Consider the following 115,343-nt stretch of genomic DNA (forward strand, 5'->3'; position numbering starts at 1 on the left):
ATGACCATGCCTAGAGGTAACGGCTGGTCGCCTAAGCAAAAGTTGGTATTTACTGCCGAGTTAGCAAAAATGGGATACAGGCTATCTAATCCGGCTATGCTGGATGAAGCGGGAGCAGGTTTTCTATTAGATTATAAGCATCTTATTACCGCGCTGAAGCAAAAGAAAGGTGGAAACGTTGCTTACGTTCCTTTATTTAAAGGATTTCCTAATAATGTGCCTGATGATGCTATTTATTTCTTTAAAAGAGTTTTTGGCTATTTAGGTAATGTGTTAGACTTGTTTCAGTCTGGAGAAAAGTTAGAAAATGGTATGGTTATACCTCAATCACTTTTTAATCTGGATGACTTTGGGGCAGATCCGGTTACGCAGATGCAGACTAAGGCACTTTATGAAAAGTCGCTTGCAGCCAACGCCTGGAAAAAAGGCGATTCCCATACTGAGTGGATAGAGCTTAAAATCATTTTTGACGATGAACTTGAAGCCAGATTAGAGGCTTATTTGCAATCATTATTGTATGCTAAGTCTTCCATAAAGCAGGAGTTACACGCTGATCTCATAACACTAATAGAGTATTTTGGAATTGATTCCATAGATTCGCGTCAGGTGGTCTTTAAAGAGACTAAGGCCTTTTTGTTAAAATATTTATGGGAGCAAGAGCAGTACGCAGCTATTGGTAAAATGGTAAATAATGCCGTAGATGTATTGAGAATGTTCGCAGCACTTACTGATACTGATGTGAGCCTGGCTGATAAGGTGAAGTTTCCTAAGCTATCCAGAAAGCAACGTAAGGAAGTGCTGGCTATGCTGGAAAAAAGTGCAGGATTGGCCGAAGCCTTCAAAAAATACAAAGGTTTATGGTTAGAAATAGGGCGGTATTTGCACCCTGGTGAATATAGCAGACAGTTTCCGCTAACGGCTAAAGCTTTTGATGCTTTGCGCAATGGTAAATTAGAAACTTTTGCGTCTAAAACAGAGGCCTTATTACTATCAGACCAAGTGGAGGAGCTGTTACAGCATTTGGGAGAGAAACCTGGTGTGTTTGGAAGAAAAGTGCACGAAATTTTAAGGAGATTTCCTAAGTCTACTTTTGAAATAGTAGAGGCTTTTACACAAATAGTTCCTAAAATGGAGCTGAAGAATTTGCTGGTGTTGAGGGATTATTTTAACACTATTAATGATGCAGAAAAAAGAGTAGTAGTGAATAAGAAGGGCAAAATAAAAGTGTTGGATAACAATGCCTTTATGGAATTAGATGCCAAGCAAACAGGAGCTGTGATTGAAGCCATAGATAATGGTATAGCGGAGAAGGTAATTACTAAGGAGTCTTGGGAAAATAAAAAAGTATGGATAGATCCTGAATTAATGAACTATACCGTGCCTTTGCAGCAAAGAAAAGCTTCTGATGGAATCATCACCGTAGGTAGAGGGAGTAGGATAGGAGCAGATTTCACGAAAGTGATGAGACTCTTTGTGTATTGGAAAGAGGCCGGTATGCGTACTGACCTGGATCTTTCTGTAGCTCAGTATGATGCCGCTTGGAACTATCTGGGGCATGTGAGCTATACCAACCTAAAAGGGGCAGGTATAGTGCACTCTGGCGATATACAATCAGCTCCTTACGGTGCTGCGGAGTTTGTAGATATTACCTTGCAGCATTTGTCTGCTAAGGTGAAATATCTTGCCCCTCAGGTATACCGCTATGCAGGCAATACCTTTGCAGATATGGATTGCCATGCGGGCTGGATGTGTAGACATGAAACCAATGGAGATGTGAAAACTTTTGATATAAAAACAGTGGTCAATAAGTTCGATCTTAATGGTGCCGGAGCTTATGCAGTGCCTTTTGTGGTAGACATAGATAATGAGGAAATAGTGATGACTGACCTCTTTGTGGGAGGTAAAGATTTGCATAACAATATAGAAGGCGCAAAAACCAATGTGGCTTTATTATGTAGTGAGGTATGCAAATTCACTAATACTAAGCCTGATATGTATACGTTGGCCTGCTTAAATGCAGAATATCGTGGTGCCGAAATGGTTGGTGAGCCAGAAATGGCTGATGTAACCTTCGGAGTGAAAGACTGTACCTATAATGCAGATGATGTAGAAAAGGTATTGTCAGAGTTAATATAAAATTATTCGTGGACTAGTTATTACTTCCTTCTAAACTCCAATCATAGTAATAACGCTTACCATGAAATTATAAGCGGATTAGAGTGCTCTTCCTTCTAATTTATTGGTAAAAATAGAGCACTCGCTTACCGCAAAATATAAACAGGACTAAAGGTCATTTCCTTCTTACGGGGAACTGAGGGGCGGTGGTTCGAGTCCACCCTTTGCCTGGCGAAGTAGCTCAGCTGGTAGAGCATCAGGTTATAATGGCCTTGCTTACCTGTTCATAAAAAGGCCTAAGGCAGCTGTTTCCTTCTATTTGCAGGTTCGATTCCTGCCTCGAAATTGGTCACTATAACAGCTGTCATTTCCTTTTTTTATGAATTATAAGTCGCATAAAAGGCGAATGACATATAGGCTGGTAATTACGAGGAAAGAAGTAATAAGGGAGTTGGGAAATGCTAGTCTGTAGAAGAAAGCTCAACATTGCCACAATTCACTCATAATAATCATGCTGGTAGATAATCATGAAATTGGCAGTTTAGCTTTAAAATAGAGATATTAGTGCTATTGCAAATGCCTATGAATAAAGAGTTGTTAAATAAAACGGATGAATGGGAGAAATATAGCCGTTTCTTTGAGAGACAGGAGGTCCCTTCTAAGACTACTTTGTTGCGAGAAGGTGAAATTTCAAAGACAGCTTATCTGATTGAAAAAGGGTGTGTGAGAAGTTGGTTTAACAACAATGGAAAGGACATTACCTTTCAATTTTTCTTTGAAAATGAGTTTGTTTCTTCTATCGAAAGTTTCAGTACCCACCAGGCCAGTTTGTACAATATTGAGAGTATTGAGCCATGTGTTATTTACGGTATTTCAATTAAAGATGTTCATTTTGTTATGGAGCAGTCTGCCCGGATAAAAAAGGAAATTGATGATTACCTGACACAAAGGCTATTCTTTTATCAAAAACTGTTTCTCTCTCGAATTAAAGACTCACCAGAAAATCGCTATCAGGAATTGCTCAAAGAACGCCCTGAAATTCTGTTACGTATACCTCAGCATTATATTGCCTCCTACTTGGGGATAACTCCTGTTTCATTAAGTAGAATAAGAAATAGGCGCTAAAATCATTTCTTAACAATTGTTATCGTCTGGCGGCCGGTTGTCTGCTCAATTTTGTAGCATAATTTTAATTAACAAACAAAATGAGAGTAGCAATCATATTTAATCATCCTTATGAGGGAAGTTATTGTAACGCAATTTTAACCGCAGTAACCAAGGGACTTCAAACAGCTAATCATGAAATTGACCTCATACATTTGGATAAAGACAATTTCAATCCTGTAATGACTTCAGCAGATTTGAAAGCATTTAGAGATAAAAAGCCTGTTGATCCGAAAGTAACTGAATATAAGCATCGGCTACAAAAAGCAGATCATTTGATTTTCATATTTCCAATATGGTGGGAATTGATGCCAGCCATGACGAAAGGCTTCATAGATAAGGTGATTTTCCCGGGTGTTGCCTACGACTATACTAATAAGGCCAATACTAGAATGAAACCCCTTTTTGAACAAATAAAAAGTGTTACCCTTATTACCACCATGAACACGCCCAAAATGCTTTATAAATGGATTTTCGGTAATGCCATAAAAAAAGCATTTATGCTAGGCACATTTTGGAAAATAGGCTATAAAAAGCGCAAATGGATCAGCTTGAACATGGTAAAGATGGTTTCTGATAAGAAAAGGAAAAAGTGGCTGAGTGACATGGAAATCAGATTTGCAAAATTGAATTGAGCAATGGAGGCATCGGTTATTGGTGCGAGGGTTGGGGGCAGCCTTGTTTCCCTCGTACTATAACTCCACCACACCGAAACCACCCAGAGTTATAACAGAAAAAGGCATTTATTTCATATGATTATCCTTACCTTTGAAACGGCTTTGGGGGTATTCTATAAAGAATTGAGAGAGTCCCTTTGAACCTGATTCGGTTAGTACCGGCGTAGGGAAAAGTTATTTTTATTTCTTCTTATTCTAGAGGAATTCATCCTTCAGCCATTTATGAAAAGTAAAATACTTAAATGATGAAAGATCTCCTTTGGAAAAATATCACACTACTTAAGCAACAATCACCTCTCGTTCATAGCATTACTAATTATGTGGTAATGAACAATACGGCCAACGCGTTATTAGCCGCAGGAGCCTCGCCTATTATGGCTCATGCTCATGCCGAAATGGAAGATATGATGAAGATCTGCCAGGCATTGGTGGTTAACATAGGCACGTTAGATGAATACTGGGTTACCTCCATGAAAAAAGCGGCCCAGCAGGCCAACCAGCTGCAAAAATCCTGGGTGCTTGATCCTGTAGGAGCAGGAGCCACCCCGTATAGAGATGAAGTCTTGGCTGAGTTACTACAAATGAAACCGACCATTATTCGAGGAAATGCTTCAGAAATTATGGCACTGGCCAAACATAACACTACCATCACTAAAGGGGTAGATAGCTCTGCTGAAAGTAATGAGGCGGTGGCTACGGCTAAGTTTTTAGTAGATAATTATCAAACCACAGTATGTATTTCCGGTGAAACGGATATTATTCTTAACCACGAAAAGGAGATTCATCTTGCTAATGGTAATGCGCTTATGGCCAAAATTACTGGCATGGGTTGCTCTGCTACTGCTCTGGTGGCGGCTTTTTCAGCAGTAATTGAAGATAAGGCTGAGGCTGTAACTTCTGCCATGGCTTTATTGGGCGTAGCTGGAGAGCTAGCTACCAAAGAAAGTAAAGGACCCGGAAGTTTACAGCTCAACATTTTAGATAAGCTATATAACATCACAGAAGCAGAATTTACTTCCACTTTAAAGATAGAGGTGCAGCGTGGCTAGTTCATTTCCTTATAAATTATATCTGGTCATTTCTGAGGAAGCCTGTTTACATGATCACTTTTTGAAGGTTGCCGAGCAAGCAGTAAAAGGTGGGGTAGATGTGGTACAGCTTCGGGAGAAAAACGCTTCAACAGAAGAATTTCTGCGTAAAGCATTTTGGCTAAAAGAAGTCTTAGACCGGTATGAAGTGCCTCTCATTATTAATGATAACTTGGAGGTAGCCAAGCAGGTGGAGGCGTATGGCATTCACGTAGGAACATCAGATGCGCCACCTACCGAAATCCGTGAAAAATGGGAGCAGGTACACTGCTTAGGTTATTCTGTAGAGGTCTTAGATCAGCTGGAATCCTTAGAGACGCAGGCTGCCGATTACCTGGGAGTAAGTCCTGTATTTAAAACGAATACTAAAACGGATACCATAATTGAATGGGGCTTATCTGGCATTCGTACCATTCGTTCTATGACCGATAAACCACTTGTGGCCATCGGAAATATGAATGCAGAAAACGCCGGGGAAGTGATTAAGGCAGGAGCCGATTGTATTGCGGTAGTTTCAGCTATTTGCGCAGCTAAAGACCCGACAAAAGCGGCTGAACAATTAAGAAACGAAATTGAGAAATCATGAACTCTAAAAAATATACATACCCTTCAGTGCTCACTATAGCCGGCTTTGATGGCAGCGGCGGCGCCGGTATTCAAGCAGATATGAAAACCATTTCTGCGTTGGGCTGCTTTGCTACTTCTGCGTTAACTGCTTTGCCGGTTCAAAACACACTTGGCGTTAAATCTATATTCAGTATTCCTGAAGAGGTGGTAGGCCAGCAAATAGAAACCATTACAGAAGATATTTTTCCTGATGCAGTTAAAATTGGGATGGTGCATACTTCAGCATTGGTGAAAATAATAGTGGATCAGCTAAGCCATTATGCTGATCTGCCTGTAGTTTTTGATCCTGTAATGGTGGCTACCAGTGGTCACAAATTAATTGAAGATGAGACTATACAAAGCCTTGTTAAAAATTTGTTTCCTATAGCGAATGTAGTAACGCCCAATCTTGATGAAGCTGCCATTTTAGCCGATATGAAGATTGAAACGGTGGAAGAAATGAAAGTGGCGGGCAGAAAAATCATGGAACTGGGTTGTCAGTCAGTATTATTGAAAGGAGGACATTTAAAGACGGAAAAGCTCACTTCGCTCTATTTTTTACCAGACGGAAGTATAGAAAGTTTCGAATTCCCAAAGTATGAAACCAATAATACTCACGGTTCGGGCTGTACGCTTTCATCGGCCATTGCCTCTTATTTGGCACAAGGCAAATCTTTGTTAGAGGCCGTCAGCTTAGGGCAAGAATACATTCATAATGCCATTTATCATGGAAAAGATGTGGCGATAGGCAAAGGCAATGGACCGGTAAATCACTTTTTTAATCCTCAAAAACTCATAAAAAATGAAATGGACTGATAAAACCTGGAAATCGATAGAACCCATTTACCAAAAGATTATTGAAATGCCTTTTATTAAGGAGCTCCAAAACGGAACGCTTCCTTTAGAAAAATTTCAATTTTATATGGGCCAAGATTCGTTCTATCTGGAAAATTTTGCTAGAAGCCTGGCTTTAATCTCTGCAAGGGCGGAGCGTGTAGATCATGCCCTTGATTTTATTCGTTTTGCTGAAGGAGCTATAGTGGTAGAAAAAGCTCTGCACGATTCTTATTTTCAAGAATATGGATTGGAGAATCGTGGCCAGATAGAGCCCACCACCCATCATTATATAAATTTCTTGAAAAGTTCATCCGCTTTAGATCAGGTGGAAGTAGCCATGGCTGCCGTTTTGCCCTGCTTTTGGATTTATCAGGAAGTGGGTAACTATATTTATAAAAATCAACTAGCTAAAGAAAACCCTTATCAGAAATGGATTGATACCTATGCAGGTGAAGAATTTGAAGTATTAGTGATTAAGGCAAAGGAAATATGTGATGCTGTGGCTGAAAACTGCACTGAAGCACAGCAACAAAAGATGACAGAAGCTTTTATTGCAGCCAGCAGATTAGAGTTTATGTTCTGGAATAGTGCTTACCAACTCCATAGTTGGGAGGTTTAAATGGTGTGAGGGAAGTTATTAAACTGCCCTCTTTTACGCTTCATTAAGCTAGCAATTAAGAGTGGGAGCTTATCTGAATACTTAAGAGAAAAAGGCCTTTTCTATAGGGAAAGGCTTTTGATATTGAGAGTTAAAACCTCTGATATTGATTACTTTATCAATAATTTATTTTAATTAATTGAAGGTAAAGTATAGATTTGGCCACTCAAAATTTATCAGTCATCTTAAATGAAGCAAGTTGAACCCACTAAAAATAAGTTAGGTTTAAAAGGCATGCTGATTTCTGCAGGCCTTATATTAGGAGTACTCATTTTGTTTTCTTCTTTATCGTTTGCTCCGCTAATTGATAATTACTTCAAGCTGTTAAAGTATGATTCCCGGACAGAAGGAAAGTTGATATCTGTAGACTATAGTATGGGGTGGACAGATATGACGAAATATAGTCCTCGGGAACCTAAAGTTGATAAATATAATGTTGTTTTTTCTTATACCGTTAATGGTGATACGATTGTTAGTCGTGAGCAAATTGATGGGTATATTCATACAGCTAATAAATTGGAGTACATAATGAAGTCTGAAGATAAGAAGGTAAAAGTAGCCTATATGTCCAAGAGACCTATTAAGAGTGTTATTGATCTTTCTAACTAAAATGGCAGGATAGATGGGCTAATGAAATGCCAACTTATTAGGGAAATAAAGGCATAATAACTGTGAATGTTTAAACAATGAAGGTAATTTATGGTAATTAAAGAGAGGTTTTTTTGGCTATTTAGCATAAACTACTTAGTCTCAGCACCTTTAAAATTAATCACCTAAATCCTTTAAAAATGAAAACCTTTATTAAATCCACACGTGGGTGTGTGGTGCATTTAATTATTTATGGACTGTTGTTTTTGGCATTCACCGCACAAGGGCAACGGCAAGACAAGAAATCTCAGATCATCAGGGTCAAGCTCACAGAAAAAGCAGCTTCAGCTTTGGAAAGCAGATCCTTTACAATCTCACGAACGGGCGCGTTACTCACCGGACTTAGCCGGGTAGATCAGGTCAATGAGCAATATCGGGTGAAATCTATGCGGCGCATGTTTAGAGATGCTGGTAAATTTGAAGCTAAACACAGAGCGCATGGCCTTCATCTCTGGTATGAAATAATTTATGACAAATCTGCCACTAGCACTTCAAATCAGGCTACTCTAAGTGCGGTAAAGTCATCCTATGAAGCACTTCCTGACATCCAGGTGGCAGAGCTAATTTTGGATAAGTCTATAGATAATATTGATGATTTTTCTTCTAAAGATTATAGCAGATTCAGTTTAGAAAATGGATCTAATGATACCTTCTTAGCTGATCAGTGGCACTATAATAATACGGGGCAGACAGGAGGTACGCCAGGGGCAGATATAAGTTTGTTAGATGCCTGGACTCAGGAAACAGGCAGCTCAGAAGTGATTGTGGCAGTTACAGACTGGAGCGTAGATGTTACGCATGAAGATATCATGGATAATATGTGGGTCAATCAAAATGAAATACCCGGTAACGGCATCGATGATGATGGTAATGGCTTTATCGATGATGTGAATGGATATGATTTTGGTAATGATAGAGGAGAACTGGTTCCGTATAATGATCATGGTATGCATGTAGCAGGTACGGTGGCTGCAGAATCTAACAATGGTATAGGTGTGGCTGGTATTGCTGGAGGTAGTGGTAGTGGAGACGGCGTTAGGATCATGTCTTGTGGCGTGTTTAGCGATGAGAATAGAGGAGGTTTTGCAGAGACTTATATTTATGCAGCGGATAATGGTGCTGTTATTTCTCAAAATAGCTGGAATTATACTTCTCCAGGTGTTGTAGAGCAGTCTGTTTTAGATGCTATAGACTACTTCATAGCTGAAGCAGGGTATGATGAAAATGGCAATCCTTATGGACCTATGCAGGGCGGAGTAGTAGTGTTTTCTGCCGGCAATGACGGTACCGGGGAAGAATGGTGGCCAGGTTACTACGAGCCAGTGGTGGCAGTAGCAGCTACTGATCATAATGATGTGCGAGCGGATTTCTCTAACTATGGTGACTGGATAGATGTTTCGGCGCCAGGTGTAGCGGTAATGAGCACTTTTTTGGATGATGAGTATAATACGGCTAGCGGTACTTCCATGGCATGTCCGCATGTAAGTGGTGTCGCGGCTTTAATTGTCTCTAAATTCGCAGGAAATATCACTCCGGAAGAGGTGAAAGATAGAATAGTGCGCTCGGCTGATGTGGTTAGCACATTAGCTCCCGGCTCTGGCAGAGGAAGATTAAATGCTTATTATGCTTTGCAGGAAGATGATAATGAAGGTCCTGAAACTATCAATGATGTGGTAGTGGTAAGCTCTTCGCAAAGAGCCATAACATTACAATGGACTGCACCTGCTGATAGTGGAAACGTGGTGGAATATGATTTGAGATATTCAACGCAGCCAATCAATGATAGTAATTTCGCTGAGGCGATCAAATTTGAAGATGTATCTTATCCATTGCCTGCCGGAAAAGCGGACACTATTGAAGTGAGTAACTTACAGCCTGGTACTACTTATTATTTCGCAGTGAAATCAATAGACTTTTTCGGGAATGTTTCTTCTATTTCTAATGTGGTTATGGGTTCATTGCTCAATGCTCCTAAAGCTATAGTTTCTCCTGATTCTGTAGCTGTAAGTCAAGAGTCAGGTCAGATAACTACCGTGCCTTTAACAATAATTAATGATGGCCAGACAGTGCTAAATTATTCTTTCCCTGATTTTGCTGATAGTGCTGAAGTGGTAATAATGGGGCAAGGAGAAGATTTGAACTATGGTTACACCTGGAAAGATAGCGATGAGGTGGGAGGCCCTTCATTTTTATGGAATGATATTTCTGAGTCAGGAGTAGAAGTGCCATCGTCAGGAGGGGAGGTAGATTTGCCTTTTATATTTGAATTTTACGGACAAGAGAAAACTTCTTTGAAGATAAGTCAGTATGGCTACCTTACTTTTGGTAATATTACATCAGATAGGAGCAATGATCCTATTCCGCATAATAATGATCCTAATGACTACCATAGAGATCCTAATGATTACATCGCTCCAATGTGGGATGGACTAACTAAAGGGCAGATATATTATGAGGTGAATGAAGAGCGCCTGATTGTGCAGTATGATAAAAAAGCGTCATTTACTTATTGGGGAGATGCCTTGTTTACTTTTCAGGTGGTGCTTACTTCATCTGGCAATATTTATTTCTACTACAAAGAGCTGGAAACACCAGATAATTTGCCTGAAGTGTGGCCAGCTTATGCGGCTACCGTAGGCATAGAAAATGCTGATGCTTCTGATGGCGTTGAAGTGACTTTTGATGGACAGATTTTGAAAGATAGCTTGGCTATAGCTATATACAAACCGGTTGACCTGCTTTCTGTTTCTCCTGTAAGTGGTACTGTTGCGGTAGGTGATAGTGCTGTTGTGGAGGTGGCTGTTGATAGTAGGGGAGTTAATGCAGGTACTTATTTTAATAATCTGGTGCTGAATACAGATGATCCTTTTCAGGAAGAAATAACTATCCCTTTTGAAGTGGAAGTAGTAGGTTCCCCACAGATTAATGTTGTTCCTGCTCAGTTAGATTTTGGTGCAGTGGCTGTAGATTCTACTGCAAGCATAACCTTTTCAATAGCGAATACTGGTGCCGATAATTTAACGGTGACAAGCATTTCTCATCAGAATAATAATTTTGATATAAGTCTGGAGGGGCCGTTTAATATTGCACCGGGACTATCCTTGCAAATTCCAGTTACTTACTCTCCACAAGATAGTACCGGAGATAGTGATGAAATAATTATTGTAAGTAATGATGCTTATGGTAGTGATCAGGCTGCGGTTAGTTTGGTTGGTAATACAAGTGGAGAAGGAGCAAACTTAGCCAGACTACAAGGGCAATCTGAGGTTATTTCAGAACTGGCGCACTATCCTAATCCTGCTGATAATACATCAACCTTGAAATATGTTTTGAAAGAAGGACAGCATGTGGAAATACAGATTATTAATATGAAAGGTCAAGTGCTATTCCCGGTCACTAGTGGATGGGAAAATGAAGGTACGCATCAAGTTACGCAGGATTTAACTGGGTTGCCTAATGGATTGTATATGTACAAAATAACCATTGGTGATGAGACATACTTAAGCCGATTAATGGTAGAGTAACGAAGTTCATTTAAACCAAAATATAAAACCCCGAAGTAGCATTTTAAGCTCTTTAGGGGTTTTTATTTTATAATGCTTGGTTAAGCAAAAAGCTAGATCACTTTTACGACCTGTTATAATTGCACCAGTCTTTCAAACTTCGGTTAATTCCAGATTTCATTGTTCTTGGTGAGGATAACAGGGGCATTATCAGTTACCAGAATAGTATGCTCATGCTGAGTAATGTACCCTCCTTTGTTGCCTACCAGCGTCCAGCCATCTTCCAGCTCCACGGCAAAAGTAGAATTGGTAGCAATGAACGTTTCAATGGCTACAGTAGTGTTCTTTTTAAACCTCTCGCGGTTGCTCCTCACTCTGTAATTTAGTATGCTGTCTGGCTTCTCGTGTAAGCTGCGGCCTACGCCGTGTCCTGCTAAGTTTTTGATTACCTTAAAGCCTGAATTTCTGGCTTCTGTTTCTATAATATGACCTATATCTGCTATTTTAACACCTCCTTTGATGCGGCCAATGGCTTTTTGTAATATTTCTTTAGAGGCGTCTACTAATGGTTGGTGGTTATGGATGTCTTCACCTACTACAAAAGACCCGCCGTTATCAGCCCAAAAACCGTTTAATTCTGCGGAAACATCAATATTGATTAAATCGCCTTCTTTCAATACTTTTTTGTCTGAAGGTATGCCGTGGGCAGCTTCTTCATTTACACTGATGCAGGTATAACCAGGAAAACCGTAAGTTTCAAAAGGGGCCGATTTAGCACCATAACTTTTCAGAATTTCGCCTCCATATTCGTCTATTTCTTTAGTAGTCATGCCCACCTTAGTGTACTCTCTCATTTTCTTAAGGGTAAGTGCTACTATTTCACTTATATTTTGCATTCCTACTAATTCTGATTCTTTGTTTATGGACATTGGTCTATGATTTATATTTTTTAATTAAAAATTGGTCTAACACTAAAATAAATGTTTTCGATTTAATTATATCTCATCCGCCATTTTTAGCTAGCTGATGATGAGTATCTTTTGAGTTTTTAAATACCTTAAAGAAAGAGGCTGCTATTAATATTGAGATTATACCTTGAACCATTACAGTAAAAGAACTGCCTATAAGGTTAGAAAGCCAACCAATAATAAGACTGCCAAAAGGTAGTGTTCCAAATAATGCCATAGCAAACAGGCTTATCATGCGTCCTCTCATGTCAGGATCGGAGCGTGTTTGTATGATAGAAAGGCAAATGGTAGACTGTGTTAAAGCACTAAAACCTGAGATAGTGGCAATAAATAAGGCCAGGTTCAGATTTTTCGCGAAAGCAAAAACAATAAGACTGACGCCCAGCAAGAAGGCGTTGGCTATTAATACCATGGATTGTTTCCTCTCATCTTTCAGTGAAGCCAGGAAAATAGTGCCTACTAAAGCACCACAACCTATGCAGCTGGAAATGTAGCCAAAAGTGGCGGCTCCGCCATGAAATACTTCTTTAGCGAACTCAGGCAATAAAGTATTGTAAGGTAAAACCAGTAAGCTTATTACGCTCAAATACAAGGTGAGTGGAGCCAACAAAGGATGATTTTTAAGGTACGACAGTCCTTCTTTAATCTCGTTAAAGCTACTTTGTTTTTTAAGTTTTATAATCTGAGGTTTAAGCTTCAGAAATAACAATGATAGAATTACGGCCAGGTAGCTGAGTGCATTAATGGAAAAACAAACTCCCGCCCCTAATGTGCTGAGTATTAGTCCTGACAAGGCCGGGCCGGCTAATCTGGCTATGTTTACTACTGAAGAGTTAAGTGCTACGGCATTAGACACATCTTCCGGCTTGTCTACCAGTTGATGTACTAGCGTTTGACGTGCAGGTACGTCAAAAGCATTAATAATTCCTAAAATAGTGGTGATTGCTAAGATAGACCATACTTCCGCATAGCCAAGAAGTACAAGTGCAGCCAGTAGGCCGGCCTGCAGCATAGAGGCTACTTGCGTAATCATAACTACTTTATGGCGGTTGTATCTATCAGCCACAATGCCACCATAAATTGAAAATATAAAAGAAGGAATCTGAGACATAAATAAGGTGAGACCCAGCATAAAAGTGGAGTGAGTCATTTCATAGACCACCCAGCTCACCGCAGTACGTTCCATCCAGGTGCCTATCCTGGAGATGGCCTGACCTGTAATGAAAATCCTGAAATTCGGTGATTGTAGGGCTCTAAAAGTGTTTTGGATTCTGCTCATATAAGAAATTAAGCATTTAATTTTTGAAGTATTGGCAGGGCCTGTTCCAGTAGTTTAATCTCATTGGCATTGAGTCTTGCATCTATTAATGTTCTCAAAGCTTCATTTCTGCTAAAGCGTGCCTGCTCTACAATATCTTTTCCGGCTTTAGTGAGTGATATGAAAACTTTTCTTTTATCAGAGACACATGAAGTGCGGCTAATAATTCCCCGTTCTTCCATTCCTTTTAAAATCTGAGACATGCTGGGGGTGGTAATTTTAGTTTTATGCGCTAGCTCTGAAGGTAATATTTTCTCATTACGGTTAATCAGGGCTATGGTCTGTAACTCTGTTAAAGAAAATGATGAACTATCAGCAAAAGATCTCTTGATGGTTTTGTGTAATCCGGAAATCACCGTAGTAAGTGCATCGACTAATATATCCATATTATTTAGTTAAACTAGTTAGTTTTCCTAACGATATTTATGAGAATAAGTTTCCTTTTTTGTAAAGTAGCGGTGTTGGAAGTGATAAATTATTGATAGTATTGATTGGAGCTTATAGTATCAATTATGCCTTTTACTTTCTCGCATCCTGCCGTGGTTCTGCCTTTTGGCCTTTTATCAAAGCGCTGGTTTTCTCTTACCGGGCTGATAATTGGCAGTATGGTGCCTGATTTTGAGTATTTTATAAGAATGAGGGTGAATAGTATTTACAGTCATACTATTAATGGCATATTCTGGTTTGATTTACCATTAGCACTTTTATTGGCCTTCATTTTTCATGGAGTCATACGTAATGAGCTTTTTGATCATCTCCCGTTTTATTTTCAGTTAAGGTTTTCGAAATGGAAATCTTTTCATTGGAATGGATATTTCAGAAGTCATTTTTTTGTTGTGACTATTTCGATTGTGTTAGGAACCTTATCTCATTTGTTTTGGGATGCTTTTACGCATGAACATGGGTATTTTGTTAAAGCTATTCCTGGTTTGGCTTATCATATTTCCCTGTTCGGATACACCATTCCTTACTTTAAGTGTTTACAACATATTAGTACACTGGTAGGCTTAATTTTTATTGTGATTACAGTAAGTAGACTTCCGAAAAACGAAGTGACATTAATAAAACCGAAACTGAAATTTTGGTTGCTTTTTATAGGAATAGCTGCCTTAGTACTCATTGTTAGGTTTTGGTGTGGTTTGGAAATATCACAATATGGTCATGTAATAGTGTCTATGATTTCAGCCTCATTAATTAGCTTAATAGTTACCTGTCTCTTGTTTAGTAGGCTTCATGAAAATTAGCATTGTTAAATTAAATTTTAACAAAAAACATAATTACGCAAAAACACTGCGTACTTATGCTCTTAGTTTGCATTATCAAAACAGAGCTAATAATGAAAAAGGTAATACAAAAGCAGTTGGAGCAAATAGAAGAGAGTGATGCACTTAAAATACTATTTGCATGTGAAACGGGCTCCAGAGCCTGGGGTTTTCCTTCTCCTGATAGCGATTATGATGTGCGATGCATATATGTAAAAAGTATGGATTGGCACTTATCACTCACCAATAAGAAGGATTCATTTGAGAAATTTATTAATCAGGAACTTGATATTACTGGCTGGGAAGTAGGTAAGGTGTTGAAGTTAATGTGGAAATCTAATGTTTCGGTGCTGGAGCGCTTGCAATCGCCTGTTATATATAAGCTGCAAGATATTGATTTGCTAAGTGAACTATGGCGATTGGCTCAAAGTTGTTTTTCGCCAGTGTCTACTATGTATCATTACCATAATATGGCTTCTCGCTATATAGATGCTTGTTTTCAGTCTGATGAAGAAGTGAAGCTGAAAAGTTATTTTTATGCTATCAGAGCAACAATATGTGCCAACTGGGTAAGAGAAATGAATGCCATACCTCCAATAGAGATGAATAAGATGTTTGAGATTCTTTCACCTGAATTGAAGCATAAAATAGAAGAGCTTATTGATTTAAAATCAGGTAAAAGTGAAGGGTATTTTCATCCTAAAGATGCCTTAATAGATGAATTTCTACTTCTGTCAACACGTAAAAATGAAGAAGTAGCCCCTACATTACCCGGAGCGGTAAACAGAAATATGGAAGAGTTAGAAGATTTTTATCGAAAAATAGTGAGGAGTAATGACTGTAGCTGAGTTAAAAGAAAAGGGAATAATAATATATGAATGCCTCAGTGGTAGCCATGCTTATGGTTTGGCTACTGAGCATTCTGATGAAGATATCAAAGGCGTATTTATATTGCCTGAGGAGGAGTATTTTGGCCTTGATTATATTGATCAGGTCAGTAATGATACCAATGATATTGTTTACTATGAGCTCAAGCGGTTTGTAGAGTTGCTTACTAAGAGTAATCCCGGTGCTTTAGAAATGTTATATAGCCCGGAAGACACTATTTTGTACATGCATCCTGTTTTTGAGCAATTAAGGGGTTTGCAACTGTTGTCTAAAAAGTGTGAAGATACTTTTGGTGGATATGCCATTACTCAGGTACGCAAGGCTAAAGGACTCAAGAAGAAAATTGTTAATCCGGTAGAGAAAGAGAGAAAAGGAGTGCTTGATTTTTGCTTTGTTGCTGAAGGACAGGGAGCTGTGCCAGTACAAGATTACCTAACGGCTCATGGTATTGATGCAAGTAGTTGTGGCCTGGCAAAAATACCTCATATGCATGATGTTTATGGTTTATACTATGGAGCTTCTGGCTTTAAGGGTATCGTACAGAGCAATGATTCTAATGATGTCACGCTGAGCAGTGTGCCTAAAGGAATGCAACCGCTGGCTTACATGTCATTTAATAAGTCGGGTTATTCTACTTACTGCAAAGAGTATAAAGAATACTGGGAGTGGGTAGAAAAAAGAAATGATCAGCGCTATCAGAACACCTTGGAGCATGGTAAAAATTATGATGCTAAAAACATGATGCATACTTTCAGGCTTTTGCGTATGTGTAGAGAAATAGCAGAATCTGGCCAGCTAAAAGTGAGGCGTAATGACAGAGACTTTCTTTTAAGTATTAAACAAGGCGATTTTGACTATGATGAGCTACTTACTCAGGCTAAAGGCATTGTAGAAACTTTGTCTGAATGCTATAATGATTCAGATCTGCCTGAAGCGCCTGATCGAAAGATGCTTAATGAAGTTTTGGTGAGATGCAGGCGTATGTTTTATGAGTTAGTGTGAAATATCTTTCAATATAATTGTGATATTTATTTCATAATTATAAAATTGGGAGACTTTTTAATTCATTTATGAAATATACTCTACTGCTGCTTGTGCCTATGTTGATGATGGCATGTCTCAAAGAAGAAACCTATGGAAGTGAATATTTTATTAGGGAGTTTCTTGCAAATAATGATGGGAAATCTTGGCATATAAGTCCCAATGAGGATCAATTGCAGTATGTCTATGATACTACCTGTAGCTTGTTTAGCGCTCGCAGTCTTGATAATACTTTCAGGTTTCATGCTGATAATACCCTGGAGTTTGATAATGGAGCTATAGTCAACTACCCTGGTTGTGACAGCTGCTGTGTAGATGCGCCAAGTGGGGTAGGCTATTGGTCAATACAAGGGAGTGGTGAAAATAAATCACTTTTGTTGGTGGTTAATGATGCTGCAGGAGAAGCAGATACCTTAATTTATGCTCAATTGGCAAATGCATATGAGGACAGGATATCTCTCAGAAATACTGATGATAATTCAATGTACGATCATTATTGGTTCAGTTTAATCACTGAATCCTATTAATGACCTGGTTTTTTCTGTAAAAACCTTCCGGATATGTACTTTTAGATTTTATTTTTTATGTTTATGACATGTATCGTAAACATTTCCTCAAACTTTTATTGTTAGTTGGCATTATGGCGGTTTGGAGTTGTTCAAAACGTGAAGATCCACGTTTGGCAAAGGGTATTCCGCTAAAGCTGGCGCAAGATAGAAAAGCTCATATCAGTAACGTTGTATATGACCTGTCATTAGACATACCTGTTCAGGTCACCGATTCAATATTAGGAGAGGAAAAAGTGTTTTTTGATCTTACCGAAAAAACACTGGTGGCACTGGATTTTAATGCCAAACCAGAAAATATTAAAAAAGTAATTATTAATGATAAGGAAGTAGATCCTGTAGTAAGAAATGAACACGTCATTCTTTCTGATGATTACTTAAAGCAGGGGGCTAACGAAATACAAATCACTTTTATAGCGGGAGATCAGTCTCTAAACCGGCATGATGAATACCTTTATACGCTATTTGTGCCAGACAGAGCTTCTACTTGCTTTCCCATTTTTGATCAACCTGATTTAAAGGCCAAGTTTAATTTATCACTTACCGTACCATCTGAGTGGCAGGCGGTGGCCAATGCTTCAGTAGCCAAAACATCTAACAAGGGCTCTAAAACTACTTATGATTTTAATACTTCGCCGTTAATAAGCACTTATCTTTTTTCTTTTGCAGCTGGTAAAATGGAGAAAATCACCAGGCATGTTAATGGCCGGGAAATGAACATGTACCACCGTGAAACGGATACTGTTAAAGTAAATAGAAACGTAGACGCTATTTTTGACTGGCACAGCAAGGCTTTATCATGGTTGGAAGAATATACCGGGCAACCTTATCCTTTTGAAAAATTCGATTTTGTGCTTATTCCCTCTTTTCAATATGGAGGCATGGAGCATCCTGGCGCTATTTTATATAAGTCTAATTCGTTGTTATTAGATGAATCACCCACGCTCAGACAGCAAATGGGGCAGGGGCAGTTAATAGCACATGAAACCGCTCATATGTGGTTTGGAGACATGGTTACTATGAAGTGGTTTAATGATGTTTGGCTCAAAGAGGTATTTGCCAACTTTATGGCTTCTAAGATTGTAAACCCGGGTTTTCCAGATATCAATCATGATTTGCAATTTTTAATGTCTCACTACCCAGCGGCGTATGATGTAGATCGTAGCCAGGGCACGCACCCTATTCAGCAGCCTTTGGAGAACCTGAAAAATGCAGGAACGGTATATGGTTCTATCATCTATCATAAAGCGCCAGTGGTAATGCATATGCTTGAAGATGCTATGGGAGAGGAAGCCTTTAAAAATGGATTGAGGCAATATTTGAAGCAATTTGCCTTTGATAATGCCAGTTGGGATGATCTGATAGCTATTATGGCTAAAGATGCGGATTTTGATATTGATGAATGGAATAGAAGTTGGGTGAAAGAAGCAGGCATGCCCTCAGTGTATTTTTACATGAAGAGCAAAGGCAAAAAGACCATTAGCAAATTTGATGTCTATACGCGTGTAGGGGCTAAGAATAATTCAAAAGGTTGGAAACAAGACCTGAGCCTGATGGTAGGCAATGAAGATTCTCTATATTTTACACCTGCCCCTTTATTAACTGATCCTAAAGCCTTGGATATGAAGGGGAAACAAGAGCCTAATTATGTCTTTACTAATGGTGGTGGCTTAGGGTATGGTTATTTTCAATTAGGAAGTCAAACCAAAGGATGGCTATTGGCTAATGTAGATTCTCTGCAGGATCCTGTATTGAGAGCGGCCGTTTGGATAGACCTTTATGAAAGCATGCTTAGGGCTCAGATAGCTCCAGAAGCACTAATGGACCGATGTGTTAAAAGTATAGTGAAGGAGAAGGAAGCTTTAATTGTTTCTTATATCACAGATGTTATTAAAGATATTTTTTGGAAGTTCTACACAGAAGAAAAGCAGCAAAAAGTGGCCGGTCAGCTAGAAGGAATTGCATTGAATATGGCTATTAATACCAGTTCGGAGAATTTGAAATCAACCTTCTTTCAGATGCTCACTTCTATAACCACCACGTCTCATGGCGAGGCAATATTAAGAAGCTTTTGGTCTCATGATACTGAGGTGGAAGGGCTTACCCTTTCAGAAAGCGATTATACTAACCTGGCCTATGGCTTAGCAGTGCGTGAGGTAGATGGTTATCAACAAATATTAGAAGAGCAGTTAGAGCGAATTTCTAACCCTGATAGAAAAACCAAATTTAAATTTGTGATGCCTGCTTTATCTGCTGACTCTGCAGTAAGAAATGATTTCTTTAAAAAACTAAAAGATCCGAAAAATAGAGAAAACGAAGACTGGGTGCTTACCGCACTTTCGTATTTGCATCATCCGCTCCGTGCCGAAACTTCAGTACAGTATATAACGCCAAGCCTGGAATTATTGAAAGAAGTACAATTAACAGGCGATATATTCTTTCCGCAAAGATGGCTGAGCACTACATTAGGTGGTCATAGTTCTGTGGCTGCTCAAGATGAGGTAAACATGTTTTTGTACGCGCATCATAACTATCCGGCGCACCTTAAAAATAAGATCTTACAGTCATCTGATATGCTGTTTAGAGCAGTAGATGTGAAGAGAAAGTATGCAGAATAAGAGATTATGTGTAGCTAAAAAGGTGTTTTGAAAGAAATGCGTTTATTTATTCAATAAAATTATTCTTTTGAGTTGCATTCATCTCTATCGTTTTATTAATTGTCAGGCGTTTCAAAACCTTATGAGGTAGAGTAAATGAGTGAAGACCTGCTAAAGGCAATTATTCAGCTGTTTGCCATAGTTGCAAAAGAGAGAGTAACAGAAGCTGAGCGAGATAATATTCAAGAATTTATATCCTTACATGTAAGTCAGGAGTTGGTAGGTGTATATCTGGGGCTTTTTGATAAGCTTTGTTGTGAACATGTGGGAAGCACCAAGGTAGATCTTGATCATGTAGATACAGAAACAGTCGAATTTGTTGAGGATTGGTCACGTATTATGGCCATCACTAAAGAGGTGAACAAAGCCTTAACTTCGCAGCAAAAGATGGTGCTGGCGGTAAAAATCATAGAGCTGGTTTTTGCTGATGGAGAGATTTCTGAGCGTCAGGGTAATCTTATATTTTATATCGGGGAGGCGCTAAAGATTTCCCGTAAGGATATGGTAACGGTCCGTAATTTTGTTACGGCCTATGATCTGGAAGAGCTTTCCTCTAAAGATATTCTTATTATAGATGAAGGCTCAGGAGAGTATGACCTGAAAGGGCCACGCCTGGTATCTAAAAACCTGACCGGGGTAATTGCCATTTTAAGGCTGAGAGATATTGAAACCTATTTTATCAAATATCTCGGTATATCCGCACTTACTTTAAACGCCATTCCTTTAAAAAGTAGAAAGATTGATATTTTTCCAACGGGTAGCACTATTCGGGGGAATAAGATTGAAACCATTTATTACAGTGACATAGTAGGAACTTACCTCCGCAGGCAAGAGCAGAGTGAGATTACCTTTAGCGCAGAACACTTATTTTATCACTTTAAGAGTGGTAGAGCGGGGCTTCAAAATGTAAATATATCAGAAGAAGGTGGTAAGCTGGTAGGCATCATGGGAGCCAGTGGCTCTGGCAAGTCTACTTTGCTTAATGTTATCAATGGCTCTGAAAAACCATCTAGCGGCCGGGTGCTGATTAATGGTATTGACATCCATGAGCAGCCATCAGCTATGGAAGGTGTGATCGGCTATATCCCTCAAGATGATCTGCTGATAGAGGAACTCACTGTATTTCAAAACCTCTATTATGCAGCAAGGCTTTGCTTTGAGCAATACTCAAAAGAAGAAACAGAGGCGCTGGTGAATAAAGTGCTGGCTAACCTTGGGCTCATTGAAATTCAGAACCTGAAAGTGGGCTCACCATTAGAAAAAACCATAAGTGGTGGGCAGCGGAAAAGGGTAAATATTGGTTTGGAGTTACTTAGAGAGCCCAGCGTACTATTTGTAGATGAACCGACCTCAGGCTTGTCCAGTCAAGATTCTGAAAATATAATGGACTTGCTCAAAGAGCTATCTTTGAGAGGTAAAATGGTGTTTGTGGTGATCCATCAGCCATCATCAGATATCTTTAAAATGTTTGATAGCCTTTTGATTTTAGACGTAGGTGGGCTGCAAATTTATTATGGTAATCCGGTGGCGGCCGTGACTTATTTTAAAGAAATAATAAACGCGGCTAATAAAGATCAGAGCTCATGTCCTGAATGTGGTAATATAAATGCTGAGCAGATTTTCAGCATAATAGAAACCAAAATAGTAAATGAATATGGGCGACATACTGATAAGAGAAAGGTGTCTCCCGGTCAGTGGTATCAGTATTTCAGAGAGCGTATAAAAATCCCGAAGGTAAAACAGGTAACTCACCCAATTAAAGTATCACAGCATATTCCTAATTGGTGGAGGCAGTTCAAAGTTTACTTTGTCCGTGATATTCTCTCTAAGTCAGAAGATATGCAGTACCTGGCCATTAATATTCTGCAAGCACCATTATTGGCGCTTTTTCTGGCTTACCTGGTAAGGTATTATGCCACTATCGGTAAAGATGATGCCAGCTATTCGTTCTTTAAGAATGATAATATTCCTATCTACTTTTTTATGAGCATTATAGTAGCCTTGTTTATGGGGCTTACGGTAAGTGCTGAAGAAATATTTAGAGATAGGAAAATAAGGAAACGGGAACATTTTCTAAACCTTAGCAGAAGTAGTTATTTGTTCTCTAAAGTGGTAATTCTCTTTGGTATAAGCGCCCTGCAAACCGCTTCATTTGTATTTATAGGCAATCATATTCTGGAAATCCATGATATTAGTTTTAACCTGTGGCTGATCCTTTTCAGCTGTTCTTGCTTTGCTAATATGCTAGGGTTAAATATATCGGCTTCTTTTAACTCAGCTGTTACTATTTACATTCTCATCCCTATCATACTTATTCCTCAGCTGGTGCTCAGTGGAGTGGTGGTAAGTTTTGATAAGTTTAATCCGCAGGTAACTACTATGGAAGGTGTACCTGTAGTGGGTGATATGATGGCCTCGAGATGGGCCTTTGAGGCTTCTATGGTGGCGCAATTCAAAGAGAATACTTTTGAAAAGGAATTTTATGATATAGATAAAGATAAAGCGAATGCTGAATACAAAAAGCTTTATTATATACCCAAGCTGCAGTCAGAGCTGACTTATGTTTTCCATAACATGCACAGGAAGCTAAGTAATAATAACGATGATCTGGAAAGTGCTTTAGCCTTGCTAAGAAATGAAATTTCTAATGAGCTTAATGAACTGGGCGTAGATAGTGCATCATTGATTAATGAACTAACCATTCAGGAGTTTGATTCGTCAACTTTTGAAAATACTGATCATTTTTTAGACGTATTAAGGCAGCTGTATATTAACCGCTATAAAAAGGCCATGACAGCGCAAGATGATAAAGTGCAGCAACTGGTAAGCACGCTCGGCAGTCAGGAATCTTTTGATTCTCTTAAAATGATGTATGAAAATGAAGCCATCATGTTGGCTTTGAAAAATACTAATACTGCTTATAGGGTAATAGAATATGATGGCAGATTAATTCAAAAAGTATATCCTATTTATTTTGATTCTTACCATCCGAAAAATCCATTAGATTACAGAACCAAGTTTTTTGCTCCTAAGAAGCCATTTTTTGGATCCTTAATAGATACCGTGACCTTTAATATTATGATGATGTGGTTCATGAGTATTTTCCTTTTCATAGCTTTGTATTACAAACTTTTGCCTCGCTTAATCAAGTTCCTATCTGGAGGCGGGAAAAAGAGGTTTAGTAAATAAAAGCATCATAATGTTAAAAATAGCTTGGAAGCCCAATTATGTGCATCCTTTGCCTGAAAAGCATAGGTTTCCCATGATTAAATATGAGCTCTTGCCTGAGCAATTATTATATGAAGGTACAGTAAGTCAGGATAACTTTTTTGCTCCTGGTGAGGCGGCGGATAGTATGATTTTGGCCGCCCATGATGCGGAGTACTGGAGGAGGCTAAAAGGCCTTGAGTTAACTAAAAGTGAAATTAGGAAATCTGGCTTTCCTCTGAGTGCCGGTTTGGTAGAGCGAGAGATTACCATTGCTCAGGGTACTATGGATTGTACTCAATATGCTTTTGAAAATGGCATAGCTATGAATATTGCAGGTGGTACCCATCATGCCTTTACGGATAGAGGAGAAGGTTTCTGTTTGCTTAATGATCAGGGAATAGCGGCCTATTATTTATTAAATCAAAACCTGGCTAAAAAGATATTGATCATAGATCTGGATGTCCATCAGGGCAATGGCACCGCTGAAATATTTGGCGGAGAAGATCGGGTTTTTACTTTTAGCATGCACGGTGCTAAAAATTACCCAATGCATAAAGAGCAAAGTGATCTGGATATAGGCTTACCAGACCATACTACTGATGATTTTTATTTGAAAACGCTGGAAGTCAACCTTAAAAACCTTATTCAGCAAGTAGAGCCAGACTTTTTGTTTTATCAGTCAGGTGTAGATATTTTGAGTACGGATAAGCTGGGGCGGTTAAAAGTAAGTATCCAGGGGTGTAAGGAGAGAGATAGAATGGTGCTGCAAACAGCTAAGGATAATCAACTACCCATGGTGGTTTCTATGGGCGGTGGGTACTCCGAAGAGATTAAATATATAATCGAAGCCCACGCCAATACCTATAGACTAGCTCAAGAGATTTACTTTTAACTATAAGTAACAAAGAGCTTATTTTGCGGATCATAATAAGAATCTAGCTTAGCTAGTAGTGTTATTTGATCCGATTCTAAATCTTGAAGAGTAAACTTAGGAGCTTCAGTAATCCATTGAGATGAAAAATTAACCATGAGCTCGTTGGTTTGAGTGTCAATATAAAAACTACTGGCCGGAATAGCTCTTAGAATATTGCTACATGAGGTCAGGTTTTGTAAACTTCTTTCTTTGAAGACTATATACTTCTTGCTGGTAGTTAAAATATCAGAAATGGAGCCTATCTCTCCATAAATAGGATGATAGATTTTCTTGCTTATTAGTTGGCGTTGCAATAGTTCATCGAGTTCCATTATTAATAATTATTGGTTTGATTGTGTAAGGTTTTATTCTCTCGCAGTGCAAATTCTTAACCATATTCATATGTGGAAGATTATTGGTTTTTACTTCAGTAAATTGGGAAATTATAATCACACTATATGGAGCCTTTTACTCATCTTTTAAACTAAACGCACGGATTAAGGTATAATTATAGGCTGGCAAAATATTGGTACTAAATGAAGTATCAAAACCAAAATATGAATATTATGGACACTAGTAATAAAAATATAATTATTGATAAGCTAAATCATTTAATTAAAAGAAATTATGATGCTGAATATGGCTATAAAGATGCGGCTGAAAATGTTGAAGATGGGGAGTTGAAAGTCTTGTTTAAAGCCTATGCAGAGCAGAGATACCAATTTGGTCATGACCTGAAAGGTGAAATTGAAAACCTGGGAGGTCAGGTAAAGAAAGACGGTACATCGATAGCAGGAGATATACATCGTAAATGGATGGATTTTAAGGCTGCGGTAAGCTCTCAAGATGGAGAATCAATGCTGGAAGAAGGTAGAAAAGGAGAAATGGTTTCGTGGGAAGATTATAATGAAGCACTTGGTTTAGAAGATTTACCCGCTTCTACATACATCTTACTTAAAGATCATAAGGCTAAAATAGATGAATCTCTTTATCAGATTATGGAGCTTAAAGATCAGTCTGTGGCCAGCAAATAACATAAGGAATTTTTATAGGCGAAAGATGAAAAGGTTGGAAATCACTGGTTTTCAACCTTTTTTAATTTTATGATAAAGTAAATATAATTTAATTTTCTTCTTTAAAGTCTTTGGTATTGCTAATTTTCACATAATAAAATTATCAATTCTAAACCTTTTAAATAATGAGGAAATTTTACTTAAGTCAGCTATTGCTGCTTACTTTTCTATTTGTGGTCTCATCGTCAGCCTGGTCTCAGGGCATTTTCATTAATGAGATACATTATGATAATGCAGGTGCAGATACTGAGGAGGGCGTAGAAATAGCAGGACCCGCAGGGTCAGATCTTACCGGGTGGTCTTTAGTTTTTTATAATGGTAACGGTGGTGCTGCTTATAGCACTCAGAGCCTTACAGGTACATTGCCTAATCAAGACAATGGATATGGAACTTTGTTTTTTTATGAAACAGGTCTTCAAAATGGTTCTCCGGATGGCATTGCACTAATTGATGCCAGCTCTAATGTGGTGCAGTTCTTAAGTTACGAGGGTAGCTTTATGGCTGTGGGCGGACTTGCTGACGGACTGACTAGCACTGATATTGGTGTAGATGAAGCCAGTTCTACTCCTGTAGGATATTCATTGCAGTTGGGAGGTACAGGTTCAGTGTATTCTGACTTTAGCTGGCAAAGTGCCCAGGCTAGTACTTATGCAGCGATTAATACAGGTCAAAGTTTTGGAGGAACTCCGCCAACCCCTGTGGTGACCGTGCTAATCAATGAAATAGATGCTGATACAGAAGGAACTGATACCGCCGAATTCATAGAGCTTTATGATGGAGGAGTAGGTAATACTTCTCTTGATAGTTTGGTAGTGGTATTATTCAATGGCAGTAATGATTTAAGCTATCAGGCCTATGATCTGGAAGGATATTCCACTGATGCCAATGGTTATTTTGTGTTAGGCAATGCCGGAGTGAATAATGTAGAAATAACGTTTGGTTCAAACACTCTACAAAATGGAGCCGATGCCGTTGCCCTTTATAAAGCAAATGCTGCAGACTTCCCTTCGGGCACAGCTATTACATCAACAGGCCTAATAGATGCTATAGTTTATGATACTAATGATGCTGATGATACAGAATTACTAACCTTGCTCAATGCCGATGAACCGCAGGTTAACGAAGATGGGGAAGGAGATAAAGATTTTCATTCATTACAGAGATTTCCTAATGGAGAAGGAGGGCTGAGGAATACTAGCACCTACGTGGCGGCATTACCTACTCCCGGAGCGGCTAACACCAGTATTACAGAGGCTGTAACTCTAATCATTAATGAAGTAGATGCAGATACTCCGGGTTCTGATCAGGAAGAATTTGTGGAACTCTATGATGGAGGCGTAGGTAATGTGGCATTAGATGGTTTTGTGGTGGTGTTTTTCAATGGAAATGGAGATGCCAGCTATAACGCTTTTGATCTTGCCGGATATACCACTAATGCAGATGGTTATTTTGTTTTAGGAAATGCTGCTGTAGCTAACGTAGACCTGGTATTTTCAAATAATGGTTTGCAAAATGGTGCTGATGCCGTAGCGCTTTATCAGGGAACAGCAGCTGATTTCCCTTCTGGCACACTCGTCACTACCACTAATCTGGTAGACGCTGTAGTGTATGATACAGATGATAGCGATGATGCTGAGCTTTTGGTATTACTCAACTCAGGAGAGCCACAACTCAATGAAAATGAAGGGGGAGATAAAGACAACGAGTCATTACAGCGCATGCCTAATGGAAGTGGAGGAGCAAGAAATACCAGTGCTTATGTTACAGCGGCACCAACTCCTGGTGCTGAGAATGGTGGTATTTTACCTCCTGGAGAGCTTCAAACTATAGCTGAAGCCAGAGCTTTGCCTTTGGGTACTTCAGTTACAGTGAAAGGAATTATAACCGTTAGTGATCAGCTGGCTGGCCCGGCTTACATACAAGACAGCACAGGCGGAATAGCTATTTTTGATGCCGCTGTTCATGGTAATGGAGTATTTAACATTGGTGATAGCATAGAGGTGTCTGGCGTTACAGAGGCTTTTAATGATCAAGTACAGCTGGGTACAGTGAGTAATGTGATGGATTTTGGTCCGGCAACAAATCCTATTGTTCCGCAGCAGGTGACATTAAGCGAGCTTTCGGCTCATCCTGGAGAGTTAGTGACTGTAGTGAATACTACTTTTCCTAACCCTGGAGATATCCTTTTTGGTAATTCAAACTATGCATTATCAGATGCCAGTGGTTCTGGTGAGTTAAGAATAGATGCCGATGTTCAAGAACTAGTGGGGTATGAGCAACCAGAAGCCTGTAGTGCTATCACCGGCGTGGTGGGTAGATACCAGGCGGTATATCAGTTGTTACCAAGACAGGTGTCTGACTTGCCTTGTGCTTCTCCTTATGTACCCGATGGTGAAGATCTGGAAATTCCTCGTGAGTCTACCTTTGATGTGGCAGCCTGGAATATAGAGTGGTTTGGAGATGAAGGCAATGCGCCGGCTGCAGATGCTGTTCAGAAAGATAGTGTAAAGGCCATTCTATTAGCGTTAGATGCTGATATTATAGCCGTAGAAGAAATTGTAGATACCGTTTTATTCGATCAGATGGTGAGCGAAATGGCCGGTTATGATTATTTCCTTTCCAGTTATGTTTCAAACCCCGGGCAGTATGATAATAGTCAGAAAGTTGGGTTTATTTATAATACCAGCACTGTGGTTCCTGATTTTGATGCTTCCAGAGCCTTGCTATCTACTATCCATCCTTTGTATAATGGTGGAGATGACTCTTATCTAGTAGGCTACCCAGATGCCAGAGATCGTTTTTGGGCTAGCGGAAGGCTGCCTTTTATGCTAGAAGCAGATGTAACCATAGAAGGAGTTACAGAGAAAATAAATATGCTGGTAGTGCACGCCAGAGCTAATAGTAGCAGCGATGCCCAAAGCAGGTATGACATGCGTAAGTATGATGTGGAAGTATTAAAAGACTCTCTTGATGCTTATTATAGCGATGCCAATCTGATTATGCTGGGTGATTTTAACGATGATCTGGATGTGACAGTGGCAGATGTTTCTACCACAGTAAGCACTTATGAAGAGTACATAGCTGATACAGCGGAGTATAAGTTGCTCACTTTATCACTTAGTAATCAAGGCCTGAGAACTTATGTTTTTTATGAAAATGTGATTGATCATATCATAGCGTCTGATGAAGCGGCTGAGTATTTCCTTGAAGGTTCTGCAAGAGTAGGATACCAGTTTTATGATAGTGATTATGCTTACAATACCTCCGATCACCTGCCTGTTACAGCACGTTTTCAATTTGCGGATGAGGTGGTTGAGAACAACTTTACCGTAGCCTCAATTACTAGTTTCAATCAAGGGAATAGAGCCAATGGCTGGCCGGTTTCTTTTATAAGAAGCAACCCTGATAAAGCCTTGGGCGAGCCGCTGGAGAATTTCTATTATAATTTTGTAAGCCTTGGTTTCAGTGGAGAAATAGTGTTGGAGCTGGATAATTATATGTACGACCTGGAAGGTGATGATTTCAGAGTGTACGAAAGCAGCTTTGGTCCTTTAGAATTGCCTTGTTTTATCTATCCTGAAAAAGCAGAGGTGTTTGTTTCTGAAGATGGAAGCGAGTTTTATAGTGTCGGTTCTACTTGTCAAAACGGCGATTTTGATCTGGCAACTTCTGGTTTGCAAAAGGCTAAATACATTAAGGTTAAAGATGTAACGAAGAAGAACATCTTCCTGGGCTTGGCCGATGGTTATGATCTGGATGGTATATACAACTTGCATCAGCCTTCTAATGGGGGTAGAAAGATAGCAGATCATCAAAACTATGTACCTAATGAAGATGGTGGACTGGAAGTAGAAGTGTATCCTAATCCTTTTGCTGGAGCCATTACTATTAATGCCAGCAGTCTGGAAAGCAAAGAAGTGGAAGTGTCTGTAACTGATATTATGGGCAGACAAGTGATGGCTGAACCATTTAGCCTTGAAATGGGACAATCTAGTTTAAGACTGGAATTAGGAGAGTTGCCTAAGGGCGTTTATATTCTTCGAATCATAGGAAATGACGATTCTGAAATATTAAAAAGAACCGTAGTAAAAGACCAATAAAATTCAGTAGTTCTTAAAACAAAGAGGCTGTATCAAAAACTACTTTTGATGCAGCCTCTTTTGCTTTCCATTCAACTAATGCTTGCCAGGTCAGTTTCATTGCTGACTTACTTCTTTGGAGCCAAGCACTTGCTCTTCATCTTGCCAACTTTCATGCTTTCTGTCTGTTAATTAATAGAAAAGATGGCGTAATGATAATTTATGTCAGCTTAGTTAAAACAGAATATTTCGATTGATAGAATATGAAATTTGGTAAACCAGCATCTAAAGAAGAATTAGAAAGTATAGATTTAAACCTCCCTGAAGATCATCCTGATACACCTAAAAATCTAGCAAAAGGGAATAAATCTGTCGAAGTGTATGTTGGTTGTGCCAAATGGGGCAGAAAGGAGTGGGTAGGTCTAATTTATCCTCCCAAAACCAGAGACAAAGATTTTTTAAAGCACTATGTGAAAAATTTCAATAGCATAGAATTGAACACTACTTTCTACAGTATTAAAAAGGAGAATGTAGAATCATGGACTGCCCAGGCACCAGAAGGGTTTAAGTTCTGTCCTAAATTTTCGAGGAGCATAAGTCACCTGAAAAGGTTGAATGATGACTCTAAAAGATTCACTGATTATTTTCTTGAAGCGGCCTATTCTTTTGACGATAAGTTGGGGCCTGCTTTCTTACAAATGCCTAATAATTATACTCCGAAATACCTTGATCGGTTGGCCGGCTACCTTCAGGATATACCAGAAGATTTTTCTATGTTCATAGAGCTGCGGCACCCTGATTGGTTCTCAGATCCGGTGGTCTATGATGAGACATTTCATATGTTCGAAGAATATGGAAGAGGTGCGGTAATTACGGATGTGGCTACTCGAAGAGATGTGCTTCATCAGAGATTAACTAACACAAAGGCCTTTGTAAGATTTAATGGTTATGATTTTCATCCTACTGATTTTACCCGCATGGATCAGTGGGTAGAAAAGGATCAAATCTTGGATAGAAAGCGGCCTTGAAGAACTCTATTTTTTTGTTCATCAGCAAGATGATGTGAACACACCAGAGGCTTGCGAATACCTCATAAATAAGTTAAACCAAAATTGCGGAATTGATATTCAATTGCCTGATTTAAAAAGAAGTATGAATGTGATATAACTTTTTGTTATAGGTGATTTTGTGTTGTTTCTACCATAGAATTAGGGTGCTATTTCTCTTTTTTAATGGTGAGGACTCTGAAATTATGATTACTCAAAATCATAGCTTAGATGAAATGCTTAATTGCGCTTCACTAAAAAATAACTTCTTAAAATATTCCTAAACAGTGCGAATCTTTCGTGGTTGAGCATTACAATATGATCAGCTTTTTTTTATCTTTAAAGAGATTGCAATGAATATTAGCTTTCGCCTTTTGAAAATGCAGTAAACACATTGGTGATTAACTTAAATGAGAGATAATAAATGAAAGCACTAGTATTAACATCACCCGGTAAGGTGGAAATAGTGGAGATGAATAAACCAGTATGTCAACAAGATGAGGTACTGGTAAAATTAAAAGCAGCAGCTTTAAATAAACGCGATCAATTTATTAGAGAAGGAAGGTACCCGAACATCCAGCTCAATGCCGTACTAGGGTCTGATGGAGTAGGAGAAGTAGTAGAAGTAGGATCAGGAGCCGATAAAAAATGGATGGGGCAGACGGTGATCATTAATCCGAACCGAGAATGGGGCGATAACAAAGCGGTACAATCCAGAGATTATTCAATTCTGGGAATGCCCTCTCATGGTACTTTCGCCGAATATATCAGTGTGCCGGCCAATCGTGTTCATCGTATACCTCAGGGCTTAAAGGAAGAGGAGGCTGCAGCTTTACCTCTGGCGGGTCTTACAGCCTATAGAGCTTGCTTTTATCATGGTAAAATCACTGATGGTGTTAATGTACTCATTTCTGGTTTCGGAGGTGGTGTAGCACAGTTTGCCTTTCAATTTTCTATGGCCGTTGGCGCTAAGGTATTTGTTACCAGTGGCAGACCAGAGAAGATTAATATGGCCTTAGATATGGGAGCTGAAGGTGGTTTTAACTACAAACTACCAAACTGGCATAAAAATCCATGGCAGACTAAAGGTGGATTTGACGTAGTGATAGATAGTGCCGGTGGCGATCAGTTTAATAACTTCCTGAAGATAATGAGACCTGGTGGTAGAATAGTATTCTACGGGGCTACTAACGGTCTGCCTTCATCATTAGACCTCTATCGTATGTTCTGGAATCAGATCACACTGCAGGGATCTACCATGGGAAATGATACCGAATTTGTGGAAATGCTTCGCTTTGTAGAAAAGAATAAAATAAAGCCATTACTCAGTTCGGTGAGAGATTTTGATGACATAGAAAAGTCTTTTGATGAAATAGCACAACCTACCAAAATGGGTAAGGTTGTGGTGAAGTTTTAATTAGAGTGATATAACCTAACCTATTTGATTAACAATATTTTACGTTCTTAATTGCTAAGAATTTTAGCAAAGCGTTAATCGTCAAATAGGAAGTTGTTATAAGCATTTTGTAACTCTCGCAGTAGTAAAGAATTGTTTTGAGCTTTAGCTAATTCAATTCCTTTTTCAAAGGTGCTTTCTGCCCGGTCATGCTCTTCAAGGTCTATAAAAAGGTTGGCAGCATGGTAGTAAGTAGGCAGATAGTCCGGGTGCTGGCTGAGCAAAATGTCATAATATTCAAGGGCCTTTTGAATGTCCGAGTTTCGGTATTCTGTGGCCAGAGCATATAGCGTAAAAGGATCATTTGGGTCCTCTTTTAAAAACTTAAGCAGTTGATTTATACGGGGTGAATTCATTTATAATACAATTTTTATTTGCTTCATTATTCGTTATCTTCGCTGCAAAAATAACAGCATACTATTAACTACTAAACTTAAGCCTCAGATAAATGAAAATACTAGTTTGCATTACCCACGTACCTGATACGACCTCTCGTATCTCGTTCACTAATGGTGATACGGAATTTGACAAAAGCGGAGTCCAGTATATCATCGGTCCATATGATGATTATGCGCTGGCCAGAGCTGTAGAATTAAAGGAGCAAAGTGGTGGATCTATTACTGTTCTTAATGTAGGAACTGCTGAAACAGAACCTACCATCAGAAAGGCACTAGCCATTGGCGCTGATGAAGCCATCAGAATTAATGCCGAGCCTACTGATTCATTATTTGTAGCTAGTGAAATTGCTAACGTAGCTAAAGATGCAGGATATGACCTCATACTGATGGGCCGCGAATCTATTGACTTCAATGGAGGTATGGTGCATGGTATGGTTGGTGAACTTCTTGGCCTTCCATCTGTTTCTCCTGTAATGACTCTCGATATTGAAGGCGATACCGCTAAGATGACTCGTGAGATTGAAGGAGGAAAAGAAACAATCGAAGTGAAGTTGCCGTTTGTAGCCGGCTGTCAGGAGCCTATTGCTGAGTGGAAAATCCCTAACATGAGAGGGATCATGTCAGCAAGAACCAAACCGCTTAATGTGGTAGAGCCCTCAGCAGGTGCCTCAGCTACTAAGCTGGAGAAGTTTGAAATGCCTCCTGCCAAAGGAGATGTGAAAATGATTGATGCTGACAACGTAGAGGAGTTAGTTAATTTGCTTAAGAATGAAGCAAAAGTAATTTAATTTGAAGCTATCGATAATAAATCATAAATCAACAACGCAAAACCAACCGTTATGTCAATATTAGTTTTTGTGGAAAACGCTGATGGTCAGGTGAAAAAGACCTCTTTAGAAGCCGTAGCTTATGCTGCTGCCATTTCTGAAGATGTTACAGCACTGGCTATGGGTAATAATATAGATCAATCTGAGCTTGAAGGTTTAGGCAAATATGGAGCTACTAAAGTGCTTCATGCCGACGATGAAAAACTGAACCAAGGTATCATTCAGGCTTATGCTACTGTTATAAGTAAAGCTATGGAAAGTACAGGCGCTGACATCTTAGTGTTGGCTAACTCCTCATTAGGAGCTCCTGTTTCTGCTCGTGTAGCTATTAAAAATGACGCTAGTTTGGTGTCTAACGTTGTAGCCTTGCCAGATACCAGCGCAGGCTTCAAAGTAAAAAGAAGCATATATACAGGTAAAGCTTTTGCTAACGTAGAGCTTACTAAAGATAAAAAGATACTCGCCATAAAAAAGAATGCCGCTGAGGTAAAAGAAACAGGAGGAGCAGCCACTGTAGAGAAATTTGCAGCTGACCTTTCTGATAGCGAGTTTGACGCGAAAATAACAAATACAGATAAAGCAACCGGTGAAGTACTATTGCCAGAAGCAGAAATTGTAGTTTCAGGAGGTCGGGGACTAAAAGGCCCTGAAAACTGGGGTATGATTGAAGAGCTGGCTAAAGAATTGGGAGCTGCTACAGGTTGTAGCAAACCCGTTTCTGATATGGAATGGAGACCTCACCATGAGCATGTGGGACAAACAGGCGTAAAGGTAAGCCCGCAATTATACATCGCCATAGGTATATCAGGAGCTATTCAGCATTTAGCCGGAGTAAATTCATCAAAAAATATTGTGGTGATCAACAAAGATCCTGAAGCGCCATTTTTTAAAGCCGCTGATTATGGCATCGTAGGTGATGCGTTTGAAGTGGTACCGAAATTAACCGAGGCAATTAGAGCAGCTAAATAATTTGTGAATAAGATTAAATTAGAAATATTAGGACTTTCTTCCAGTCAATCCCAATCGGGGTCTTTTGCACTAGTATTGGGAGAATCAGAAGGAAGTAGGAGATTACCGATCATCATTGGAATGTTCGAGGCTCAGGCCATTGCAATAGAGATAGAGAAAATAATACCTAACCGGCCTATGACGCATGATTTGTTTAAATCATTTGCTCATGGGTTCGATTATAAGGTGGAAGAGATCGTGATCTCTGACCTGAAAGAAGGGGTTTTCTTTGCCAAAATTGTATGTAATAACGGAAGTAAAACTATAGAGATTGACGCCAGACCATCAGATGCTATAGCCATAGGTCTAAGATTTGATGCGCCCATCTACACTTTCGAATCTATCCTTGCTGAAGCAGGTATCGTACTTACTGATGAGTCAGAAGATGATATTGCTGAGATAAGAAATGAAATAAAATCATCTGAGAAAAAGCCCAAGGAAAAAGGCGATGATTTGAAGAACTTATCAATAGATAAACTCAATGAATTGCTGAATGATGCCATCGAAAAAGAGGACTATGAGAAGGCAGCAAAAATCAGAGATGAACTAAGTAGAAGAAACTAATACTAACCTTAGAAAAGGTCTTTCTTTAAAGAGAGGCCTTTTTGTGTTTTTTTATAAATGGATTATTTAAGAGGATTAATCGGGCTGGTAGTTCTAATAGCTATAGCCTTTGCTTTTTCAGCAAACAAGAAAGCAATAGACTGGAAACTGGTGGGCGTAGGGGTTTTGCTCCAGTTAATATTTGCAATACTGATTACTAAAGTTGAATTTGTAGCCACTGCCTTTTCCTGGGTTAGTGACATGTTCGTAACATTCCTGGGTTTTGCCGGAGAAGGAGCCAAGTTCCTGTTTGGAGACCTTACCGTAGTCAGTAAATTCGGTTTCATATTTGCCTTTCAAGTACTACCAACTGTAATCTTTTTCTCCTGTATTTCAGCAGGACTATATTATTTGGGTGTACTTCAGAAAATCGTTTTTGTAATTGCCTGGGTAATGTCTCGAACCATGCGTTTATCTGGTGCAGAAAGTTTGTCTGCTGCGGGTAACATATTTCTAGGGCAGACAGAAGCCCCACTTTTAGTAAGGCCTTTTGTTAAAAATATGACTACCTCTGAGCTCATGTGTCTTATGACTGGGGGTATGGCTACCATAGCGGGTGGTGTGCTGGCGGGTTATGTTACCTTCCTTGGAGGTGATGATCCTGTAGAAAAAGCAAAATATGCCTCTTACCTGCTTAGTGCTTCTATCATGAATGCACCTGCGGCCATAGTGCTTTCTAAAATAGTATTGCCTGAAGATCGTCCTGAAGATATTGATACTGACATAAAAGTGAGTAAAGATAGTATGGGCGTTAACCTTATAGATGCCTTAGCCAGAGGCGCCTCAGATGGTGTAGGCTTAGCTATCAATATAGCAGGTATGTTATTGGCATTTATAGCCATTATATATGCGCTTAACTGGATCTTAGTAGATGGGATAGGAGCTTACACCGGCCTTAATGAATTTGTAAAAGAGAGCACTGATGGAACTTTTCAGGGCTTTTCATTAGAATATATCTTAGGTCAGGTTTTTCGTTGTTTTGCCTTTGTTATGGGGGTAGAATGGGAAGAGACTATTAAAGTGGGAAGCTTGCTGGGGCAAAAAGTGGTGCTTAATGAATTTGTAGGGTACCTGAGTTTGGCAGAAATGAAATCGCAAGGGTTATTAACTCAGAAGTCTATTGTAATAGCTACTTATGCTCTTTGTGGATTTGCAAACTTTAGCTCTATAGCTATTCAGATAGGTGGAATAGGAGGTATGGCGCCTAATCGACAGGGAGACCTTTCTCGCCTGGGTATGAAAGCGTTGTTTGCCGCTACCCTGGCCACTATGATGACAGCCACAATAGCAGGAGCATTGTTAGGATAACCTACATTGAATAGGCATTGTCCTTTATCTTTTTTTAATTTGTGGTTATGTCTGATGCCATAACTAATACACCGGAAAGCGTACTCAAGAAGTATTTTGGATATACAAGTTTTCGTAAGCATCAGAAAGAGATAGTAGATACCGTGCTGGCAGGTAATGACGCCTTGGTGCTCATGCCTACTGGCGGAGGTAAATCTCTGTGCTATCAGGTGCCAGCCTTGATGCTGGAAGGTGTAACCATAGTGGTTTCTCCGCTGATAGCTCTCATGAAAGATCAGGTCGATGCTCTGACCGCTAATGGCATATCAGCGGCATATCTCAATTCATCACTTACCACACAAGAGCAAACAGAAGTCTTTTCTAAACTCCGGGCCAATGAGCTCAAATTATTATACCTGGCACCAGAACGCCTAATAGGTAAGGGAGATGCTTTTCTTAATTTTTTAAGTGAGATAAAGGTAGCGTCTATTGCTATTGATGAGGCCCATTGTATTTCTCAGTGGGGGCATGATTTTAGGCCAGAGTATATGATGCTGTCTAAGCTCAAAGAAAACTTCCCTAATGTGCCTCTGATTGCGCTTACCGCTACCGCAGACAAGCTCACTCGAGCTGATATCCTGGAGCAGTTAGGGATCGCCAAATCTCAAGTATTTCTGTCTAGTTTTAATAGAGAAAACATTAGGTACCTGGTACAACCTAAGCAGAGTAGCTATGAGCAGTTAGTTCAGTTTTTAGATGCCCATAAGGAAGATTGTGGTATCATCTATTGCTTGTCCAGAGCATCAGTAGAAGGGCTGGCAGAACGACTGAAGGAAGACGGCTTTGATGCCTTGCCTTACCATGCAGGTTTGGATAGAAAAACCAAAGATGAACATCAGGAGAAGTTTATCAATGATCAGGTGAAGATCATTACAGCCACCATTGCCTTTGGTATGGGAATAGACAAGTCTAATGTTCGCTTTGTAGTGCATATGGATCTGCCTAAAAATATAGAAGGCTACTACCAGGAAACGGGCCGTGCAGGTAGAGATGGTCTGGATAGCGATGCCTTGCTTTTTTATAGTTATGCCGATGTAAGGAAGCTCAGAGGCTTTGTGGAGATTGATGATAATCAAGAGCAAACGGAGGTATTGCTTAAAAAGCTTTCTGAAATGGCTCAGTTTGGTGAGCTACGCACCTGTAGGCGAAAATACCTGCTAGAGTATTTTGATGAAGAAGCCCCGGATGAATGCGGTAATTGCGATGTATGCCTTTCTGAAGACCAGAAGTTTGATGGAACAGTAATAGCACAAAAGGCTTTATCTGCTGTCTATAGATTAGAAGAGCGATTTGGTCAGACTTATATAATTGACTTTTTGCGTGGGTCTAAATCGGCTAAGATCTGGGATCAGCATAAGCAAATAAAAACCTATGGGGTAGGAGCGGATGTGAGCAAAGAAGACTGGGGGCATTATTTAAGAGACCTTATTCATCTTGGCTTTTTAAAGAAATCAGAAGGGAAATTTCCTGTGCTTATGCTTACTGAAAAAAGCAAAGAGGTACTGAGCGGAAAAGTGAAAGTGAAGCTGAGTCAGGTGAAAGAAACCTTTTCAGTGGTTCAGGAGAGTGCACCAGAATATGAGAAGCCACTTTTTGATCAATTGAAAAAATTACGCGCCGATTTTGCTATAAAGGAAGGAGTGCCTCCCTATGTGGTTTTCTCTGATGCTACTTTGGTAGAGTTAGCTACATATCTGCCACTAGAAACAGATGCTTTGTTTAAAATTTCCGGCTTTGGTGAAGTGAAGGTTCAAAAATACGGTAGTGAGTTTTTGGCAGTAGTGCAAGAGTATTGTGAGCAGCACAATTTATCAACTGCTATCCAAAATAAAAGAGTTAAGCCTAAAAGGAAGAAGGCCTCATCTGGAGCCAGAGGTACTGCTCTTGTATCTTTACAACTCTTCAAAGAGGGGGTATCTATAGAGGAGATAGCTGCTCAGCGTGGTATTGTAGCTACTACCGTTGAAAATCATTTAAATGAATGTGTTCTGTCTGGTAAACTAGGCGTGTTTGACCTGATAACTCAAGAGCTTTATGATGAAATTCATGAAGTGGTTAAAAACAATCAGGAGCCGGGTCTAAAATCCATTAAGGACAAACTAAGAGAGGAAATCACTTATGGGCAAATTCGATCGGTTCTTAATCATTTGAAATTTGAAACCGAAAAACAGGCCAATCAGGACGGAAAGTTGTAGCGCTGGCCGTAGACCTCTTCAATGTATTTGAAGTAAGTGAAGAGCCTGTAATTGAGCTCTAAACCGTAATCAATGGTAGGGTCGTAGTCAATACGATTTTCAAATGGGTAATTTTCGTCTCTGAAGTAAGCACCTCTACCTACTTTTTCATTCCAAGAGTTGGCGTAGAACGTGTTTTTCTGCTCATAATAAGCTAATGAATAATAGTTAGCAGGTTTTGCATATCGGCTTAGCCATCGGTCATAGCCCGAGTCAATTATGATCAGTTCGTACTCTCCATCTTCATTTCTTTCACTGAGTATATTGGAACCTGTGCTACGTTTGTGCCCTGTAGGCGGAGAAGTGTAGCAGGCAGAGAAAAGAATAAAAATTAGAGCCAGGGATAAGATATTTTTCATGGTGACCTCCTTGTTTGTTCTATAACAAATGATAAGGTCTTAAAGTTGATAGAAAAAGTGAAGGCGCCCCGGTTAAAGACGCCTTCTGCCTATGGGCTAGACAAAGTTTAAGTTTCTTTCAGGAGAAGCCGCTTTTGTTTCTTCATTGGCAAACTCCTTATATTTATCAAAGTTCTTATTGAAGGCATCGGCCAGTTTATTGGCCATGTCATAATAGCCCTTGTCATTTTGCCAGGTTTCTCTGGGACTCAGTACTTTTGATGGAACCCCTGGACACACCGCAGGTATTTCAAAATGAAAAATGGAGTGTTTTCTATACCCGGCGTTTTCTAAAGTACCGGTAAGCGCTGCGGTAATCATCGCTCGAGTGTATTGCAGTTTCATTCTGCTGCCTACGCCGTAAGGCCCGCCGGTCCAGCCGGTATTTACCAGCCATACGTTAACATCATTCTTTTCCATTTTTTCTCCCAGCATTTCAGCATACCGCGTAGGGTGAAGCGGAAGAAATGGAGCACCAAAACAAGCGCTAAATACGGTTTGTGGTTCTGTAACGCCGGCTTCTGTTCCGGCAACTTTAGCGGTGTAGCCGGAGATGAAATGGTACATCGCCTGCCCTTTGTTTAACCTAGAAATAGGAGGTAATACACCATAAGCATCACAGGTAAGAAAGAAAACATTCTTAGGGATACCCCCTACAGAAGGTTCTACTGCATTGAGAATATGGTGAATTGGGTAAGCTGTTCTCGTATTTTCGGTTACAGTAGTATTGGTGTAGTCAATGGTGCGTGATTCTGGAATGAAACGCGTGTTTTCTACAATAGCTCCAAACTTAATGGCGTCATATATCTCAGGTTCTTTTTGACGGGTTAGATCTATAACCTTAGCATAGCAACCGCCTTCAAAATTGAATACATTCTTTTCTGTCCAGGCATGTTCATCGTCACCAATTAGCCCTCGGTTAGCATCGGCAGATAGGGTGGTTTTGCCTGTACCTGATAAGCCGAAAAATATGGCAGTATCCAAGGTGTTATGCCCAATGTTGGCTGAGCAATGCATAGGCAAAACGTGGTGCTCAGTGGGTAGCAGAAAGTTAAGCACAGAGAATATGCCTTTTTTCATCTCACCGGCATAACCTGTACCACCTACTAATATCATTCTTTTAGTGAAATTAATAATGGCGAAGTTCTCTTGTCTGGTGCCGTCAGTTTTGGGATCTGCTTTAAAATCCGGATCACAAATAATAGTGAAATTGGGTTCAAAATCTTCAAGTTTGTAAGCGTCAGGCCTTAGAAACATATTATGGCAAAAGAGGTTCTGCCAGGCTTTAGTGTTAATAACCCTGAGTTTTAGGCGGTAGGTTTTGTCAGCACCAGCATAAGCATCTCTAACATATAGATTTTTGCTTTTCAGGTTATCGAGCATTTTTTTATGCAAAAGATCAAACTGATCTGAATCAAAAGGAATGTTAATATCTCCCCACCACACCTCATTCTCAGTGAGGCTATCTTTTACTATAAACCGGTCTTTTGGTGACCGTCCGGTAAAAGAGCCTGTATCACACATCAGTGCTCCATTATCGGCAAGTTGCCCTTCGCCATTGGCCAATGCTAGCTCTACTAATTCTGCGGGAGTCTGATTCCAGTATACTTTTTCAGATGTATTTACACCTGTATGCTTAAGATCATGACTTTTAGATTTTAACCCTATTTCCTCCATATACTTAAATTCTTAAATAGTGAATGATCATTTTTGATGTTATTCAAAAATAGGGAATAATTATTGGCTGTTATTATGATTTTTTAAAAATTTAAATCGTTTGCAGTTTCTTTAATAACCATGCATAATTGGCTTAAGCCGAATACAAAATATAATTTGCTTATGAACCCTAACAGTGTTAGTTTTAGCGGTATTTAAAAAAAGTTAGTTTAAAAAAATATGTCGAGTATATCTGTCAATAACTCGCCAACCGAAAAGGAATTGTTCGGTCATCCGGTGGGTTTATACATTTTGTTCTTCACTGAACTGTGGGAACGTTTTTCATATTACGGAATGAGAGCCTTGTTTGTTTTGTTTCTGGTGGCAGAAACCACCTCAGACAATGCAGGTTTTGGTTGGACCAACGATGAAGCATTAGCTCTTTATGGGTGGTATACTATGTTGGTATATGTTTCTTCCATTCCTGGTGGTTGGGTAGCTGATAGAATTTTAGGACAGAAAAAGACAGTGATGGTAGGGGGAGCCCTACTTTGTATCGGGCATGCTATTTTAGCTCTAAACTCCGAGACTTCATTTTATATAGGGTGTCTATTTATCATTTTAGGAGTAGGAGGGTTAAAGCCTAACATTTCTTCCATGGTAGGAGGGTTGTATAAAGAGAGAGATGAAAGAAGGGATCTTGGTTTTTATATCTTCTATATGGGGATTAACATTGGAGGATTTGCAGCGCCTATTCTCTGTGGATACATTGGAGAAAGCATTAATTGGCATTATGGTTTCGGGTTAGCTGCTATAGGCATGTTTTTAGGCCAGGCAGTATATATCTGGGGACAAAAATATTTGAAACATGTAGGTAATCGGATTTCTAAAGATGATGTGGCTGGCAATGAAATTTTGAATCGACCACTAACAGATATAGAAAAAGACAGAGTAAAAGTATTATTACTTTCATTCTTATTGATCGTGTTATTTTGGGCCGCTTTTGAACAAGCGGGAGGCTTAATGAGTTTGTATGCAGACCAAAAGACGGATCGTCATCTATTTGGGTGGGAAATACCAGCAACAGTGTTTCAGTCTGTTAATTCGTTTTTCATTATAACACTTGCTACAGTAGTGGGTCGTTTTTGGTATAAATGGAAGCAAAAGGGCAATGAGTCGTCTTCATTATTCAAAATGGCTGTAGGCCTTATAGTAATGGCACTGGGCTTTGGTTTTATGAGTGCAGCCTCAGTGGAGTATGCTAATGAAGGTTCTTCTGCTATGTACTGGTTAATTTTAGCTTTCCTTTTTCATACTATTGGTGAACTCTGTGCGTCACCTGTTTCACTTTCTTTCATCACTAAACTGGCTCCGCTTAAATATGCTTCATTAATTATGGGCTTGTATTGGGCTGCTACCGGTTTTGGAAATAAGGCTGCAGGTATGATAGGCCAGGTAGCTCAGGATTTAGGAGAGTTTGAAATTTTCACTGGTATAGCAGTAATATGGACCTTAATAGGAGTTATAGTAATATTACTATTGAAACCTTTGAAAAGGCTTACGCATGGTGCTGAAGACTTATCACCCGTAGAGGTTGTAGAAGATGAAGGATATTCAAGACCTGATAAGGCTGAATAAACTTACAATTGATAAATAATACTAAAGGTCAATCAGCGATGATTGGCCTTTTTTGTGTCTGTATAGTGCGCGTATTTAGGTTGCTAAAGGTTAAGTCGTGTATGGTAATACTGTAAGGAACATTGACTCGTGGAGTAAGGAGATGTCAGATATCACTACGCTATAATTTGTGATTTAGAAATGACGTTAATTCAATCCAAAAGATGTTATGGTAAATACTTTTGCTTTTACCATTTGTAATAGTTTTTGAAACAAAAAAAGGCTTCGAAAATATTCGAAGCCTTCTCTTTTAACCTATAATTTGATGTTATTACATCATGCCTGGCATTCCGCCTCCAGCAGGCATAGCAGGTCCTTTATCTTCTTCAGGAAGATCAGCAACTACAGCCTCAGTGGTAAGTAATAAACCAGCGATAGAAGAAGCATTTTCTAATGCTAATCTTGTCACTTTAGTAGGGTCAATTACACCAGCTTGGATAAGGTTTTCATATTTATTGTCTCTAGCGTTGAAGCCGAAATCTCCTTTTCCTTCTCTGATCTTTTGAACGATCACAGAACCTTCCTGACCTGCGTTAGCAGCGATAGTTCTTAAAGGAGCTTCGATAGCCAATCTGATGATGTTAACACCAGTAGCTTGATCTTCATTCTCAGTTTCAATATTCTCTAGGGCATCGATGGCTCTTATAAGAGCTACACCACCACCAGCTACTACACCTTCTTGTACGGCTGCTCTGGTTGCGTGTAGAGCATCGTCTACTCTATCCTTAATTTCTTTCATTTCTACCTCTGTAGCAGCACCTACATAAAGGATAGCTACACCACCAGAAAGCTTAGCAAGTCTTTCTTGTAGTTTTTCTTTATCATAATCAGAAGTAGTAGATTCCATTTGAGCTTTAAGTTGATTCACTCTAGCTTCAATGTCATCTGAGTTACCAGCACCATTAACGATAGTGGTGTTGTCTTTATCAATGTTGATTTTTTCAGCAGTACCTAAGTAGTCTAAAGTAGCGCTTTCTAATTTATAACCTCTTTCTTCAGAAATTACAGTACCACCAGTAAGGATAGCGATATCCTCTAACATAGCTTTTCTTCTGTCTCCGAAACCAGGAGCTTTTACAGCAGCAATTTTCAGAGCACCTCTGATTTTGTTTACTACTAAAGTAGCAAGAGCTTCTCCGTCTACATCTTCAGAAATGATTACTAAAGGTCTACCTGTTTGAGCAGCAGCTTCCAAAATAGGAAGTAACTCCTTCATAGCAGAGATCTTCTTATCATAAATAAGGATGTAAGGGTTTTCAAGCTCAGCTTCCATTTTCTCTGTGTTAGTAACAAAGTATGGAGAAAGGTATCCTCTGTCAAACTGCATACCTTCTACAGTTTTAACTTCAGTTTCAGTACCTTTAGCTTCTTCTACAGTGATTACACCGTCTTTACCCACTTTGTCCATTGCATCAGCAATCATTTTACCGATCTCAGCATCATTATTAGCAGAGATAGTACCTACTTGAGCAATTTCGTTAGAAGAATCAATGGTTTTAGATTGTTTCTTAAGGTTTTCAACTACAGCAGCTACGGCTTTGTCAATACCTCTTTTAAGATCCATAGGGTTAGCACCAGCTGCCACGTTTTTAATACCATGACCGAAGATAGCCTGAGCTAATACTGTAGCGGTAGTAGTACCATCACCAGCATCATCAGCAGTTTTAGAAGCTACTTCTTTTACAAGCTGAGCGCCCATGTTTTCAATAGCATCTTCTAGCTCGATGTCTTTTGCTACAGATACACCATCTTTAGTAACTGTAGGTGCACCGAATTTTTTGTCAAGAATTACATTTCTACCTTTTGGTCCTAATGTAACTTTCACTGCATCAGAAAGAGCATCAACTCCTTTCTTAAGTTTTTCTCTTGCTACAGTGTTGAATAATATTTTCTTTAGCCATAATTTTTCTAAATTTTTAGTCGTTGTATTGATTACTCAAAACAGATTAAACAATTGCAAATATGTCAGATTCTCTCATGATAAGATATTCTTTGCCTTCTACAGTGATCTCTGTACCAGCATACTTACCATAAAGTACTTCGTCACCTTCTTTTACAGTTAAAGGCTCATCTTTTTTACCTGTACCTACAGCTATAACTTTACCTTTTTGAGGCTTTTCTTTAGCTGTGTCAGGGATAATGATACCTGAAGCTGTTTTTTCTTCAGCAGCGGCAGCTTCTACAAGAACTCTGTCCGCAAGAGGCTTAATATTCACTTTTGACATTTTTTGTTATAGGTTTTAATTAAAACTTTGATTCTAAATTGTGCTTGGCTTATTACACCTTTTGTGCCAATCAGTTTTGACCTCAATAAATGGACATTTTTGCAGATTTCAGGCATTTACCATGACAAGATAAATGCAGGTATGACATAATTACACGAATGGCAATATGGCAATTTGGCAGTGCTTGCCTTCTATGTGGTTTTTTTGTACATTATACTATTAAAATTGTGTGAATATGGAGCATTTGAGTAATAACTGGTTTACTGAAGGGTTGGTAGATTATGAGTATAAAAAGTATGTTTTACTCGCCTATCTTAAGCGGGCTACTGATTCATTTGAAGAAAGAAAATTGTATCCCTTTTTGTCTGATTTGGTAGTTCATTATAATAACCTGATACAGTTTAGGGAGAGTAAAAGAAAGTTTAGCAATGATATGCCTAAAGACATAACCGGGATTGATAAGGAGAAGCTGGAGCTGATTTATAAGCAGGCGGAAAATGACCACGAACTCTTAAAAGAAATTGAAAATATAATAGAGTTTTCTTTGCCCAGGCTTAAGTCTTCTGTAGCTGCGGGTGCGGAGGTGTATGAGCTGGTAGAGGGAAACTGTGAGCTTACACCTATTGGGCTTATGCCTTTATATACTAATGAAGGTTATATGTTTATAAGCAATAACAGTAAAAAGACTAAGATATACCGTTATGAGCTTACCATGCTGGAGACCGCTAAAGAGAAATACAGGGCTTTAAATACCTATTTTGTGGAAGCAGTGCAGAAAGGGTGGGGCACTACTTATGAAAGTATAAAGGTGAGCCTCACCAGAAGGTTTAAAGACCTGCCTAATCCGGCTACTTTTCTATTTTACTCTAAGGAGAAGTTTCCATATAATTCCACGTTAGAGCCTGTAGCTAAGCGCCTACTAGTAAAGTATATTTCCAAGACATAAGTGTCTATTGAAAATAAAATAAGAAAGGCCGTTTCAAATTAATGAAACGGCCTTTTTATTAGTATAATATAGGTATCTTTTATTCTACTGAATCTTCAGCTGGAGCAATCTCTTCAAGAGATCCTGCGTCAGTTCCTTGTCCTTCTTCAGCTGGTAACAGCTCTTGTCCAGGAAGTGAACCTGCACCTTGTTCGTTAGCTCTTTCTCTAAACTCATCAATAGGTCCTTGAGCAGGAGTGAAAAGGAAATTAGTAGCGAGAGTAAGAACGATTATGGCTATGGCAAAGCCCCATGTTAACTTTTCTAATAAATCGCCTGTTTTTTTAACACCAATCATATTGCTGGCTCCTGCACCCCCGAATTGGCTGGTAAGTCCACCGCCTTTTGAATCTTGTGCTAAGATGATCAATACAAGCAATATAGATGCTAGAATTATTAAACTTAAAACTAATGTAATCATTATCTTACTACTAAATTATTTTTGCAAGTCTTTAATTTGAGTCGCAAAGTACGACTTTTTTTGCGGAAATTTCCAAATTAATTTTTTATATATATCAATTGCCTTGTCTTTTTTACCTTGGCCGATTAATATTATAGCTAAATTTTCTGAAACTAGGTCGTCACTAAAGTGGGTACTTGTTTCTGATAGATCTACCTGAGCTTCAGAAGAAGCGGTAGGTTTGGCAGAAAGCGTAGGCTCTGCATTTATAAACTGATCAATGATCTGGTTTTGCTCTTCTTTATTTGTTTTGGTGGGTTTACCACTGGTTTTTCTTTTAGTAGTAGATCCACCTTCTTTAGAGGTACTGGCTTTAGCTTTTGTAGCAGCTTTGGCTGTAGTTGAAGTCTTTTTGCTTGTAGCAGTGGACTTCTTGGTAGTGCTTTTGGCGGTAGTCTTTGCCGTTTTTTTAGCAGCAGGTTCCTTCGCTGTAGCAGTTTTCTTAGCCTTGGTGCTAGTTGAGCTCTCTGTACTCTTTTTAGTAGTTTTTTTCTTAGCCGGTTTTTTCTCCTTTTCAGGATGCTCCGCTACCCATTCTAAATAAGATTCTTTACTTTTTCTAAGGGCTTCAAGGTCTAGCAGTACACTGTCTCTTAGCTCTTCAGAGTGAATGTCTTCTTCGTCAATAGATGCTGAGAAGCCACTTTCCTCTTTTGGTTCCGTTACCAGCTCTTCGTCAGCAGAAATTAATACTTCCTCTTCTTCAGGCTCTTCTTCTATAATATTTCTTAGCACATGCCTATCAGATGCATACAGCGCAGCATAATGCAAAGTTTGCGTTGCTATGTCAGTATTAGCATCATTATTAGCCTTTGCTATAAGCGTATGTAATATCTGGCTGTAGGGATAGTTTTTAACTAATTCATGAAGTTTATTCCTATCCTCTTCAGAAATATTATTATAATTTTTGACAATTTTAATAAACTTCTGTTTGTTCAAAGCTGCTGGATTTGATGAAATTGTATTCAAATTTAATAAGTAAAAATATATTAAAAATTACAATTGGCAACCGAGGCATTGAATATATCCAAAATTATCTGGTCAAAGATCTCATCAAGTAGTGTGGCCTCAATAGCGGTAAGATTTTGATCACTATCAAAATCACTATAGAATGAGAATGATTTATTCTCAAAGTTAAACTGATCGTCTTCAGTATTTACATAAGTAACCTGAACCGTTATAGTTAGTCTGGTAAGCGCGGAAGTGTTACCTCCCAAAACGTCATTATCAGAAGCTGTAGGTGCAATAGGTGTTAGTCTATATCCTGTAATGGATCCTTCTAGCTGTAGTTCACCATCTTCGTCTACCATACCAAGGTTGGTGTTAGAAAGGTAGTAGTCTTTTAGCTTGTTAGTGAAGGTTTGTGGCATATCAGGAGGTCCGCCTTCAGCATCATTATAAAATTGCTGAATAGAAATGGTCTCTGCCGTGATATTAGCGCCTGTAAATGAATAAACACCACATCCTGCCAATGAAAAAGCGGGCAGGATTATCATTAAAAAAATTCTTAGATTAAAGATCCTCAAGTTCGTATTGTTTGATTTTCCTATACAAAGTTCGTTCCGAAATCCCGAGGTCTTTCGCAGCATACTTTCTTTTATTGTTGTTTTTCATTAAAGCCTTAATAATCAGTTCTTTTTCCTTCTTTTCGATAGAAAGAGAATCATCTTCTTCTGTTTCATGAGTGATGTCCTGAATTTCAGATGCATCATCATCATACTGACTATGATCAGAATTTATGTTCAGAAGCACAGGTTCATCAGGGATCACGCTCTTCTGATGATGCAAGCTGTTATTATCAAGGTTTTCGAACAATTCGCTGTGATCTTCTATAACCTGATGTGCTGATCCTTCTGTCTGAAGCGCTTCCAAAACGAATTTTTTCAAATCGTTCATATCCTTTTTCATATCAAAAAGCACCTTATATAATAGGTCTCTTTCTGAAATGTGCTGATTACTCTTTTCAGGATCTTGATAAAGAGCTGGAAGCTGGTTGTTATTGCCTGGCAGATATTTTAAAAGCGTCTCTTTAGTGATGAGTTTATCCTCAGAAGAGAGTACAGATATCTGCTCAGTTAAATTTTTCAATTGCCTGATGTTACCAGGAAACCTGTATTGAAGTAAAGTTTCTTTAGCATCTTCAGTAAGAGCGATTGGCTTTACCTTATATTTCTCAGCAAAATCAGTAGCAAATTTTCTAAAAAGGAGTTCTATGTCATTACCACGATCTCTCAAAGGCGGCACATAAATAGGCACTGTGCTTAGTCTGTAATAAAGGTCTTCTCTAAACTTGCCTTCATCTACAGATTTCATCAGATTAACGTTAGTAGCAGCTACTACTCTAACATCCGTTTTCAGTACTTTTGATGAGCCAACTTTTATAAATTCTCCATTTTCTAAAACCCTTAAAAGCCTGGCTTGTGTGCCAATGGGCATTTCCCCAATCTCATCAAGAAATATGGTACCGCCACTAGTGACTTCAAAATAGCCTTTCCGGGCTTCATGTGCACCTGTAAAAGAGCCTTTTTCATGACCAAAAAGCTCTGAGTCTATCGTTCCCTCTGGTATAGAACCGCAGTTGATAGCTATAAACTGGTTATGCTTTCTGGGGCTGAGGTGATGGATTATTTTACTGAAAGATTCTTTACCACTACCACTTTCACCTGTAATAAGTACAGACATATCAGTAGGGGCTACTTGCATAGCTACTTGTATGGCATGATTGAGCAAGGAAGAATTTCCTATTATACCAAATCGTTGTTTTATACTCTGAATTTCAGATTCAACCATTTTTTAATCTACTATTTTACCAAATAACGTAGCAGCAGAGCAATCTTCTACTAAAACATTAACATATTCGCCTTTTTTATATCCTTTCTTAGGGAAAATCACCACCTTATTGGCAGTGTTTCTTCCTTGTAAGTCATCTTCAGATCTTTTTGAGAAACCTTCGATCAATACTTTGTGTACTTTACCGATATCTCTTTTATTTCTTTCTAAAGCATGAGCTTGTTGCTTAGCGATGATCTCACTCAGTCGGCGCTTTTTAACTTCTAAAGGAATATCATCTTCTAGTTTTTTAGCTGCCAGTGTACCTGGTCTTTCGCTATAAAAGAACATGTAAGAGAAGTCATACTTCACATAATCCATCAAAGTAAGCGTGTCTTGGTGTTCTTCTTCTGTTTCTGTGCAGAAACCAGCGATCATGTCAGAAGATATTCCGCAGTCTTCACCAATTATTCTTCTAATAGCATCTACACGTTCTTTATACCACTCTCTGGTGTAGGTTCTATTCATTAACTCCAGTACTCTGCTGTTACCACTTTGTGCCGGTAAATGGATGTAGTTGCAGATGTTATCGTACTTTTTCATAGTATAAAGTACTTCATCTGTAATGTCTTTAGGGTGGGAGGTACTGAACCTCACTCTTAGCTCTGGACTTACCTGTGCCACCATTTCTAATAGGTGAGCAAAGTTAGTTACCTCTGAAATTTCAGATTTTTCTAACTTAGCTTTATTATTAATTTCTTTGCTCCATTTGTAGGAGTCTACGTTTTGCCCTAATAGGGTTACTTCTTTATAACCTTGATCAAACAGGTTTTGAGCCTCAGCTACAATAGAATGTGGATCTCTACTTCTTTCTCTACCTCTGGTAAAAGGTACTACGCAGAAAGAACACATATTATCACAACCCCGCATGATAGATATAAAAGCGGTAACGCCATTACTGTTTAACCTTACCGGGCTGATATCAGCGTAAGTTTCTTCTCTGGAGAGGAATGTGTTAACGGCTTTTTGGCCATTATCTACAGTTTGAACCAGGTTAGGTAAATCTCTGTAAGCATCAGGACCTACTACTAAGTCTACTATCTTTTTCTTCTTCCAGTAATTTATCTTTTAAGCGCTCGGCCATACAGCCCAGTACGCCTATCATCATTTCTGGTTTATGCTTCTTTACTGCATTAAACTGGCTAAGGCGCTTCCTTACTGTTTGTTCTGCTTTCTCACGAATAGAACAAGTGTTTAGAAAAACTACATCAGCTTCATTAAAATCAGAGGTAGTATCAAACCCCTCTTTTTTCATAATGGATGATACGATCTCACTATCGGAGAAGTTCATCTGACAGCCGTAGCTTTCTATGTAGACTTTCCTGTCTTTACCAGTGTCCTCAGTTTCAGATACTTTAAAAGTTTCACAGGCCTCGGTCTGCTCATCACCTTTTATAATATCAATGTCTGCTATCACATTATCCATGGTTCGCTCAGTTTATATAGAATTGCAAAGGTAATAATATGCATTGAAAGTGACATAATGTCAGTAATTATTTTACTTTTATTGTTGGGTTGCCTAGTATTTCCAGGATAGCCTTGGCTTTTAGCAGGCATTCATCATATTCTTTTTCAGGAATAGCATCATAAGTAATGGCACTGCCTACCTGAAATGAGAGGGTAGAGTTAGAGGCATTATATAGCAGACTCCTAATGACAACATTAAAATCAAAATCACCTTCAGGAGTGAAGTAGCCCATAGCGCCGGAGTAAAGACCTCGTTTGTTGTTTTCGTATTTCTCTATGAGTTCCATGACCTTTATTTTTAGGAGCGCCGGTCATACTGCCCATAGGGAAGGCATTTTTTATGGCTTCTACCGCTGTAACCTCAGGAAGTAGGGTAGAGGTGATGGTGGATATCATCTGATGAAGTTGAGGAAATGAATAAATGCCAAATAGCTCTTCTGGTTTAATAGTGCCATATTGAGAGCTTTTGGCCAGGTCATTTCTTACCAAATCAACGATCATCATGTTTTCGGCAAGCTCTTTTTCATCATTTCTTAAAGCCTTTTTTATTTCGGCATCTTCAGCTTCGTCTTGGCCTCTTTTGGCTGTACCTTTAATAGGTTGTGAAATGAGCTTGTTGCCTTCCTTTTTTATGAACCTTTCAGGGCTAGCACAGATCAGGTAGTTGTTTTCGAACTTGTGAAAAACTGAAAAAGGTGTGGGTGAGGTGGCGGTTAGATGCTCATAAGCCATAAGAGGACTAAAGTCTTTTGTAGTGGTATGAAAATCTATGCAATAGTTGATCTCATAAATATCGCCTTCTACAATATGCTGCTTAAGCTTTTCTACTTTACTAATATATTCTTCTCTGGAAGTTCCAGCCTGTATTTCTTTTATAGGGAGAAGCGAATGAGATGTTAACTGTATTGCTTCAATATCATTAATTATTGATTGGGGTTCGGGGTGTGAGGTCTCAATGGTAACGGTATCATTATTCCAAAAAATGATAGTTTCAGGAACGTAAAACAAAATATCAGGAAACCCTAATCTATCAGTATTTTCACTGCTGAGGTTTTCTATATAATTCTTAAGGTCATAAACAAGATGCCCGATAAGCCAATCCTGATGCTCCTTCTGGAATCTTTGAAGCTCATGAAATGGGTCAGAAGAATGTAAAGGGATAATTTGCGTTGCCTTAAAAGCAAGCAGGTTTTTGAAGCCTTGGTAGGGAATGTTAGTTGCGCTATTTGTAGTGAAATAAGAACTATAGTCATAGCGCTGGGAGTAATGAAGAGCCTTTTTGATGAATAACTCTACACTGGAAGGCTTATAAGTAATGGCTTTTCGCAAATTCTTTTTTGGCACAAAGGAATACAAAAAATAAGCCGGCTCAAAATCTAATTTGAGCCGGCTTAAAGTCTTTATCTGCTAAAGTATGAATTACATAGCAGGTGCTTCAGAAGCTTTGATATCAAATCCTACGTTTACAGTATCGTAGATGAATTTGTCTTTAGCTTTATCTACTGCATCAGATTCAGCAGAATAAGTAAGTCCCCATAAAGTTCTGTCAATGTTAAATTTAGCTTTAGCAGAAAGTCCACTTTCAGCTACTTTTACCACTGCAGGGAAAGAAATACTTAAAGTTTTTCCTCTCATAGTAAGGTTTCCTGTTACTTTATGAGTAGGAGATTCTACTACAAACTCATCAGCACTTGCAGGCTTATATTCAGAATCAAATTCTTCTTTAACTTCTACAGAATCACTAGCACTGTAAGGCTCTACTGAAGTGATAACAAATTCAGCAGTAGGGTGATTTTCAGCATCAAAGAAGTCAGCTGATTTTAAGTGACCTTCTAATTTACCTTTCATTTCTTCGTCATCGGCAATATCAACATTTTGGATATTAGCGATGTCTAAAGTGATAGTACCACCTACTATTTCGTCTCCTTCTACAGCTATATTTCCTTGGCTGATAGGAATAGTACCATCATGCTTTCCTGTAGGCTTGCTACCAATCCAGGTAACTGTGCTTTCTTCTGCATTTACAGTGTATTCTTTTGATGCTTCTACTTGCTCTACTTCTTTAGCTTCAGAAACTTCAGCATCAGTGCCTTCTTTTTTCTGTCCGCAAGAAGCTATGATTCCTGCAGAAAGCAATAAAATAAAAAAGCTGTTTTTCTTCATTTGTCTTTCTTTTAGTTTGGTTAATTTGTGATGTAAGTATCAAATTCTAATATACTACAAAAGTATCAATTTAACTAACATTCAATAATTGTTGGAACATTAAAATATGGCGCTAGTAAAAAAAATAAAAAAATCAATCCCAAAATTCGGTGAAAATTGCTTCTTAGCAGAAACGTCTGTGATCATAGGAGACGTTACCATGGGAAATAATTGCACCGTTTGGTATAATGCTATAGTTAGGGGAGATGTTCATTCTATAACTATAGGTGATCAAACCAATATTCAGGATGGAGCCATTATTCACTGTACCTATCAAAAGGCTAAAACAGTAATTGGTAGCAGAGTCTCTATTGCTCATGGGGCTATAGTACATGGTTGTGAAATAGAAGATGATGTATTAATAGGCATGAAGGCGGTGGTTATGGATAACGCCATTATTAAAACAGGATCAGTGATAGCAGCCGGGGCAATTGTTTTGCCGGGTACGGTGGTAGAGGCTGGGAGCATTTATGCAGGGGTACCTGCTAAGAAGGTGAAAGACACCGGGCCAGAAATGAAAGAGGTAATAGCAAGAACGGCAAAGAACTACCCGATGTACGCCAGTTGGTATGATTAAAACATTTTGACAATAAAGTGGATATTAGAAGGAATATTGGTGCGTGTGTTAGAATTCTTCTTGTTTAGATGAAGAATGCAAAAAATTCCACTTGAAAATAAAAATAAATTATTTTAATTTAAGAATAAAGTAGTATTAGAACTGTTACATTTTATGGGCCACTTAAATAAGGGATATGATGAACTGGTGTTGAAGGAATACCAGAAAAAGATGAAGGAAACAGGGACCAATCATTTAGTGATCGACTCAGAGGATAATTCTGATGAGTATGTTAACTTTTATTTTATTGGTAAGTATGAAGGGCGAGATGTATTATATGATGCCGTGCTCTATACATTAAGGTTACATCATAATAGTGAGTTGTATGAGATCGCAGAACACCGTGCGGCTAATCATTTTCCTGAATTTAAAAGTATTAAATATGAGGAAGATGAAAATGGGGATCTGGAAATTTTAGATTCTATGGAAGAAGAAATCGGTCTCTTTATGGCAGAAGTAATTACTGAGCTGGAAGAGGAAGGCGAAATTAAGGTGCAGGAGCATGTAGAAATAGATCCTAACGTTAATTTTGGCGTAGGATTAGATGCAGGCTTAAACGTAGATCAAATTACGCCATCAGTGATATCTAAATTTGTAAAGAGTTATAATGAAGATAGTCTGAAGTTAGATCAGACCATGTACTCTTTTCAGACAGAAGATGAGGAGATGGTGAAATAGTAAGAAAATATACACAATAGAGGTATGGTAAAGTCAGGGTTGAAACTAAGAAGAAGTATATATTATACCCTGGCTTTTGTATCTATTATTTGGATAGTCAAAATTATTGAATACACATTTCATTATAATTTTGGTGATTTTGGCATCCTTCCTCGTACAGTAAGTGGTTCTATAGGTATTTTTACCGCTCCTTTTATACATGGAGACGTTTACCATTTGCTTTCTAACACCTTCCCGCTGATCACTCTGGGTATTGGCATCTTTTACTTTTACGATAAAATTGCCATTACCGTAATATTGTTGATCTACATTATGACGGGATTTTGGGTGTGGGTTGCCGCTCGTGAAGCCTATCACATTGGTGCCAGTGGTGTAATCTATGGCATGCTGACCTTCTTGTTATTGAGCGGCTTTTTAAAGAGAGATGCTAAATCTCTGGCCGTTTCATTTATAGTTCTATTTATTTACGGAGGGTCATTTTTTACGGGAGTTATTCCTGGTGACCAGGCTGTTTCATGGGAGTCTCACCTGATGGGAGCCATAGCCGGAGTGTTTTGTGCCATATACTTTAGAAAATATGGAAAAGCAAAACGCGCTATACAAGATGAGCCTGTGGCTAACTATTCAACTTATATATATCACTACACCAAAGCAGAGTTAGATAATGAAGCTGAAGCCCTGGCTCCAAAAAAAGATTCTACCATTATTTATACAATAGACTCTCCTTTCAAAGAAGTGAAATAGTAGCCTTCGCTTAATTATTAAAAAAGCAGGATTAGTAATTCTCTTTAATCTTTACTTTATTTGCCGACTAATTAAAAACAAAAATTCAAATAAGGTGAAAAATCTATCTTTAGTACTTAATGTAGTTCTACTCATCGCTGTTGGTGTTTTATATGTGTTACATTTTTCAGGAGGTAAAGCTGAGGAGCAAGACGAAGAAAATGGAATACTCCAGTCTTCTGCCTATTCAGTGGCTTATGTTGATTCAGATTCTGTAGTTAAAAACTATGATTTCTTTAAGAAGAAGCAGGAAGAGTTGACAGCTAAATCTGAGAGACTGCAAAATGAATATAAAAACAGAGCAGAAGGTTTACAAAGAGAGGTAACTGACTACCAGAGAAATGTAAATAACCTTACAATAGGTCAGGCTAAAGCATTAGAAGAAGACCTAATGAAAAAGCAGCAGAACTTAAGAATGTATCAAGAGAGCCTTTCTCAGCAGCTTATGCAAGATCAGAACAAAGTGCAGGCAGAATTATATGAGAAGGTATCAGAATTCCTTAAAGGATACAGCTCTAAAAAAGGACTTGAGTTAGTAGTTCAATATACTCCTGGTAGTGATGTACTTTATGCTAATGATAGCATGAATATTACAGGAGACGTAATCAAAGGATTAAACGAAGCTTACAATAGCGAGCTTAATGCTCCTGCAGAATCCACTGAAGATTCTACTGCTGTAAGTGAATAAAATATTATCATTTAATGAAATGAGGAGCCTGTTTCTGATGAAGCAGGCTTTTTTAGTATATTAAGGCTTGTATATTAGGTAGGCTATTTATATATTTTCATTTTATAAAGTTAGGTAAATGATAAAAGCCTTATTTTTAGCTCTCAATTTAAGAAAGGAAGAAGAGAAGCAGGTTTTACTCTTATTAGGCAATGGCTTTTTTATGGGTATATTTCTGGCTAGCTATCAGATTAGTGCAGAAACCCTATTTTTAAATCGCCTGGAAAACTATTTGAAGGAAGCCATCATGATCTCCGGCTTCTTAGGGATTATTATTACGGCCCTATTTGCTTACTTACAGACTCGTGTGGCTTTTTCTAAGCTTGTACTAGGCAACCTTATAGGTATATTTAGTTTTATATCTGGAGTGTACTTGCTTTTCAAGCTAGGAGATCCTGGCTGGCAAGATGTGCTCGTATTTCTCATGTTTGCCATGATAGGTCCTATGCTAGCCGTATCATTACTAGGCTTCTGGGGAGTGTTTGGTCGTATGTTTGACCTGAGACAATCTAAAAGAATCATCGGCGGGATAGATATTGGACAGCTATCAGCCTCTATTCTTATCTCATTTTCCATTCCTTTTTTGGAACCCTTATTACCCAATACCACTTCCTATTTGCTTATTAGCGGGGTTTGCGTATTAGTATCATTGTTTTTTCTTACCATAATTACCAAAAGGTATGATCTTAAAAAGGCAGAAGTTTCTAGTAGTAAAAGTGAAGCATCTAAAACGGGTGTACAGCATTTAATAAAGAACCGATATGTTAGGCTGCTCTCGTTTTTCCTGCTCTTTTCTATGGTGGCCTTTACTTTGGTACAATTCTCTTTTCAAAACGTGGTGGCGCAGCAATACCCCGATGAAGGAGAACTAAGAAACTTTCTGGCTATTTTCAATGGATCAATATTAGTACTCAGCTTCCTGTTGCAAACTTTTGTTAATGACAGAATAATTGGGGAGTATGGATTGAAAGTGTCTCTTTTGGTGCTTCCAATAATTCTTTCATTGTTAACCGTGGGCGCACTGCTAGCCGGTACTCTTTTTGGCTACACACCAGATGCAGGGACTTATTTTATTTGGTTTTTCTTATTTATAGCTTTAAGCCGACTCTTTAACTTCTCTCTCAGAGATTCTCTGGAGAACCCTACCTTCAAGCTCTATTTTATGCCTTTAGATAATAGGATCAGGTTTGATATTCAAACCAAGGTAGAAGGGGTAGTAAATGAAGCTTCTCGCTTTGTGGGCGGACTGCTTATAATGGGTCTTTCATTCATTTCATTTTTTAGCCTCATACATTATTCTTATGCTCTAATATTCGTTATAATAGGCTACTTTTTCATAATTGGCAAGCTATATTCTGAATATAGAGACAGTATAAGGCATAAATTACAAGATCAGCAAGATTCTTTTGATGAGGAAGTACTTAGTCCACAAGAAAGATTGTTTAAACGCCTAACAGCCGCATTAACCGCTGATAAGTCCAATAAAGTGGTTTTTTCTTTTAAACTTCTTGAAAAACTAGATCCGCACAATGTGCCAAGATATATCAATAGCCTCATGGGGCATGGCGCGGGTGAAATTCGAGATTTTGCTCAAAATAAAATTAATGAGATAAAAGGTAATTCCATTTCAGATAGATATGTGATAAACATGTCTGGTAGCCAGGAGCAAAGTGACAAGCGGCTAGTTAGTGGTACTGATGTTCTTGACCTTTTTCAAGCAGGTAATGTAACTAAAGCAAGGCTTAGTAAACTCTGTAAGTCAGATAATAGTGATGACCGCCAGTATGCTACGGAGTTGCTCAATAATAGTAATGAAGACGAGCATACTTCATTTTTGATAGAGCTACTGATGGATATGGATCCTAAAGTGAGAAATAGTGCCATTAAAACTGCTCAGAAGAAATATAACCGTGAAGTGCTTAATGTGTTGGTAGAGAATTTGAGCTATTCCGCTTACAGTATTCAGGCGGGTAATACCCTAACTTTTATTGGAGAAGAAGCTTTGGGAGTGTTAGACAGTGCCTTTTATAAATCTGGCCAATCTTATCAGGTTATGCTTAAGATTATTCAGATTATTGGTAGGATAGGAGGGGAAACTGCCCGATCTCTTTTATGGTCTAAAATAGATTTTCCCGATAAACTATTGATGTCACAGGTTCTTTTGGCCTTGGGTCTAACTGAATTTAAAGCTGATGTCACGCAAATACCAAGGATTAAATATGGTATTGAATCTGATATTGAAGATATCGCTTGGAACATCTGTGCTATTACTGAAGTAACCACAGATCAATTTGGTAGGGAAATAAAATTGGCACTAGAAGAGGAGATAAAATATGATGTAGAGCACATTTATATGCTACTTTCCATGCTTTATGACACCAAATCTATACAGCTCGTGAAGCAAAATATTGAAAGTGGTACCAGTGAAGGTATTACCTACGCCATTGAGCTATTGGATGTGTTTTTATCAGAAGATCTGAAGCAGCGAATTATTCCGGTGTTAGATGATCTTAACTTTGCAGAAAAAGCGCGAAAATTGGAGTTTTATTTCCCGCGGCAAAAGCTGGACTCCAAGCTGGTTTTAAAGTTTTTGCTTAATAGAGATTTCGCGCAGACTAACAGATGGACGAAGGCCTGCATCATTTTTCAAATAGGCCTTTTAAAAATTTCTGAGTTCACTTATGATCTTATTGCTAACCTGTTTAATCCTGACGGACTAATTAGGGAAATAGCGGCCTGGTCTCTTTATGAAATAGATCCGGCTTTATATATTGATAATGTAAAACGAATAGGCAAAACTAAGCAAAGAGAATTAGATGAACTCATATTGATGTCTACCTCAAGTAGAAGAAGCTGGAGATCACTAAAATTTGAAAAAATCATTTTCCTAAGGAATATTCCTGTTTTCAAAGGTATTTTTGGATTAACAATAGCCGGTGTAGCAGATGCCATTGAAGAAATGCAGCTAATAGAAGGGGAGCCGCTCAAGGTGGATGAGCTGTATAATGATAATTTTTACATTGTATATTCTGGTACCATTAATATTTATGAAGATGGGAAGCTAAAAGAAGAGGTTAAAACCGGCGAATTTATAGGCGAATTAATTACCAGATATAAAGGTGTTGGTAATACATATATGCGTGCAGAGAAGGATACTGTGCTTTTTAAGATAAAGAAAGATAACTTCTATGAACTATTGGCTGATAACATTAGTCTTGCAGATAAAATAGTGGAATATGTTTAATCCCAAGAATGTTATTTGCTTGATTTTTTTGAATTTTATAGATTTATTTTAATTAACTTGAGTTTTATTTTTTGAAGTCAAAACCTTCATTTTTACTTTTTTTAAGCTGTAGGTTGGCTTACGCCCGATGTTGAGATACGATACAAAAATAGGTGATCATGATGCTTCCAGTGAGGATTTGAGTCATCATATGCTGCTAGGTGATAATCCTTTTCCAGGATTAAGGCCTTTTAGTATAGATGAGAGTCATTTGTTTTTTGGTAGAGAGGGGCAGGTAAATGAAATCACAGTTAAGCTTTCTGCTAACCGGTTTGTAACGGTAATGGGTTATTCTGGTAGCGGTAAGTCGTCACTTATGTATTGTGGGCTTATACCAGTGCTTCATGGCGGGTTTTTAGAAGAAACAGGTCCTAATTGGAATGTTATTACCTCTAGGCCAGGCATTTCACCACTTGATAATCTGGCTCGTTCGCTGCTCAAAGCTTCACCGGATTATAAACAGCAGACCATTGAAGAACGAATGGTTAACCAATCGTTACTTACCTCTATTTTAAAAAGTGACTCTGAAGGCCTCATTAAGGCGGTTGAGCACATTAAGCAGGATGATAGAGAAAATACGTTGATCTTGGTCGATCAATTTGAGGAATTATTCACCTATCAGTCAGATGACGAAAATGATGTTTCAGAGCAGGCGAAAGTTTATGTAAACCTATTATTAGAAGCCTGCCATAACCCTGATTCTCCAATCTACCTGGCCATAACTATGCGGTCTGATTATGTGGGGGAATGTGCTGTATTTCCTGGCCTGACCCAAATGATTAATCAGAGCAATTATCTGGTGCCTCAAATGACCCGGGATCAAAAACGAAAGGCCATAGAAGGACCTGTGGCTGTAGGGGGCGGAGAGATTTCAGGAAGATTAGTAAAAAGGTTACTTAATGAAGTAGGGGATAATCAGGATCAGCTGCCCATTTTGCAGCATGCGCTCATGCGTACCTGGGATTATTGGGTAAAAAACCATGAAGAAGAAGAGCCGCTCGACCTGAGGCATTATAATGCTATCGGAAAAATCAGCCAGGCACTTTCACAACACGCTGATGAGGCCTATGATGAGCTGGAACCTTCTGATCGAGAAATAGCCGAAATACTATTCAAAAGCCTTACAGAAAAAACTAATGATAACTTCGGAAGAAGAAGATCTGTGAAATTGTCATTAGTAGCTGAGCTGGCAGGTGTCAACGACTCAGAAGTTATAGAAGTAATAGAGAAATTTCGTCAGCCCGGCAGATCATTTCTAATGCCTGGTGCCGGTGTGCCACTCACTCCTGATTCTATAATAGAAATTTCGCACGAAAGTTTAATGCGTATCTGGACCCGACTAAAAGTGTGGGTAGAAGAAGAGCACGAATCTGCTATGATGTATCGTAGGCTGTCAGAGGCTGCTGCCATGTATCAGGTAGGTAAAACTGGGTTATGGAGGCCGCCAGATCTTCAGCTGGCCCTTAACTGGCAGAATAAGCAGAAGCCTACCAGGGCCTGGGCCCAGCGGTATGATGAAGCTTTTGAAAGAGCCATAGTATTCTTAGACACCAGCCGCATTACCTATGAGGCCGAGCAAAAGAATCAGGAGCTTTTACAGAAAAGACTACTCAAAAGAGCCAAAGTGGTAGCTATTATTCTAGGGGTGTTCTTGGTAATATCCATATTCTTGTTTTTACTAGCTTTCACCAGAAATATAGAAGCACAAAAGCAGGCTGATCTGGCGATAATAAGCCAAAAGGAAGCTACAGAACAGAGAGACATAGCCAGAGATAAGGAGAAAGAGGCAAGAGATCAGCGTATTTTGGCATTGCAGCGAGAACAAGAGGCAACCGAAGCGAAGATAAAGGCGGAAAATGCTCTTGAAGATGCTGAGGAACAAAGGAATTTCGCGTTGAAGCAATATTTATATGCTCAGCAGCAAACCGGCGTGGCAGAATCAGCTAAGCTTAAGGCCGATAAGGAGAGGATTAATGCTGAGGAGCAAACTATAATAGCCCGTGAAAATAAGGATAGAGCTGAGAAATTATTATATCAATCTATAGCTCAGTCTATGGCAGTTAAATCTTTAGATATAGAAGATAATAATTTGAAAGGCTTACTGGCTCAGCATGCATATATATTTAACTCTGAGAACGAAGGCAGAGAGTATGACCCTTACATTTATAATGGCCTATATTCAGCATTGGCTCAAATAAACGGTCGCGTTTATAATACTATAGATGGTAAACAAAGAAATTCGATTAAGTCAGTGGTCTTTACTAGTACTGGTGATACTTTTTATAGTACAGGAAGTGAAGGTAAAATAGTATCTTCATCTATTTCAGAGCCTCAAAAATCAACTGTTATAGCCTACAATAAGTACCCTAATCGGGTATTGGCTTTAAGTTCAGATGATAATTGGCTCATTAGCGGTAGCGACTCATCTTATATTAAAGTTTATAACCTGAGAGAGTCAGGTAAACCTGAACTACTTGATGGACATAAAAGCTTTATTAATGATATTAAATTTGTGCCCAATACAAGTAGGTTTGTTAGTGCAGGAGAAGATGGTCAGCTGCGCATGAACAATGTTATAAGTATGGTCGGAGGTTTAATAACCACAACAGATGAACCTTTAAAAACCATAACTATAAATGAGAACGGGACTTTACTGGCTGGCGGAACAGTTTCCGGAAAAGTAATTTTGGTAGATCTAAGAACCGGAAAGAAAGAAATTATTGTAGATAAAGAAGGTACACCTGTTCATGCGGTATGCTTTAGCCCAAATGGTAAGCAGTTGGCCATTGGAGATGAAAAAGGAACTATTGGAATTTATAAGGTATCAAATGGCCATTTGATAAAAGAGTTTATTGGTCATAAAGGAAGAGTTAGCGCTATCCGATATAATAAGGAAGGTAGCTTGTTAGCGTCTGCAAGTTTGGATAGAACTATTCAAATGTGGGTTACTGATGATTTTAATGAACTTCCGCTTAAAATGTCAGATAATGATGCTTACGTCTGGGATATTGCGTTTAGCCCTGATTCTAATTATTTACTGGCAGCATGTGGTGATGGCGAGCTTCGTGTATGGCCTACCAAACCATCACTGATGGCGGATAAAATGTGTTCTACACTAGAAAGAAATATGTCTGAAGAAGAGTGGAAAGCCTATGTTGGACACGATATCCCTTTTCAGGGTACCTGTATTAATCTTTTGTTAGATAAAAAATAAGATGAGAGTAGTAAGGTTTTGCATACTTTTTGTTTTTTGTCTGCCTTGTATTTTTAGTCAGGCGCAGTCGTGTACTGATGTTTTAAATATGGCCAGAGAAAACTTTGATGCAGGTCATTTTTACGTCATTCCTGATTTATTGGAGCCATGTCTTAAAAGCGGACTTAAAAGAAACCAGCGGATTGAAGCCTATTATTTATTGTCAAGGACTTACTTGTTTCTGGATCAGCCAGAAAAGGCAGAGGAGAGCTATCTTCACCTATTGAAAGAAGACCCTGAATATGCTTTAAATGAAGAGGAAGATCCTATAGACCTGGTTTACTTAAGTAAAAAATTTATTACCACACCTATTTTTACTTTTTATGCAGGCGCTGGTGTCAATCTCACCTCTGTAAATGTATTGTCTAATTATGGCATGGATAATACTGGAAATTCACAGGAAGAATATAGCAATGGTTTTGGAATACAAGTAAAGGTAGGAACAGAACTAAATATAAATGATTTTCTAAGTGTGGGTTTAGAACCCTCTTTTTATACACGTTCCTATTCTTATGAAAACACACTTTTTGTAGTTGATAATCAAGATTATACTGAGAATCAGATAGGGTTCCAGGTTCCTGTGTTTTTAAAATACAGGAGGAAATTTGATAAGGTAACACCCTATGCATATGCAGGTTGGGGTATAGACTTGCTTACTAATGCAAATGCGCAAATCAGGTATAATGATAGAGACCTCAGTACTCAAAGTGAATACCCGGTAACAGGGCCTGAGTTGAATATTAATAATTTGAGGAACAGAGTGAATAGCTTCATTTTATTTGGAATAGGGGCAAACTACCGTATAGGCTATGATTATGTGTTTTTTGATATAAGATATAGTGGGATACTACGAAATATTGTAAAGGAGGAGAATAGATATAATAATTTACCCTTTAATTACACCTACAGTTATATTGATGATGATAAGAGGTTAAACAATTACGCTATATCAGTAGGTTATGTGTGGCCTCTTTATAAACCTAGAAAAATTAAAAAGCATTCAACTAAAGGATTCATTAATAAATTGTTAAGCAAAGGAGGGGCAGATAAATGAAAAGGAAGTTAGCACTTATCTGTTTGATTTTTACTGGCATTGTAGCTTGTGATACAGAGAATAATATAGAAACACATTATTCAGAATACTTCATTAAGTACTATGGTGTGGATGGAGATCAGGAAGCTGTTGATTTTGAAATTTTAACGGATGGCTATTTAGTATTAGGAGAGAATGTAAATGCAAATACTGCTTATTTAGTCCGAACTGATTTATTAGGGAATGAGTTATGGAGTGAGCAGCTGGGAGAAAATATTGATGAAGTGGTGGATATGGTGCTAACTCCATCGGGTAGTTACATGGTGGTAGCTAATACTCGAAACAGTACATCAAATCGTGAAGTGCTGGTGCTGAAAGTTGATGATCAGGGGAGTCTGATTCAGTCAGATACTTTTGGTATTGCAGGATATAATGTAGTAGCATCGAACATTACAACTACCAGAGGAGGTAGCTTTATTGTTACAGGGTATACTAATAGTGTTGCTACTAATGTGAATTCAGATATTTCTGACTTGTTTTCATTTGAAATGGATGAAAATATGGTGTCGCAGGGGTTATGGAGAAATACCTACGGATGGGATGGAGAGGATATAGGAGTAAAGATATTGGATAGAGAAAGTGGCTATGTGTTTTTTGGTACTACAGATCATAAACCTTCAGATAACATGCCCCAAGATAGAACTAACCTGTTTTTGTTTCCGACTAACACTATAGGAGATCAAACTTCAACCTTCCCTTTGCAGCTATATGGAACTACGGCGGCAGAAGAAGCTGCTGATATTGTACGGTTGAGAGATGGTGGTTATGCTATGGTAGGAACTAGTTTTAGTAACGCTTTGCGAACACCTTTTATGGTGAGAGTAACCAGCAACGCAGCTACTATTTTTCAGACTCAGTTTACAGAAATAGGAAGTATGGAGTTGAAGTCTGTTGTGCAGTCTTCAGATGGAGGTTTTTTAGTGTTGGGAGTGCTTTATGAAGATAATGGGAGCAATATAGCTTTACTAAAAGTGGCTGCAAATGGTGAACTTGTATGGAATAAGCTTTTTGGAGGAGAGGATTCCAATTGGCCTGGTGCCATCAAAGAGATGGAAGATGGTTCGATAGGTTTTGTTGCCACTATTGAATTAGAAAACCAAACTAAAATAGCCTTTATTAAAGTAACTCCTGATGGAGAATTAACTCATGAATGAGAAATTCAGGTTACTTTATGCATTTAGGAATAATATAAAAATATAAAGTATTGTGCTTCAATTAATTGCACTTTATGTCAACTAATCCAATAAACCATATCTTGAATAGGAGGTCTTATCTATTGAAAAACAGTCTGTTAAAGTGTCTCTATAGCATTGCTTACGCGTTTTTCTTGATCCTGATCGGAACTCTCAATGGGAATGCTCAATGCGGATTTTCAGGATTGGGAACTTCATATTGTGAATCAGCACCGGCAGTTACTATGGAGCCTTTTAATACGGGAGGTGTTTTTTCAGGTCCAGGGGTTACTGGTAATCAGTTTTCTCCAAGTGTGGCAGGGCCAGGCTCCCATCAAATCAATTATAAAAACACCAATTCATACACCGTAAATACTTCTGGAGTTTTTAATTTTAATGGTACTGCAACAGGGTGGACTACCGTTACCTATGCTGGTGGCGATTTGCAGAACACAGACGATGCATTATCAAATGCCATTAATATTGGATTTCCGTTTGAGTTTTTTGGTAATACTTATACGCAGCTTTATGCTTCATCAAACGGCAATATAACTTTTACACCTTATACTGAAAGTAGTTACAGCCCGGCAATAATACCTTCTACAGCATCCCCCAATAATATGATTGCTTTGGCTAGGGCAGATTTGGAACCAAATGCTTCCATAATTTCTGAAATTAAATATAAGGTAGTAGGTACTGCGCCCAATCGCACATTTATCTTGTCTTATAATGATGTTCCTGCAAATGGAAGTATTGGGTATCTCACTTCTCAAGTGAAGCTTTTTGAAACGAGTTATAATATTGAAATACATACTACTATTAATAGTCTTACAATTGCAAGTTTACAAGGGATTGAAAATAGTAATGGAGAAATAGGGGTTACCGTTCCGAGTAGAAATAATCAGAATTGGACTGCAAATACTGACTATGTAGCTTTTATTCCATGCAGTACTTCTCGAACGGTAGAAGTATACCAAGACCCGACCACAAAAGCCGGCACAGGCGGTAGTGTTTGTGGCATCGGTTCTTCCAATACCTTTAGTCTATCCGCAGTAGCTAGTGTAGGTACAGGCACCTGGACACAAACTAGTGGGGCAGGTACTAGCACTTTTAGCAATGTTAATTCAGCAACCAGCACAGTATATGCTAGCGCATCAGGCACCTATGTCTATCGCTGGACAGAAGTAAATGGCAGTTGTGAAGATTACGATGAAGTGACCGTAGTTTATGACCGTCCGACCACTGCAGATGCAGGAGTAAGCTCAGTAGAAGAGTGTGATTTGAATATCAGTTTATCAGGAATTCAAAGTGTAAGCGGCAGCAGTGCCAGCTGGACTGTTACTAGTGGTAATCCTTCCAATATCACTTATAGCAATAGCAATATTTTCAATCCATCAGTCACCTCATCAGCTTACGGAACTTATGTATTCGAATTGACAGAGACCTATGGCTCTTGCAGCAGCACAGATGAAATCACGGTAACCTTTACCGAACAACCCATATCCGAAGCCGGGACAGGCGGCAGTGTTTGTGGCATCGGCGCTTCCAATACCTTTAGTCTATCAGCGGTGGCTAGTGTAGGCACCGGCGCTTGGACACAAACCAGTGGTCCGGGCAGCAGTACTTTTAGTAATGCAAACCTGGCAACCAGTACGGTTTATGCGTCAACTAGCGGTACGTATGTCTATCGCTGGACAGAAGTAAATGGCAGTTGTGAAGATTACGATGAAGTGACCGTAGTTTATGACCGTCCGACCACTGCAGATGCAGGAGTAAGCTCAGTAGAAGAGTGTGATTTGAATATCAGTTTATCAGGAATTCAAAGTGTAAGCGGCAGCAGTGCCAGCTGGACTGTTACTAGTGGTAATCCTTCCAATATCACTTATAGCAATAGCAATATTTTCAATCCATCAGTCACCTCATCAGCTTACGGAACTTATGTATTCGAATTGACAGAGACCTATGGCTCTTGCAGCAGCACAGATGAAATCACGGTAACCTTTACCGAACAACCCATATCCGAAGCCGGGACAGGCGGCAGTGTTTGTGGCATCGGCGCTTCCAATACCTTTAGTCTATCAGCGGTGGCTAGTGTAGGTACAGGCGCTTGGACACAAACCAGTGGTCCGGGCAGCAGTACTTTTAGTAATGCAAACCTGGCAACCAGTACGGTTTATGCGTCAACTAGCGGTACGTATGTCTATCGCTGGACAGAAGTAAATGGCAGTTGTGAAGATTATGATGAAGTGACCGTTGTTTATGACCGTCCGACTACAGCAGATGCAGGAGCAACTTCAGTAGAAGAATGTGATTTGAATATCAGTTTATCAGGAATTCAAAGTGTAAGCGGCAGTTCAGCTAGCTGGACTGTTACTAGTGGAAACCCTTCCAATATCACCTTTAGCAATAGCAATATTTTCAACCCATCAGTCACCTCATCAGCTTACGGAACTTATGTGTTCCAACTGACCGAGACTTATGGCTCTTGCAGCAGCACCGATGAAATCACGGTAACTTTTACCGAGCAACCAGTATCAGAAGCCGGTACAGGCGGCAGTGTTTGTGGCATCGGCGCTTCTAATACCTTTAGTCTATCCGCAGTAGCTAGTGTAGGTACAGGTACCTGGACCCAAACTAGTGGGGCTGGTACTAGCACTTTTAGCAATGTTAATTCAGCAACAAGCACAGTATATGCAAACACATCAGGCACCTATGTCTATCGCTGGACAGAAGTGAATGGCAGTTGTGAAGATTATGATGAAGTGACCGTAGTTTATGACCGTCCGACTACAGCAGATGCAGGAGTAAGCTCAGTAGAAGAATGTGATTTGAATATCAGTTTATCAGGTATTCAAAGTGTAAGCGGCAGCAGTGCCAGCTGGACAGTAACCAGTGGCAACCCTTCCAATGTCACTTTTAACAATAGCAATATTTTCAATCCGACTGTTACTGCTTCAGCATATGGAACTTACGTATTCCAACTGATAGAGACCTATGGTTCTTGCATCAGCACCGATGAAATCACGGTAACCTTTACCGAGCAACCCATATCAGAAGCCGGGACAGGCGGCAGTGTTTGTGGTATCGGCGCTTCCAATACCTTTAGTCTATCAGCAGTAGCGAGTGTAGGTACAGGTACAGGTGCCTGGACGCAAACCAGTGGTCCGGGCAGTAGCACTTTTAGCAATGTTAATTCAGCAACCAGTACAGTTTATGCATCCACTAGCGGTACGTATGTCTATCGCTGGACAGAAGTGAATGGCAGTTGTGAAGATTACGATGAAGTGACCGTTGTTTATGACCGCCCAACTACAGCAGATGCAGGAGTAAGCTCAGTAGAAGAATGTGATTTGAATATCAGTTTATCAGGAATTCAAAGTGTAAGCGGCAGTTCGGCCAGCTGGACTGTTACCAGTGGAAACCCTTCCAATATCACGTTTAATAATAGCAACATTTTCAATCCATCAGTCACTTCTTCAGCTTACGGAACTTATGTGTTCCAACTGACCGAGACTTATGGTTCTTGCATCAGCACCGATGAAATCACGGTAACCTTTACCGAACAACCGGTATCAGAAGCTGGCACAGGCGGCAGTGTTTGTGGCATCGGCGCTTCTAATACCTTTAGTCTATCCGCAGTAGCTAGTGTAGGTACAGGTACCTGGACCCAAACTAGTGGGGCTGGTACTAGCACTTTTAGCAATGTTAATTCAGCAACTAGCACAGTATATGCAAACACATCAGGCAGCTATGTCTATCGCTGGACAGAAGTGAATGGCAGTTGTGAAGATTACGATGAAGTGACCGTTGTTTATGACCGCCCAACTACAGCAGATGCAGGAGTAAGCTCAGTAGAAGAATGTGATTTGAATATCACTTTAGCAGGGATTCAAAGTGTAAGCGGCAGCGGTGCCAGCTGGACAGTAACCAGTGGCAACTCTTCCAATATCACGTTTAATAATAGCAATATTTTCAACCCGACTGTTACTGCTTCAGCATATGGAACTTATGTATTCCAACTGACAGAGACCTATGGTTCTTGCATCAGCACCGATGAAATCACGGTAACCTTTACCGAGCAACCAGTATCAGAAGCTGGCACAGGTGGCAGTGTTTGTGGCATCGGAGTTTCTAATACCTTTAGTCTATCAGCAGTAGCTAGTGTAGGTACAGGTGCCTGGACTCAAACTAGTGGGCCAGGTGGCAGTACTTTTGGCAATGTTAATTCAGCAACAAGCACAGTATATGCTAGCGCATCAGGCACCTATGTCTATCGTTGGACAGAAGTGAATGGCAGTTGTGAAGATTACGATGAAGTGACCGTTGTTTATGACCGTCCGACTACAGCAGATGCAGGAGCAAGCTCAGTAGAAGAGTGTGATTTGAATATCAGTTTATCAGGAATTCAAAGTGTAAGCGGCAGCAGTGCCAGCTGGACAGTTACTAGTGGCAACCCTTCCAATATCACCTTTAGTAATAGCAATATTTTTAACCCATCAGCCACCTCTTCAGCTTACGGAACTTATGTGTTCCAACTGACAGAGACTTATGGTTCTTGCAGCAGCACCGATGAAATCACGGTAACCTTTACCGAGCAACCAGTATCAGAAGCCGGCACAGGCGGCAGTGTTTGTGGCATCGGTTCTTCCAATACCTTTAGTCTATCCGCAGTAGTTAGTGTAGGCACCGGCACCTGGACGCAAACTAGTGGTCCGGGCAGCAGCACTTTTAGTAATGCTAATTCAGCAACAAGCACAGTATACGCTAATACTTCAGGCAGCTATGTCTATCGCTGGACAGAAGTGAATGGCAGTTGTGAAGATTATGATGAAGTGACCGTTGTTTATGACCGCCCAACTACAGCAGATGCAGGAGTAAGCTCAGTAGAAGAATGTGATTTGAATATCACTTTAGCAGGGATTCAAAGTGTAAGCGGCAGCGGTGCCAGCTGGACAGTAACCAGTGGCAACTCTTCCAATATCACGTTTAATAATAGCAATATTTTCAACCCGACTGTTACTGCTTCAGCATATGGAACTTATGTATTCCAACTGACAGAGACCTATGGTTCTTGCATCAGCACCGATGAAATCACGGTAACCTTTACCGAGCAACCAGTATCAGAAGCCGGTACAGGCGGCAGTGTTTGTGGCATCGGCGCTTCTAATACCTTTAGTCTATCCGCAGTAGCTAGTGTAGGTACAGGTATCTGGACGCAAACTAGTGGGCCAGGCAGCAGTACTTTTAGCAATGCAAACCTGGCAACCAGTACGGTTTATGCAGATGCATATGGTACCTATGTTTATCTCTGGACAGAGGTAAATGGCAGTTGTGAAGATTACGATGAAGTGACCGTTGTTTATGACCGTCCAACTACAGCAGATGCAGGAGTAAGCTCAGTAGAAGAATGTGATTTGAATATCACTTTAGCAGGGATTCAAAGTGTAAGCGGCAGCAGCGCCAGCTGGACTGTTACCAGTGGCAACTCTTCCAATATCACGTTTAATAATAGCAATATTTTCAACCCGACTGTTACTGCTTCAGCATATGGAACTTACGTATTCCAACTGACAGAGACCTATGGTTCTTGCATCAGCACCGATGAAATCACGGTAACCTTTACCGAGCAACCAGTATCAGAAGCCGGCACAGGCGGCAGTGTTTGTGGCATCGGTTCTTCCAATACCTTTAGTCTATCAGCAGTAGCGAGTGTTGGTACAGGTACTTGGACACAAACTAGTGGTCCGGGCAGCAGTACTTTTAGCAATGCAAACCTGGCAACCAGTACGGTTTATGCAGATGCATATGGTACCTATGTTTATCTCTGGACAGAGGTAAATGGAGGGTGTCAAGATTCAGACGAAATAGTGGTTAACTTTAATGAAAGCCCACAAATTATATCAGTTGATAATGATGGTAATGTTTATTGTGAACCAGCATCGTTGCAATTGAGAGGAGAGATAGGCGGTGGAGCTAGAAGAGGCAGCTGGACTCTGGAGTCCGGAGGCACCGGCTTATTGAGCGCGAGTAGCATTACCGGTTCTATTATTACTGCTACTTATGTTCCTGCAGATGGTGAATATGGCGAACTGATATTTAGATTAACCACAGAAGATTCTGATGGAGCCGGACCTTGCACAGAAGATTATGCCGAGATTTCAATTGTTATTAATCAGTCAGCACAGGTAGATGCTGGATCTAATATTGAAATTTGTGAAAATGAGGAGGCTACATTAGGAGGCTCATTTTCAGGAGCCACTACTTCAGTAACTTGGACTGGCGGAGCTGGTACTTTTTCTGATATTAATGATCCATTATCAACCTATGAACCGTCTCAGGCTGAGATTGATGCAGGATCTGTTACGCTTACTTTGCAAAGTAATGATCCGGATGGTGTAGGCCCATGCGACGTAATATCTGATCAGGTAACTATAACTATTCATCATTTGCCAGAAGTGGCTCTTACCGGGTTAAATTCTAATTACGCAGAGAATGATCCTGTGGTAATCATGGAAGGTTTTCCTTCAGGCGGTACTTATACAGGAGATGGGGTGAATGCAGGTACAAATGAATTTCATCCTGAAAATGCTTTGGTTGGTGCCAATAACCCTAACGAGGTGGTTTATTCTTATACTGACAGGTTTGGATGCTTAAATAGAGATACTGTGCAAGTGGTTGTATATCCAGCAACTGAAATCAACTTTAGTATAGAAGATGCCGCTCAGGATGCTGATGGAAGGTATGAAGTCTGCGCTAATAGTGGTAATTGGCTATTAAACGGGACACCGAGCGATATAACTGGCTTAGCTCCAACCCACTTTACAAGTGATAATAGTGATCTTATAACACAGTCTGGTGGATTTTATTATCTCGTTACTGATAATTTGGTTTCAGATACTTATACTATAACTTACACTTATACCAACTCAGATAATGTTACTTCTGTAATTCAGAGAGATGTAAAAATCTTACCGACTCAGGAAGTTAATTTCACAGTAAGTACTTCTTGTATAGAGGATACTTTTGAGTTTGAAGATGATTCATTTATTCCTGATTCACCATTCCCGAGTAATGTTTCCAGGTGGCAATGGAATTTTGGAGACGGGAGTGCGACTGCTGCGGAAGAAGATCCAAGTCATAATTATGCTGCCCCTGGTATATATAACGTAACGCTTACATCTGAAAATGATCTTGGTTGTGCTGCTTCTATAACCAAAGAGGTAAGAGTGGGAGAGAAGCCTGACGCAGCTTTTATCTGGTCTTCGATTTGTAGCAACGATGCTACTCAGTTTACTGACATGACCGGAGCCTTGAATATTAGTTCTTATTCGGTCTATGTATGGAATTTTGGGGATGGTCATAGCATTTCAGGAGTACCTTCTGATAATATTCCTGCAGGTACTAATGATGGAAAAACTTCTGGCACCTATAAAAACCCTTCTCATCAGTATGATGAAATAGGTAATTTCACGGTTTCTCTTACTGTAACTACTAATGATGGATGTGGAGATGTAGAGATTCAGACGGTGTATATATTACCTTTTAATACCGTAACTCCAGATGCTGAAAATGCTTACTTTGAAGATTTTGAGGAAAGTGCAGGTGGCTGGGTGGCAAGCTCTAATCAGGTGATACAGAGTGATACTTCTTGGGTACGTGGCGTAGCTAATGGAGAGGTAATAAACTCCGAGGGAAATATTGTTTGGTGGACAGGTGATAATGATAGCTCTTATTTTAATAATGAAGATTCTTATCTCAACGGACCATGCTTTGATTTGTCATTGCTAGATAGGCCAATGATTTCTTTAGATGTATGGTATGATTTACAAGATGGCTTTGATGGCGTAGTTTTGCAATATAGTACTGATCAAGGAACTAGCTGGGCAAATGTTGGGGATATAAATCAGGGCATCAATTGGTATAACCAGCAGGGTATTATTAGTAGCCCTGGAGATACTCAGGATAGAAATAATCTGAGTGACTTTAATGTAGGAGATAAGGGCTGGACTGGCAGTTCTGATGGCTGGCTTACAGCTCGTTTTACGCTAGACGAAATTCCTGTAAGTGAAAGAAATTTGGTGAGATTCAGATTAGCCTTTGCTAGTGATGCTAATAACCCTTTAGGAACTAAGTTAAATGGTTTTGCCTTTGATAATATTTATGTTGGCAATAAATCAAAACAAGTGCTAATAGAGCATTTTGTGGATACTGAAGTAGATATTAGTAATCAGGCAATAGATCATTTTCAGATGCTTGCTGAAGAGGAGATGAATGAAAGCGGCAGACTTGACTTTATTATGCTTGAATATCATATAGCTGATTCTGGAGAAGATCCACTTAATGCCGATAATCAGGGTGACCCTAGCGCCAGATCCATTTATTATGGAGTATCTCAAGCACCTACAGCCGTATTAGATGGTAATGAATTTATAGGCAATCCATTTGAAATAGACCAGGTAAACATAGAAAGAAGGGCTCTAATGCAGCCTATGTTTGATATTGAAGTAGAATCTCTGGAAAGTGGTCCTACCTCTTTAGAAGCAGAAGTGACAATAACCGCCCTCAAAGAACTCTCAGAAGATGTTATAGTACACCTGGCAGTTGTTGAAAATGATATTAACATAGATGGTAGGGTGTATGGAAATGTACTTAAGAAGCTAATGTTTGGAGGAGAAGGAAATAACCTTATGATAGATTGGGTAAACGGCACTTCTCAGGTACTACAAGCACAATGGGAAGTAAATACCACTTTATACGATAATGAAAAGCTTTATTATGTAGCTTTTGTTCAAAACCGAATGACTCAGGAAGTGTACGGCGCTGTGCGAGTAAAAGCTCCGGCCAAAGAGCAGGCTGATGTAACAGCTATTGACGAACCTGAAATTTTCCAGGCTACTGAATTTAATATTTACCCTAATCCGGCCTCAGAGCGCTTATATTTTGATCTGCCACAGTTTAATAATGAAATGGGGTGGAAGATAGTGGATCAAAGAGGAGTACAGATGGATACTGGCTTTTTTAATAATGAAACTGACCATGAAGTGGATATTTCAGGTCTTTCTAATGGCATTTATTACGTTATTGTTTCTTCTCAGGACAAACCGTTGATTTATAAGAAAATTGCCATCATGAATAAAAAATAAAAGGGACTTACCATTGGTATGGTAGTCCCTTCTACAATCATTTAAGCCAACAATGATTATTTAAGTATCTTCTTAACAGCCTGCGCTATATCGTACATTATCATATTGTTGAAATAGGCAGGAGTCAGTCTGTTTTTTACCAGATCATTTGAGATATTCACAGAACTTATACCTTCATAGTAAGCAGGTGTATGTCCTACTGAATTATGCAGAATTAAGCTAGGTTGTAGTTTGTCGTATAGCCTGGTTTCTTCAAAACTGAAAAAATTGAATACTCTGCAATTTGTAACTCTTTCCAAAGTAAGACTGAATATGTTTCTGTCATAGCTTTGGGAGTCAATCAAAAATATCACGTTATCATTCCTCTTCATAAGCTTTCTCCTTTGCATAAGCGTTTTCCAATCTTATGCCAAGGGAGAAATGTGCTTTAAATAGCTAAAATGAAGGTTTTCTGATTGATCCTTAATCCCATTATGGGATTAAGGATTGTTTTTGGGATTAACTTAAGGTGGTTTGAAGCTCTTTTCGTAGTTCTTTGTAGGCTACCTGACATTTTTCTGATAGCTCATCTACTAAGGTAGGGATCAGATCAGTATGATAATTATCCTTACCGTATACCTCAATATTTTTGATTAATGGCTTCAGGCTTTCAATACCCATAAAAGTAATTGAAGGCTTTATCTTATGCGCAAGGTTACCCACTTTAAACCATTCAGCTTTGTTGATCCACTTTTGCATTTCATTAATGGTTGGTGGTGTATTCATTAAGAAGGTTTCAATCATATCTCGCATAAATGTTTTGTCACCATCACAAATGCTCTTTAGGTAAGTGAGGTCAGTGATGCGCGCAGGCGTAGGCAGTTTATGAGTATTAGAATTCTTCTTACTAATGAATTTACTGATTGACTTATATAAGTCCTGAGGCTGAAAAGGCTTTGGTAGGTAGTCATTCATACCTACTTCAAGGCATTTTTCGCTATCTCCTTTTATGGCATTCGCTGTTAAGGCAATAATAGGAATTTGCTTTTTGCCATCAGGCATGGTTTTTCTTATGCTCTTAGTGGCTTCATAGCCATCCATAATGGGCATTTGAATATCCATAAGGATCAGGTCATAATCATTGCTTCTGAGCTTCTCTAAGGCTATGTAACCATTTTCGGCACCATCTACCTCACATTCCCATTTCTTAAGGATGTTAAGTGCGTATAGGCGGTTAATGTCATTATCCTCTACCAAAAGAACTTTGACTCCCTTAAATGAATATTTAGGCGTTTCTTTTACCTTAGATGATGGCTGAACCAAATCCTGTATTTTCCCAGATTCATAAGGGATTACAAAAGTAAAAGTGGTGCCTTTATTTTCTTCACTCGTTACTTCAATGATTCCATTTTGTAGTTCTATGAGTTGCTTTACAATGGAAAGACCTAGTCCAGTGCCTCCATAGCGCCTGGTTACACTTTCATCTGCCTGGGTGAAGCTTTCAAATATATTTTGTACTTTTTCTTCAGAAATACCCACTCCAGTATCGGATATGCTGAACCGGATATAATGAATTTTTTCTTCCTTTTTCTCTAACGATACCTGGATAGTAATTTCCCCAATGTGAGTGAACTTTATGGCATTACTGATCAGGTTAATCAATATTTGATTAAGCCTGACAGGATCGCCCAGCAGAACGGTGTCTGCTTCTGGCTGAATATCATATTTTAAATCAATGCCTTTTTCCTTCGATTGGAAAAGGAAAGTGTCTACTACTGCACCTAATTGGTATTTTATATTGAAACCAATTTTTTCAAACCTCAGCTTACCCGATTCGATGACTGAAAGATCAAGGATATCATTTATAATTACCTTTAGACTTTCTGTGGAGTTTTTAATGGCATTAAGGTATTTTACCCTGTCATCTTCTACAGTAGCTTCAAAGAGCAGGTTTACCATACCAGCTATACCATTAATAGGAGTCCGGATTTCATGGCTCATATTCGCTAAAAACTGCTCTTTAGCTTTTTGAGCTCTAAGCAGTTCTTCGGCATCTTTTTTTCTTTGAGAGATATCTCTACAGTCTAGTATTAGACCTTCTATACCTTCTTTATGGTGGAGGTTAATAGAGTTAAACTCCAGATATTTATAATTGGCATCTTTGCATAAAAACCTGAATTCGATATTAGAATCATAGGGTTTTTTAATGCTCTTTTCAAATTCTTCTCTGACCTTTTTTACACTTCCTGGTTCCAGGTAATCAAAGAAGATTTTACCTCTAAGGCTGTCAGGAGCATGGCCCAGCGTTTCTTCTACAGAAGGGTTGTGGTACAAAATGAGCCCGTCATAGTCTACTATAAATATTATATCAGATCCATCTTCTACCACCGCCTTATAAAAGGCGCCACTTTCTATGTATTTTTCGAGTAATTTACCCATGGGTTAAAGTGCCTCTTCCTCCATTTCTTTTAGGTATCTGTATATGGTTGATTTTCCAATATCTAGTTTGGCAGCCACCTGTAGTACGTTGTTATCATATTTATCCAGGTAGTACCTTATTATTTTGAAAGTATAATCCTTCAGAGTCATCTCCTCAAAAAGGAAGTTAGTTTCTTTAGAAACACTGTTGAAGTTGATGTCTTCGGCCGACACTTCCTGGTCATTAGCCATTACGGCTGCAAGCTCTATGATAGACCTCAGCTCACGAACGTTACCAGGGAAAGGGTAGTTGAGGAGCTTCTCCTGTGCTTCTGATGATAATTTTAAAGATGGAAGTCCATTATCTTTACCAAAACTCTGTAAGAAATACTTAGCCAGGATGATAACATCTTTACCACGATCTCTTAACGGTGGCAGGTGAATAGGCAAACCGAGGAGCCTGTAATAAAGGTCTTCTCTAAAATTACCTTTTTTAACCTCTTCAGCCAGGTCTCTGTGGGTGGCTACTATGAGCCTGATATCTAGTTTTATAACATCATTGCCACCAATACGACTAAGCTCTCGCTCTTGTATTACCCGTAGTAATTTAGCTTGTAAGCTCAGGTCCATTTCCCCAATTTCATCTAAGAAAATGGTGCCGCCTTCTGCCTCTTCAAATTTACCTATCCTGCGGGTGTTAGCACCTGTAAAAGCCCCTTTTTCATGACCAAACAATTCGCTTTCCATAAGCTCAGCCGGAATGGCAGCTATGTTTACTGCTACAAACTGCTTTTTCTTGCGCTTAGAGTTATAGTGTATGGCTTTGGCTACCAGTTCTTTACCGGTTCCGGTTTCTCCGGTTATAGAAACGGTTATGTTAGTTTTAACGGCCTTTTCCAGTAAAGAAAATACCTTTTTTAAAGCACTGCTATTACCAATTATGCTTTTGTCAAATTCATATTTCTCAGAGATCTCTTGTTTGAGGTGGTCTATCTCTTTGATTAATGAAATGTTCTGCCTGGCATTATTGATAGTGTTGAGCAGTCTGTTTTTGGTGTCCTCATCTTTAGTAATATAATCATAAGCCCCTAGTTTAAGCAGTTCTACTGCGGTACCTATTTTTTCCTGGGCGCTAATTATAACTACCTGAATGTTAGTGTCATAGGATTTTACCTCTTGTAATACTTTTTCTCCCGGCATGTCAGGCAATGAATAATCAAGCGTAACAATGGCTGGCTTCTGGTACAAGTTATCAAGGCATTCTTTACCTGTAGAAAAACTGGTTACTTCGAAGTCAGGATTTAAGCCGAGAACATATTGTAAAAATTTAGTATAAGCAGGATCATCTTCTACTACAAATATTTTCACCGGTTCCTGTTCGTACATATGTGTTGGTTATAGTTGGTTGCTAATATAAAAGTAAAGAAAAATCTTGTTAAGGAATAAAAAAAAAATGATCATAAAATTTCAGGTGTTTATCCCATATTCTAGTCAAAAGGCTTACTTTGCCTCTAAGTTATTGGGTTAATAATTAACCATACCACTATTAAAAGCATTAATAGGTAGAATCTAATTAAAAACTTTAAAATTATTGAGCTAAAAAATGATTGAAGAATTTAAAAATTTAAACTCAGAAGAAGCAGAGTTGATGTACAAAGCGCCATTGTTAGTATCTATACTAATAGCAGGAGCAGATGAGGAGATTGATAAAGCTGAGCTTAATGAAGCTGTGAGCCTTTCTAAATTGAAGAAGATTACGGCTCGTGAAGATTTGGATGAGTATTATGAAGTGGTGAGCAGCGATTTTGAAGAAAAAGTAGAAGCGCTAATTCATCAGTACCCAGAAAAAGTAGAGCAGCGTAATAAAGAAATCATTACTGAATTAGAAAAGCTCAATGATATTTTACCTAAGCTGGATAAAAAGTTTGCTTTGGAGTTTTATGAAAGTATAAAAGATATGGCCAAGAAAATAGCCGAATCATCAGGTGGTATTTTGGGCTATATGGCTGTGGGGTATGAAGAGTCTAAGCTTATAAAGCTCCCTATGATTAAAGATCCGGCGCAGTATTAAAATATGGCAGGAGAAAGAACGCTGATAGGCAGCGCCGTGGTGCCCATCCGGTTTGTATTTTTTATGTGGTTGGCGTTTACGGTGGAGTTTATGCTGGGCTTTCCGCTGAGTAATTATGGTATTCAACCCCGCACCATGGTGGGGTTGATCGGTATTATCTCCGCACCCTTATTGCATGGCGGCATAGTGCATATTTTATCGAACACTTTTCCTATGCTGTTTCTGGGTATGATACTCTTTTACTCTTACCATGGCATAGCGAATAAGGTGTTTTTGAGATGTTATTTCTTTACCAATGTACTGGTGTGGATTTTTGCCAGACCGGCAAATCATATAGGTGCCAGTGGAGTGGTTTACGGATTGGCCTCTTTCCTGATCTTTTACGGATTTTTCAGGAAGGACTTTAAATCGCTTTTTATATCACTTATAGTACTGGTGCTATATGGATCTATATTTTATGGAGTGCTACCCGTAAATACCTACATATCATGGGAGTCTCATTTGGCAGGCGCGGTAGTAGGTTTTTTTACCGCACGGCAGTATAAGAATGTAAGGGTATAAAAAAGCAGCTTCAATAACGAAGCTGCTTTTTTTTATGATATCAGATCAGCGGATTAAGGCTGAACTTTTACTTCAATAGTTATACTACCAGAATAAGTACCTTCTATAGAAGTAACTTTAATCAATCCTTTTTTACCATAGTCATCAACAAATGCTATAACATCATTAGTAGATAATTCATTTATTCGTTGTGCGCTTGACGTTGAAACACTTAAGTCATCTAAATCTGAAGAAACAGAAGGTGCATCAAAATCAACACTATTTGCTTCAGCAAAATAGAAATTGTTTAATTCCGATTGATCCACTCCAGTTAATGTAGCAATTGCTACAAGTGGAGTATTAGCATTATCATCGTGATCAAATAATGCAGGGTAAGACGAGGTAGAGGCTAAACTAGCTTTTCCTGTACTTCCATAGTAATAGCCGAAATCCCAATAGGCAGTGTATTCAGTGTCATTAAGAGCATATTTATCACCATCAAGTACAGACATAAAAGTCTCTGATGTACCATCGTCTAATGGAGCAGCAAGAATAGTTGCTGAATATGTTTTTAATTGAGCCTGTGAGTTAGTACCACCATAGTTAAGTGTTAATGTAGCAGGTCCTACTACTATTCTTTTATCTAAATCTCTATAGTCACCACGTCCGCTAGTAGCCCAGAAAGTGTAAACTACCGTACCAGTTCCGCTAGGAGGTACAGGTAAATCAAACTCATAAGTGAATTCATTACTTTCACCACCTGAAACATCTATTGATCCATCTCCCTTAGTGTTTAAATTCTCCACATAATCTTCAAGTTCAAATGGTTCATCTCCCTGTCCATTTACATTGCTAAGAATGTACAATCTTCTCATATTACCATCTGTAGAGGTAAAATGAACTCTTACTTTTTGGTCAGTAGCAGTAGCACTTACATCAGCAGATTCTGTAACAGATCCATCAGCCTCGTCAGCTTCTACCAATATAGTTTCATCGTCGATTGGATCTACCGGAGTAATTTCATCATTGTCATCACAGCTTGTCAGCATTACAGACGAGCCCATACAAGCAAAAAATAAAAGTTGATAAAGTCTCTTTTTCATATACTTTGTTTTTGTTAAAAATTGATTCACCAAACTTACGCATAAACCATACCAGATGTTATAATTATTTTATAATAAATCTGACATGGTATTGATTTAAAAATTGTTGAAAATAAAATAATTTATTGTGGAATATCAGAAACACATCTTTTGCGTTTAGCGGTTTATTTTGATTATAGTATTTTTGTCGAAAACAATAAATATACCCGTATGGCATTAACTCCTGAAGGCATACTTTCGGACCTTAAGAATAAAAAATATTCACCTGTTTATTTCTTTCAGGGTGAGGAAACATACTATATAGACCTGCTTACAGATTACATAGAGGATAATGTGCTTACCGATACGGAAAAAGGTTTTAATCAGATTATCCTTTATGGTCGAGATGTGCAGATGAATGAGGTGCTTACTAATGCTCGCCGCTTCCCCATGATGGCTGAGCGGCAAGTGGTAATAGTAAAAGAAGCTCAGAATATTTCAGATATTAATAAAGAATCTGGACAAAAACTGCTAATAGATTACATCAAAAATCCGGTGGGGTCTACTATTTTGGTGTTTGCTCACAAGAATAAATCGCTGGATAAGCGGAAAAGTCTGGGCAAGTTAATAGAAAAACATGCCGTAGCGCTCACTACCAAAAAGCTATATGATAATCAGGTACCTGCCTGGGTAGAGAAATACCTGAAGTCAAAAGGCTTTAGTGCTACTACTAAGGCTATTCAAATGCTTTCTGACTCTATAGGTAATGACCTGGAAAGGCTTGCTAATGAGGTAGACAAGATCTTGATTAACTATAAAGAGAAAATAGAGATCAATGAAAGCATAGTGCAGAAGTATGTGGGCATTAGTAAAGATTATAATGTTTTTGAACTGCAAAAGGCACTAATAGCTAAAGATGTAGTAAAGGCCAATCAAATTATTAATTACTTTGAGGCTAATGATAAGAAGAATCCTATTATACCTATTATAGCAGTGCTTTTTTCGTTTTACAGTAAGCTGCTGATGGTGGTAGGGTCTAAAGACAGGTCTGAGCGCAACCTGGCTTCTGTGCTCAAAGTGAATCCTTATTTTGTGAAAGACTATTTGCTGGCCGCCAGAAATTATTCTCCAGCACAGGTGATCAACAACATACATTATATAAAAGATGCCGATTTAAAATCTAAAGGAGTGGGGAATGCTTCTGCTTCTGATGGGCAGCTTCTAAAAGAATTGGTTTTTAAACTTTTACACTGATGTAATGTTTAATCCTTTTTATATAAAAATGTTAAGGGTATAAATAACTTTTTCTTTTCTTTTCGTTAATTAAGTCAGAGTAAAGATTCTATAGAAAATATATGCTATATAAATACAGTTTCGGTTTAATTTTCCTGCTATTCCTCTCATTTTATAGTCAGGCGCAAAATTCTTTATACCAAAAAGAAGAAAACGCGCTTTACAGGAAAGGGTTGGAGCTTTTAGATAAGTCTAACTACACCGCGGCCAGAGAGGTGTTTGAAGAATACATAGAGCAATCAGATGATGATATTAAAAAAGCTAATGCAGAGTACTACATCGCTTTTTGTGCTTTAAACCTTTATAATCCTGATGGTGAAAAGCTCATTTCTGATTTCATTCAAGAAAATGAACATAATCCAAGAGCGTCATCGGCCTATTTTGATTTGGGTAATTTCTACTTCAGTCAGGGCAGTCATAAAAAGGCGATAGAATACCTTTCTAAGGTGAAACTATCAGACTTGTCATTAAAAGAGCGTGATGAGACTCGTTTTAAACTGGGATATTCTCATTTTTCCAGACAGGAATTTGATGATGCGCTTCGTTACTTTAACCCCATTAAAAATGGAGATAATCCTTATTCGGCTGCTTCTAGCTACTATGCCGGTTTTATTGAATATGAAAAGGGAGAGTATAATGAAGCTGTTACCGATTTAAGAAGAGCAGAAAAGAATGACTCTTACAAGGCGGTAGTTCCGGGCATGATTGCCAAAGTCTATTATAAACAAAAGAAATATGAAGAGCTCATTCAGTACAGTGATCAGGTGCTGGCAAGTAGCAAGGTTTCTCAAACAGACTTCTACCTGCTAACAGCAGATGCCTATTTTAACCTTGAAAAATATGCTAAGGCATCAGAATTTTATGACAGATATACTGATAAGCTAAGAAATCCGCCAATAGATGTTAGGTATCGCATAGGGTACTCTAATTATAGATTAGGTAATAACGAAGTGGCTATTACTAATTTAAAACAAGCCGCTTCTGAGCGTGATAGCATTGGTATTTATGCTTCTTATTATTTGGGGATTTTATATTTGAAAGAAGGCAATAAACTCTATGCGCTAACAGCTTTTGACAATACCCGAAAAAATCAGATTAATAAGCAGCTGCGCGAAGAAGGAGCGTATCAGTACGGAAAAATCAATTATGATCTGGAGCGCTCAGAAGAGGCAATTCATGCTTTTGAAGAGTTTATACAGACCTATCCAAACAGTAAGCATGCTGATGAGGTAAATGATTTGTTATCAGCTTCATACCTCAATTCTAATAATTATAACCTGGCCATTGACCATATTGAAAAAATGAATTTCATGAATGAGTCATTGAAAAAGGTGTACCAAAAGGCTACTTTCTATAAAGGAGCAGAGTTATTTAACCAGGCAGAATACCAGCAGGCCGTTAGTTATTTTGAGAAATCATTGAGGTACCCGCTTAGTCCGGAGTTTAAAGCCCAAGCTAACCTATGGATGGCAGAAGCCTATTCCGTTGGTCAAAAGTATGAAGAAGCCATTCCTTATTATAGAGCCATTATTAATGATAGCTATGGCAAAAATTCTCAGTATGGCTTAAAAGCTCGTTATGGTTTAGGCTATGCTTATTATAACACTAAAAAATACAATGATGCTTTACAGCAGTTCAGGACTTATGTAAATCAACTGGAAAACAGTACGGACAAGCAGTATTATGATGACGCCTTACTACGTGTGGGTGATTGTTATTATGTTTCTAAACTGTATAAAGACGCACTTACCTATTATCAACGAGCTATTCGCTATAATAAGGTAGATAATGATTATGCACACCTTCAGGCAGGCGTGGTAATGGGCCTTATGGATAATGTAGAAGGCGCTAAAGAGGAGTATGATTATGTGATTAAAAACTATCCGCAATCTAGATACTATGATGATGCCATGTTTGAAAAAGGGCAACTGAGCTTCCAAAATGGTCAGTATAAAGAAGCCGTTCAGGATTTCTCTAACCTGATAGCCAAGAAGCCGTCTAGCCAATTTGTGCCTTATGCCTATATGAGAAGAGCATCTTCTAACTATAACCTACAAGAATATGATAAGTCTATAGAAGATTATGAGACAATTCTAGAGAAATATGTATCTCATTCTGTAGCTAAAGAGGTGTTGCTGCCTTTGCAAGATGTACTCAATATGCAGAGCAGAGCCAGCGAGTTTGATAAGTACCTGGCGATGTATAAAAATGCTAATCCTGAGACCAAAGGCCTGGAAAATGTAGAATATGAAACAGCCAGAAACCAGTATTTTAATCAGGGGTATAAAAGAGCCATTGAGCTTTTCAGCGAATACGTGAAAAACTATCCTGAAAATGCCAAAGCAGTAGAAGCGCGATATTATATTGCTGAGTCTTATTATAGACTTAATGATTATGAGCAAGCCTTACAGGTCTATAACCGATTACTCTCTGAAGGTACATTCAATCAGCTAAGCAGAGTGGTAGATCGTGTAGCCGAAATTGAGTTTAAGAGCGGTAGGTATGAAAATGCCATCTATTTCTATTATAAACTGGTAGCTACAGCTAATACTAAAAAAGAGCAATATTACGGTTGGGCAGGATTAATGGAGTCTTATTATAATATGGGCGAATATGATTCTACCAGACATTATGCTAATGTCATTCTGGAGCGAGGTAATGTAAACATCAGCTCTCAGAATAAAGCCTCTTTGTATCTTGGTAAAGCGGCTTACGCCAAAGGAGAATTAGAAACGGCTAAAGATGAGTTTATTAATACCCTGAACACTGCCAAAGATGGTAATGGGGCAGAGGCTCAGTATCTGCTGGCTAAAATCTTCTATGAGTCTAAAAACTATCAGCAATCTATAGAATCATTAATAGACCTCAATCAGAATTTTACAGCCTATCAGGTGTGGGTAGGTAAGTCATTTTTACTATTGGCTGATAATTATATCGCACTTAAAGATTACTTCCAGGCTAAGGGTACTTTAAATTCAATTATTGAGAATTTCCCATTAGAAAGTGTGAAAGATCAGGCGCGTGAAAAGCTCAGAAAAGTACAGGAGCTTGATGCCGCCGAAAAATCAAAATCCACATCAGAAGCAGATAGTCTTACTATTGATATGAAAGATGTTGACAACCAGTAAAAAAAGGAATTCAAAAGCTAAAGTAGAGCAAGATCAAATGAATAAGATTCTTATATACGTTATTCTGTGTTTATGCCCTGTAGCATCAGTATTTGCTCAGGATGGCTGGGGAGAAGAAGATGGCGAGATTGAAGATGTAGAAATTGAAATCGTAAAAGATTTACAAATCACGCTACCTACGGCTAACAGAAACTTTGAGAAAATACCACCGGTAAGCGGCCAAGAAAAACCTGCCAACCTGGAGTATTTTTTTAATAACATCAATTTTTCTTTGCCTGATGTAGATGTGAGAATGCGCCCGCTGCGTATTAAATCCGAGCGTTTGAATAAGCTGTATGGTAATTATGTAAAAGCCGGTTTTGGTAATTATGTAACTCCTTATTTAGAAGGCTATTTTAATAATAAGAGGAGCAAGCAGTATAGCTATGGTGCGCATTTCAATTATTTAAACTCCAAAAAAGGCCCTGTAGATGGAGATAACTCAGGCTCTGGCAAGATGGATGTAGATGTTTTTGGTAAGTATTTTACTAAGAATGCCACTTTTAGCGGAGAAGCTGGTTTCGATAGGAGAAATTATCATTTCTATGGTTATCCTGAAGGAATTGAGCTAGATGAAGATACGCTTGATCAGCATTTTAATGATTTTTATATTCAGGCTCAGGTAGAGAGTGCCAATAAAAAATCGCCTTTTCATTACACCTTTGGCGGTCGTTTTGATAGACTGGGAGATAACTATGAAGCAGTAGAAACAGAAGGTCAGCTTTTCCTGAAAAGTAAATATGACCTTAGTGAGGAAGCTTTTATTAAACTAGGAGCCTCACTTTCAGCCTCTGGCCGTGATGATGAGTTTATAGACAGCCAAAGCAGAACCCTTTTTAAGATTAACCCTACTGTAGGTTTTAATCTGGAAGGCTTTAAAGTAGAGGCTGGTTTTAACCTGGCTTATGAAAATGATAGCCTGGGAGACGGCAACACCATGCATTTTTACCCTATGGCAAAAGCCAGCTATCCGTTCACTGATGACATTATGATCTATGCAGGTATTAGAGGAGATATGGAGAAAAATACCCTTCGCTCTATGTCACAGATGAACCCTTACCTCAATGCAAATGTCCCTATTTATCATTCTAACAAAGATTTTGATTTGTTTGGTGGATTAAAAGGTAAACTGGGGACTACCGTGGCGTTTGAAGCTGGCCTGAGCATAGCTAATTATAAGAACATGTACTTCTTTGTAAATGACTCTACAGATCAGTCTAAATTTGATATTCTTTATGATGAAGGAAACACAGCCGTTGTAAATATCTTCGGTCAAATAGGTATCAATTCATCTGAGAAGTTAAGAGTAGCTGTTCGTGCTGATTATTGGGGCTATGGCACTGATGGTATAGATGAAGCCTGGCATAAGCCTAACTACAAGCTTTCTACCCTGGCCACTTATAATCTGTATAACAAATTGTTGTTTAATGCGGAGCTGTATGCCTTTGGCGGCATCAAGGGCAGAAAAACCAATGGTGATGCTGTAAACTTGAGTCCAGCTTTGGACTTTAACCTTAAAACAGAGTATCTGGTGTCTGATCAGGTATCAGTTTTCCTTCAGTTTAATAACATATTTGGTAAAGAATATGAGCTGTATTATAACTATCCAGCCAGGTCTTTACAATTTATGGCAGGACTAACCTATAATTTTTAAATAGAAACCTTAACGTACAGATCTCAAGCCTCCAAATGGAGGTTTGATGTATAAAATGAGATAAATTCTATATCACTCATTAATAAAAGTGCTATTAAACAGGATATAACCATTTGATGCTAAGTTCTTTTTGCTGATAAAAGATCTAGTTTTTATATATTTAGCCTGAATTATGAGTGGTTTTGCAGTAATTGGTTACTATAGCTGAAAATTTATATATTGTAACCCTTATTGTGTAATTTGTCACAGTCAAAAATTCAACTATTTTTGTACGTATTTTTTTAATAGAGAGCAACCTTAAAGATTCAACCAATGGCAAAGAAGAAAAAAGATGAACTAGACGAGAATGATGAATTGCATCAGGAAAATGATAATATAAATGAAGCTGATGATAACTTTGGTTTGCCCGATGTAGATTTCGAACCTTTAGATAGATCAAAAGAGGAGGATCCTTACCAGGAAGAAGAGGAGTTACAGGAAGAGGAGCAACAGGAAGAAGAAACCAACTCATATCAGGAGGAGGAGAATCAATATGCTGAAGAGAAAGAAACAGTATATTATGAACCAGAGTCTAATGAAGAAGAGCCTTGGGAGAAAGAAGAAGAGGAAAGTACTTATGAGCCTGGTAGCTACACTCCACCAGAGCAAGAAAGTTCTGTAGTGCCTAAAGTGTTAGGTATTTTAGTGGTGGTTTTAGTAGCAGCTATAGCAGTATGGTACTTTATGTTTTACCAACCACAACAAGAAGCCGAAGAGGCAAGAATAGCGCAGGAACAAGCAGATCAGGCCATGAAAGCTCAAGCAGAGAAAGATAAAGCAGAGCAAGAGAGGCTGGCACGAGAGCAAGCCGAAAGAGAAGCTGCTGCTGCACAAGCGGCTGAAGATGCTGAGCCTAAAATCGGTACTATAGAAACAATTTCATCAAGAACGGGACGTTACTATGTGGTAATTGCCAGTGCCCTGGATGGCGATTTGGCAATGGATCATGCTAAAAAATTAAGTAAACAAGGTTTGAATGCCACCATAATAGAGCCGTTCGGGAAAAGTAAATTTCACCGTATAGCTATTAAAAGTAATGACGACTGGACAGCAGCTCAGAATGAAGCTAATGATCTGAAAGCTGAGTATGGTGATGGCGTTTGGGTAATTAGATATTAATATGATTTTTGCACAAATAACTACAAGTACTGATACTATCGCCAATGTAGCATCAGAGCCAGAATCTGTATCTGTTTTAGACCTTCTCTTTCAGGGAGGGTTTATGATGGTGCCGATCTTAATATTGTCTATAATGGCGGTTTATATTTTTGTAGAAAGAATACTTACCATTAGCAAGGCAGAAAAAACTCCCGATGGCTTTATGTCTAAAATCAGAGATTTAGTTGAAAAAGGAGACATCAGCGCAGCTAAGGTGTACTGTAAAGAATATGACTCACCTACTGGTCGTATGATTGAAAAGGGATTATCACGAATAGGCAGTCCTTTGAAAAATATTGAAGTAAGCATCGAAAACGTAGGTAAAATAGAACTGTTTAAGCTGGAAAAGAACCTTTCTCTTATGGCTACCATTTCAGGGTCGGCCCCTATGTTAGGCTTTTTAGGTACTGTAATAGGTATGATAGATGCCTTTATAGCCATCGCTCAGGAAGAAGGTTCTGTAAGTCCTAAGTTGCTCTCAGAAGGGATTTACACAGCTATGGTTACTACGGCCGCAGGTCTTTTTGTGGGTATTTTGGCTTACCTGGGGTATAATTACCTGGTAGCTAAGGTGCAAAAAGTGGTGCATAAGATGGAATATAATTCTGTTGATTTTATAGATTTATTACAAGAACCGCGTTAATCAAAACTCTATGGCTCTTAAATCAAAACATCAGGTAGAACCTATGTTCAGCATGTCTTCCATGACAGATATTATATTTCTGCTGCTCATATTTTTCATGCTTACCTCATCGTTTATTACGCCCTCAGGCTTGCCGGTAAATTTACCATCTAGCAAGGCGGCTACCGTAGAGATGCAAAAGGTATCTATTACTATCACTAAAGATCTGGATTACTTTGTGAATGATAAAAAAGTAAGCCAAAGCATGGTAGAAGCGGAACTAAAAAGGCAATTAGTAGGTAATGAAGGGGTAGTGGTTTTACATATTGATGAAACAGTACCTACAAAAAACCTTGTAGAAGTGGCAGGAATAGCTACCGCTTTGGAAGCTAAAGTATCTATAGCTACAAGACCAAACTAAAAAAATATGGAAGCAGGAGAGGAAACTAAAAATAAAAGAGCAGGACTAATAGTAGCGGCATTATCACATGCGGTAGTGTTACTGATATGTCTGTTTATTTTAGCGTGGAAAGCACCAGATCCTCCACTTCCAGAATATGGTATTATGGTCAACTTTGGTACTAGCAATATAGGTTCTGGCGATGTACAGCCTACTCAGCCTGTTAGTACTTCTGAGGAGACTGAAGATTCTGCTCCTGAGCCCACACCGGAAACAGCTGAAGAAGTAGTAGAGGAGGTAAGCGAAGCTGAACCTGCAGAAACAGCAGAGCCAGTGGCACAGCCTGTAAGTTCTACACCAGTAAGTACACAGCCCAGTCCTGATGTGCAGCCAGTAGAAAAAGAAACGCCTAAGAAGCCAGAAGTAAAAGAAGAAAAGAAAGTAGAACCTAAAAAGGAAACTACGCCAAAACCAGCCACTAAACCAGCTAATGGCGCCGATGGTAAAGACGGAGACAATAAAACGCCTCAAGATGCTAACCAAGGGAATAGTGATGGCAAAGAAGGAGACCAAGGTAAAGAAGAAGGATCATTAGACTCACGAGCTTTGGTAGGTAGCACCTGGAATGGTTCTGGTTCATCGCTATCTATGACAGGCTGGATGTGGGATTACATTCCAAAACCTTCTGATGATTCTGATGAAAACGGAAGAATTGTGTTCCAGGTGAAAATAGATGATCGTGGTGAGATACTTCAGGTAAAAACATTAGAAAGAAGTGTAAGCCCTGCAGTAGAGAAAATATATAAGGCTGAAGTAGAAAGACTAACTTTTAGTAAAACTGCTGATAACACCAATACAGCCCCCGTATCTACAGGTACTATTACTTTCAATATTAAGTCTAAGTAAGGTTTTAAAACTCTGGTTTTATTTGTGACATTTGTCAATCTTTTAGCTATTGATATATGTCATCTCAATTAATAAAATTCAAAACATATCAGGAGGTGCTGGACTATTTATATGTCCAGCTGCCTATGTTTCAAAAGGTTGGAGCTTCGGCTTACAAAAAGGATCTCGATAATACGCTCAAACTATTGGCGGCATTGGGTAATCCGGAAACCAAATTCAAAACCATTCATGTGGCCGGTACTAATGGCAAGGGAAGTTCCTCTCACTATTTGTCAGCCATATTGCAAGAGGCTGGTTATAAAACAGGCCTTTATACCTCTCCTCATTTAAAGAATTTCACAGAAAGAATTAAGTTGAATGGTATAGAAATGCCCCAAAATGAAGTAGTAGACTTCATGAATAGGGCCTTGCCATTATTAGCTGAAATAAAACCTTCCTTTTTTGAATTTACAGTGGCTATGGCTTTCGATTATTTTGCTCAGAAGGAAGTAGATATAGCAGTTATAGAAGTAGGAATGGGCGGCAGGCTGGACTCCACCAACGTAATTCAACCAGAAGTATCATTGATAACCAATATCAGCTTTGATCATCAGCAATGGTTGGGCAGCACTTTAGCAGAGATAGCAGGGGAGAAGGCAGGCATTATCAAGAAAGATACCCCGGTAGTAGTAAGCGAAAAGCAGGAATCTATAACGCGTGTTTTTGAAGATAAAGCGGCTCAGATGAAGGCTCCGCTATCCTTAGCCGCAGACTGCTATACATCAGCCTTTGATGGAGATAATTTAATGGTGAAGAGCCCTAATGATAATTCTTTAGCATATAGTTTCCATCTACCTCAAGCCGGTCTTTACCAAACTAAAAATATCCCCGGTGTACTTACCGTAGTAGATGCTTTAAAAAAACGGGGATTTTCAATAAATGATCAGCAGGTGAAAACCGGTATAGAGCAGATGAAAAAGCTAACTGGTTTAAAAGGCCGCTGGCAGATTTTAAGCTATGAGCCATTAACTATTTGTGATGTAGGGCATAATGAAGCCGGCATTAAGTTTATTGTAGATCAGCTTAGCCGTGAGCAATATGGTAAGCTTCATATGGTTTGGGGAACAGTTAATGATAAAGATATCTCTAAGGTACTGGAAATGCTGCCAAAGGAGGCTGATTATTACTTTTGTAAGGCCGAAATACCCAGAGCTCTTGATGCTAAAGAACTGGGAATTCAAGCGGCTAAGCATGGCTTAAAAGGGCAGGTAGTTCCTAAGGTGAGTGAGGCCATTAGTATGGCGAGAAGAAATGCAGCTAAAAATGACCTGATTTTTATAGGAGGGAGTACCTTTGTAGTAGCAGAAATAGATAATTTATAATGGCAAGAGGTAAATTGGCCCGTTTTGCAGCTAATGCAGAACGAAAAAATGTTATAGAACCAGGTAAACCTATACTGGAAGAGATCAAAGGACACTGGCATCAGCGGTATTTTGAAAATGAAAATGATATTACCCTGGAGCTGGCTTGTGGTAGGGGAGAATATACCATCGGGCTGTCTCGCATGTTTCCTGAAAAGAACTTTATCGGAATAGATTTAAAGGGGGATAGAATATGGAAAGGTAGTGGAATCGCCTTAGAAGAAGGGCTTGATAATGTAGGCTTTTTACGTGTTCATATTCTGGAGTTAGAAAAGTATTTTGTACCACAAGAAGTGGCAGATATATGGATCACCTTTCCGGACCCAAGACCACGTGATAGAGATGAAAAGCGAAGGATCACTCACAGCCGCTATCTTGATATTTACAAAGGCATTCTTAAACATGATGGTAACATATTCTTCAAAACAGATAATACTGGCCTTTTCGAATATACATTAGAAGTGCTTAAGGAAAGGAAGGATATTAAAGACCTGGTGTACACTTTTGATCTTTACCACTCAGAACTGAAAGAAGAGTGCTATGACATTCGTACTCGGTATGAGAAAAAGTTTAGTGAAGAAGGACACGATATTAAATATCTGCGTTTCAAGTTCATACATTAAGTTTTAAAATATACAGTTAAAGGATTTTTAGAAACTAATGGTTTCAATGATTGACAAACCGTTACTATTCTTTAACTTTGCATTACTCACAAGGTCGACATGTTTTTTAAACCTAACATTAAAAACAATACCGAGTGAAGCCTTCTTTCTAGGCCAGGCCTCATCCGTTTACGGACCTCGTTTTTATAGCAGGTTAACAGTGGAAGGCCGAAATTGTAGGGCAGCTCAAATCCTGTCTTATCGGGGGTTTAAATAAACCACGAACCTTGTGAGTATTTTTATTTTACTGAAGATTTTCTTACAATCAAGTCAGTTTTTAGAACCACAGTCTCTGGTTCTACCACTTCACCTTCTTTGGCTTCAATTTCTTTAATTAATAACCTTGCGGCCTCTTGCCCCATTTTAAACCCAGGTTGATCTACTGTGGTAAGTGCTGGTTCTGTCAGTGATGTGAATCTCCAGTTACTAAAGCCCACTACACCAATGTCTTGCGGTATTTTAAGGCCTTTTTCTTTTATGATCAGCATGGCGCCCAGGGCAGCTATGTCATTATTTGCAAATATGGCGTCGGGTGGAGTACTCAGGCTAAGTAGCTGCTCTGTAAGTTCTTTAGCTACTCTTTCATCTTTGGCATCTTTTTCTTCCAAAATCAGTTCTTCCTCTATTTTTAAGCCATGATCTGTAAGGGCTTTTTTATAACCTTCCATTCTTTCTTTAGATAAGAGTAGGCTAGAGGGGCCGGAGATATGAGCAATTCTTTTGTATCCTTGGTCAATGAGGTGCTTTGTACTTTGGTACCCAGCATCAAAATCATCTATAATAACCTGACTGCAGTTAATAGCCTTGCAAATCCTGTCATAAAATACCATAGGTATGCCTCTGTTTACCAGAGATTGGAAGTGGTCGTAATTTTCAGTCTCTCTGGATACTGATACCAATATGCCATCAACCCGATTATTAAAAAGCGCCTTAGTATCCATCACCTCTCGCTCGTATGATTCATTACTTTGAGAAACTATAACGCTATACCCAGCGGCGTAGGCTACATCTTCTATTCCATTGATTACGGTAGAAAAGAAAAAATGAACTAGCTCAGGTATGATGACTCCTATAGTATTTGATTTCTTTTGTCTTAAACTTAAGGCTATGGAGTTTGGCTGATAGTTTAATTCTTCAGCAAGTTCAGTTACCGCCTTTTTTGTTTCAGGACTAATGTCCGGGTGGTCTTTAAGTGCTCTGGAAACAGTGGATGCACTTACCCCCAGTTGTTTGGCTATGTCTTTTATAGTTACCTGAGAACCTCTCATAATTTGATTTGTGGACTTAATTAGGCCTTAAATATAGTTAAAAGATAGGTCTTTTCTTTTTTGAGTAGCTTTTGTTCAGGATTAGGATTGATACTATTGAAATAATACAATTTAATGATGTGGTTACAAAAATGTATGATAGGCGTATTATTGAGTGAGAGGTAATATTTTTTCGGATCGCGCAAACGTTTGCGAATACGTTTACGTAAATTTTTATGGTTACTAAACTTGAAATGAATTTCTAATGAGGTATTTTTTGTTAAAATTGGAAGTAGAAAAACTACTGAGATTAAGAATGGAAAGATTAATAATCGCTATGTATGGTATTATGCAAACGTTTGAAATTATTTAAATTATGTGTTTAACTAGTGGATTTATTAAATCGGCCTGTATTCTTAGAATTGTTATATAAATGATCAAACACTTATGAGACAAAAACTACTATTGTATTTTTTTTCCTGTGTAGTCAGTGTATCAGCTTTTGCGCAGCAGACTATAACAGGAAAAGTAACGGATGACGAGGATGGGATGGAGCTTCCGGGCGTTAATATCTTAGAAAAAGGTACCACTAATGGTACTGTAACTGATATTAGCGGGAATTTCACTTTAAAAGTAGGCGAGAATGCTACTTTGATTCTCTCATATGTTGGCTACGCTACCCAGGAGGTATCCGTAAATGGAAGAACCAGCCTGGAAATAAAAATGGCTACAGATGTAACTGAGCTTACAGAAGTAGTGGTGGTAGGGTACGGTACACAAAAGAAGGAAGATGCTACCGGAGCTGTTGCCGCAGTTAGTTCTAAAGATTTTAATAAAGGTGTAATGGCTTCGCCTCAAGACCTTATAAAAGGTAGAATTTCAGGGGTGCAGATTACCAATGCAGGTGGAGCTCCTGGTTCCCAATCTACTATAAGAATCAGAGGAGGATCTTCTTTAACTGCCAGTAATGATCCCTTGATTGTAGTAGATGGGGTGCCACTTTCTAATGAGGATATTAGTGGTGTAAGAAACCCGTTGAGTTTAATTAACCCTAATGATATTGCTTCAGTTTCTGTATTGAAAGATGCTTCTGCTACTGCTATATATGGAGCCAGAGCCTCTAATGGTGTACTTATTATTACTACCAAAAGAGGTAGAGAAGGAAGAGGTATGAGCCTTAATTATTCGGGAAATGTTTCAGTTTACACTATTCCTAAAACGGTAGATGTTTATTCAGGCGATGATTATAGAGCGTTAGTTCAATCTCGTGTAGAATCAGGACAAACCCCAGCCAGTGCGCTAGATTGGTTAGGAGAGGCGGATACTGATTGGCAAGATGAGATATTTGACACCGCTATTGGTACTGAACATAATGTATCCCTAACCGGAGCGGCCAAAAATGTTCCATATAGAGCCTCTGTGGGGTATACAAATCAAGATGGTATCCTAAAAACTACCAACTTTGAGCGTACTACACTTTCGGTAGGCGTAGATCCTTCTTTGTTAGATGATCATTTAAAAATCAATCTTAACTTTAAAGGAGCCTTAACCAAAAATAGGTTTGCTGAAGAAGGTGCTATCGGTTCGGCAGTAACTTTTGATCCAAGCCAATCTATCTATGATCCAACCTCTCAGTATGGAGGCTATTTCTACTGGGCTTCTCCGGTAGATGGAAGCAGAATCACTGTGGCACCTTCAAACCCTGTTGCATTAATTGAGCAAAGAGATGATCGTTCAGATGTAAACAGATATATAATGAATGGTCAGGTGGAGTATAAATTTCACTTTTTACCTGAGTTAAGCGCTCACTTAAACCTGGCTTTAGATAAATCAGATACAGATGGTGATTTAACCATACCAGAAACAGCCAGTTTTGATGTAAATCAAACTTTGGGAAATGGTAGAAGAAGTACTTATACCGGAGAAACTAAGAATGAGTTGCTGGAGTACTACATGAAGTATAAAAAAGATTTACCTTCAATAAGTAGTAACATAGAAGTTTTAGGAGGGTATTCGTGGCAGCATTTCTATAGAGAGAGCTCTAATTTTGCCACTGCATATTTAGATGAAACGGTAAAAGATTCACTTAGAATTGATAAATCTGAGAACTATCTGGTTTCCTTCTATGGCCGTTTAAATTATACTTTTAAGGATAAATACTTATTTACAGCCACTGTAAGGCGAGATGGTTCTTCCAGGTTCGCAGAAGAAAACCAATTCGGAACATTTATTTCTGGTGCTTTAGCCTGGAAAATGAAAGAAGAGGCCTTCCTAAGAGATGTAGATGTACTTTCAGACCTAAAACTGAGAGTGGGTTATGGAGAAACAGGTCAGGAAAATGTAGGACCTTCCTATCCTGCAATACCTACTGTAACTACTAGTAATGGTTTAGCAAGATACCCTTTTGGAAATACGTTTTATAATACCATCAGGTATAACGGTTATGATGCAAATTTGAAGTGGGAGGAAACAGTAACCTACAATGCAGGTATTGACTTTGGTTTTCTGGATGGTCGTATAAACGGTAGTCTGGATTATTATTATAGAAAAACCAATGACCTTCTCAATGAAATTCCAATCCCAATTGGAACCAACTTCACAAATGAGATTCTGACTAATGTGGGTAACCTTGAAAATCAGGGATTTGAGCTAGGTTTAAATGCCGTAATCATTAACAAAGGTCCTTTGCGTTGGGATTTTGGGTTTAACCTAACCAGGAACGTGAATAAAATCACCAAGTTGATATCAGTAGATGATCCTAATTACATAGGAGATTTCACAGGAGATATTGGTGGCGCTACTGGTAATTATATCCAGATACATAGAGAAGGACAATCAGCAAGTTCATTCTTTGTTTATGAGCAGGTTTATGATAGTGAAGGCAAGCCTATAGAAGGTCTCTATGTAGATCAGAATGAAGATGGATTAATTAATGATCAGGACAGAATCATAAAAGAAAACCCTGCACCAAAAGTGTATATGGGATTCTCATCTAACTTGTCGTATAAAAAATTCACTTTAGGATTTAATGCTCGCATGAACCTGGGTAATTATGTTTACAATAACATAGCATCTCAGTATGCTACATACATTAACGTATATAATACTCAGGGATATTTAAATAATGTTTCCCCTCAAGTGACTGAGTCTGGGTTTACAAATCCACAATACTTTTCAAGTTTTTATATTGAAAATGCCTCTTTCTTTAGAATGGATAACGTGACTTTAGGTTATGATGTAGGCAACGTGGTGTCAGATAAGGTAAGGCTGAACTTGAATTTCACCGTTCAAAACGTCTTTGTAATTACAGATTATGAAGGTCTTGATCCTGAAATTTCTAACGGTATCGATAATAACATTTACCCGAGACCAAGAACTTTCTTACTAGGGGTAAACATTAATTTTCAAAAATGATAATTGAGTCAAAAATGAAAAAGATATATATATACATAATAACAATCTGTACATTTCTGGTGAGCTCATGTACGGATGATTTAAATGTGTCTCCCATTGATCCTGATGTCCAGACACCAGGCAGTGTTTTGAATGATTTGGAATCTTATAAACAGCTGCTGGCCAAGTTATATGGAGGTTTAGCCTTAACCGGGCAAATTGGCCCTGATGGGCAAGGAGATATTGTGGGAATAGATGAAGGTTTTTCTTCTTACTTGAGAGGTTATTTTCTGCATCAGGAAATGACGACAGATGAATCTGTAATTGGCTGGGATGATCAAACCATTAAGGATTTTCATGATTTAGATTATGGTGCTAATGATGCTTTTATTCGTGGTATGTATTCCCGAATATTTTATCAAATCACTTTTGCAAATCAGTTTTTAAGAGAAACTGCCGACGTAGGAGGGCTGCCAGAAGCCGATCAGCAGGAGATTGTGGCTTTTAGAGCTGAAGCCAGGTTTTTAAGAGCACTTAGCTATTGGCATGCCATGGACTTATTCTATGAAGTGCCTTTCGTTACAGAAGAGGATGGTATAGGTGCCTTTTTGCCTGAACAAGCTACCAGTACGGAGGTTTTTAACTATATAGAGTCGGAGCTTTTAGCTATTAATGATGATTTGGTAGACCCCAGACAAAATGAATATGCCAGAGCTGATAAAGCGGCGGCTTGGGCTCTTTTAGCTAAGTTATATCTGAATGCTGAGCTTTATACTAATCAGGCAAGGTATACTGACTGTATTGAATATTGTAATAGAATTATTGGTGCAGGTTATTCGCTTGATCCTGATTACTCTCATATGTTCTTAGCAGATAATGGGAATTCACCAGAGTTTATTTTTCAGATTGCTTTTGATGGAGCTAGCACTCAATCTTATGGAGGAACAACTTTTATTATACGGGGAGCAGTAGGAGGTTCGATGTCTGCTACAGCCTTTGGAATAGAAGGTGGATGGAGTGGTATGCGTACTACCAGTGGCCTAGTTAATAAATTTGATGATACCAGTGGAGATACTGATTCAAGAGCTATGTTTCATACCGATGGGCAGTCATTGGAGATAGAAAATTTATCTGAATTTACAGATGGGTACGCTATTACTAAGTTTAAGAATGTGACTAGCACAGGAGCTCAGGGATCTAATGCCCAATTTACAGATACCGATTTCCCTGTCTTCAGATTAGCAGATATCTACCTTACCTATGCAGAAGCAGTGTTAAGAGGTGGCAGCGGAGGTAGTGCAGCTACAGCTTTACAATATATGAATGATTTAAGAGAAAGAGCCTATGGAGATGCTTCAGGCAATATTACCCAAGGTCAGCTTAATTTAAATTACATCATAGATGAAAGAGCCAGAGAATTGTACTGGGAGTGTCACAGACGTACAGATCTTGTACGCTTCAACTTATTAACTACCAATGCCTATTTATGGCCCTGGAAAGGTGGAGTTAGTGAAGGCAGAGCGGTTGATAGTAAATATAACTACTTTCCATTGCCAGCTTCAGACGTAGCGGCTAATCCTAATTTAACTCAGCCGTTTAACTATTAATTGAAAAGATTTAGACATGAAAAAATTCATATATATACTTTCAATACTTTTTGCAGGCATTTTTATGGCCTGTGAAGATGATGCAGAAAAAGTAGTGATCTCTGCAGATCCTGCTGAGCCAGTACTTCAAGCACCTGCCGGAGATTCTTTAATATTTACCAGAGGGGATAGTGCTGCCTTTAATTTCTCTTGGTCTCCAGTAGATTATGGATATAAAGCCGCAGTAGAGTACGGAGTGCAAGTTGCTTTAGGTTCAGGTTTTCTTACTGAAGAGCAGATTTTAACTACTACTCAAGTTACTGAAGGAAGCGTTTTTGAAACCACTTTGAATAGTGCACTGCAAAAGTTAGGCGCAGAAAGTGACATGCCGGTAGATTTGTATGTGCGTGTTTTTGCTGTAATAAATGACAATGTAGACACTGTATTTTCGGAGCCTAAAACTTATATTGTTACTCCTTATGCGACTGTTTTTCCTCCTATTTATATGATAGGACCCGCTGTGGGTGACTGGGATCCTTCATTAGCAGTAGAGATTCCGAGTACTGGCGAGGGTTCTTCATTCCATGTTATAACTGAGTTTAATAATGGAGGATCATTTAGGTTTTTCACAGAACCAGATTGGGGTGCTGATCAGTATAACTGGACATATTTTGAAGGAGGCACAGTAGATAGCAATTTTGAAGCGGCTATGGATGATGATAATAATTTCACCTTTACAGGAACCTCAGGTTATTATAGAATAGAAGTGGATTTAGATGCTAAAACCATTAGTATGGAAGAGGTAGATGAACCTACCTTGTTTGGTATTGGAGAGGCCTTGCAAGGGTGGGTGTTAGAATCTGCTGTTCAATTAACCTGGGTGAAAGATAGCCTTTTCCAAGTGACTACTACTATAAATGCTAATCAGACGTTTAGATTTTTTGATCAGCAAGATTGGAGTACAGGAAAGTATAATTATCCTTATTTTGAAGAAGGAGAAGTAGATCCTTTATTGGAAAATGCTGATGATGGAGATTCTAACCTGTTATTTGTAGGCAGCACAGGTTCTTATGAAATTACAGTGGATCTGAAAACCCATACTGTGGGTATAGAATAATCCTACACATTTGTAAGAGGTTGTATCATAAGTAACTTATGATACAACCTCTTTTTTTTATCACCTCTTACTGATCAACTCATGATTTCTATTACTACTACTAGAATACGGATATGCTGTATCCTTTGCAGTCTGTTTGTTTTTTATAAAGCTTCAGCTCAAGTTAACACCAATCCTGCTATACCCATTGCTGATGAATCGGTAACTATAACCGTTGATGTCTCCGGTACAGGGTTAGCTGGCTATTCAGATGATGTCTGGATCTGGGCTTGGATAGAGCAAGGCGCTTCAGATATAGATGCGCCCACTAATGTTAATCCGGCTACTTCCGCGCAGGATGCAGCTATGATGACACGTTCTCAATCTGATCCTGATATTTATAGCATCACTTTTACCCCAACGGCATTTTTTGGAGTAACATCTGACCAGATTGAAGAGGTTGGCTTATTACTAAAAGGCCGTGATTGGAGTGATGGTCAAACTTCTGATTACTCATTTACTGTTAGTCAGGCCGGTTTTTCAGTTTCATTTGTTCAGCCTAATAGCTTTCCTATTTTTCTAAATGAAGGGCAGAGCTTATCCATAGAAGGGGCCGCTTCAGAATCGGCAGAACTGTCTTTATGGTTAAACGGAAGCCTGCTTGCGAGCAATAATGGAACCTCTATCACTTATGAACTAACTGCTGGCAGCTCTGGCCAATATCAAATTCAGTTGATTGGTGATAATGGAGAGGAAGAAAAGGTTGTGGATTTCTCATTCGTAGTAAGGCAATCTACAGCTCAAGCTGAGCTTCCTGCAGGAATCATTCCTGGTATTAATTACGATGAAAATAATGCTTCAGTAGCCACTTTGTGCTTGCAGGCGCCCAATAAAGAGTCTGTATATGTAATTGGCGATTTTAATAATTGGGAGCCTGACCCTGGCTATCAAATGCACCAGGATGGGGAATATTTCTGGCTGGAGCTGTCAGGTCTTAGCGCTGGAGAAGAATATGCTTTTCAGTATTTAGTAGATGAAACCATTCAGATAGCGGATCCTTATGCTGACAAAATACTTGATCCGGGAAATGATCCTTACATCTCAGAAGAGACCTATCTAAATCTTATAGACTACCCTGCAACTGATTTAGCAAAAGGCATTGTGGCTGTTTTGCAAACAGGGCAGCAACCTTATAACTGGGAAGTAAGCAATTTCGAAAAACCAGCTAATGAAGATTTAGTAATTTATGAACTACTCATTCGTGATTTTGATGAAAGGCATGACTATCAGGGAGTTTTAAATCATTTAGATTATCTAAAAGGGCTCGGAATTAATGCTATTGAACTGATGCCCATAATGGAGTTTGATGGTAACTTGAGTTGGGGTTACAATCCTGCTTTTTTCTTTGCTCCAGATAAATATTATGGTTCTAAAAACGAATTGAAACATTTTGTTGATGAGTGTCATAAGAACGGAATAGCGGTGATCCTTGATATGGTGTTGAATCATACACATGAGAAAAACCCTATTGCTGCATTGTATTGGGACGAAGCTAATTACCGCCCCGCAGCTGATAATCCTTGGCTTAACCAGGAAGCCACTCATCCATTTAATGTTTTTTATGATTTTAACCATGAGTCAGATTACACCAAGGCCTTTGTAGATACGGTTAATCATTACTGGATAAATGAATATAAGTTTGATGGTTATCGATTTGATCTTACTAAAGGATTTACTCAAAACTTTAATACAGATGTAGAATTATGGAGTCGTTATGATCAATCACGAGTGGATATATTAACTCGAATGACTGATGTGATTTGGGAGAATGATCCTTCTACCTATGTGATTTTTGAGCATTTAGCAGAGAATAGTGAAGAAAAGGTATTGGCTGACTATGGAATTATGCTATGGGGTAATATGAGTTATAATTATGCTCAAAACACCATGGGGTATAGCGAAGACTCTAATATCAATTGGGCTTATTATGGCAGCAGAGATTGGGAGAATCCTAATTTAATTTCTTATATGGAAAGTCATGATGAGGAACGAATCATGTTTAAGAATGTGCAATATGGCAATACTACAGCCGGTTATAGTACCCGAGATTTAACAGAGGCTGTGGATAGAACTGCAGCAGCAGCGGCTTTTTATTATCTCATTCCAGGACCTAAAATGTTATGGCAGTTCGGAGAGCTTGGGTATGACATAAGCATAGATGAGAATGGAAGAACAGGTGAGAAGCCTCTGCCTTGGGCTGATGCACCCAATGGTCTGGGCTATGATAATGATGATGCCAGGCTGGAATTATATGAGGCTTTTTCAGAATTGATAGCACTTAAAAATGATTACACCGTTTTCAGTACCTCACAAGTAGATTTCTTTGACGATTCTATACTAGAAAAGGAGCTTTTATTAACCAATGAGGTAGATACAGATGAACCTGCTTCGGCAGCAGAAATGGATGTATATATAATTGGTAATTTCGGATTATCATCAGCTGCAGTGGGAGGGCATTTTACGCATACAGGTAGTTGGTATGATTATTTTTCAGGACAGGAGTTGTCAGTTGAAAGTACTGATCAGACTGTGAGTTTACCAGCTGGTGAATTTAGAATTTATACTGATTATAGAATTAGCGAAGAGAAAATAACATCAGTGGATTTACCTGCTGAAAACTCAGTGAAAGTGTTTCCTAATCCAGCATCCAGTCAACTGTTGGTGCAAAATCAACAAGGAAACTTTGAATATTCATTGGTAGACATAAAAGGTAGAGTTTTACAAAAAGGCTATTCTGAAGAAAGAACTAGAAGTCTAAATGTAGATCACATTCCAGCAGGTATTTATCTCTTGAAAATAACAGGTAAATCGGAATCAAGTACCATTCGGTTTATCAAAAAATAATGAAAGGAGGCCGTCTCAAAAGCAAAAACTAGATTGACGAATGTTTCATTGAGGAACTCGCAATATTGCCTTATTTACAATAATGAGTGTTTCGAGTGTCAATCTGACTTATATTTTACTTTTGAGGCCGCCTTATTTTTATAATTCATCTATTGGTAGTTTCTTTAATGTAATACACAGAAGAAATGATTCATGAATTATAGATTTCGACATTCCGGCATTTGCCTTCTTTTTCTACTCACGCTACTATTTTCATGTAGTGATCAAAAGAATGAGTCAGCTAGAGAGGAGGCTTTTGATTTTTATCAATCAGCGCTCTTTAAAGAGGTGCAGCTGGCCGGCATATTCCAAGATTCTAAAACCTTTGTGGATTGTATAGCTGATGAACCTTTAGAAGTGCTCGCAACAAAATATAATGAGCTTGCTCTACAGGATACTTTCGATCTTTCTGACTTTGTACACCAGCATTTTAAATTGCCAGAATCAGAGGCTGTAGGTTATCAATCGGATACCGCTAAAAGTATGGAATCACATATTCAGGAGCTTTGGCCTATCCTCACCCGGCAGGCAGATGCCGGTCAGGCAAACTCTTCATTAATTCCATTACCTAACGAATATGTAGTTCCTGGAGGGCGATTCAGGGAGGTGTATTACTGGGATAGTTATTTTACCATGGAAGGGTTGGTGCGTAGTGAACAGTATGATTTAGCTAAAGCTATGGTAGATAATTTCTCTTTTTTAATTGATAGCATTGGTTTCATCCCTAATGGAAATAGAGATTATTATTTAGGCAGATCCCAGCCTCCGTTTTATGCTTTAATGGTGGACCTGATAGCTGATGATACCCCAGAATTATGGGGTCATTACCTACCGTATTTAATCAAAGAATATGATTTCTGGATGAGCGGATCAAATGAACTTTCTCACGCAAATAAGGCCACAAAACGGGTGGTAATGCTTGATGATTCTACAATATTGAATCGTTATTGGGATAATTATGCTACTCCACGGCCAGAATCATATAAAGAAGATTATGAGCTGGTAAATGAGAATCACCTTGATTCAGCTCGAGCCTACCGTCATTTAAGAGCTGGAGCAGAGTCTGGCTGGGATTATAGCAGCCGATGGTTGGCAGATGGTCAGCATCTCAGTACCATTCATACAACTGATATTATTCCTGTAGACCTCAATGCTTTGCTTTATCATTTAGAAATAACTATAGCTAAGGCCTATGACCAAATTGGTAAAGTGGATGAAGCTAAAACTTTTCAAAAGAAAGCTGCTGCCAGAAAAATGGCTATTAATAAGTATTTATGGAGAGAACAAGCTGGTTTTTATATGGATTTTGATTATATCATAGGAAAATCCACAAAGGTAGAATCAATGGCTGCTGCTTATCCTTTGTTCTTTCAGTTAGCCAGTGAAACCCAAGCACAACTTGTAGCTGATAAGTTGCTTTCTGATTTTCTAAAACCGGGAGGGTTTGTAACTACTCTAAACAACACCGGACAGCAGTGGGATGCCCCAAACGGCTGGGCTCCTTTACAATGGATTGCTGTAAAAGGCTTATTTAATTATGAATTTGAAGAAGCAGCCATAAATGCCGCTGAAAAATGGCTAGCCAGAAACAGGCAGGTATACAAAACCACAGGCAAAATGATGGAGAAATATAATGTGGTTGACACCACGCTACAGGCAGGGGGAGGAGAATATCCTCTGCAAGATGGTTTCGGCTGGACTAACGGTGTAGTACTTGCTCTTGAAGAAACTGTTGCTCAGCAGGCAGTGTTAGAAGGAGAGTAGTTGGAAGTTTTGTGAAGTCTACAGATAACCGTTTATTTGTTTTTTATAATATACAATTATGCCACTTATTCCCTCAGAGTACAAACCTCCATTTTATCTAAAAAACCCTCATTTGGCTACGGTAATTCCAAGTACCTTTCGCAAAATAAAGGGGGTAGAATACCAGCGGGAGAGAATAACCACATCAGATGATGATTTCCTGGATCTGGACTGGCTAAAGAAAGGCTCTGATAAGCTTATTATAATATCTCATGGGCTGGAGGGGAGTGCATCCAGGCCCTATGTTAAAGGTATGGCTAAGTATTTCTTTCAAAATGGCTGGGATGCCCTGGGTTGGAATTGCAGGAGTTGCAGTGGTGAAATGAATAATCAGGCACGCTTTTATCATCATGGAGCTACAGAAGATTTGCATGAAGTGGTGCAGTATGCTAAAGAGACTTATGGTTATCAGCAGATTGCGTTAGTAGGATTTAGCATGGGTGGTAATCTGACCCTGAAGTATGTAGGGGAAAAGAAGCATGAAATATTTCCTGAAATTAAAGCGGCTATTGCATTTTCTGTTCCCGTTGATTTGGCTTCTAGTGTACATAAACTGGCTGAAAAGAGTAATGACTTTTATAGAAAAAGGTTCCTGAAAAAGTTAGAGGAGAAAATCAAAATTAAGTCAGCAAAGTTTCCTGAACTCGTTAAATATCAAAGCTTTGAGAATATTAAATATTTCCCTGATTTTGATAATTTATACACAGCGCCCCTTCATGGTTTTGCTGATGCAAATGACTTTTATCTTAAGGCGAGCCCCTCAGAGTATATGTATGATAGTCAGGTGCCGATCTTAGTTGTTAATGCCAAGAATGATCCTTTCCTGGGAGATGAGTGCTATCCTTATGCAGATTGTGAAAAAGCTAAGCAAGTATATCTTGAAACTCCTGAGCATGGTGGGCATGTAGGCTTTTCCTTGGCCGGTTCAGAGTTTAACTATATGGAAAAAAGAACATTGAAGTTTATAAATGAAATAGCTTAAACACTCAGTTCTTTAATGGCCTGATTGATGTCACTAATTTTTTGTTCTCTTTGAAAATCAAAGATGCGTTCTTCTGCCGTTACATGATTAAACAGAATCAGCGATTTTGTGTACAGGTTAATGGCTTCTTGTTCTTTGCCTATGATTCGTTTTAATTCGGCAGCCTCATAAGCCACTTCTGCCAGAATATTATATTCTACCAATTTCAGGTCAGAGGTCTCCATGAGTTTGTTAATCAGACCTTCATTATCCATATGTTCTACATCTACCAGAGTAAGGCCAGACTCACCCACTACGTGTTCATCTAAAACACGAAGAGCATTATGGTGCTTGCCTTCATTCTTTAAACCCAGTACCTTCGCAATTAGTAGGTGTAGCTTCTGAATTTCTTTTAATATGTAGTCTTTTCTAATCATTTTAGAGAAGTTTTTTTACCCGGCCAACGCTACCATCCTCCAGCCTTACTTTAATGCCATGCGGATGATGACTGGATTTTGTCAGCAGATCCTTTACCACTCCTTCAGTAAGGCGCCCTGTTCTTTGATCTTGCTTAAGTACTATGGCTACTTCTATGCCGGGTTTTATGTTTTTGCGTTCTGTTCCCTCCATAGTCAAATCTAAAAAATAAACCCCTTTGAAATGATATGAAATGGAATTAGTTTTAATCAATTAACAGAATTAGGCGTTTACTAATTTGATCAAGAAACATATGAAGTCGCTTTATCCATATATTTTAGGTGCCGTTTTCATTACAATGGCATGCTCCTCCCCAAAAGAAAAGGCAACCGAGCAGGTGCCTGAGTCTGATACGTTTGATTTGCATGAGGCCATGTTAGGAGAATGGAGAAATGAAAGCCTGGAGGTGACTGTTGAAGGCCCTGAGCGAGATTCTATCATTAAGGTTCCCGTAGGTAAATGGGAAGAGGTTTTTCAGATTAAACCAGTGCGCACTACTTTTAACAGTGATAGTACTTTTACTTCAGAATACCGAAGTTTAGAAGATTCTGGTATTATGGTAAACAACGGCGTATGGTATATTGAAGACGATAGCCTGGTTTATATTAACCGAGGCAAGAAGTTTAAGTATCAGGTGGAATTAGAAGGCGATGAAGCCATTTTTAAAGGATATGTAGATTGGGATGATGACGGGGAGGTTGATGATTTTTATAACGGAAAACAAAAAAAGCAATAGTCGATAATGTTTAGAATTTTTAAAGCCATCATTTTTATTATGGTGATGGTGTTGCTCATATTTGGAGCATCTTACCTATGGAGAGCTTTGCCTATTATCAGCGGTTATGGAGCTAAGAACTTATGTAGTTGTGTTTATGTTTCTGATCGGTTACCTGAGTCTGTAGTGGGGCAGGAGCTAGGCAATTTTCCACTATCTTTAGGCACCTATGAGGTAGATAAATCTGATTCTTCTGCCTATGGTAGCGTATTTGGAATAGCAAAAAGAAAGGCGATATATAGAAAAGGAATAGGCTGTACCCTGATTTCTGAAATATCAGAAGACGAAGTAAGAGGACAGGATCTCGATATTCCTAAACATAAGGTTTTACCGGATAGTCTTATCTGGCCCATAGGCAATGCCACGGTTTATGCAGATTCAAACATGGATCTCGAAGCTTTACACCAAGTATTAGAGGAGGCCTTTGAAGAAACAGATCCTGATAAACCAAAAAACACGAGGGCAGTGGTAGTAGTGCACCAAGGTAAGATTGTAGCGGAGAAGTATGCGCCAGGCTTTCAGATAGGTACTCCACAGTTAGGCTGGTCTATGACTAAAAGTATAACGAATGCTTTGGTAGGTATGCTGGTGAAAGATGGTAAGTTAGATATTTATGAATCGGCACCATTGGCTAGCTGGAGTGGAAGTGATCCTCGTAGAAAAATCACGATTGATCATTTACTGAGGATGAGTAGCGGACTGGAGTGGGAAGAAAATTATGCAGGCCCCAGTACGGCTACGACTATGCTTTTTAGAAAGGAAAATATGGGGGCCTATGCCGCTTCATTTCCCTTGGAAAAACAGCCTGATGAAGAATGGTATTATAGCAGTGGTACCTCCAATATTATTTCTATGATAGTAAGAGATACTGCAGGCAAAGACTATTATGATTTCGTGCACAATCGCCTTTTTAATAAAATAGGAATGACCAGCGCTGTAATAGAGCCAGATGCTTCTGGCACATTTGTAGGGTCATCATATATGTATGCTACTCCGCGTGATTGGGCTAAGTTTGGTCTTCTTTATTTAAATGATGGCGTTTGGCAAGGAGAAAGAATTTTGCCCGAAGGCTGGGTAAATTACTCTTCTACTGCATCTGCCACCGCCAAAGAAGGAAATTATGGCGCTCACTTCTGGACTAATGCAGACCCTGAAGGAAAACCAGGGGAGAGGTTTTACCCTAGTGCACCTGCCAATATGTACAGTATGAATGGTTTTGAAGGACAACGGGTATTTATTTTGCCTTCTCAGGATATGGTAATAGTAAGAATGGGACAAAACAAAAGAGGTAACTTTGATTTCGATGCCTTACTAAAAGGAACTTTGGCTGCATTGAAAGAGAACTGATCCTATTGCAGTTAAGGATTTAAAAAAAGAGAGGGGATCAAATTCTAAATTTGATCCCCTCTCTTTTTCATATAAAAGTCTCCTTAGTATTTAGGTACTGAAGGGTCTATTTCGTCAGACCAGGCTAAAATGCCACCTTTAAGGTTATACAAATTATCCAGGCCATATTTATTTTCCCAATATCTAATGGCTTGTCCGCTACGTGCACCACTGCGGCAGTGTACTACCACTTTTTTATCGCGAGCGATTTTGTCACCAGCATCTGGCTGGTCATTTCTGGGGATTAGCTCCCCGTTTAGATTAGCTACTTCAAATTCATGTGGCTCTCTCACATCAAGAAGCTGAAAATCTTCTCCCGAGTCCATCATTTCTTTAAGTTCCTGTACCGTTATCTCTTTCATTGCTTTTCTTTTTTATTACTTACAATGCTATTCCTAGCTATTGTGTTTATCCTATAAGTGAAATTATTCTTTTAAATTATAAAAGCACAATTTTTTATCTAAAACCTTTTGATTACCAGGTCTGAGATAGTGTCGCCGATAGAAAGTGAAGAAGTGGCTGCCGGAGATGGCGCATTACACACATTAATGGCGTATTCATTTTCCAGTATAAGAAAATCATCTATTAAGCCACCGTCTTTGTCACATGCCTGAGCACGAACGCCTGCTCCACCTGATATGAGATCATCTTCTTCTATTTCAGGCATAAGTTTTTGTAAAGCTTTAGTAAAGGCTGCTTTAGAGAAGGATCTGTACATCTCTCCAAAACCTGTTTTCCAGTATTTTTTAGCTACTTTTTGGAAACCAGGCCATAGTAAAGACTCAGAAAGTTCTTTTAAGCTGATAGCCGTTTTAGTATATCCTTCTCTACTAAACGCAAGTACTGCATTAGGGCCGGCTTCTACACCTCCTTTTATCATTCGCGTGAAATGTACTCCCAGGAATGGGAAGTTAGGATCAGGCACCGGATAAATTAAGTTTTTAACTAAACTTTGCTTGTTAGGGTTTAGCTCATAGTACTCCCCCTCTAAATGGAATAATACGAACATTCAATTTTTGCTGTGTAAATTCAGCTACTTTGTCAGAATAAAGTCCCGCACAGTTAACCACCAAGGTGGTATTATAACTGCCTTTATCAGTTACTACAGTGCTTTCATGGCTTTTAACCTGAATATCTTTTACCTTTTCTCCCAGCCTTATTTCTCCATCCAGCTGTTTGATTTTTTCGGCATACTTTTCAGATACCTCTTTGTAGTCAATGATACCGGTTTGCGGTACAAAAATACCTGCTACCCCATTTACATGAGGTTCATGTTCTCTTAGCTCTTCTTTCTTAAGTACCTTCAGGCCTGTTAGTCCGTTTTGCTGACCTCTTTCATATAAGTTATTCATTAATGGCACTTCTTCTTCTGAAGTAGCCACTACTATCTTACCACAAAGGTCATAAGGGATGTTTTCTGTCTGGCAAAATTCCAGCAGTTGATTATATCCGTTAATACAGTTTGTGGCTTTTAAACTTCCGGGCTTGTAATATAAGCCTGAGTGGATCACGCCACTGTTGTGGCCGGTCTGGTGATGAGCTATATTTGCCTCTTTGTCAAGTATTAATAACTTGAGCTTAGGGTTTTTATTTTTCAGCTTAAGGGCGGTGGCTAAGCCTACTATGCCAGCCCCAATTATAACAATATCGTACTTCAACTGTTAAATGTTCTGGTGAATGCACGAATATAGGACTTGTTTTGCTAAACGGATAAATTTATTAACCCAACCTACTTATTTTCGTGTAAGAATAAAGTTATGCGAAAAAGAAAATCAAACGGGATAGCTACTGTTATCTTTTGTATGGGTGTTCTACTTTGTACATCGTCTTGTGAAGATGACCCATTATTAAAAACTCCATTTGTAATAGTGAGAAGTGCCGCCGATATCCTTCCTGTAAGTGGTAAATGGGTAAAACCAGTTATATATTTTAATGAATTTAGTTTTGATGAACTTTCTTTAAAGAAGAAAAAGAAAAAGTTCATAGATATGCTTTTGCCGTCAGTGCTACAGGTAAAGCATAATATAGCTATAGATAGAAAGCGGATAGGAGACATCATCTGGAGTCAGCAAAATAATGAGCAGGTGCCAGAGGCTGATAGTCTGTTTTTAACAGATTATATGAGTCGGTTTGAAGCCAAAGATGCTAACGATTTATACAATAGGTTAGCAACTCACCCTACCAGTATTGTTCTGGCTCAGGCTGCGGTAGAAAGTGGCTGGGGAACATCACGTTTTTTCGTTGAGGGTAATAATATATTTGGAATATGGTCCTATAGTTCCGAAGAGGAGCGCATGCAAGCACTACACAATAGGGGCGATCAGTCTATTTATGTGAGGAGTTATAAAGATATTAACGGTTCTATTGAAGATTATTTTTATATGCTGGCCAGGTCTTCTGCCTATAAAGAGTTTCGTAAGGAGAGAGTGAAACCCAAAGAGCCTACCAAGTTGACTTATTTCCTTAAAAATTACTCAGAGCTAAGGTACACCTACGTATCAAGGCTCAACATGCTAATCAATAAAAATAACCTGACTCAATATGATTCTTTGACATTAGATCCATCTTATTATCATGAAGGCGAAAAATTACTTCCAAATTAGCAAGCAGGTCTATAGACTCATACTGGTTTTAATTATACTTTCAGGCTGTAGCAGTCCTTCTGAAAAGCAGGTGGAGGCGCAGCATATTGCCAATAAACATAAATCAATTACCTGCTTTGTTTATCATAGGTTTGGAGATGAACGCTACCCTTCTACCAATGTGGATATCTCTACGTTTGAGCAGCACATAAAGTACTTAAAAGAAGAGGAATTTGAAATCATGACGCTTTCGGAAGCTATTGATTATCTTAAAGATGGCTCAAAGGAAAGAAAAATAGCAGTGATTACAGTTGATGACGGATATAAGTCTTTCCAAACAGGAGCAATGCCTTTATTGAAAAAGTATGGAGTTACTGCCACGCTTTTTATCAACACTGAAACAGTTGGAGGCAGCAGTTATATGAGTTGGGAAGATATTCAGGAAGTAAATAAAGAAGGTATAGAGATCGGAAATCATAGTCACTCGCATGGATATTTTCTTAATTATGAGAATGCCATCAGATACAAACATTTTCAGTCTGATGTAGCTCAAGCTCAAAATCTGTTTAAAAAGCATCTTACAGAAGAACCTAAAGTTTTTGCTTACCCTTATGGTGAATATGATCAGGAGATGGAAGATATCATTAAGGAAATGGGGTTTATTGGAGCCGTAGCCCAAAACTCAGGAGTAATGAATTCGTCGTCTGACTTTTATGCGATTCCGAGATTTCCGATGGCTAGTAGCTATGCTTCTTTGAAGGGATTTAAGGAGAAAGCTAAGATGCAGACACTATTTGTACAATCAGAAAAACCAAGCACACCACTATTGAACAATAGTAATCCTCCTGAGCTAAAACTATCTTTTAAAAAGGATGATTTGCAGGTCAATAACCTACAATGTTTTATTCAAGGAGGAGAATGTGATATGAAAGTGACGAAGTCTGATTCGGTAGTGGAGGTTTCTCTAAAAAGTAAAAGTTCTTTAAAAAGAAGAAGAACACTGTATACACTTACAGTTCCTTCAGATGATGGCTCATGGCATTGGTTCAGCCATTTATGGGTTATGCCTTCTGTAAAGGAATAGCTATTTCTGGTTGAAGTCCAGAGCTACTGAATTTAAGCAATATCTGAGGCCGGTAGGTTCGGGGCCATCAGGAAATACATGACCGAGATGACCGCCACATCGGCTGCATACCACCTCTTCTCTTACAATCCCGAGGCTTTTGTCTTTAATAATGGCTATTTTTTCTTCATCTATGGGTTGGTAGAAGCTCGGCCAGCCGGTGCCTGATTCATATTTAGTATCACTGCTAAACAGTTTTTGCTTACAACCAGCACAGGAATAAATGCCTTTTTCTTTATTATCCCAGTATTTTCCAGTAAAAGCGGTTTCTGTGCCTTTGTTTCTAAGTACCTTATATTCTTCTTCAGATAATTGACTTTTCCATTCTGTGGGCGATTTTTCTATTTCAAAACTCAGGGTTGATTTATCTTCTGACTGATCCATATTGGTACATGAAACAAGAAAGGTAAGCAATAAGATTAGTGAAAAATGATGAAATTTCATTTATTTACTTTTTCTTTAAAAGGTTTAGAAAAGTAATAAAGTTCTTGTAGTCAGAATAAAAGTGTTTATCACTAATATTACCTCAGATAAAATTGGTTACTTTACTTCTGCAAACTGGATAAGGAATTAGGTTGCTATTTTTAACTATTTTTTTGAAATTCAATTATTACCAGCTTAATTTAAAGCGTGTATAGTAAAGGCTTAATATAATTCATCTCATGAGAAGGCTTTTTTTTCTGTTATCTCTTCTATCGATAAATTTTGTCGGCTTTGCCCAAAATTATCAGCTACATGCCGTTTACATTTATAGCTTCATACGGTATGTACAATGGCCCTCTTCTACTGAGGAAGGAGATTTTGTGATTGGAATAGTGGGGGATTCCCCCATAATGGCAGAATTAGAAAGAATGGCTGCTGCCAAAAAAGCAGGAACCAGAGATATACAAGTGAAAAAATATACTAATTTAAACGGTCTTGATAATGCAGATATAGTTTTTATATCTAAAGATTATACTGATGATATCTCAGGTATATTGAATAAAATAGGCTCTGCGCATACACTACTTATTACTGAAAAGGAAGGGTTAGGTGTGCAGGGTAGTAATATCAATTTTGTAAAGAAAAACGGAAAACTTGCATTTGAATTGAATAGATCTGCAATGGATAGAGCTGACCTTAAAGTTTCTTCAGAACTTACCAGACTAGCCATTCTGATCTAATTTTTTTTATTTTTTAATTATATGTTATCTCAACCTTATGGGAAAAATAAAATTTAAAATAGGCAATAAAATTTTTGGCGGCTTTTTAGTGCTTATTGTCTTTTTTATCGTTAATGCGGCTATTATATTTATTAACGGTAATAAGATTGATACAGTAGTTAATACGTCTTCAGAAATTATCAGGCCTTCTAAGGAAGCCATTAATGACTTCATCCTTTTAGTGACCAGATCCAAGATGTTAATCACTAACTGGGTTTATTTACAGAGCAATACCGATGATAAGGAAGCCTTAAAAAATCTTCACGAATTTGAATACCCACAACTGAAAGATAAGATCAATAACTTGAAGGTTGAATGGGAAGTAGATAGCCAAAAAGCTTTAATTGATTCTGCGTTCTTAAAGTTTGAAAAGCTTATGACCGTAGAAAAAGACATTATGTCTCAGTTGGTTACATTTGATAATTATGAAGATCCTTTGACCAAATTACTTGCCGAAGACGCAATAGATAGTCAGGTGATTCCTTTAACAGCCTCTATCACTGAAGATCTTGATAAGGTAGCTGTAACTCAACAGAGTGTTACTGAAGATTCAGATGGTGATCTTAAAAGTGCGGCTAGTCAGCTAAGGACTATCACTGTAATTACAGGTGTGATAATCGTTTCACTGAGTTTAATCATAGCCTTTATTATGGCCAGGAATATTACCAAGCCTATTAATTACATCAAGGATATCTTAGTAAAACTTGGTAAAGGAGAGTTAGTAGACGAGAGAAACAGGAAGTTTAGCAATGATGAGATTGGTGAAATGGCTGGGGCTATGGATAACCTGGTTAGCGGCTTAAGGTCTACCACTTTCTTTGCAGAAAATATTGGTAAGGGTAATTATGACTCTGAATTTAAGCCTTTAAGTGAACATGATACTTTAGGTAATGCGCTTATTGAAATGAGAAATAACCTTTATAGAGTAGCTGAAGAAGATAAGAAAAGAAGCTGGTCTACAGAAGGTTTGGCTAAGTTTGGAGATATCCTTAGAAAGAATAATGATAACATAGAGAAGTTATCTGATGATATTATTAGCAATTTAGTGAAATACCTTGGAGCTAACCAAGGAGGTCTTTATATCATAGAAGAAGATGACAGCGCAGATGAACCATATATGGTACTTACAGCCTGCTATGCTTGGGATAAGAAAAAATATATAGATCAAAAAGTATTTAAAGGCGAAGGCCTTGCTGGTCAGGTTTGGTTAGAAAGAGATAGTATCTATTTAACTGAAGTTCCTGATAATTATATTAAAATCACTTCTGGTTTAGGAGATGCAAACCCTAGAAGTGTATTAATAGTGCCTTTAAAAGTGAATGACGAAATCTACGGAGTAGTAGAAGTGGCATCGTTCAAAGACTTTGAAGATTACGAAAAAGAGTTTGTAGAGAAGATTGCTGAAAGTATAGCCTCTACAGTATCATCTGTAAAAATCAATGCGAAAACGCAGAAGCTGTTAGAAGAGTCTCAAGAAATGACCGAGCAAATGCGTTCTCAAGAAGAGGAAATGCGTCAGAATATGGAAGAGTTGCAAGCTACTCAGGAAGAGATGCAGCGTAGCCAGTCCGAGGCAGAAAGCACTATGGATGCCATTAACAGATCTGTTTCTACAGTTGAGTTTGATGAAGAAGGTAAGATCCTTAACGCTAACAGAAACTTCCTTGAGCTTATGGGATACACTCGTGATGAAATATTAGGAGAGTACCATAGAATATTAGTTTCAAAAGATGATAAGAGCTCAGAAGAATATAAATTGTTCTGGAGAGATCTTTCAGCAGGAGTACCTAAAGAAGGTGAATTCAAAAGGCTCACGAAGTCTGGAGAAGTTAAATTCTTAAAAGAAAATTATGCAGCTACAAGACATAGAGATGGTTCGGTAGCTAAGATTATGCTCTTTGCCTATGATGTATCAGAATACAAACTGGCTGGAGTGTAATAACTGGATAATATTAATTCCCATAAAAAAAAGCTGCTCTAATAGAGCAGCTTTTTTTATGGGATATTTTTTTAAATTATTTGGTTAGATCATTAATAATGGCTTGCAGTTCCTGAGCATTTTTAGCCATGTGTTTAGCACCTAATTCGGTGAGTGCTTCGGCATGGCCCGGTAAAATATGACTCGCACCTACAAAGCCTATAACGTACATGCCGGCCTTTACAGCCGCTGTAACCCCAGCTTTACTGTCTTCTACTACCAAACAATTGGCAGGAGCTATATCTATATTTTGAGAGGCGTGTAAATATACATCAGGAGCAGGTTTCGGGTTTGGTACCATCTCCGCAGAAAAATAGCTTTTGTTGAAAACCTCATTAAGCCCTACGTGATTTATTGCTTTTTCTACTTGCCATAAAGCACTATTAGAAACTACTGACTTAGGTAAGGGAATGTTTTTTACTACCTCTGGCATACCTGCTACTGGTCTTAATTGATTATATATTTCAATTTCACATTCATGCATAAGCTTTTGAATGTCTATGTTTTCCGTATTGGCGGACGGAATGGTGCTTAAAATAACGGAGATAAGTTTCCCGGTATAGTCTCTTAAGTATTGATCTAACGATACATCGCAGCCATATTTATTCAATACTTTAGTGACTACCTCTGCGGCTACTATTTCGGTATCAACCAGAACTCCGTCGCAATCAAATATTAAATGCTTGAACATGAAGTAGTAATTTTAAATCTAGATGCTGCAATGATAAATGATTATGGCAACGATAAAGAAATTATTTTCATTAAATTGCATAAAATCATAAAGTATAATTTTGACTTTAAAAGAGGAGTCAAAAAGTGATCTTAAATTGGAATAAATTTGAAGTTTAAAGAGTTGGGCCTTGATGATCGTCTTTTAGAGGGTATCTCGGCCATAGGATTTGAAGATGCCACTCCTGTTCAGGAGCAGGCTATTCCCAAAATCATTTCAGGAAAAGATATTATCGCTTCTGCTCAGACAGGAACGGGTAAGACTGCAGCATTCTTGCTGCCTGTGATCCATCAGATATTGCAGATGGAGGATGACCAGAATAATATAAAGGCCTTAATAATCGTGCCTACCAGAGAGCTGGCTGTACAAATAGATCAGCAGATGGAAGGATTGTCTTATTTTACTTCTGTAAGCTCTATTGCCGTATATGGTGGTGGAGACGGACAGTCGTTTAGTAGAGAGAAATCTGCTTTAACCCAAGGTGCTGACGTGATTATTGGTACACCGGGTAGGCTTATTGCTCACCTGAATTTGGGCTATGTGCAGGTTAGTAACCTAAAATGCCTGGTGCTAGATGAGGCAGATAGAATGCTGGATATGGGTTTTCATGATGATCTTATGAAGATAATTTCATATCTGCCTAAGCAAAGACAAAACCTGATGTTTTCGGCTACTATGCCGCCTAAGATCAGAGATTTAGCCAGGAAGATACTACAGGAACCTGATGAGATCAATATTGCTATTTCTAAACCGGCTGAAAGGGTGGCTCAGGCTGCATTCATATTATATGATAACCAGAAGATACCTTTGGCTAAGTATTTACTTCAAGCCAAGAAGTTACAAAGTGTTATCATATTCTGCAGTACAAAGAATAGCGCCAAGCAATTATCTAAGGAGCTTAAAAAGCTTGAATTTTCAGTAGAGGATATTCACTCAGATCTTGATCAGGGAGAGCGTGAACAAGTGCTAAGAGACTTTAAAAACAAAAAACTAAGCATACTTGTGGCTACTGATATTTTGAGCAGAGGTATAGATGTTGAAGATATTGAGTTGGTAGTCAATTACGATGTGCCTAATGATGGTGAGGATTATATTCACCGAATAGGAAGAACTGCACGAGCAGCATCTAAAGGGGTTGCTTTTACCTTTGTTAATGAGAAGGAACAGAATAAGTTCTATGCTATAGAGCAGTTGTTAGAGACATCAGTGCCCAAAGGAAAGCTTCCTGCGGAAATAGGTGAGGGGCCTGAGTATAAACCAAGAACAGGAAATAGAAGTAAAGGAAAAAGGAAGTACAATTCCAGAAATAAGCGTAAATAAAAAAGTAGTGTGAAAAGGCTATTCACACTACGTTTATTATTTCATGCCATTAAAATCTCTTATAATATGAGTTCACGCTACTTACCAATTGGTCATAAATTGGTCTGGTGAACTCAATAAATAAATCTTGTGGTGGCGGCGGTATTACTTCCTCGTTATTACAGATCTTTATTTGATTGTCAGTTAAAGCTCTTTCGTCACCATTGTAGCTACCCCACTGCGAAACCCAAACAAATTCTCCATTGAATTTATTGTGTATTAACACCGCGTTAGAGTTGGCATCATAAACTCTCATGCTGAATAAGCCTTTAGAGATTACTTCCTTCTTCCAGGTAGTCATCTTAGCTTTTACCGTGTTAAATACATCTACAGAAGTGCCATCTTCAAGTTTTGCCGTTCCTACTTTTACACTGTCTTTGCTAAAGGTTTCAGTGTTTTTAAAAATATGAGTTTCTCCTACGGTAAAGTCATCAAATTGTAACCTCAGGTACTGATCTACATATGGTAAATTCT

Annotated in this window: 87 protein-coding genes, 2 pseudogenes and 1 riboswitch (2 of these 90 cut by a window edge); of the genes and pseudogenes, 60 read left to right on the plus strand and 29 right to left on the minus strand. The window is 38.7% G+C overall.

The genetic code is table 11. The features are described from left to right. From LVD15_RS18000 to LVD15_RS18040, 9 genes are all read left to right on the plus strand, one after another. Positions 1 to 2,136 carry the 3' portion of a TerD family protein gene (locus LVD15_RS18000; RefSeq protein WP_233776605.1) on the plus strand. It extends 33 nt beyond the left edge of the window, so only the last 2,136 of its 2,169 coding nucleotides appear in the window; its start codon lies beyond the left edge, outside the window; it ends in the stop codon at positions 2,134 to 2,136. Between the two features lie 561 nt (positions 2,137 to 2,697). Then, positions 2,698 to 3,240: a Crp/Fnr family transcriptional regulator gene (locus LVD15_RS18005; protein ID WP_233776606.1), complete on the plus strand. Its 543-nt coding sequence runs from the start codon at positions 2,698 to 2,700 to the stop codon at positions 3,238 to 3,240. A gap of 80 nt (positions 3,241 to 3,320) precedes the next feature. Beyond that, positions 3,321 to 3,914, plus strand: coding sequence for an NAD(P)H-dependent oxidoreductase (locus tag LVD15_RS18010; RefSeq protein ID WP_233776607.1), 594 nt, complete (start codon positions 3,321 to 3,323; stop codon positions 3,912 to 3,914). Positions 3,915 to 4,050: 136 nt separating this feature from the next. Further along, a riboswitch (TPP riboswitch) is annotated at positions 4,051 to 4,143 on the plus strand. Between the two features lie 55 nt (positions 4,144 to 4,198). Continuing rightward, a complete protein-coding gene (gene thiM / locus LVD15_RS18015) occupies positions 4,199 to 5,005 on the plus strand; it encodes a hydroxyethylthiazole kinase (RefSeq protein WP_306416724.1) in 807 nt (268 codons plus the stop codon). Further along, positions 4,998 to 5,630 carry a thiamine phosphate synthase gene (thiE, locus tag LVD15_RS18020; RefSeq protein WP_233776608.1) on the plus strand — a complete coding sequence of 211 codons (633 nt, stop codon included), beginning with the start codon at positions 4,998 to 5,000 and terminating at the stop codon, positions 5,628 to 5,630. The genes thiM and thiE overlap by 8 nt, the downstream gene beginning before the upstream one ends. Further along, the gene (gene thiD, locus LVD15_RS18025; RefSeq protein ID WP_233776609.1) at positions 5,627 to 6,466 is read left to right on the plus strand and encodes a bifunctional hydroxymethylpyrimidine kinase/phosphomethylpyrimidine kinase; all 840 of its coding nucleotides are present in this window, start codon (positions 5,627 to 5,629) and stop codon (positions 6,464 to 6,466) included. Before thiE ends, thiD begins: the two co-directional genes overlap by 4 nt. Beyond that, positions 6,453 to 7,106 carry a thiaminase II gene (gene tenA / locus LVD15_RS18030; RefSeq protein ID WP_233776610.1) on the plus strand — a complete coding sequence of 218 codons (654 nt, stop codon included), beginning with the start codon at positions 6,453 to 6,455 and terminating at the stop codon, positions 7,104 to 7,106. The genes thiD and tenA overlap by 14 nt, the downstream gene beginning before the upstream one ends. Before the next feature lie 228 nt (positions 7,107 to 7,334). Further along, positions 7,335 to 7,754, plus strand: a complete 420-nt coding sequence (locus tag LVD15_RS18035) for a hypothetical protein (protein ID WP_233776611.1) — start codon at positions 7,335 to 7,337, stop codon at positions 7,752 to 7,754. 179 nt (positions 7,755 to 7,933) lie between these two features. Further along, positions 7,934 to 11,317, plus strand: a complete 3,384-nt coding sequence (locus LVD15_RS18040; RefSeq protein ID WP_233776612.1) for a S8 family serine peptidase — start codon at positions 7,934 to 7,936, stop codon at positions 11,315 to 11,317. Positions 11,318 to 11,460: 143 nt separating this feature from the next. Here the strand turns inward: LVD15_RS18040 and map are convergent, their stop codons facing one another. From map to LVD15_RS18055, 3 genes are all read right to left on the minus strand, one after another. Then, positions 11,461 to 12,225, minus strand: a complete 765-nt coding sequence (gene map / locus LVD15_RS18045) for a type I methionyl aminopeptidase (RefSeq protein ID WP_233776613.1) — start codon at positions 12,223 to 12,225, stop codon at positions 11,461 to 11,463. Between the two features lie 73 nt (positions 12,226 to 12,298). Beyond that, complete coding sequence (locus LVD15_RS18050) at positions 12,299 to 13,543, minus strand: MFS transporter (RefSeq protein ID WP_233776614.1); 1,245 nt, start codon at positions 13,541 to 13,543, stop codon at positions 12,299 to 12,301. Between the two features lie 8 nt (positions 13,544 to 13,551). After that, complete coding sequence (locus tag LVD15_RS18055; RefSeq protein ID WP_233776615.1) at positions 13,552 to 13,968, minus strand: MarR family winged helix-turn-helix transcriptional regulator; 417 nt, start codon at positions 13,966 to 13,968, stop codon at positions 13,552 to 13,554. A gap of 126 nt (positions 13,969 to 14,094) precedes the next feature. Here LVD15_RS18055 and LVD15_RS18060 point away from each other — a divergent pair, with 126 nt between their 5' ends. From LVD15_RS18060 to LVD15_RS18090, 7 genes are all read left to right on the plus strand, one after another. Next, positions 14,095 to 14,826: a DUF4184 family protein gene (locus tag LVD15_RS18060; RefSeq protein WP_233776616.1), complete on the plus strand. Its 732-nt coding sequence runs from the start codon at positions 14,095 to 14,097 to the stop codon at positions 14,824 to 14,826. 92 nt (positions 14,827 to 14,918) lie between these two features. Then, complete coding sequence (locus LVD15_RS18065) at positions 14,919 to 15,692, plus strand: nucleotidyltransferase domain-containing protein (protein ID WP_233776617.1); 774 nt, start codon at positions 14,919 to 14,921, stop codon at positions 15,690 to 15,692. Then, entirely contained in the window at positions 15,679 to 16,734 is a 1,056-nt protein-coding gene (locus LVD15_RS18070; protein ID WP_233776618.1) for a nucleotidyltransferase domain-containing protein, read from the plus strand. The genes LVD15_RS18065 and LVD15_RS18070 overlap by 14 nt, the downstream gene beginning before the upstream one ends. Positions 16,735 to 16,802: 68 nt before the next feature. Continuing rightward, positions 16,803 to 17,300: a hypothetical protein gene (locus LVD15_RS18075; RefSeq protein ID WP_233776619.1), complete on the plus strand. Its 498-nt coding sequence runs from the start codon at positions 16,803 to 16,805 to the stop codon at positions 17,298 to 17,300. 152 nt (positions 17,301 to 17,452) lie between these two features. After that, on the plus strand, positions 17,453 to 19,957 hold the full coding sequence (locus tag LVD15_RS18080) for a M1 family metallopeptidase (protein WP_233776620.1): 2,505 nt from the start codon (positions 17,453 to 17,455) through the stop codon (positions 19,955 to 19,957). Positions 19,958 to 20,092: 135 nt separating this feature from the next. After that, entirely contained in the window at positions 20,093 to 23,185 is a 3,093-nt protein-coding gene (locus tag LVD15_RS18085) for an ATP-binding cassette domain-containing protein (RefSeq protein ID WP_233776621.1), read from the plus strand. A 10-nt stretch (positions 23,186 to 23,195) separates the two neighbouring features. Then, complete coding sequence (locus tag LVD15_RS18090; RefSeq protein WP_233776622.1) at positions 23,196 to 24,098, plus strand: histone deacetylase family protein; 903 nt, start codon at positions 23,196 to 23,198, stop codon at positions 24,096 to 24,098. On the opposite strand, the gene LVD15_RS18095 is transcribed toward LVD15_RS18090, so the two are convergent. Further along, on the minus strand, positions 24,095 to 24,451 hold the full coding sequence (locus LVD15_RS18095; protein ID WP_233776623.1) for a hypothetical protein: 357 nt from the start codon (positions 24,449 to 24,451) through the stop codon (positions 24,095 to 24,097). The genes LVD15_RS18090 and LVD15_RS18095 overlap by 4 nt on opposite strands. A gap of 204 nt (positions 24,452 to 24,655) precedes the next feature. Between LVD15_RS18095 and LVD15_RS18100 the strand changes: the two genes are divergently transcribed. From LVD15_RS18100 to LVD15_RS18115, 4 genes are all read left to right on the plus strand, one after another. Further along, entirely contained in the window at positions 24,656 to 25,153 is a 498-nt protein-coding gene (locus LVD15_RS18100; protein ID WP_233776624.1) for a ferritin-like domain-containing protein, read from the plus strand. Between the two features lie 164 nt (positions 25,154 to 25,317). Beyond that, positions 25,318 to 29,292, plus strand: a complete 3,975-nt coding sequence (locus LVD15_RS18105) for a T9SS type A sorting domain-containing protein (RefSeq protein WP_233776625.1) — start codon at positions 25,318 to 25,320, stop codon at positions 29,290 to 29,292. A 242-nt stretch (positions 29,293 to 29,534) separates the two neighbouring features. Next, positions 29,535 to 30,299 carry a DUF72 domain-containing protein gene (locus LVD15_RS18110; RefSeq protein ID WP_233776626.1) on the plus strand — a complete coding sequence of 255 codons (765 nt, stop codon included), beginning with the start codon at positions 29,535 to 29,537 and terminating at the stop codon, positions 30,297 to 30,299. A gap of 442 nt (positions 30,300 to 30,741) precedes the next feature. After that, entirely contained in the window at positions 30,742 to 31,734 is a 993-nt protein-coding gene (locus LVD15_RS18115) for a quinone oxidoreductase family protein (RefSeq protein WP_233776627.1), read from the plus strand. A gap of 74 nt (positions 31,735 to 31,808) precedes the next feature. On the opposite strand, the gene LVD15_RS18120 is transcribed toward LVD15_RS18115, so the two are convergent. After that, on the minus strand, positions 31,809 to 32,129 hold the full coding sequence (locus LVD15_RS18120; protein WP_233776628.1) for a tetratricopeptide repeat protein: 321 nt from the start codon (positions 32,127 to 32,129) through the stop codon (positions 31,809 to 31,811). A gap of 92 nt (positions 32,130 to 32,221) precedes the next feature. Here LVD15_RS18120 and LVD15_RS18125 point away from each other — a divergent pair, with 92 nt between their 5' ends. From LVD15_RS18125 to recQ, 5 genes are read left to right on the plus strand one after another with little or no spacing between them, the layout of a single operon-like run. Beyond that, on the plus strand, positions 32,222 to 32,959 hold the full coding sequence (locus LVD15_RS18125; RefSeq protein ID WP_233776629.1) for an electron transfer flavoprotein subunit beta/FixA family protein: 738 nt from the start codon (positions 32,222 to 32,224) through the stop codon (positions 32,957 to 32,959). A 51-nt stretch (positions 32,960 to 33,010) separates the two neighbouring features. After that, the gene (locus LVD15_RS18130; protein ID WP_233776630.1) at positions 33,011 to 33,967 is read left to right on the plus strand and encodes an electron transfer flavoprotein subunit alpha/FixB family protein; all 957 of its coding nucleotides are present in this window, start codon (positions 33,011 to 33,013) and stop codon (positions 33,965 to 33,967) included. Between the two features lie 3 nt (positions 33,968 to 33,970). Further along, positions 33,971 to 34,570 (plus strand): bifunctional nuclease family protein, encoded by a 600-nt coding sequence (locus tag LVD15_RS18135; protein WP_233776631.1) that lies wholly within the window; start codon positions 33,971 to 33,973, stop codon positions 34,568 to 34,570. Positions 34,571 to 34,627: 57 nt separating this feature from the next. After that, complete coding sequence (locus LVD15_RS18140) at positions 34,628 to 35,917, plus strand: NupC/NupG family nucleoside CNT transporter (RefSeq protein WP_233776632.1); 1,290 nt, start codon at positions 34,628 to 34,630, stop codon at positions 35,915 to 35,917. A gap of 47 nt (positions 35,918 to 35,964) precedes the next feature. Next, entirely contained in the window at positions 35,965 to 38,151 is a 2,187-nt protein-coding gene (gene recQ / locus LVD15_RS18145) for a DNA helicase RecQ (protein ID WP_233776633.1), read from the plus strand. Here recQ and LVD15_RS18150 read toward each other — a convergent pair. Together LVD15_RS18150 and pckA are read right to left on the minus strand one after the other, a co-directional pair. Next, positions 38,133 to 38,549, minus strand: coding sequence for a DUF6146 family protein (locus LVD15_RS18150; protein WP_233776634.1), 417 nt, complete (start codon positions 38,547 to 38,549; stop codon positions 38,133 to 38,135). The genes recQ and LVD15_RS18150 overlap by 19 nt on opposite strands. Positions 38,550 to 38,645: 96 nt before the next feature. Then, positions 38,646 to 40,265: a phosphoenolpyruvate carboxykinase (ATP) gene (gene pckA / locus LVD15_RS18155; protein ID WP_233776635.1), complete on the minus strand. Its 1,620-nt coding sequence runs from the start codon at positions 40,263 to 40,265 to the stop codon at positions 38,646 to 38,648. A gap of 219 nt (positions 40,266 to 40,484) precedes the next feature. Between pckA and LVD15_RS18160 the strand changes: the two genes are divergently transcribed. Continuing rightward, positions 40,485 to 41,882, plus strand: coding sequence for a peptide MFS transporter (locus LVD15_RS18160; protein WP_233776636.1), 1,398 nt, complete (start codon positions 40,485 to 40,487; stop codon positions 41,880 to 41,882). Between the two features lie 310 nt (positions 41,883 to 42,192). On the opposite strand, the gene groL is transcribed toward LVD15_RS18160, so the two are convergent. Beyond that, the gene (gene groL / locus LVD15_RS18165; protein WP_233780983.1) at positions 42,193 to 43,809 is read right to left on the minus strand and encodes a chaperonin GroEL; all 1,617 of its coding nucleotides are present in this window, start codon (positions 43,807 to 43,809) and stop codon (positions 42,193 to 42,195) included. 58 nt (positions 43,810 to 43,867) lie between these two features. After that, on the minus strand, positions 43,868 to 44,146 hold the full coding sequence (groES, locus tag LVD15_RS18170) for a co-chaperone GroES (RefSeq protein WP_233776637.1): 279 nt from the start codon (positions 44,144 to 44,146) through the stop codon (positions 43,868 to 43,870). A gap of 235 nt (positions 44,147 to 44,381) precedes the next feature. On the opposite strand from groES, the gene LVD15_RS18175 reads away from it, so the two are divergent. Beyond that, the gene (locus LVD15_RS18175; RefSeq protein WP_233776638.1) at positions 44,382 to 45,092 is read left to right on the plus strand and encodes a hypothetical protein; all 711 of its coding nucleotides are present in this window, start codon (positions 44,382 to 44,384) and stop codon (positions 45,090 to 45,092) included. 79 nt (positions 45,093 to 45,171) lie between these two features. Here the strand turns inward: LVD15_RS18175 and secG are convergent, their stop codons facing one another. From secG to LVD15_RS18215, 8 genes and pseudogenes are all read right to left on the minus strand, one after another. After that, positions 45,172 to 45,552: a preprotein translocase subunit SecG gene (secG, locus tag LVD15_RS18180; RefSeq protein WP_233776639.1), complete on the minus strand. Its 381-nt coding sequence runs from the start codon at positions 45,550 to 45,552 to the stop codon at positions 45,172 to 45,174. A gap of 15 nt (positions 45,553 to 45,567) precedes the next feature. After that, on the minus strand, positions 45,568 to 46,530 hold the full coding sequence (locus tag LVD15_RS18185) for a DUF8458 domain-containing protein (RefSeq protein ID WP_233776640.1): 963 nt from the start codon (positions 46,528 to 46,530) through the stop codon (positions 45,568 to 45,570). Positions 46,531 to 46,580: 50 nt separating this feature from the next. Beyond that, positions 46,581 to 47,087: an LptE family protein gene (locus LVD15_RS18190; protein ID WP_233776641.1), complete on the minus strand. Its 507-nt coding sequence runs from the start codon at positions 47,085 to 47,087 to the stop codon at positions 46,581 to 46,583. 16 nt (positions 47,088 to 47,103) lie between these two features. Further along, a complete protein-coding gene (locus LVD15_RS18195; protein ID WP_233776642.1) occupies positions 47,104 to 48,381 on the minus strand; it encodes a sigma-54 interaction domain-containing protein in 1,278 nt (425 codons plus the stop codon). Positions 48,382 to 48,384: 3 nt separating this feature from the next. Next, positions 48,385 to 49,846: pseudogene (gene miaB / locus LVD15_RS18200) on the minus strand (tRNA (N6-isopentenyl adenosine(37)-C2)-methylthiotransferase MiaB). Positions 49,847 to 49,913: 67 nt separating this feature from the next. Next, positions 49,914 to 50,120, minus strand: coding sequence for a chorismate-binding protein (locus tag LVD15_RS18205; protein WP_370687374.1), 207 nt, complete (start codon positions 50,118 to 50,120; stop codon positions 49,914 to 49,916). Beyond that, positions 50,101 to 51,216 carry a chorismate-binding protein gene (locus LVD15_RS18210; protein ID WP_233776644.1) on the minus strand — a complete coding sequence of 372 codons (1,116 nt, stop codon included), beginning with the start codon at positions 51,214 to 51,216 and terminating at the stop codon, positions 50,101 to 50,103. The genes LVD15_RS18205 and LVD15_RS18210 overlap by 20 nt, the downstream gene beginning before the upstream one ends. A 90-nt stretch (positions 51,217 to 51,306) precedes the next feature. Continuing rightward, positions 51,307 to 52,050, minus strand: coding sequence for a YceI family protein (locus tag LVD15_RS18215; RefSeq protein WP_233776645.1), 744 nt, complete (start codon positions 52,048 to 52,050; stop codon positions 51,307 to 51,309). Between the two features lie 106 nt (positions 52,051 to 52,156). Here LVD15_RS18215 and LVD15_RS18220 point away from each other — a divergent pair, with 106 nt between their 5' ends. From LVD15_RS18220 to LVD15_RS18260, 9 genes are all read left to right on the plus strand, one after another. Beyond that, positions 52,157 to 52,666 (plus strand): gamma carbonic anhydrase family protein, encoded by a 510-nt coding sequence (locus tag LVD15_RS18220; protein WP_233776646.1) that lies wholly within the window; start codon positions 52,157 to 52,159, stop codon positions 52,664 to 52,666. Positions 52,667 to 52,819: 153 nt separating this feature from the next. Further along, positions 52,820 to 53,383 (plus strand): hypothetical protein, encoded by a 564-nt coding sequence (locus LVD15_RS18225; RefSeq protein WP_233776647.1) that lies wholly within the window; start codon positions 52,820 to 52,822, stop codon positions 53,381 to 53,383. A 24-nt stretch (positions 53,384 to 53,407) separates the two neighbouring features. Beyond that, the gene (locus tag LVD15_RS18230; protein WP_233776648.1) at positions 53,408 to 54,127 is read left to right on the plus strand and encodes a rhomboid family intramembrane serine protease; all 720 of its coding nucleotides are present in this window, start codon (positions 53,408 to 53,410) and stop codon (positions 54,125 to 54,127) included. Between the two features lie 94 nt (positions 54,128 to 54,221). After that, positions 54,222 to 54,854 (plus strand): OmpH/Skp family outer membrane protein, encoded by a 633-nt coding sequence (locus LVD15_RS18235; RefSeq protein WP_233776649.1) that lies wholly within the window; start codon positions 54,222 to 54,224, stop codon positions 54,852 to 54,854. A gap of 118 nt (positions 54,855 to 54,972) precedes the next feature. Beyond that, positions 54,973 to 58,137, plus strand: coding sequence for a cyclic nucleotide-binding domain-containing protein (locus tag LVD15_RS18240; RefSeq protein ID WP_233776650.1), 3,165 nt, complete (start codon positions 54,973 to 54,975; stop codon positions 58,135 to 58,137). A gap of 127 nt (positions 58,138 to 58,264) precedes the next feature. After that, positions 58,265 to 61,390, plus strand: a complete 3,126-nt coding sequence (locus LVD15_RS18245; protein ID WP_233776651.1) for an nSTAND1 domain-containing NTPase — start codon at positions 58,265 to 58,267, stop codon at positions 61,388 to 61,390. 1 nt (position 61,391) lies between these two features. After that, positions 61,392 to 62,483: an outer membrane beta-barrel protein gene (locus LVD15_RS18250; RefSeq protein WP_233776652.1), complete on the plus strand. Its 1,092-nt coding sequence runs from the start codon at positions 61,392 to 61,394 to the stop codon at positions 62,481 to 62,483. After that, positions 62,480 to 63,676: a hypothetical protein gene (locus tag LVD15_RS18255; RefSeq protein ID WP_233776653.1), complete on the plus strand. Its 1,197-nt coding sequence runs from the start codon at positions 62,480 to 62,482 to the stop codon at positions 63,674 to 63,676. The genes LVD15_RS18250 and LVD15_RS18255 overlap by 4 nt, the downstream gene beginning before the upstream one ends. A 173-nt stretch (positions 63,677 to 63,849) precedes the next feature. Then, the gene (locus LVD15_RS18260) at positions 63,850 to 72,837 is read left to right on the plus strand and encodes a PKD domain-containing protein (RefSeq protein ID WP_233776654.1); all 8,988 of its coding nucleotides are present in this window, start codon (positions 63,850 to 63,852) and stop codon (positions 72,835 to 72,837) included. A gap of 56 nt (positions 72,838 to 72,893) precedes the next feature. On the opposite strand, the gene LVD15_RS18265 is transcribed toward LVD15_RS18260, so the two are convergent. The 3 genes from LVD15_RS18265 to LVD15_RS18275 all read right to left on the minus strand — a co-directional run bounded on the left by LVD15_RS18265 (position 72,894) and on the right by LVD15_RS18275 (position 76,620). Beyond that, positions 72,894 to 73,208 (minus strand): hypothetical protein, encoded by a 315-nt coding sequence (locus LVD15_RS18265; protein ID WP_233776655.1) that lies wholly within the window; start codon positions 73,206 to 73,208, stop codon positions 72,894 to 72,896. A gap of 127 nt (positions 73,209 to 73,335) precedes the next feature. Continuing rightward, positions 73,336 to 75,255 carry a PAS domain-containing hybrid sensor histidine kinase/response regulator gene (locus LVD15_RS18270; protein ID WP_233776656.1) on the minus strand — a complete coding sequence of 640 codons (1,920 nt, stop codon included), beginning with the start codon at positions 75,253 to 75,255 and terminating at the stop codon, positions 73,336 to 73,338. Positions 75,256 to 75,258: 3 nt separating this feature from the next. Continuing rightward, on the minus strand, positions 75,259 to 76,620 hold the full coding sequence (locus LVD15_RS18275; RefSeq protein WP_233776657.1) for a sigma-54-dependent transcriptional regulator: 1,362 nt from the start codon (positions 76,618 to 76,620) through the stop codon (positions 75,259 to 75,261). 217 nt (positions 76,621 to 76,837) lie between these two features. On the opposite strand from LVD15_RS18275, the gene LVD15_RS18280 reads away from it, so the two are divergent. Continuing rightward, the gene (locus tag LVD15_RS18280; protein WP_233776658.1) at positions 76,838 to 77,305 is read left to right on the plus strand and encodes a hypothetical protein; all 468 of its coding nucleotides are present in this window, start codon (positions 76,838 to 76,840) and stop codon (positions 77,303 to 77,305) included. A gap of 3 nt (positions 77,306 to 77,308) precedes the next feature. Continuing rightward, positions 77,309 to 77,866 carry a rhomboid family intramembrane serine protease gene (locus LVD15_RS18285; RefSeq protein WP_233776659.1) on the plus strand — a complete coding sequence of 186 codons (558 nt, stop codon included), beginning with the start codon at positions 77,309 to 77,311 and terminating at the stop codon, positions 77,864 to 77,866. 53 nt (positions 77,867 to 77,919) lie between these two features. Here the strand turns inward: LVD15_RS18285 and LVD15_RS18290 are convergent, their stop codons facing one another. Next, positions 77,920 to 78,948: a hypothetical protein gene (locus LVD15_RS18290; RefSeq protein WP_233776660.1), complete on the minus strand. Its 1,029-nt coding sequence runs from the start codon at positions 78,946 to 78,948 to the stop codon at positions 77,920 to 77,922. A gap of 210 nt (positions 78,949 to 79,158) precedes the next feature. Here LVD15_RS18290 and holA point away from each other — a divergent pair, with 210 nt between their 5' ends. From holA to trmB, 9 genes are all read left to right on the plus strand, one after another. Beyond that, positions 79,159 to 80,181 carry a DNA polymerase III subunit delta gene (gene holA, locus LVD15_RS18295; RefSeq protein ID WP_233776661.1) on the plus strand — a complete coding sequence of 341 codons (1,023 nt, stop codon included), beginning with the start codon at positions 79,159 to 79,161 and terminating at the stop codon, positions 80,179 to 80,181. Positions 80,182 to 80,282: 101 nt separating this feature from the next. Further along, positions 80,283 to 83,348 carry a tetratricopeptide repeat protein gene (locus LVD15_RS18300; RefSeq protein ID WP_233776662.1) on the plus strand — a complete coding sequence of 1,022 codons (3,066 nt, stop codon included), beginning with the start codon at positions 80,283 to 80,285 and terminating at the stop codon, positions 83,346 to 83,348. A gap of 37 nt (positions 83,349 to 83,385) precedes the next feature. Next, entirely contained in the window at positions 83,386 to 85,041 is a 1,656-nt protein-coding gene (locus tag LVD15_RS18305) for a TonB-dependent receptor (RefSeq protein ID WP_233776663.1), read from the plus strand. 312 nt (positions 85,042 to 85,353) lie between these two features. After that, positions 85,354 to 86,199: a hypothetical protein gene (locus LVD15_RS18310; RefSeq protein WP_233776664.1), complete on the plus strand. Its 846-nt coding sequence runs from the start codon at positions 85,354 to 85,356 to the stop codon at positions 86,197 to 86,199. A 1-nt stretch (position 86,200) separates the two neighbouring features. Continuing rightward, complete coding sequence (locus LVD15_RS18315) at positions 86,201 to 86,881, plus strand: MotA/TolQ/ExbB proton channel family protein (RefSeq protein ID WP_233776665.1); 681 nt, start codon at positions 86,201 to 86,203, stop codon at positions 86,879 to 86,881. A gap of 10 nt (positions 86,882 to 86,891) precedes the next feature. After that, a complete protein-coding gene (locus LVD15_RS18320) occupies positions 86,892 to 87,281 on the plus strand; it encodes an ExbD/TolR family protein (protein ID WP_233776666.1) in 390 nt (129 codons plus the stop codon). A gap of 6 nt (positions 87,282 to 87,287) precedes the next feature. Continuing rightward, positions 87,288 to 88,166: a hypothetical protein gene (locus LVD15_RS18325; RefSeq protein WP_233776667.1), complete on the plus strand. Its 879-nt coding sequence runs from the start codon at positions 87,288 to 87,290 to the stop codon at positions 88,164 to 88,166. A gap of 56 nt (positions 88,167 to 88,222) precedes the next feature. Beyond that, positions 88,223 to 89,527, plus strand: a complete 1,305-nt coding sequence (locus LVD15_RS18330; RefSeq protein WP_233776668.1) for a bifunctional folylpolyglutamate synthase/dihydrofolate synthase — start codon at positions 88,223 to 88,225, stop codon at positions 89,525 to 89,527. Next, a complete protein-coding gene (gene trmB, locus LVD15_RS18335; protein ID WP_233776669.1) occupies positions 89,527 to 90,189 on the plus strand; it encodes a tRNA (guanosine(46)-N7)-methyltransferase TrmB in 663 nt (220 codons plus the stop codon). Before LVD15_RS18330 ends, trmB begins: the two co-directional genes overlap by 1 nt. A 278-nt stretch (positions 90,190 to 90,467) precedes the next feature. Here trmB and LVD15_RS18340 read toward each other — a convergent pair whose 3' ends face one another. After that, entirely contained in the window at positions 90,468 to 91,496 is a 1,029-nt protein-coding gene (locus tag LVD15_RS18340; protein WP_233776670.1) for a LacI family DNA-binding transcriptional regulator, read from the minus strand. A gap of 426 nt (positions 91,497 to 91,922) precedes the next feature. Here LVD15_RS18340 and LVD15_RS18345 point away from each other — a divergent pair, with 426 nt between their 5' ends. From LVD15_RS18345 to LVD15_RS18370, 6 genes are all read left to right on the plus strand, one after another. Continuing rightward, complete coding sequence (locus LVD15_RS18345) at positions 91,923 to 94,889, plus strand: SusC/RagA family TonB-linked outer membrane protein (protein ID WP_233776671.1); 2,967 nt, start codon at positions 91,923 to 91,925, stop codon at positions 94,887 to 94,889. A gap of 14 nt (positions 94,890 to 94,903) precedes the next feature. Beyond that, positions 94,904 to 96,475 carry a RagB/SusD family nutrient uptake outer membrane protein gene (locus LVD15_RS18350; RefSeq protein WP_233776672.1) on the plus strand — a complete coding sequence of 524 codons (1,572 nt, stop codon included), beginning with the start codon at positions 94,904 to 94,906 and terminating at the stop codon, positions 96,473 to 96,475. A gap of 16 nt (positions 96,476 to 96,491) precedes the next feature. Next, entirely contained in the window at positions 96,492 to 97,571 is a 1,080-nt protein-coding gene (locus tag LVD15_RS18355; RefSeq protein WP_233776673.1) for a SusE domain-containing protein, read from the plus strand. An 81-nt stretch (positions 97,572 to 97,652) separates the two neighbouring features. Then, positions 97,653 to 100,454 carry an alpha-amylase family glycosyl hydrolase gene (locus LVD15_RS18360; protein WP_233776674.1) on the plus strand — a complete coding sequence of 934 codons (2,802 nt, stop codon included), beginning with the start codon at positions 97,653 to 97,655 and terminating at the stop codon, positions 100,452 to 100,454. Between the two features lie 192 nt (positions 100,455 to 100,646). Then, positions 100,647 to 102,257: an alpha,alpha-trehalase TreF gene (gene treF, locus LVD15_RS18365; RefSeq protein WP_233776675.1), complete on the plus strand. Its 1,611-nt coding sequence runs from the start codon at positions 100,647 to 100,649 to the stop codon at positions 102,255 to 102,257. 58 nt (positions 102,258 to 102,315) lie between these two features. Beyond that, positions 102,316 to 103,278, plus strand: coding sequence for a YheT family hydrolase (locus LVD15_RS18370; protein ID WP_233776676.1), 963 nt, complete (start codon positions 102,316 to 102,318; stop codon positions 103,276 to 103,278). On the opposite strand, the gene LVD15_RS18375 is transcribed toward LVD15_RS18370, so the two are convergent. After that, positions 103,275 to 103,694 (minus strand): hypothetical protein, encoded by a 420-nt coding sequence (locus tag LVD15_RS18375; RefSeq protein WP_233776677.1) that lies wholly within the window; start codon positions 103,692 to 103,694, stop codon positions 103,275 to 103,277. The two genes, LVD15_RS18370 and LVD15_RS18375, sit on opposite strands and share 4 nt — an antisense overlap. Position 103,695: 1 nt before the next feature. Next, positions 103,696 to 103,887 carry a YwbE family protein gene (locus LVD15_RS18380; protein WP_233780984.1) on the minus strand — a complete coding sequence of 64 codons (192 nt, stop codon included), beginning with the start codon at positions 103,885 to 103,887 and terminating at the stop codon, positions 103,696 to 103,698. Between the two features lie 100 nt (positions 103,888 to 103,987). Between LVD15_RS18380 and LVD15_RS18385 the strand changes: the two genes are divergently transcribed. Both LVD15_RS18385 and LVD15_RS18390 read left to right on the plus strand, forming a co-directional pair. Continuing rightward, a complete protein-coding gene (locus tag LVD15_RS18385) occupies positions 103,988 to 104,470 on the plus strand; it encodes a hypothetical protein (RefSeq protein ID WP_233776678.1) in 483 nt (160 codons plus the stop codon). 6 nt (positions 104,471 to 104,476) lie between these two features. Next, on the plus strand, positions 104,477 to 105,856 hold the full coding sequence (locus tag LVD15_RS18390) for a serine hydrolase domain-containing protein (protein ID WP_233776679.1): 1,380 nt from the start codon (positions 104,477 to 104,479) through the stop codon (positions 105,854 to 105,856). Between the two features lie 83 nt (positions 105,857 to 105,939). Here the strand turns inward: LVD15_RS18390 and LVD15_RS18395 are convergent, their stop codons facing one another. Next, on the minus strand, positions 105,940 to 106,257 hold the full coding sequence (locus tag LVD15_RS18395; RefSeq protein WP_233776680.1) for a rhodanese-like domain-containing protein: 318 nt from the start codon (positions 106,255 to 106,257) through the stop codon (positions 105,940 to 105,942). A gap of 98 nt (positions 106,258 to 106,355) precedes the next feature. After that, positions 106,356 to 107,553, minus strand: a pseudogene (lhgD, locus tag LVD15_RS18400) (L-2-hydroxyglutarate dehydrogenase). A 99-nt stretch (positions 107,554 to 107,652) separates the two neighbouring features. Between lhgD and LVD15_RS18405 the strand changes: the two are divergent. Together LVD15_RS18405 and LVD15_RS18410 are read left to right on the plus strand one after the other, a co-directional pair. After that, entirely contained in the window at positions 107,653 to 108,498 is an 846-nt protein-coding gene (locus tag LVD15_RS18405; protein ID WP_233776681.1) for a glucosaminidase domain-containing protein, read from the plus strand. Beyond that, positions 108,470 to 109,561 carry a polysaccharide deacetylase family protein gene (locus tag LVD15_RS18410; RefSeq protein WP_233776682.1) on the plus strand — a complete coding sequence of 364 codons (1,092 nt, stop codon included), beginning with the start codon at positions 108,470 to 108,472 and terminating at the stop codon, positions 109,559 to 109,561. Before LVD15_RS18405 ends, LVD15_RS18410 begins: the two co-directional genes overlap by 29 nt. Here LVD15_RS18410 and msrB read toward each other — a convergent pair whose 3' ends face one another. Next, complete coding sequence (msrB, locus tag LVD15_RS18415) at positions 109,562 to 110,044, minus strand: peptide-methionine (R)-S-oxide reductase MsrB (protein WP_233776683.1); 483 nt, start codon at positions 110,042 to 110,044, stop codon at positions 109,562 to 109,564. It lies immediately after the preceding gene. Between the two features lie 218 nt (positions 110,045 to 110,262). Between msrB and LVD15_RS18420 the strand changes: the two genes are divergently transcribed. Beyond that, positions 110,263 to 110,763 carry a YfiR family protein gene (locus tag LVD15_RS18420; protein ID WP_233776684.1) on the plus strand — a complete coding sequence of 167 codons (501 nt, stop codon included), beginning with the start codon at positions 110,263 to 110,265 and terminating at the stop codon, positions 110,761 to 110,763. Positions 110,764 to 110,800: 37 nt separating this feature from the next. Beyond that, on the plus strand, positions 110,801 to 112,741 hold the full coding sequence (locus LVD15_RS27010) for a PAS domain S-box protein (protein WP_305038969.1): 1,941 nt from the start codon (positions 110,801 to 110,803) through the stop codon (positions 112,739 to 112,741). A 76-nt stretch (positions 112,742 to 112,817) separates the two neighbouring features. Here the strand turns inward: LVD15_RS27010 and LVD15_RS18435 are convergent, their stop codons facing one another. Next, the gene (locus LVD15_RS18435; RefSeq protein ID WP_233776685.1) at positions 112,818 to 113,471 is read right to left on the minus strand and encodes an HAD family hydrolase; all 654 of its coding nucleotides are present in this window, start codon (positions 113,469 to 113,471) and stop codon (positions 112,818 to 112,820) included. Positions 113,472 to 113,618: 147 nt separating this feature from the next. On the opposite strand from LVD15_RS18435, the gene LVD15_RS18440 reads away from it, so the two are divergent. After that, on the plus strand, positions 113,619 to 114,830 hold the full coding sequence (locus tag LVD15_RS18440; RefSeq protein ID WP_233776686.1) for a DEAD/DEAH box helicase: 1,212 nt from the start codon (positions 113,619 to 113,621) through the stop codon (positions 114,828 to 114,830). A 49-nt stretch (positions 114,831 to 114,879) separates the two neighbouring features. On the opposite strand, the gene LVD15_RS18445 is transcribed toward LVD15_RS18440, so the two are convergent. Then, positions 114,880 to 115,343, minus strand: the final stretch of a protein-coding gene (locus LVD15_RS18445) for a hypothetical protein (RefSeq protein WP_233776687.1). The gene runs 685 nt beyond the window's last position; 464 of the gene's 1,149 nt are visible here — the last part of the coding sequence; its start codon lies beyond the right edge, outside the window — the gene reads right to left on this strand; its stop codon occupies positions 114,880 to 114,882.

The organism is Fulvivirga maritima, assembly GCF_021389955.1.
Lineage (GTDB): Bacteria > Bacteroidota > Bacteroidia > Cytophagales > Cyclobacteriaceae > Fulvivirga > Fulvivirga maritima.

Bases quoted from the DNA above. Each gene is read 5' to 3' on its own strand.
- LVD15_RS18065 (WP_233776617.1), top strand. From the start codon at position 14,919: ATGAAAAAGGTAATACAAAAGCAGTTGGAGCAAATAGAAGAGAGTGAT.
- LVD15_RS18390 (WP_233776679.1), top strand. From the start codon at position 104,477: ATGTTTAGAATTTTTAAAGCCATCATTTTTATTATGGTGATGGTGTTG.
- secG (WP_233776639.1), bottom strand. From the start codon at position 45,552: ATGATTACATTAGTTTTAAGTTTAATAATTCTAGCATCTATATTGCTT.
- LVD15_RS18060 (WP_233776616.1), top strand. From the start codon at position 14,095: ATGCCTTTTACTTTCTCGCATCCTGCCGTGGTTCTGCCTTTTGGCCTT.
- LVD15_RS18100 (WP_233776624.1), top strand. From the start codon at position 24,656: ATGAAGTATCAAAACCAAAATATGAATATTATGGACACTAGTAATAAA.
- LVD15_RS18220 (WP_233776646.1), top strand. From the start codon at position 52,157: ATGGCGCTAGTAAAAAAAATAAAAAAATCAATCCCAAAATTCGGTGAA.
- LVD15_RS18005 (WP_233776606.1), top strand. From the start codon at position 2,698: ATGAATAAAGAGTTGTTAAATAAAACGGATGAATGGGAGAAATATAGC.
- LVD15_RS18380 (WP_233780984.1), bottom strand. From the start codon at position 103,887: ATGGAGGGAACAGAACGCAAAAACATAAAACCCGGCATAGAAGTAGCC.
- LVD15_RS18350 (WP_233776672.1), top strand. From the start codon at position 94,904: ATGAAAAAGATATATATATACATAATAACAATCTGTACATTTCTGGTG.
- LVD15_RS18375 (WP_233776677.1), bottom strand. From the start codon at position 103,694: ATGATTAGAAAAGACTACATATTAAAAGAAATTCAGAAGCTACACCTA.
- LVD15_RS18265 (WP_233776655.1), bottom strand. From the start codon at position 73,208: ATGAAGAGGAATGATAACGTGATATTTTTGATTGACTCCCAAAGCTAT.
- LVD15_RS18360 (WP_233776674.1), top strand. From the start codon at position 97,653: ATGATTTCTATTACTACTACTAGAATACGGATATGCTGTATCCTTTGC.
- LVD15_RS18205 (WP_370687374.1), bottom strand. From the start codon at position 50,120: ATGGGCTACTTCACTCCTGAAGGTGATTTTGATTTTAATGTTGTCATT.
- LVD15_RS18195 (WP_233776642.1), bottom strand. From the start codon at position 48,381: ATGGTTGAATCTGAAATTCAGAGTATAAAACAACGATTTGGTATAATA.
- LVD15_RS27010 (WP_305038969.1), top strand. From the start codon at position 110,801: ATGGGAAAAATAAAATTTAAAATAGGCAATAAAATTTTTGGCGGCTTT.
- LVD15_RS18010 (WP_233776607.1), top strand. From the start codon at position 3,321: ATGAGAGTAGCAATCATATTTAATCATCCTTATGAGGGAAGTTATTGT.
- LVD15_RS18325 (WP_233776667.1), top strand. From the start codon at position 87,288: ATGGAAGCAGGAGAGGAAACTAAAAATAAAAGAGCAGGACTAATAGTA.
- LVD15_RS18285 (WP_233776659.1), top strand. From the start codon at position 77,309: ATGGCAGGAGAAAGAACGCTGATAGGCAGCGCCGTGGTGCCCATCCGG.
- LVD15_RS18315 (WP_233776665.1), top strand. From the start codon at position 86,201: ATGATTTTTGCACAAATAACTACAAGTACTGATACTATCGCCAATGTA.
- LVD15_RS18150 (WP_233776634.1), bottom strand. From the start codon at position 38,549: ATGAAAAATATCTTATCCCTGGCTCTAATTTTTATTCTTTTCTCTGCC.
- LVD15_RS18175 (WP_233776638.1), top strand. From the start codon at position 44,382: ATGGAGCATTTGAGTAATAACTGGTTTACTGAAGGGTTGGTAGATTAT.
- LVD15_RS18055 (WP_233776615.1), bottom strand. From the start codon at position 13,968: ATGGATATATTAGTCGATGCACTTACTACGGTGATTTCCGGATTACAC.
- LVD15_RS18305 (WP_233776663.1), top strand. From the start codon at position 83,386: ATGAATAAGATTCTTATATACGTTATTCTGTGTTTATGCCCTGTAGCA.
- LVD15_RS18230 (WP_233776648.1), top strand. From the start codon at position 53,408: ATGGTAAAGTCAGGGTTGAAACTAAGAAGAAGTATATATTATACCCTG.
- LVD15_RS18075 (WP_233776619.1), top strand. From the start codon at position 16,803: ATGAAATATACTCTACTGCTGCTTGTGCCTATGTTGATGATGGCATGT.
- LVD15_RS18345 (WP_233776671.1), top strand. From the start codon at position 91,923: ATGAGACAAAAACTACTATTGTATTTTTTTTCCTGTGTAGTCAGTGTA.
- LVD15_RS18035 (WP_233776611.1), top strand. From the start codon at position 7,335: ATGAAGCAAGTTGAACCCACTAAAAATAAGTTAGGTTTAAAAGGCATG.
- LVD15_RS18405 (WP_233776681.1), top strand. From the start codon at position 107,653: ATGCGAAAAAGAAAATCAAACGGGATAGCTACTGTTATCTTTTGTATG.
- LVD15_RS18225 (WP_233776647.1), top strand. From the start codon at position 52,820: ATGGGCCACTTAAATAAGGGATATGATGAACTGGTGTTGAAGGAATAC.
- LVD15_RS18250 (WP_233776652.1), top strand. From the start codon at position 61,392: ATGAGAGTAGTAAGGTTTTGCATACTTTTTGTTTTTTGTCTGCCTTGT.
- LVD15_RS18255 (WP_233776653.1), top strand. From the start codon at position 62,480: ATGAAAAGGAAGTTAGCACTTATCTGTTTGATTTTTACTGGCATTGTA.
- LVD15_RS18120 (WP_233776628.1), bottom strand. From the start codon at position 32,129: ATGAATTCACCCCGTATAAATCAACTGCTTAAGTTTTTAAAAGAGGAC.
- LVD15_RS18435 (WP_233776685.1), bottom strand. From the start codon at position 113,471: ATGTTCAAGCATTTAATATTTGATTGCGACGGAGTTCTGGTTGATACC.
- recQ (WP_233776633.1), top strand. From the start codon at position 35,965: ATGTCTGATGCCATAACTAATACACCGGAAAGCGTACTCAAGAAGTAT.
- LVD15_RS18340 (WP_233776670.1), bottom strand. From the start codon at position 91,496: ATGAGAGGTTCTCAGGTAACTATAAAAGACATAGCCAAACAACTGGGG.
- LVD15_RS18190 (WP_233776641.1), bottom strand. From the start codon at position 47,087: ATGATAATCCTGCCCGCTTTTTCATTGGCAGGATGTGGTGTTTATTCA.
- LVD15_RS18240 (WP_233776650.1), top strand. From the start codon at position 54,973: ATGATAAAAGCCTTATTTTTAGCTCTCAATTTAAGAAAGGAAGAAGAG.
- LVD15_RS18215 (WP_233776645.1), bottom strand. From the start codon at position 52,050: ATGAAGAAAAACAGCTTTTTTATTTTATTGCTTTCTGCAGGAATCATA.
- LVD15_RS18420 (WP_233776684.1), top strand. From the start codon at position 110,263: ATGAGAAGGCTTTTTTTTCTGTTATCTCTTCTATCGATAAATTTTGTC.
- LVD15_RS18140 (WP_233776632.1), top strand. From the start codon at position 34,628: ATGGATTATTTAAGAGGATTAATCGGGCTGGTAGTTCTAATAGCTATA.
- LVD15_RS18310 (WP_233776664.1), top strand. From the start codon at position 85,354: ATGGCAAAGAAGAAAAAAGATGAACTAGACGAGAATGATGAATTGCAT.
- LVD15_RS18270 (WP_233776656.1), bottom strand. From the start codon at position 75,255: ATGGGTAAATTACTCGAAAAATACATAGAAAGTGGCGCCTTTTATAAG.
- LVD15_RS18050 (WP_233776614.1), bottom strand. From the start codon at position 13,543: ATGAGCAGAATCCAAAACACTTTTAGAGCCCTACAATCACCGAATTTC.
- LVD15_RS18115 (WP_233776627.1), top strand. From the start codon at position 30,742: ATGAAAGCACTAGTATTAACATCACCCGGTAAGGTGGAAATAGTGGAG.
- LVD15_RS18095 (WP_233776623.1), bottom strand. From the start codon at position 24,451: ATGGAACTCGATGAACTATTGCAACGCCAACTAATAAGCAAGAAAATC.
- holA (WP_233776661.1), top strand. From the start codon at position 79,159: ATGGCATTAACTCCTGAAGGCATACTTTCGGACCTTAAGAATAAAAAA.
- trmB (WP_233776669.1), top strand. From the start codon at position 89,527: ATGGCAAGAGGTAAATTGGCCCGTTTTGCAGCTAATGCAGAACGAAAA.
- LVD15_RS18275 (WP_233776657.1), bottom strand. From the start codon at position 76,620: ATGTACGAACAGGAACCGGTGAAAATATTTGTAGTAGAAGATGATCCT.
- groES (WP_233776637.1), bottom strand. From the start codon at position 44,146: ATGTCAAAAGTGAATATTAAGCCTCTTGCGGACAGAGTTCTTGTAGAA.
- LVD15_RS18410 (WP_233776682.1), top strand. From the start codon at position 108,470: ATGAAGGCGAAAAATTACTTCCAAATTAGCAAGCAGGTCTATAGACTC.
- LVD15_RS18090 (WP_233776622.1), top strand. From the start codon at position 23,196: ATGTTAAAAATAGCTTGGAAGCCCAATTATGTGCATCCTTTGCCTGAA.
- LVD15_RS18280 (WP_233776658.1), top strand. From the start codon at position 76,838: ATGATTGAAGAATTTAAAAATTTAAACTCAGAAGAAGCAGAGTTGATG.
- LVD15_RS18040 (WP_233776612.1), top strand. From the start codon at position 7,934: ATGAAAACCTTTATTAAATCCACACGTGGGTGTGTGGTGCATTTAATT.
- LVD15_RS18105 (WP_233776625.1), top strand. From the start codon at position 25,318: ATGAGGAAATTTTACTTAAGTCAGCTATTGCTGCTTACTTTTCTATTT.
- LVD15_RS18320 (WP_233776666.1), top strand. From the start codon at position 86,892: ATGGCTCTTAAATCAAAACATCAGGTAGAACCTATGTTCAGCATGTCT.
- thiD (WP_233776609.1), top strand. From the start codon at position 5,627: ATGAACTCTAAAAAATATACATACCCTTCAGTGCTCACTATAGCCGGC.
- map (WP_233776613.1), bottom strand. From the start codon at position 12,225: ATGTCCATAAACAAAGAATCAGAATTAGTAGGAATGCAAAATATAAGT.
- LVD15_RS18290 (WP_233776660.1), bottom strand. From the start codon at position 78,948: ATGAAAAAGAGACTTTATCAACTTTTATTTTTTGCTTGTATGGGCTCG.
- LVD15_RS18125 (WP_233776629.1), top strand. From the start codon at position 32,222: ATGAAAATACTAGTTTGCATTACCCACGTACCTGATACGACCTCTCGT.
- treF (WP_233776675.1), top strand. From the start codon at position 100,647: ATGAATTATAGATTTCGACATTCCGGCATTTGCCTTCTTTTTCTACTC.
- LVD15_RS18370 (WP_233776676.1), top strand. From the start codon at position 102,316: ATGCCACTTATTCCCTCAGAGTACAAACCTCCATTTTATCTAAAAAAC.
- LVD15_RS18160 (WP_233776636.1), top strand. From the start codon at position 40,485: ATGTCGAGTATATCTGTCAATAACTCGCCAACCGAAAAGGAATTGTTC.
- LVD15_RS18355 (WP_233776673.1), top strand. From the start codon at position 96,492: ATGAAAAAATTCATATATATACTTTCAATACTTTTTGCAGGCATTTTT.
- msrB (WP_233776683.1), bottom strand. From the start codon at position 110,044: ATGAAATTTCATCATTTTTCACTAATCTTATTGCTTACCTTTCTTGTT.
- LVD15_RS18385 (WP_233776678.1), top strand. From the start codon at position 103,988: ATGAAGTCGCTTTATCCATATATTTTAGGTGCCGTTTTCATTACAATG.
- pckA (WP_233776635.1), bottom strand. From the start codon at position 40,265: ATGGAGGAAATAGGGTTAAAATCTAAAAGTCATGATCTTAAGCATACA.
- LVD15_RS18300 (WP_233776662.1), top strand. From the start codon at position 80,283: ATGCTATATAAATACAGTTTCGGTTTAATTTTCCTGCTATTCCTCTCA.
- tenA (WP_233776610.1), top strand. From the start codon at position 6,453: ATGAAATGGACTGATAAAACCTGGAAATCGATAGAACCCATTTACCAA.
- LVD15_RS18070 (WP_233776618.1), top strand. From the start codon at position 15,679: ATGACTGTAGCTGAGTTAAAAGAAAAGGGAATAATAATATATGAATGC.
- LVD15_RS18110 (WP_233776626.1), top strand. From the start codon at position 29,535: ATGAAATTTGGTAAACCAGCATCTAAAGAAGAATTAGAAAGTATAGAT.
- thiM (WP_306416724.1), top strand. From the start codon at position 4,199: ATGATGAAAGATCTCCTTTGGAAAAATATCACACTACTTAAGCAACAA.
- LVD15_RS18130 (WP_233776630.1), top strand. From the start codon at position 33,011: ATGTCAATATTAGTTTTTGTGGAAAACGCTGATGGTCAGGTGAAAAAG.
- LVD15_RS18085 (WP_233776621.1), top strand. From the start codon at position 20,093: ATGAGTGAAGACCTGCTAAAGGCAATTATTCAGCTGTTTGCCATAGTT.
- LVD15_RS18245 (WP_233776651.1), top strand. From the start codon at position 58,265: ATGTTGAGATACGATACAAAAATAGGTGATCATGATGCTTCCAGTGAG.
- LVD15_RS18395 (WP_233776680.1), bottom strand. From the start codon at position 106,257: ATGAAAGAGATAACGGTACAGGAACTTAAAGAAATGATGGACTCGGGA.
- LVD15_RS18330 (WP_233776668.1), top strand. From the start codon at position 88,223: ATGTCATCTCAATTAATAAAATTCAAAACATATCAGGAGGTGCTGGAC.